Below are 107105 nucleotides of genomic sequence, written 5' to 3'. Positions count from 1 at the left end.
GAAAGGCGGACGACTTACAGAGTGTACGCTTTCGTACCGAGATTGCCAGTCAATTTGCAATGGGGAACGTTGCCATCGCTTCATGGTTGTAGCCTGAGGAAGGGGCTACCGGTGTCAGATCAACCAAGCGTTGTCGAGACCCTGCGCGTCGTCAGGGGGCTGTTGAGCCTTGCACGCAAGGCGGTCATCGACGCTCGCCATATTGAGGCTATGATCGAGATCGATACGCTTATGCATGTCGCACAGGCGGAAGTAGACAAGCGGATTACGATCCTGGAACGGGCCGCTGGTTTGTCCAAGCGATAGACTGCAAGCGGTGGCGTGGCTTCAGGCATGCTTTCGGAAAATCCCCGGGACCAATCCGAGCGTACAGCCGTCCGGCCGTTAGCCGGCGGATTTTCTCCACCATCCTCCAAAGCAGGCGTTCCCGCGAAATGTTGGTTTCGTACCAAGGGGCGGTTGGTACGTTTCCGACACTAACTTTGACGTCGATCTTTTCGTATGCGAACGGCAGTGGGGGACGCCGTGCATCGAATTCCAGACCGTATTCCTAGGTTTCTTCGTTCAAAGTCCCTATGTCTAGGCGATCGTCGGCACGTTGATACGGGCGCGGACGGCTGGGAGATCGGATGGCTCTTGCCCTGCATTGGGCCGCGCCATGATTAAATCCGATTTCGACCGAAATCATCGATACCGAAACCAGCTGCTGCTGCGCATGAGCGCGGATGATCTCGCCTTGCTGGAGCCGCACATGCAGCGTTGCGAATTGCCGCTGCGCATGATGCTTGTCACGCCCCATCTCCCGATCGAGGCGGTCTATTTTCCCGAACAGGGCATTGGCTCGGTTGTCGCCAGGACGGCGAGCGGCCACGAGGCAGAGGTCGGCTTCATCGGCTTCGAAGGCATGACCGGAACCGCCCTGGTAATGGGCGACGACCGTTCGGCGCATGCGTGCTTCGTACAGCTCGAAGGCGAAGCCATCCGTATCGATGCCGCACCTTTCAACGCAGCCCTTGCGGCAAGCCAGACCTTGCGCCTATTCCTGCTGCGTTTCGTCAACGCCCTGCACACCCAAGCCGGCTGTACGGCGCTGGTCAACGCAAGGCTGAAACTCGAGGAGCGGCTGGCGCGCTGGCTGCTGATGTGCGACGACCGGGTACCCGGCGAACGCCTTGCCATCACCCACGAATTCCTGTCCATCATGCTTGGCGTGCGGCGGCCCGGCGTCACCGTCGCGCTGCAATTGCTGGAAGGCCGCGCGCTGATCCGCTCGCGCCGCGGCGAGATCGTCATTCGCGACCGCGCCGGGCTGCTGGAACTCGCCAATGGCGGTTACGGCGAACCCGAAGCCGAATATACCAGGCTGATCGGAACGATCATGCCCGGCTGATCGGCCAGCACCTGTCCGGCTGACATATCAGGCGTCAGCGTTCTCGCCGGACGTCCCCGCATCCGACGCCACGGCATTTGCACCACGCCCGATCTCGTCGCTTGCCTCCACAACCACCAGCCGCGCTGGCGGCGGATAGGCAGGCATGCTGACCTGGTGCCACAATCCGTCGAACTCTTCCGCCGTGCCCGGATGCTCGAAGAATGGCACGCGCGGATCGAGCGGCGTCACGTCGAGGCGCTGCCCGGTCAGAGGGTTCTCGACGATGACATGCTTGTCGAGAATGTCGCCTGGAGACATCAGCCAGCCGCGCACCACCCGCCAGTCCGGATGTTCAGCGACAAAATCATGGCTGTTCTCATGCGCGTCGTAGCCCTCCATGGGAGACGAACCCAACCTGGCATATCTGTAAGGGATCAAGACCGCCGCGCGGCTGCCGGCGCGAAGTCTGGCGAAAAGGCTCAAGGCAAGCGCCGCACGCGCATCGCTGCCTTGCCGGCGTCCGGCTTTACCACTCTTGCCTGCAAGCGGGCAACAGCGCCGCTTGCGCCGACCGGCGCATCCCTGCCAACCGGCCCATCCCTGCCAACAGGCATGCCGGCATGCTCCAGGCCGGCGAGCTTGCACTTCGTCTGCTCGGCCGCCGCGCCGATCAGGCAATCGATGGTGAACATGGCGCCGGCGTGATTGCTTGCCGCGACCGCCTCGCGGATTTTGCTCAATTGAGCGTGAGTATAGTCGAGAAGATCGATCAGCTCTGCATGGTCCAAAGCACTCTCCATCATTCGATGTCGAGAGGCCGATCTAGGTCGCTCTTCGTCCCAAAATACGCCCATTCGCCTGGATTGCATAGGCGCATAGTACGAAACCGTACAATTTGCGTATTTCCGCAACAACCAAGGAATGGCGACCAATAGCCGTCACGTATTGGCCAAAGGTCCCATTCGCGGCAGCGCGATGTTGTGCGAGATTGCCGCAATATAAGCAATTGCTGAAAAATGGTCCGAACGGCTGTCGAGGGGCGTATCGTGCCAATCCGCAAGAATCTTGCCGCGAATCTGCGACGGCTGGTCTCCGGCCATGCGTCGGTGGCTGCCGTATGCCGCGGATTGAGCATGAACCGCACGCAGTTCGAGCGCTATCTGCAAGGCAAGAGCGTGCCCAACCGGGCGACGGCGAAGCTGATCTGCGCCTATTTCCGCATCGATGAGGATGAATTGTACCGCGCGCCAAAAGCCGCCGCGCCCGAACACCCGTTGCTGTCATCGCTCCACCAGACGCTCTACGAGAACATGGTGCGCGGCCCAGCTCCCGCCATCGCAGGAGGCACCTATTTCACCTATTTCGCGGTTCCGGATCGTCCCGACCTTCTGATGCGGTCGGTCACCTTCGTGCGGCGCGAGGCCGAGCTGGTGACCTTCAGGCGCGTCACCCGCTGGGCCGAGGGCCATCGCCAGGGCGGAGCGCGCGTGCCCGGCTGGCATTATGGCGTAGCGATCTCACGCCTGAACTGGATCTATTTCGCCGGCATCAACCGGCGCCAGACCAGGGAGCCGTCGGTGATGGCCGTGCAATGGGCGCCGTTCTCGGAGCCGGTCCTGGTCGGCAGCGCCTTCGTCCTGACCGGGACGGGGCCAGTTAGCGTAAAGGTCATCATGCGCCAGGAGGTCGGCAGGATCAGCCTGAGGCAGGCGCTGCAGATGTCCGGCATCGTCAACCTCGACGACCCGCGCCTCGACCAGCTGGTGGCCAGCCTTGTGCGCGAAGGCCAAGCAATTCCAGAGACAGTGTGAAGCGGTTTACCGCGGGAATTGCGCCAAGCAAGACGGAGCGGTTCGGCGTTTCCGTGAAACGATGAACCGCTTAGAATGACATCCCCGCCAGACAAGGCGCCGGGAACAACGGGGATTCGCGATGCTCAACAGCTTCGACTATGGCGGTAAGGAAGCCGACACGGTGCACGCACTCGAGGAGGACATCATCTTCGGCCGGCTGCCGCCCGGCACGCGCCTGGTCGAGGATGTGCTGCTCGCCCGCTTCCCGGTTTCACGCCACACCATCCGCCAGGCGCTCTACCAGCTGGAAAAACTCGGCATCGTCACGCGCGAGCGCAACAAGGGCGCCATGGTGCGCCGGCTCTCGCCCGACGAGGTGCGCCAGATCTACGAGGTGCGCGAAATGCTGCAGCGCCAGGCGGCGCTGATGATCCCCTTGCCGGTCAGCGACGAACTGATCGCGCAATTGACTGACATTCACCGCACCTACAGCAGCCATGTCGACAAGGGCTATCTCAGAGGCATCCACGAGGCCAATGACCGTTTCCATCTCACAATGTTCTCGGCCTGCGGCAACGCCTATCTCGTGTCCTCGATCGAGCACTACATGCGGCTCAGCCTGCCGGTGCGGGCCAATTCACTGGCCGACCGGGAAAAGCTCGACGTCTCGCGCCAACACCACGCAATGATGATCGAGGCGCTGAAGCGCAGGGACAATTGGGTGCTGGCGCAGCTCTGTGTCGACCATTTGCAGCCGAGCAAGGTGTTTTATCTCCAGGAGATCGACACGGTGGCGGTGTCCTGAAGCAACAGCCTTCCGCCGAACGCTCTTCCTACCTGACCTTGATGACGACCTTGCCCTTGGCACGCCCCGCTTCGACATAGGCCAATGCCTCGTTGGTCTTCTCGAACGGAAAAATCCGGTCCATGACGGGGCGTATGATGCCGGATTCGATGAGCGAGGTGATCTTGCCCAGCTGATCGCCCTGCGCCCGCATGAACAGGAACTGATATCCGACACCGGCGCGTCTGGCTTTGCTGCGTATTCTGCGGCTCAGCAGCCGCAGGACCAGCTTCAGGACCATGTTCAGCCCCTGCTTGCTGGCAAATGCGGGATCCGGCGGGCCGGAAATGGAGATGAGTTTCCCGCCCGGCTTCAGCACATTCAGGGATTTTTCGAGCGTTTTGGCGTCCTGGCTGTTCAGGACGACGTCGTAGCCTTGCAGGATTTTCTCGAAATCGTCTTTCTTGTAGTCGATGACGATATCGGCTCCGAGGCCTTTCACCAGATCGGTACTCGCCGCGCTGGCTGTCGTCGCGACGGTCGCGCCGAGATGCTTCGCCAGCTGGATGGCGAAGGTCCCCACTCCGCCCGAGCCGGCCTGGATAAAAACCTTCTGGCCTTTCTTCAGCCCGGCCGTCTCGACCAGCACCTGCCAGGCGGTCAGGCCCACCAGCGGAATCGAGGCGGCTTCTTCCATGCTGAGGTTTTTCGGCTTCAGCGCCAAATCGGCTTCATCGATAGCGATAGATTCCGCGAACGTGCCGATCCGCCCGTCGCGCGGCCGCGCATAGACTTCGTCACCGGGCTTGAATCTGCGGACTTTCGATCCGGCCCGCACGACGATCCCCGCCACGTCATGGCCCAGGATGAAGGGCGGGCGATAGGGCAAAATCGGCTTGAACTCCCCATCCCGAAGTTTGGAATCGAGAAGGTTCACCCCGGCGGCGTGAATTTCGACCAGGACATCATTGTCCCGCAACTCAGGCTCCGGCATCTCTGCGAGCCGCAGGGCGCCCTTCTTTTGATACTTGTCGACAACAAAGGCTTTCATCATGGTCGCTTTCTAAATATCCGCGGCTTCGTTCAGACGGGCAGGCGAAACTGCTTGCGCAAGATTTTGTCGAACATCGCGGCCGGCGCGAACCGGCGCAGCATGCTGACCTGCCGCGCCGCCTTGCCGGCGGTGTAGCGCCGCAGCGGATGCCTGTCGGTCGCGGCCTTGAGAACCACCTTCGCCACCACATCGGGCAGATCGGCCTTGGGCATCACCTCGCGAAGCAACGCCTCGACTGCGGCTCGCGCCTGATCATATTCCTTTTTGCGGGAATCGGGCTCGAATCCGTTCTGGTCGAATACCGTGCGCACATATGCCGGTTCGATGACCGAAACGCGGATGTTGAAGGCGCGAACCTCGTGGTCGAGCGATTCCGAATAACCTTCAAGCGCGTGCTTGACGGCTGAATAATGGGCCGAGTAAGGCGCCGGGACCACCCCCAGGATCGAGCCGATATTGACGATGCGCCCCTCGCCCAGCCGCCGCATCACCGGCAGCACCGCGTGGGTCATCCGCATGACGCCAAACAGGTTGACGTCGAACAGGGCCTGCGACTGCGCGACCGAGGACTCTTCCGCGCCGCCCAGCAGCCCGATACCCGCATTGTTGACCAACAGGTCTATCCGGCCGGTCTTGCCGAGGACAGTCGAGACAAGGGACGCGACAGACGCGTCGTCCGTCACGTCGCAAGCCAGCATCGATACACCGTTCGAGCCCTGGTTGGATGCCTTGCGGCTGGTGCCGAAGACAGTGAAGCCCGCGCGTGCCAAAATCTCGGCGCTGGCACGGCCGATGCCTGAGGAGGCGCCGGTCACAACGGCAGTCTTTCCCGAATTCTTGTTCATTGTGAAGGCTCCAAACGTAAGAGGTCTTGCCTGCGATCGGCGATTGAATTATGATCGTAATATCACATTACACTCATAATGCAATAGGAAAGCAAGAAAGAACCATCATGCGCTATGACAAGGGCCGGAAGGACGCATCACGCAGCCGGATCATGGAGGTCGCCTCGCACCGCTTCCGAGGCGACGGCATCGCCGCATCCGGACTGGCCAGCATCATGAGCGACGCCGGGATGACCAATGGCGCCTTCTATCCGCACTTCCAGTCCAAGGCCGACCTCGTGCGCGAGAGCATGGCATCGGCACTGGAGATCCAGTCGCAGCAATTGCAGCAGGCACTGGCCTCAGGCGGCCTGGAACTGGCCATGGCGATGTATCTGTCGCCCGAGCATCGCGATCATCCGCAGACCGGCTGTGCGTCCGCCGCGCTGTTGCCGGAAATCGCGCGCCAACCGCCCGAGACGCGCGCGCTCTACACTGAAAAGCTGCTGACGCTGGTGCACCAATTGGCCAAGGACCTGCCGCCGCACACCCGCGATCCCGAAGGCGTGGCGTTGGGCGTCTTCGCCGCGCTCATCGGCGCCCTGCAATTGGCCCGTGCGGTGGAAGGCACGGAATTGTCGGACCGCATCCTGGCGGCGGGCGCCGATGCGGCGCGCGCGCTGACCAAGCCGCCCAAGGACGAAGCCTTCTAGAATTGCTGGTGCACAGCCATCGCCCTCAAACCTCGGCGATGGATATCAAGGTCAGAACCGGCCGGCGGCGAACGGCGCAAGCCGGGCGCTGTTGGGCCGCCGGCCGGCGATGAGGTCGCCAACCAGCCGCGCCGTGACGGCCGCGAGCGTCAGCCCGAGATGACCGTGGCCGAAGGCATAGATGACATCCGGATTGCCGGGCGACGGGCCGATGACCGGCCTCGAATCCGGCAGCGACGGCCGAAAGCCCAGCCATTTTGACGACGGCTGGCCGAGCGCGGGGAAGAACTGGCGCACGCCGCGGTCGAGCAGCGCCAGCCGGCGCGGATTTGGCGGCGCGGCCTGGCGGCCGAGTTCCACCGTGCCGGCGACGCGCAGCCGGCCGGCCATCGGCGTCATGTAGAAGCCGAGATCGACCGGACACACCGGCCGCGTCAGCAACGGCATCTCGGTCGGAAATTCCAGGTGATAGCCACGCTCGGTTTCGAGCGGAATGCGGTCGCCGGCCTGTGCCGCCAGCGGCCGTGAGAAGGCGCCGGCGGCGATCACCACCTTGCTGGCGCGCAGGCTGAGGCCGGGACCGCTGAGGTCGATACCGCCTGCATCGGCCCGCAGCCCTGTCACCTCGCCCCGCAGCAAGGCGGCACCCCGGTCCGTCGCCGCCTTGAGCAGCCGCGCCATCATGGTCTGGGGATCGGTCAGGTTCATCGACTGCGGAAAGAACAGCCCGCCGCCCTGCACCGCCGGCAGGTTCGGTTCCAGTGCGGCCACTTCACGGGGGTTCAGCACCGCCTGGTCGACGCCGAACTCGGCGCGCAACGCCCGGCTCGACGCGCCGCCGGCAAGATCGCCCGGGCGACGATAGAGGTAGAGGCAGCCATTGCGGCGCAGCAGATCCCCGGCATCGGCCTCGGCAGCTATCTCCTCCCAGGCCGGCAGGGAATCGGCCAGCAGGCCGGCCATCGCCACGGCGTTGGCATGGGCAGCGGCCGGCAGCGACTGGCGCACGAACCGCAGCAGCCACGGGGCAAGGTGCAGCAGCGCTGTCCAGCGCAGCGAAAACGGACTGTCGGCGTCGAGAAGCAGTTTTGGCAGCGCGCGCAGCACCGCGGGATTGCCGACCGGCATGCAGGCATATTCGGCCAGCGTGCCGGCATTGCCAAACGAGGCGCCGGAGCCCGGCTCGTTGGGATCGATGAGCACGACTTCGCGGCCGTCGCTGGCCAGGCGCAGCGCCGTCGCCAGCCCGACCACGCCAGCGCCGATGACGGCGATTTCGACAGTTCTGGCAGCGGTCACGCGAATTTCCTCAGGCAGATCGTTGGGGCATCAGACAAAACCCGGCAATTGCAGATGCCCGGCCGACAGCAGCTCGGCCATGGTGTTCAGCGCGGTGCGCAGATCGTCCTGTGAACGCGCAGCACCGACATTGATGCGCACGCCGTGCTGGACCGGCTCGCGGCCGACGGCGAAGGCATCGCCCGGCAGCAAAGCGACGCCGCGCTCCAGGCAGGTGCGGGCAAAACCGGCGCCGCGCCAGGGCTCGGGCAGGCGCAGCCAGGCATGGGTGGCGCTCGGCTGGCTCTGGACGTCATAGGCGCCGAGAATTTCGCTCAGGATCGCCTGGCGCTGGCGCAGTTCCTGTTTCTGCACCTCGATGATGCGCGCTGCCGCGCCGTCCTCGATCATCCGCGCGCCGATCAGCGCCGTCAGCGGGCTGATGCTCCAGCAATTGATGCGCAGCGCCGCCGCCACCTGGCCGGCAATGGCGCGCGGCGCGATGACGAAGCCGAGCCGCAGACCCGGCGCCAGGCATTTCGACAGCGCGCCGATATGCACCGTCAGTTCCGGCTCCAGGCTGGCGAAGGAAGGCAGAGCCTCGTCCGCCAAGGGCCTGTAGACGTCGTCCTCGATGATCAAGACATTGTGGCGGCGCGCGACAGCCGCAAGCTCACGGCGGCGCGCTTCGCTGAGCGTAATGGTCGTCGGATTGTGCAGCGTCGGCACCAGGAATACCGCGCGGGGGCGGAGCTGCGCGCAGGCGGCGTCGAAAGCGTCCGGCCGCATGCCGCCGCGATCCATGGCGACGCCCCTGAGATCGAGCCCATGCACCCGGCAGAGCGCGTTGATGCCCTGATAGGTCACCTCGTCGGCAAGCACCACCTCGCCCTGCCTGGTCACCGCGCCAAGCAGACAGTCGAGCCCGTGCTGGGCGCCGGCCGCCAGCACCACGCGGCCGGGGTCGCCGTCGCCGGCAACGGTCTTCAGCCAGTCGGCGACGGCCACGCGTGCCCACAGTGGCCCTTCCGGTGGATGGTAATCCTGCAGCGAGGCATAGTGCGGATCCCTGGGCAGGCGCGGCAACAGCGCCGCCAACGCGTCGAGATAGGCCGAGGTGGCGGGCCGATTGACCGAGAGGTCGATGACGCCGCTCTCGTCGCTTGGCGCCGAGACGAAGCCTGGCCGCTCGGCCGCCTGCCTGGCCGCCACCGTCGTGCCCCGCCCCGGCCGCGCCTCCAGCAGGCCGCGCTGCTGCAGCGTCGCCAGCGCCCGCGTCACCGTGGTGACGTTGATGCCGAGCGCGCGCGCAATATCGCGCTGCGGCGGCAGCCGGTCGCCGACCGCGAGTGTGCCCGTGGCAATGCGCTCGGCGATCGCGTCGGCGAGACGGCGATAGACCGGACTTTCATCCTCGGTAAGGCGGAGATCGCTGAGCATGCTGGATGGATTCGGGGCTTCGGCTTCGTCGTGGGCTTAGCATAAGACAATTCGCCGGACAATAGCACTTGTGTGACATCAATTCGGCTTTCCCTGCCTGAAAATATCACACAATCGCGGCAAATACCGGCTTGACGGTCAAAGTTGTATGCATCTATGCTCGATTTCAGATAGATTGTGTGAGCATACAAGCTTGAATGACCCGCCGAGACGCGGGCATCCAATGGGACGGAACCATGCATCACAAGCCGCATAGTGTTTCAGCCGCTGCGTTTCGGGATCGCGTCCAATGAGCGCCCTGGCCGCATTATCGCCAGCGCCTGCCGCCGGCCCGGCTTTCGTCGATTTCGTCGATGTCGAGAAATCCTATGACGGCCGCGCCTTCGCGGTGACGCGGCTCAACCTCGGCGTGGCGCGCGGCGAATTCCTGACCCTGCTCGGCCCTTCCGGTTCGGGCAAGACAACGACGCTCAACATGCTGGCCGGTTTCGAACGGCCGACCAGCGGCACCATCACGCTGGAAGGCAAGCCGGTCGATCGCTTGCCGCCCTACCAGCGCAACATCGGCATGGTGTTCCAGAACTACGCGCTGTTTCCGCATATGAGCGTCGAGGAGAACGTCGCCTTCCCGCTTTCGGTGCGCCAGGTGAGCAAGGCCGACATTGCCGGCCGCGTCGGCCGCGCGTTGGACATGGTGCGGCTGAAGCAGTTCGGCGACCGCAAGCCGGCGCAGCTTTCCGGTGGCCAGCAGCAGCGCGTGGCGCTGGCCCGCGCGCTGGTCTTCGAACCGAGCCTGGTGCTGATGGACGAGCCGCTGGGTGCGCTCGACAAGAAGCTGCGCGAGCACATGCAGCTCGAGATCAAGCAGATCCACACCATGCTCGGCGTCACCATCGTCTACGTCACCCATGACCAGAGCGAGGCGCTGACCATGTCGGACCGCGTCGCCGTCTTCAACAATGGCGCCATCGCCCAGCTCGGCTCACCCGACGACCTCTACAACGCCCCGCAAAGCTCCTTCGTGGCGAGCTTCATCGGCGAGAACAACACGCTGGAAGGCATCGTCGACCGCGTCTCCGGCCAGCAATGCCGCGTGCGGCTGACCGGCGGCGGCGAACTCACCGCGCTCGCCATCGGCGTGGCGCAAGGTGCTGCCTGCCACGTCGCCATCCGCCCCGAGCGGCTGAGCCTTATGCCGGTGGGCGGCAACGCCCTGCCCGCGACCGTCGATGGCCGCATCTTTCTCGGCGACCATCTGCGCCTGCTGGCCAGGCTCGGCAACGACCAGGTGCTGACCGTCAAGGTCGGCCCCGAGGCAACCATGGCCAATGGCGAGGCCGTCACGGTCTCCTGCGCGCCGGGTGACTGCCGCGCGTTTCCCGCCGATGCCTCTGCCGCCAAGGCGGGGCCGTCCTGAACCAGGCAATCTCCAAAACAGGTCCATCTCAAAAACAGGGGAAGAAAAATGAAAATCGCCAAGACCCGGATGCTCGTATTCACGGCAGCCACCGCACTCTTCACCATCGGCCAAGCCGCTTTCGCCGATGAACTGTCGATCATGGCCAGCGGCGGCGCCTGGCAGGACGCCCAGCGCAAGGCCTGGTTCGAGCCGTTCAGCAAGGAGACCGGCGCAAAAATCCTCGAGCAGGAGTATCTCGGCGATCTCGGCAAGGTCAAAGCCATGGTCGACACCGGCAACGTACCGATCGACCTGGTGACGGTGGAAACCGCGACCGTGCTGCAAGGCTGCGACGCCGGCATTCTGGAGCGCCTCGACTATGCCAAGATCGGACCGCGCGACAAATTCATCGAAGGTTCCGCACTCGATTGCGGTGTCGGGCTCGACGCTTACGGCGACATCCTCGCCTATGATCCGACCGTGCTGAAGGAAGCGCCGACCTCGGTGCTCGACCTCTTCGACACCAAGAAATTCCCGGGCAAGCGCGCCATGCGCAAATTCCCGGCGCAGAACCTGGAATGGGCATTGATGGCCGATGGCGTCGCGCCAGCCGACGTCTACAAGGTTCTGGCGACGCCGGAAGGCGTCGACCGCGCCTTCAAGAAGCTCGACACCATCAAGAAGGACATCGTCTGGTGGGATGCCGGCGCGCAGCCGGCGCAATTGCTCGCCTCGCAGGAAGTGGTGATGACCACCGCCTGGAACGGCCGCATCCAGAACGCCATCGACACCGACAAGAAGCCGTTCAAGATCGTCTGGAACAATCAGATCCTCGAATACGACATGATCGCCATTCCGAAGGGCGCCAAGAACCCGGATCTCGCCTACAAATACCTCGCCTATATCTCGAAGCCGGAAAACAACGCCAAGCTCGCCAGCTACATCACCTACGGGCCGGTGCGCACCGATGCGGCGTCCTTCGTCGCGGCCGATGCCTTGCCGAAATTGCCCAATGCCCCCGACCACCTCGCCGGCGCCTACCTCGTCGCCGACACCGAGTTCTGGGGCGACTATGGCGAAGACCTGGTCAAGCGCTTCAACGCCTGGCTGGCGCAGTAAGGATGTCGGCCTTGCTGCCCAGCGAACTCGACCGGCCCGCGCTGGCCCGCGGCCGGTCAGCCGCCGACGCTGACCAGAAGTCGGTGTCGGCGGCGCTGCGGCGCGCCGAGTTCGGCGACCGGCTGCGTTCGCTGGCGCTGGCTGCCCCCCTGCTCCTGCTCCTCGCCTTGAGCTTCGGCATCCCGATCGTGCTGTTGCTGTCGCGCGCCGTCTACGACCCGACCATCGCCGACGCTCTGCCCCGCACCAGCGTGGCCCTGTCCGACTGGAACGGCCAGGGCCTGCCCGGTGACGCCGCCTTCATCGCGCTCGCCGCCGACCTCAGCGACAGCCAGGCCAAGGGCACCGCCTACGAGCTGGCCAAGGCGCTCAATGCCCGCCTGCCCGGCGCCCGCAGCCAGGTGCTGAAGACCGTGCGCCAGCTCGAAGCCGCCGGCGGCAAGCCGCCGCTCGACATCATGAAAGCCGTGCCCTTCTGGTCGGCGCCCGGCACCTGGCCGGTGATCGCCAACGGCACCCACGCCATCACCTCGTTCTATCTGTTGAGCGCGCTCGATCTCAGGTGGAACGTCGATGGCGGCATCGAGCGCGTGCCGCCCGAACAGGCGATCTTCCTGCAGGTGTTCGCGCGCACCTTCTTCGTCGCCGCCGCGGTGACGCTCGCCACCTTGCTGCTTGGCTTTCCCCTCGCCTATCTCATATCAAGCGTGCCGAAGGGGCTGGCGGCGATCCTGATCGTCGCGGTGCTGTTGCCGTTCTGGACCTCGATCCTGGTGCGCACCGCGGCCTGGACGGTGCTGTTACAGAAATTCGGCCTGGTCAACGACCTGTTGCTGTGGCTCGGCATCGCCTCCGAGCGGCTCGACCTGATGTACAGCCGTATCGGCCTGATCATCGCCATGACGCATATCCAGCTACCATTCACGCTGCTGCCGATCTACAGCGTGATGCGCACCATCGCGCCCTCGCAGATGAAGGCCGCCTATTCGCTCGGCGCAAAACCCTTCACCGCCTTCCGCCGCGTTTACCTGCCGCAGGTTTTCCCCGGCGTCATGGCCGGCTGCCTGCTCACCTTCATCCTGTGCCTCGGCTACTACATCACGCCGGCGCTGATCGGCGGCGCCAGCGACCAGCTGATCAGCAATTTCATCGCCAATTACGTCAATGTCGAACTGAACTGGGAGATGGCGGCGGCACTGAGTTTCATCCTGCTGGTCTTCACCCTGGCGCTCTTCGGCATCTTCGCCCGGATCCTCGGCCTCGACCGCCTGAAGATGGTGTAGCCATGCTGTTGTCGCCCTATCCCACCCCTGGTGAACGCATCCGCGTCGCGCTGCTCTGGCTGTGGTGCGGGCTGGTGATCCTGTTCCTGCTGGTGCCGATCCTGATCCCGGTGCCGCTCTCCTTCAACAGCGGCGCCTTCTTCATCTTCCCGCTCGAAGGCCTGTCGACGCGCTGGTACGAGGTGGTGCTGGGCACGCAGCGCTGGCAATCGGCGATCGGCAACAGCCTGATCGTCGCCTTCGGCACCACGCTGATCGCCACCACGCTCGGCACGCTGACGGCCATCGCGCTGTCCAACGAGAAATTTCCCGGCCGCCGCATCGTCATGCCGCTGCTGCTATCGCCGCTGATCGTGCCCGTCGTCATCACCGCTGTCGGCTCATACCTGTTCTACGCCCGCGTTGGGCTCGCCAGCACCTATGCCGGCATCATCCTGGCGCATACAGCCCTTGCCAGCCCGTTCGTCGTCGTCACCGTCGGCGCCAGCCTCACCGGCTTCGATCGCAACCTGATGCGCGCCGCCGCCATCTCCGGCGCGAAACCGCTGACCGCCTTCTTCCGCGTCATGCTGCCGCTGATCCTGCCCGGCGTGCTTTCGGGCGCTGCCTTCGCCTTCGTCACCTCCTTCGACGAGGTGGTGGTGGTGCAGTTCCTGGCCAGTGCGGGCCAGCGCACCATGCCGCTCGAAATGTTCATCGGCCTGCGTGAAAAACTCTCGCCCGCCATCACCGCCGCCGCGACGCTGATGATGGCGCTGTCGATCGTGCTGCTGGTGGTGGCGAACCTTCTGGCCCGGCGCGGCCAGGGCCGCCGCGCGGCAAGCGGCTGAGCTTCAACAGCCATCGGCAATCCCCGCAGAAAAACAGCGAAACTTTTCGCGCGGCGCTCTCGTTGCTGCTGGCATCGCCTTCCCAAGGCGATCGCAGACCTCCGATCAATGCCCCGCCGGCCCTGTCGGTGGGGCCTTTTTTTAAAGGCGGCGGGCGCGGAGCAATCTGAGAGACGGAAGATTTCAGATCAGCCGGACCCTGGCACCTCTGGTCAACTCCCGGCGCCCTTGCCGCTGCGACGCCCCATCGGCCATAATCCGTCCTCTCGCGGAGAACCCGATGTCGCTCAGCCCCTTGCTCCACGCCTCGGCCGTCATCCAGCTCCATGCGCTGATCGCCATCGCCGCGCTGCTACTTGGCGCTGTGCAGCTGTGGCGCACAAAGGGCGACCGGCTGCACCGGGCGCTCGGCCGCGTCTGGGTGGCGCTGATGGCGACGGTTGCCGGCTCCGGCCTGTTCATCTGGACGATCCGGCTGTGGGGACCGTTCAGCCCGATCCACCTTCTGTCGCTGCTGGTGCTGGTGATGCTGTGGCGCGGCGTGCGCGCCGCGCGCGGCGGCAACATTGCCGCGCACCGCCGCATCATGCAGGGCACTTACATTTTCGGTCTGATCATTACCGGGCTTTTGACCTTCATCCCCGGCCGCACCATGCATGCCGTCGCCTTCGGCCCGCAGGGCGCGACGCCTGGGAAGCTGGCGGTGTTTGCCGCTTTGGTGGCGGCAGCGGCAGCGGCTGGGCTCTACGCCGCGCGCGGTGCGCGGGCGGCGAGTTGAGTGTCGCCGCGCACCTTAAGAGCGGCGACCCCGACAGGCTTAGGCGCCCTTCCCCGACACGACGACGATCGCGGTGACGCGGGAGAGCTGCTCGCGCTTGCGCAGCGTCGGCTTTTCGTAGGTCTTCTTCATGATATCCCCTTGCCCAAGTGATGGGCCGAGATTGCACCATGGACCGATTGCGTCAAGCCGCGGCTGAGATATCGGCGCGGTGACGGCGGCCGGAAAGCCGGCCCTGTTGCATTGTCACCACGAACGGGCCGGCGAAAAGGCCCAAGCTTATGCCGCTCAGAACGGGCCGGACGCCACGAACGCGACGACGCTGGACAGCTTCTCGCGCTTCACCAGAACCGGCTTTTCGTAAGTCTTCTTCATGGATGTCTCCAATCAAATCAACAGTGCCTGACGGCGCACACCGCCATCGAGGCACTTGCAGCTGCGATGCTTTGGAAGTGCGAAGCCGGGTTCGGAGCTTCACCTCGAGGGAATGCCGGCGACCACTTTCGACAGCTTTTCACGCTTGTCGAGAGCCGGCTTTTCGTAAGTCTTCTTCATGGAATGCCCCCAATGCCCAGAATTTGCCTCGCGCAGGTCGCTACGGAAGCCCTTGCTTGTCAAGCCATGACAAAACAAGGCTTCGTGATTGCTGACCTTCGTGGCCCATCCCACAATTGCGCGTCGAGGCATCCACGTCGCTTCCGACCGCTTCCTTTTTCTGGCCATGTTGCGCTGCGAAAAGCTTGTTGCATTGCGGTAGCGGCCTGCCAGGCCGACAGTGGCAAGAGTCGGGCTTGAGGGGGCTTGCACCAAGGAGGCCTCGTGGCGGCATCGTTCCGGCCTGACATACAGGGATTGCGCGCGCTGGCTGTCGGCGGCGTCGTTGCCTATCATTTCGGCCTCACCGCACTGCCCGGCGGCTTTGCCGGCGTCGACATCTTCTTCGTCATTTCCGGCTGGCTGATCACCACGCATCTGATGCGCGAGATCACCGAGACCGGCCGGCTCGACCTCTGGCGCTTCTATATCAGGCGCGCCCGGCGGCTTTTGCCGGCAGCTTTGTTCGTCATCCTGGCCACACTCGCCGCCGGCTACTTCATCATGGCGCCGCAGGAGCAGGCGCTTTATTCGCGCGGCGCCATGTTCGCCTCGGCCTATGCCATCAATCTGTGGCTGCTGCGCTGGTCGTTCGATTATTTCGCTGCCGATGCCCTGAGCAATCCGTTCATCCACTTCTGGTCGCTGTCGGTGGAGGAGCAGTTTTACCTCGCCTGGCCGGCGCTGCTGCTGTTCGCCGCCTGGCTGCATCCGGGCCGTCGGATGGCGGTCGTGGTGATCGGCGTCGCCGGTCTCGCCTCCTTCATCGCCTGCCTGTGGCTGACCAGCCTCTCGCCGGCCTGGGCCTTCTACTTCTCGCCGCTGCGCGCCTGGGAGTTCGCCGCCGGCGGCCTGGCGACGCTGGCGCCGGCGACATGGCTGCGCCGCGCATGGCTGCGCGCGGTGCAGGGCTGGCTCGGCCTGGCGCTGATCGCCGTCGCCTATCTCTGCTTGAGCGAAGACCTGCCCTTCCCCGGCTGGTACGCGCTGTTGCCGGTCGCCGGCACGGTGCTGGTGCTGCTGGCGGGCGAAGAGAGCGACGCAGAGAGCCCGACCGGCTGGCAGGCTCTGACGCCCGCCGCAGCGCTCTCGCTGCCGCCGCTGCAATGGATCGGCGCGCTCTCCTATTCGCTCTATCTCTGGCACTGGCCCGTCATCGTCTACGCACAGATGCTGGTGCCGGATCTCGGCGTGGCGCAACGCCTCGGCTGCGGCGCCCTGGCGCTGGCGCTGGCATTCCTGACCTATCATTTGATCGAGAATCCGGGACGGCGTTTCGGCTGGCTGACAGTGGGCGCTCGAGCGTTGGCTCCGGCGCTTGCGCTAACCGGTGTCGGCGTGGCGGTGGCCTACGCCAATGCGCATCTCGCCACGCGCAACATCGATCCCGCCCAGCGCGGCATCGAGCAGGCCGCCGAGCAGCCCTCCACCGCACGCGCCACCGACGAAAACTGCCTGCTCGACTTCCACACGGTGACGCCGAAACCCTGCACGTTCGGCGCGGCCGACGCCGCCCACACCATCGTGCTGTTCGGCGATTCCCACGCCGACCACTGGTCGACGCCGCTGGTCGAGGCGGCCAAGCGCAACGACACCAAGGTCGTTACCTATCTCAAATCCTCATGCCGCGCCTCGCGGTTGCCGACCTTCAGCGCAGTGCTGAAGCGCGACTACACCGAATGCGACGCCTGGCGCGAACAGGCGATCGCGGACATCATCCGCCGCAAGCCGCGCCTGGTGGTGATCTCGGAATTCTCGATCGGCAACCTGACGCGCGACATGCCCGCCGCCGGCCGCAAGGCCGAGACCGCGCGCTGGCAGGCCGGCCTGCGTTCGACCCTGCAGGCCTTCAGCCAGGCCGGCGTCGAGACCGCCGTCATCCGCGACACGCCGATCGGCGACAGCTTTGCCGATTCCTGCGTGGCCCGCGCTTTGTGGTGGCGCGAAGCCCCCTCGCGCTGCGACACGCCAAGAGCGCAAGCCGCCAATGACAGCGCCGCAGCGCAAGAGCGCGCCGTGGTCGAAAGCGTCCCCGACACGCTCTACGTCGACCTCACCGACCGCTTCTGCGGCCCGACTGAGTGCCACGTCTTCATATCAGGCAAACTGGCGTTTCGTGACAGGCATCATCTGGCGACGGCGTTTGCCGAGACGCTGGAGGGGCCGCTGGAGAGGGCGTTGTTCTGAAGGACTTAGCTCCCTTCTCCCCGTTCACGGGGAGAAGGTGCCGGCAGGCGGATGAGGGGCGGCGCGGCACTGAGGATCAGTGCACTCCAGCGAACCGCTCACGATGATGCGCCAGAAGCGCCGGATGTGGCATCAATCGCGAATCCTTGGGCCAGTGCAAACCTTGTGATTCAGGGCGGAAGAGATTCCTCAACTCGCTCGGCACCCGGTTGTGCGCGACCAGCAGCCGATGGTTCTCGTCGATCGAAATCAGGTGCCGGTCGAACAGCCAATGGACGGTCGCCGACAATGCGATGCCGTTCTGCACAACATCCGGACCACCAGCCGCCACCGGCTTGATATGAGCGGCCTGAACTTCGGCTCGACCGCCGCCATTGATGATGCGCAGACCAGTGACCGCGCACGTATCCTCATAGGCACGGCAAACCTCCAGCCGGAAGGTCGCATCGCGAACCTTGCGGTTCAGCAAGATTTGCTCGACCCGACGATCGACAGTCTCGGCAAAACCGGGCTGTCCGCCCGAACCTGGTTGCGTCGGCCGAGGGATATCGAGCGGCAGCATGTCTGGGCTAAGCCGTCTTGCATTGGCTGGATCAAGCGGCTCGCGCAGGCCAGCCAGAACGATCTCGTCGAAATCCTCGCTTAGGATTGGACGCATCGATTTGCCCTGCACGGCCTGGCCAACCTGGCTGGGATCCAAAACCTCGCGCAACAACGCCTCCGCGTAGCGGCCGTCCCTGATGAAAGGCACCGGCGTCGGAAATTCGAGATAATCAGTCACGTTGGCGTAGTAATGGTCGGAACGGTCAGGGTCCGGCACGACATCACTTACCCGCGCGGTGGAGATATAAGCACGGCGGCCGCCATTGCGCTGCGGTTCGCGAAACAGCACCCAGTCGCCGATGGCGTTTCGGGCTGCCTCCAGATAGTTGCTGCGAGAGGGGAAATGATAGCGGCGGGCGATGTCATCATCATAGCCAGATCCTGGCTTCACATCGAAAACGGCCTTCACGATTCCATCCCGGAAAATGCAAAGGATCATCTTAGCCGCGTTTTGACCGTCGCGCGAGCATCCGGCGCGCAACTTCAGGCGGGCTGAGATCGCAAGGATAGGCCGCGCGACCGTATTGGCACAATACCCATGCTCTTGAGACGTCTTCGGTTTTGCGATTGACTATGCAGCACTTCCGGGGGGAATCAATCTTGAAAAAACTTCAACTCGTCGCGGTTCTACTGCTGGCAGGCTGTCAAACCGGCCCCTCGCCCAGTGCATTCAAGCCCGGCACCAATGCCAGCCAACGGCAAGCCGACTACGACCAGTGCAAGATCGCCTCGCTTCGCGAGATACCCCAGGCAATGGCGACACAGGTGAGCGGCGGAGTCTACACCCCTGGCTCCGTTCAATGCCGGGCCTTCGGCACCATCACCAGTTGCAGCGAGAGCGGCGGCCTGAATATTCCGGCCACGGCCACCACCTACGATGCCAACCAAGGCCTGCGCGATCGCTTCATCAACCGCTGCATGATGCAGAAGGGCTATTCGATCCTCTCCAGGCCGGCCTGCAGCAGCGAGAGCGAAAAGCTGAAAGCCGCCACCACGCCTCACCCTGCCAATCCTGCCGACTACAAATGCACGCCCGGGATCAACATGGATGGCTAGGATGGCGAGCTTTTTGAAGCGGCTGGCAGTCAATCTGGTCACGCCGGCGGCAGCTCTTGTCCCCATCGCGATCACAGCTGCCATGGGCCAGACGATACCCGACCACGTGCCACCGATGCGCTTCATCGTCGTGCGCAGTAGCGCGCAGTGCGAGCCGACATGCCCGGAGTGGATTTCCGCAGAAGGCCACATCGAAGCCGATTCTCCGGGCCTGCTTAAGGCGCTGCTGAAAGAGATTGGCGACCGCAAGCTGCCAGTCGTGCTTGACTCTCCTGGCGGCGAGACCGAGGCCGCGATGGCGCTTGGCCACATAATCCGAGCCCAGCAGCTCGATACGATGGTTGCCAAGACCGTCTTTTCCGACTGTGGGGCGGAGACGAAAGCCTGCAAGCCGCACAAACCGAAAACTCGCCTCGGCGTCGTCGATCCCGTCGGCGCCTTATGTTCGTCAGCTTGCCCTATAGTACTGGCTGGCGGCGTGCGCCGCTTGGCGGATAGCCGCGCCTTTGTCGGCATCCATCGAATTATGGTGAATATGTCGATCATCAGGAAAGTGCATGGCAAGAAGGTGCAGAACACTGAATTCGTCCGGGTGCCAAAATGGTACGAACGCAAGATGGAAAATTATTTCAAGGAAATGAATGCAGGGACTTGGATCGTGTCGGCCATGCAAAACACGCCGGACACCAACATACGCTACCTGCTGCCATTCGAACTTATGGATCTGAACCTGACAACCGAATTCGGTCATGGCGACACACTGACTGATGTGGATGTGTGCAAGACCACGCCGCCAGCGAGCAATTGCCGGACGGATCAAGTCGCGGAAAAGTAGGGAGCGGCCACGCGTGGTCAATGCACCACCAGCGAATTGCTCTTCAAGCTTCCCGAAAGCCCCTACCAAGCGCCAGATTCGAGATTTACGCGATGTCTCCGAGGATTATTGCGCCCCCTCACCGCCCCATCATCATCCCATAATGCACCGCCAGCAGATCCAGCCCGACCTTCAGCAGCTCCGTCACCACGTCCCTGCCCTCGCCGGTCTGTTCCGCCACAGCTTTGACCGACTCCCCCGCGCAGCAGATTTTTTGCACCACCGCCGCGACCTCCCAGTGCCCCAGCGCCCTGGTGGCGGCGGCGTGCGCGCGGCCGGCGTCGGGCACGCTGTCGGCGATGCCGCCGCCATGGCGGCCGCCGTCGACGCGTTCGGTCCAGCGCATCGGTTTGACGCTGGCCTGTGGCTGCACTGAAAGTCCTCGCGGTAGCGCTGGCCGGCCTCGCGCTGCTGGCGCGACAGCGAGGATTCGATCTGAAATCATCCGGCTCTAGGGAAAGCGCACCGCGCTTTCCCGGGAAAACCGTTCACACTTTTCCTGGAATTGCCCTGGCAGAGCGGCCCGCGTCACCGGTCCCGGTGCACCCTACGCATGCCGCCTGTAGCGCAGATGCTCGACGAGGGCCGTAAGCGCGGCCGATTTCTGGTGCCTGCTCGGGTAGTAGAGATGGTAGCCCGACCAGACGGGGCAGAACGTTTCCAGACACGTTTCCAAACGTCCCGAGGCGAGATGCCCGGCAACGTGCGTTTCGAAGATGTAGGCCAGCCCCAGGCCAGCCAACGCGGCTTCGATCATCACAGGCGCATCATTGACGACGACGGCGCCCTCGACCGGCACGTCGACCGTGCGCGCACCGTCCCTGAACATCCAGCGGTAAACGTCGCCATGGCTTGCCGTGCGAAAATTGATGCAGTCATGCACCGCAAGATCCTCGAGCCGGCGGGGCCGGCCCCTCCTGAAGTAGTAAGCCGGCGCGGCGACAATGGCCGCGCTGACATCCGGCCCCACCGGAACAGCCACCATGTCCTTCTCCAGATGCGCTCCGAAGCGAATGCCGGCATCGAACCCTCCCTGGACGATGTCGACGAACCGATCGCTGACATGGATGTCGACCCGCACACCCGGATGGCTGGTCAGGAATTCGCTCAGCGCCGGCACCAGAATGGCACGCGCCGGGTATTCCATCACGGTCAGCCGCAACGTGCCGGACGGCTGGTCGCGGCTGTCCTGCAACTCCAGCAGCCCGCTTTCGATCTGGCGCAGCGACGGCGTGATCCGATCGAGCAGGCGGCGGCCCGCCTCCGTTGGCCGCACGCTGCGGGTGGATCGCGCAAGCAAGGGCACGCCCAGCCGCGCCTCCAATGCACTGATGGTCTGGCTCAGGCCGGACTGCGCACGCCCCATGACGGATGCGGCCCGTGTGAAGCTGCCCGCCTCCACAATGGCCTGGAACACGAGCAGGTCGGCAATATCGCGACGATCCATTTATCAGCGAGCATGATAGACCCATTCATATAAATCACTCTAATGGCGAAATGCAATTCGCCTTACGTCTCTGGCTCCAACCAACCGGAGCTTCAAAATGGACACGATCAGCACCCTTCTAGCCTCGCTCATGATTGTTGCCGCCGCCGCGGCACTGCCCGCGCCCGCAGCGGCGAAAGCCGGCAATATCGTGCTCGTGCACGGAATGAACATGGATGGCGGCGCCTGGCGCGGCGTCTACGACCGTCTGACAGCCGACAAGTATCATGTCACCGTGGTGCAGCTGCCGATGACCTCCATTCAGGACGATATCGCCGCCACCCGCCGCGCGATCGACGCGCAGGATGGGCCCGTCGTGCTGGTCGGTCACTCCTATGGCGGCATGGTGATCAGCCAGGCCGGCACCGAGCCGCAGGTCCGTGCTCTCGTCTATGTGGCTGCGTTCCAGCCCGAGATCGGCGAAAGCCTGGGCTTCCTCAACGCCTCGATCCCCGGCAAGCTGCCGGCGGACGCGCTTACCGTGTTCAAGGATGGCTTCTACCTTGTAAAGCCCGACGCCTGGATCGCCGATGTGGCGAACGGCCTGCCCGAGGCGGAGGCACACTATACCGCCATGTTCCAGACGCCCGCGAACACGGCGATTTTCGGCTACAAGGCCGAAGCAGCGGCATGGCACAATAGGCCAAGCTGGGCAGCCATTGCCACGGAAGACCGCACCATTGCGCCGGATCTGCAGCGGCGGATGTCCAAACGCTCGGGCGCCAAGGTCGTCGAGATCCACGGCGGCCACTTGCTCCCGATGTCGCATCCGTCGGAAGTTACCGCGGTAATCGAGGACGCGGCCGCTTCGGCAAAGTGAAGCGGGGCGTCTCGCGCCCGGCGCCCGTATGGGTTGCCTTGCGAATCCATGGAACGAGATCGCGCCTCGGGGGTTATATTAGACCAACCTTGAAAAGGAGGTAGCTATGAAGAAGCTCCTGCTCGTCTCGGTTATCGCCATTGCTTCGGCGGCGGCGATGATCGCGCCTGCCGCCGCCCGCAGCCACGTCTTTATCGGCATCGGCGGCGGCTATAACAACTATTACGGCAACGACTATTACGATCGTTATGGACCCTATGGCGGTCGCTACGTCTATAGCCCTTACGACGCCTACGATGACGGCTACAGGCCGCGCTATTTCCACCGGCACCACCACCGTTGCCACATCGAAGTGATCAACCACTGGCGTCATCATCACAGGATCGTCGAGGAAGTCCGCGTTTGCGGATGACCTGATCCCGGTGAAACGGATCCGGCCGGCATCGCCGGTCGGATCGTTGCGCCGCGCTTTCACCGCCCCATCATCATCCCCCCCATCATCATCCCATAGTGCACTGCCAGCAGGTCCAACCCGACCTTCAGCAGCTTCGTCACCACATCCCTGCCCTCGCCCGTCTGTTCCGCCACGCCTTTGACCGACTCCCCCGCGCAGCAGACTTTTTGCACCGCCGCCGCGACCTCCCAGTGGCCGAGCGCGCGGGTGGCGGCGGCATACGCGCGGCCGGCGTCGAGCACGCTGTCGGCAATGCCGCCGCCGTGGCGGCCGCCGTCGACGCGCTCGCTCCAGCGCATCGGTTTGACGCTGGCCTGGTGACTGCATTGGAAATCCTCGCGGTAGCGCTGGCCGGCCTCGCGCTGCTGGCGCGACAGCGAGGTGATGCCGACAAGCGGGTCGACGGTGCGCACCCGCACGATGCCGCCGGTGGAGGTGTAGCCGTCATTCGACACTTCGTAGACGCGCCGCGCCTCAGCCGTGCCGGTGGCCAGCCGCTTGCGGCCGAAGGCGTCATTGCTCAGCGCGAAATCATGGCCGACCCCGCGGCGGATGCGCACCTGCTCGGCCTCGCCCTTGAGGAGTTTGGGGGCCTGCGGTTTGGCGGCTTTGGTCTTTTTGGGCATGGGCGGCTCCTTGGGTTTTGGGGTGTGGTGTTTTTGGTGGAGAGGTCACTGTCCCGCCGACCTCATCCAGTCACCTGCGTCACGGGCGCTTGCGCCACCCGCCGCGCCATCAGCTCGCGCATCGTTTTCCGCTCCCGCACCTCGATGCAGAGCTGGGCGCTCGACGGGCAGAACTGGGCGTTGCCGCTTTTCACCTCGCCGCGCACGAAGCGCTGGATGGCGGCCTGCAGATCGGCAAGCTCGGCGTCGCGCACCGCGCCGAGATAGCCGCGCATCTGCATCTCGACATCAGTCAGGGCGGATTGCGGGAAGCATGAGAACATCGCCGCCAGCGCCTTCGTCGCCTGCTGCAGTTCGGCTGCGGTCATGGCTGCGTATCTCCTCGATGATGGCGTTGGCGGCGTCGGTATGGGTTTTCGGCCGCTGCCAGCCGGGTTTTTTCCCCGAAAAGACGGGAGCCGTTTTGTTTCTGCCGGCAGGGGGAAAAGCGGATGCTTTTTCAGGGGAGACCACTGCGGCCTCTTGTTCTCCATGAGTCGAAAAATGCTGCGCATTTTCGGGGGAAAAGGCGCCAGCCTTTTCCTTCTGGTTTCTGGAGTCTGGAGAATGCCGCGGCAAAGCGCCGGCATTTGCCGCCCCGTGGACCTTTGTTTTCAAGGCGGTGGCGGCTCCGCCGCGCGCCCCGGCGGCGGCCCTCGCCTCGCTTTTGACCAGCGCCTTGTGCAGCTCTTTCGTCAGCCTCTTGTGGCCGATCTCGCCCGCCTCGCGCTCGAAGAAGGTCAACAGATCGGCGCTGATGGCGCGCCACTTCTTCAGCGAAAGCCGCGCCACCCGCGCGAGCTTGGCGTCGTCGTCGGGCAGGCTGCCGCCGGCGTTCCACATCGCCATCAGGATCAGCATGTAGGCGCCGATCTGTTCGGTGGAGAGCTGCAACGTGTCGCCGACGAAATCGGAGACGTAGAGCTGCATGAAGGGCCGCTCGCTCATATCAGGCCCCTGCTTACACGCCAGCTAATGGAACCAGCCGCAGGTCCGCACGTTATGCCGCGACCAATCCAAGGGGAGGTTTGCCGATGACGGCTTTCATGCCGATTACGCTGCGCTTTTGCGACAACAAGACCATGCTGGTCGGCTCGGTGGCCGATGCCGAGACGGCGCTGCGCCAGCAATGGCCCGACAAGACCGCGCCCACATATCTCGATGCCGCAAGGCTGGTCAGGCTCGCCATCGAGGGCACTTGCTGCCCGCGCACCGCCTTCGAGGCCTTCAGCAAGGCCGCCAGGCAGCAGAGCATATTGGTGGCCAGGCCGAGAAGCCGCGCGCATGAGTGGCTCGATGCCGCCGCCAACCCGTGATACTGTCGCGATGGCGATGCAACCGCGCGACGGCCTCATGCGTTTATAAGCATAGGCTTGAAAGCCGCGTCGAGATTGAAGGTGAACGCCGTGGGTACGATGAAAACCGGAGTGCCGCTCAAAGTCAGCCTGGACGGGCATGTCGAGGAGATCGACAGCGTCAGCGACGCCGCCGATTTCCTGCAGCGTTGGCCGGTCGAGCGGCGCGGCCATATCTACCGCAGCGCGCTCAACGCCTGCAGTGCCGCGATCGCGGCACAGATCTCGGAATCCGACGCGATAAAAGTGTTCACCGGCTTTGCTCGCGTCGCCGGGGTTCTGGTTGCCGAGGGTGGCCCGGCTATGAAGCTGGAGGCACGTTCCGTGCAAAGCCGCATGCCCAAACAGGGCCGGCAGATGCCGAAATAGGCTCACGCGCAGACCCGCCTCTGAAACCGCGCCTGGTGATAGCTGCAGTAGCTTTTCAACGCCCTTGTCCGCATGCCGCAGCACAGCATGTCGGAGCCGGGCCGGCCGCTTGGCGCGTCGTTTTCCGGATCCTCTTCCAGCGTCAGGTCCAAGGGCGCGCGACAGCGGGAAAACAGGCAGTCGATGAAGCGCATCGCCACGCCATGCGGCTGGCGGCCGATGGGTCCGCGCGGCGGCGTCGGCACCTTGAAACGATAGGCCTCGCCATCGGCGATCAGCACGCCCACCTCGCGCACGAACAGGCGCGGCGGTAGCCAGGCCGGCGAAGAGTCGTGCCTGGCCCGGGCTTTGTTCTTGCGCGGGACGGTGCCTTCGGCGGCATGGACGCCGGCGCGCTTTTCCTCAGCCGCCTTGCCATTGGCCTTGCCTTTTGCCGGCCTTGCGGCCGCCGGCTTGCGCATTGCCCGCTCGCCGGCAGCTTGCCTGGCGACCGGCGGCATCCCGCGGCCATTGGCAAAACCGATCGCGCCCAGCATGGCGTTGCGGTGGACGATGCCGATAATGGCGTTGCGTGACACCGGGCTGCCGCGCAGCGCGCTGAACGCCACGGCGATCCGCGAGGCCGAAAGCCCCTCCTTCAGCCAGCGGGCGATCTCTTGCAATTCGGCGTCGCTGTAGCTTGCCATCTCCAGGCTCCATCCAGGGGTCCGCCTTCGGCAGCACTTGAGAGCGCGCCGTCGGCCAGACGTCAGGGTTCGGGGCCCGGTCGGGGCCACGGTCAGGGTGTTCGGTACGAAAGCCGGCTCGCGGCCGGATCAGCCGGAGCGGGTCGAATGCCCGGCGCAAAGGCGCGCCAGCCGCGCCTCCGCCGTCTTCCTGTCGGGAGCGGAAACCGCCGTGCCCGTCATCGGCTCGAACAGGAGGACGGTGCCGTCCTGCGTACGGATGCAGGAACGCGCGTAGGGACCGGCAGCGTGCCGATCGAATGGGGGGCCGGAGCCGCGGGGAGCAGCGGCTCCGGCCGTTCCGGCCGCCGCTGACGGGCGGGCCGGACCCGAGGCAATCAAAGCGCTCGGGCTTCGCCCCGGCCGGGGAGGAGGACGGCCGGGGCGGAAGGGAATGCGTGGCAACTTCAGTTGCCGAGTTTGCCTCACGGGAGGCCGGCGCTTCGGCGCCATGAAAGCTGGACAGGTTCTGCATGGCCAGATATAAGCATAACTCAAAAATGGATGCAAGCCATTCTTTCATAGACGAGAGCCGCTTTCATCGCTCACATGGGTGCCATGGCCAAAACGGAACTGTCGATCAAGGTCGGGGCGGCGATCCGCCAGGCGCGCAAGCAGCGCGGCCTGGTCATGCGCCACATTGCCGAGCACAACGACACCGATGTCGCCGCCGTCGGCAATTGGGAAACCGGCCGCAATCTGCCCAAGACCGAGAACCTGTTGAAGACCGCAGCCTTCCTGCGCGTCGACCCCGTGGCGCTAGGCCAAGGGCAGGTCGTCTTCCTCGACGATGCCGGCCCGGTGGCCGACGCCGAGATCGTCACCGATGCCGGCCCGCTGCCCGCCGGATCAATGGATATCGAGGTGCTGGGCGCCGCGGTCGGCGGCGACGACGGCGACTTCACCTTCAACGGCGAGCCGGCCGGTTACGTCCAGCGCCCGCCAGGCGTGCGCAACCTGCCAAAGGTGTTCGCGCTGCATGTGCTCTCGGATTCCATGGTGCCGCGCTACGAACCCGGCGACCTCATCTATTGCGGTGGCCGCGACGCCGTGCCCGGCGACCATGTCGTGATCGAGACGTTTCCGGAAGAAAACGAGCGCAACGGCAAGGCCTTCATCAAGAAGCTGGTCAAGCGCACGGCGGGCGAACTGGTGGTCGAGCAGTACAATCCGCCCAAGACGCTGACCTTCAACCGCTATGCGATCAAGCATGTCTGGCGGGTTATACCGCTGAAGGAATTGCTGGGGTATTAAGGATTCCTGCCGTCCGGCGCGCCAACTCGCACCTGGTTTTGCGCCGTTGAATCTCTCCGGCGTCGCGGAGACCCTAGGATCCATGCCGCGACCGAGGTGAAGGGCACAGCGAAGCAGAACAAAATCCTGACAGCTCGACCTCCCAGTCCCCACTCGCCCTACCCCCCTCAAGCCCGTCTCGACCCCTCCACCAACACCTCCCGCTCGCTCAGCATCTGCGCCTCGTTGCGCACGCGCTGGCGCTCGTCGACGAACGCCGCCTGGATCGACACCGCCGTGCCTGGCAGCCCGTCGGCGCGGCAGGCCGAGCAGACGATACGCCCCGACAATGCCGCCAGCGGCGTGTTGCCGTTCACCCCGAACCGCTTCAGCTGGTCGGGCCGCCACCATCTGTTGCGGCCGCAATCGGCGCATTCGACCGAGATCGAGGCGACCTGCGCGATTACTGCTTCCCTGCCCGGCAATACCATCGCCCCTCCTCGCCTTTTGTTCGTGATTTGTTCCTATATTCCTGTGTTTTGATCCGGGAGTCGAGTCGCAGTTTTAACACTTTCCCAAAAGTTTCCCTTTTATCAATTTTTGAGTTATGCTTTTATAAACTCGCAAGCGTGAGTCGCCTGCCACATCAGACCCGGGAGCCAGTGATGGATGCCGCCGATTTCGCCCGCGCCTGCGGTTACACCGGCGACAGTCCTGCTTTGCTCGAAGCCTTCGAGGCGATCCGCCGCAACGGCATTGCGCAGGCCCGCCACGACCATTTCCGGCGCAAGGCCGTCATCAACGAATTGAAGCAGTCGGAGTCGCTGTTCCTGGCCGCAATCGGCCCGGCGCTGTCGGCGGACGAAGCCATCGAGGATACCACCCGCTTCATCGCCTGCTGGCGCAACATGCCGCGCTGGCGCCAGGAGCGTCGCTTGCCAGACCTCGTCAGGGCGAGGCAACAGCGGCTGGTGGCACGTTTCTTCCGCCGCTACGGCCACCACCTGTGGGCGCGCGAAGCGGCTTGAGGCACTTCGCATCTTGACCACCCGGCTAGCCTGGTGCCGCGCCGGCCCTGATTCCGTCGGATTGCTGCGCTGATTGGTGCCTCGAAACGGCCGGAAGGACCCGCCATGAAACGCCTTGTTCTCATAGCCCTGTGGGTGATGGCGCTCGCTCTCGCCGCCCATGCCGCCGGCGACAGCACGACCGGGCTTGCCGACACCATCGTGCTGATCGTGCGCCATGGCGAAAAGCCCGACAGCGGCCCCGGCCTTTCGCCCGCCGGCGAAGCCCGCGCGCAAGCCTATGTCGCCTATTTCCAGCCCTTCATGCTCGACGGCACACCGTTCCGGCCCGACATGCTGGTGGCCAGTGCCGATTCCAAGAGCAGCGCGCGCGAACGGCTGACGCTGACGCCGCTCAGCCAGGCGCTGAAACTGCCGATCGACCAGCGCTTCGCCGACCACGAAGTCCAGAACCTCGTCGCCGCGCTGTCGACCGAAAGCCATGGCAAGTCGATCCTGATCGCCTGGCATCACGGCCAGCTGGGCAAGCTCATCAAGGCCTTCGGCGCCGACCCCAAGACGCTGCTGCCGAACGGCAAATGGCCTGACGATGTGTTCAACTGGGTGGTGGTGCTGCGGTTTGATCATACCGGGCAGCTGGAGCCGGATTCGGCGCGCGTGATTGAGGAGAAGCTGGCGGGGTAGCCCGTGACCGCATGCTCGCACACCCCTAATGAGGGATCAATTCCAACAAATCAAAGACCCTTCCCGCTGCATGTCTTGTGTAGCAGTCGCCATTATCCATTGCGGCCCTCGTGCCCTCGTAGTCAGATATGGCAGCGCAATCGAATTTGTTCCACGCGCTCCACATAGACTGCGATTTTGCAATGTCGCCCGAAGCTTTTCCCGATTGCACAAGCCGAGCGTAGACATCGTCGACAATGCTGGTCCATGCAGCTCCCGAATAGCCGGCACATTGATTTATGGCGGACTGGTTTTGGCTGCCATTGTCAAATTGCGTGCGGCAAATCTCGATTGGCTTGAACACGCAGGAGTCACGCTCCCTACTGTCTTCGAACTCGTACAGGCACTTCAAGGCAATCCGCTTTGCTGACTCTACCCCATGCTCGTCATTCCAATCATATGGCACGTCAGCGGCGTGGACGTGGGACACAAGCAAAACCACGGCAGCCGCACTCCGTGAGGCTCCGGCTAAAGTTGTCCTCATGGCCCTACCGCCTCACCCGCGACTTCAGCCACCGATCAAACGCCACCGCCAGGATCAGGATCAGCCCGATCACGATGCTCTGCGTGTAGGAAGAAACATTGTTGAACTGCAGCCCGTTCTGCAGCACGCCGATCAGCGCCGCGCCCACCACCGTGCCGCCGACCGAGCCGATGCCGCCAAACAGCGAGGTGCCGCCGATGACGACGGCGGAGATGACAGTCAGCTCGTAGCCGATGCCGGCGACCGCTTCGGAAGAGTTCAGCCGCGCCGATAGCACGAAGGCGGCGAGGCCGGCGAAGAAGCCGACGATGACATAGACCGAGACCAGGATGCGGTCGACGCGCAGGCCTGACAGCCGTGCCGCCTCGGCATTGCCGCCGACGGCATAGACGGCGCGGCCATAGCGCGTGTAGCGCAGCACGATGTGGCACAGGATCGCCGCGATGGCGAAGATGATCGCCGGCACCGGCACCGGGCCGATCAGGCCGGTGCCGAACCAGCGCATCGAGGCGTCGAATCCCGAGATCGGGCCGCCATTGGAGATGGTCAGCGTCAGCCCGCGAAACACCGTCAGCCCGCCCAGCGTGACGACGAAGGGCGGCACTTTCAGCCTTGTGATGGCAAGCCCCTGCACACCGCCAGCGGCGGCGCCGACAATAACGGCGGCAAGCAGTGCCGCGAACCAGCCATAGCCTTGCGTGCCTGATGTCGACAGCGACAGCGTGTTGGCGGTGCCGCCCTTGGCGACCACGGCGGCAACCATGCCGCAGAAAGCGAGCAGCGAGCCGACCGACAGGTCGATGCCGGCGGTGAGGATGACGAAGGTCATGCCGAGCGCGATCAGCCCGGTGATCGAGATCTGCCGCGTGATGTTGAACAGATTGATCGGATCCATGAAGCTCGGCTTCAGCACGGTGAAGACGATAATCAGCGCCGCCAGGAACAGCAGCGGCCCGAAGCTCATCAACAGCCGCGCGACATTGATGCCACCACGCTCGCTCTGTTCCGTCACGCTCATCGTGCCTCCTTTTCTTTCGTCATCCTAGGGCGGAGCAGCCGCGAAGCGGCTGCATAGACCCTAGGATCCATGCCGTGAAACCTACTGTCGAACGCAGCGGTGCAGAATTCCGCGCCCTTGCAACACGTTGAAGTAACGGAATGGATCCTAGGGTCTCCGCCGCGTCGCTTCGCTCCTCGCTTCGCCCTAGGATGACGAACTCCAAGGGCGGTTACGCCAATCTCCAAAGTCGGCACCTCCTTCGACTCGTCAAATCCCGCTCGCATGCCCGTTCGTTTCCCGCCTGTCGAGCGCCATCAGTTCCATCAATCGTTCCTCGTTCGCCTCGACGCCCGGCATCTCGCCGGTGATGCGCCCCCGGCGCATGGTGACGATGCGGTCCGACACCGCCAGCACTTCGGGCAGTTCGGACGAGATCATCATCACCGCTATGCCGCGCGCCGCAAGCTGCATCAGGATCTGGTGCACCTCCGCCTTGGCGCCGACATCGACGCCGCGCGTCGGCTCGTCGACGATCAGCACTTTTGGATCGCGCGCCAGCCAGCGCGCCAGGATCACCTTCTGCTGGTTGCCGCCCGACAGGCCCTCGATCGCCTGCTCGGCCGAGGCCATGCGGATCGACAGCATCTTGCGGAACCCGGAAAGCGCGTCGCGCTCGCGCCGCTCGGCCATGAAGCCAAAACCGTTGCTGAAGCGGCCGAGCGAGGCGACGGAGAAATTCGGCAGGATGCCGAGTGCTGCAAAGATCGCCTGGTGCTTGCGGTCCTCCGGCACCAGGCCGATGCCGAGCGCGATCGCATCCGCGGGCGAGGCCGGCGCGATCTGTTTGCCATCGAGCGTGATGGTGCCCGCCGCGATGCGGTCGGCGCCGAAGATGGCGCGCGCCAGCTCGGTGCGGCCGGAGCCGACAAGGCCGGCAACGCCCAGGATTTCACCGGCCTTGAGATCGATGTCGACGCCGTCGAGCACGATGGCATGCGGCGCTTCGGGATCGCGCACCGTGCGCAAACCGCGAACGGAAAGAACGACATCGCCGGCGACGGCGCGCTGCGCCGGCCGCGCGTAAAGTTCGGAGGCCGCACGGCCGACCATCTTCTCGATGATCCTCGGCAACTGGATCGGCCCGCCCTGGCGGTCGAGATGCCCGGCCAGCCGGCCGTCGCGCAGCACGGTCATGCGGTCGCAGATGGCGGAGGCCTCCTCCAGCCGGTGGGTGACGAACATGATGGCGACCTTGTCCTGGCGCAGCCGGCCCATGATCGACAACAGCCGCTGCACCTCGGTCTCGGTCAGCGCCGAAGTCGGCTCGTCCATGATGATCAGCCGGCTTTTTTGCGACAGGGCACGGGCAATCTCGACCAGTTGCTGTTCGGCGACGGATAGCGCCGAGACCGGCGTCATCGGATCGATGGAAAGACCGACGCGGGCGATGATGTCTCGCGACGACGCCTCCATTCGCCGCCAGTTGACCAGACCAAGCGGCCCGACCGGCGCGCGGCCGATGAAAATATTCTCGGCCACCGTCAGCGTCGGGATCAGGCTGAGCTCCTGGTAGATGGTGACGATGCCAAGCCGCTTGGCATCCTGCGGGCTGGACGGCGCGTAGTCGGCGCCGTCGAATAGGATGCGCCCACTGGACGGCGGCATGACGCCCGACAGGATTTTCAGAAGCGTCGATTTGCCGGCGCCGTTTTCGCCCAGCAGGCCGAGGATTTCGCCGGGGCGGATGTCGAGCGAGACGTCGCTCAGCGCGGTGACGCCGGAAAAATGCTTAGTGACGCCCTCGACGGCGAGCAGGACGGGTGCGGCTTCAGCCAATGATTACTTCCTCGATGCGGTTCATGCTGGTCCCGTCGCGCTTGGACACCCCCCTCTGTCCTGCCGGACATCTCCCCCGCAAGGGGGGAGATGGGCTTCCGTTCGGCTTTCGCCAATATCCAACGTCGCAAGGAAAGTGCGGCCATCAACGCTGCCAATCCCCCCTTGCGGGGGAGATGCCCGGCAGGGCAGAGGGGGGTGCTGTCCCGCCGGCCTCTCCAATCCCCTACTTCGTCTCGCTCAACCTCTCCGCCTTATCGAGATTGTCCTTGCCAATGACGATCGGCGTCAGCAGCACCAGCTTCTCCTTCGGCTCGGTCTTGTTCTTGGCGTAGGCGACCGCGATCTGCACGGCGGTGCGCGACTGCTGGCCCGGGAACTGTTCGACCGTGCCGGCGAGCTTGCCGTCGCGGACCGCAACCAGCGCTTCCGGCAGTGCGTCGAAACCGTAGATCTTGACGTCGGTGAAGTTGCGCGCCGCGCACGCTTCGAGCGCGCCGAGCGCCATGTCGTCATTGGCGCAGATGATGGCGTCCGGCTTGCCGTTGGCGGCAAGGCCGGCTTCCGTCACCGACAGCGCTTCGGCCCGCGCAAAGTTGGCGGTCTGCTCGAAGATGATCTGGTACTTGTCCTTCAGCGGATCGAGCACATTGTGCACGCCCTTGTTGCGGTCGATGGCCGGACCGGCCCCCGGCTGGCCCTGCAGATGGAACAGCTTGGCGCCGTTGGGGAACGCCGCCACCATCGCCTGCGCCTCCGCCTCGCCGCCCTTGACATTGTCGGCGCCGACATGGGCCAGGATGCCCTCGACACCGTCGACGCGGCGGTCGATCGTCACCACGGGAACGCCGGCCTTGACCGCTTCCTCGATGGCCGGCGCCAGCGCGTTGACGTCGAGCGGCGAAATCACGATGGCGTTGACCTTCTGCACAAGTGCGGCCTCGATATCGGCGGTCTGCTTGGTGGCCGAGTTCTGGCCGTCGCTTTCGGTCAGGTTGACGCCTTGCGCCGCGGCTTCCGCCTTGATCTCGTTCAGCATGTGCACGAAGAACGGAAAGCCGAGATTGGGCACCGAGCCCAGTATGGTGAGCTTGTCTTCGGCAAACGCCGAAGGCGCGGCCAGCATCATCGCGCCCGCCGCAACGGACGTCATCAGGAATTCGCGTCTGTTCATGGTTGATCCTCCTCCACAAGAACGCACAATCCCCAAGGCCGGGATCGGTCTTGGGAAGGGATCATGCGTCGGTTCAAAGTGTTGGAGCATCCTCCTTGCGCGGGAAAGCGCATGCCGCTCCAGCTGATTGCCGTTGCAAAAACTGCCTCCCATCGGCATCAGCAAATGGATGCTAACCCAGGGTCAACCATTTGTGCAACATCGATATAACAGTGCTGGGCGGCCAATTATCGGAATTGTCGGAATTTTGGATGCGAGGCTCCTGTGCTGGATGATAAACGGAGCGCCCCGCCGACCCGGCCGGTCTATTGGCTCTGGCTGACTTTCACATTCTGGTTGAAAGGCAACTTGTCAGTGTGTATAAATACACATGAATAGCGCCGACATTATCCGCCTGTTGCAAGCTGATGGTTGGTTCGAGGTTGCCCGAAAGGGCAGCCATGCACAATTCAAGCACCGCGATAAGCAAGGGCGGGTCACTGTTCCCCATCCCAAGCGCGATATCCCGATAGGCACTCTGCGCAGCATCGAAAAGCAATCTGGACTGAAACTGAGGTGACGGACATGAAGCAGTATATCGGACTTATCCATAAGGATGCCGGCAGCGACTTCGGCGTGTCTTTCCCTGATTTTCCAGGCGTGATTACCGCTGGAAAGGATCTGGATGACGCCCGGTCCATGGCTGAGGAGGCCCTCGCCCTCCACATCGAAGGGCTGGTCGAGGATGGCGAAGCCATTCCGGAGCCTTCCAGTCTGGAGGCTGTGATGGCCGACGCCGATAATCGTGACGGTGTCGCAATCCTGGTCGCGGCCAGGACCGAGACTAGGAAGGCGGTGCGTATCAACGTGACGCTGCCGGACGACGTTCTTCGGCGGATCGATGCCTTTGCCGAAGCTCATGGCTATACGCGATCGGGGTTTCTCGCGAAGGCGGCTGAGAAAGCGATGGAACTTGAATCGGCCTGATACGCGTCGCCCCTAAAGTAACCCCTGGAGAATTGCATGAAGCCGCGCATCATCTGCCACATGCTCGCCTCGCTCGACGGCAGCCTGCATCCGAGCCGCTACACCACGAGCCCGGACGGGACCCGAGCCGAGTGGACAAGCCTCTATGAGCAGATCCACGGCGATCTCGAAGGCGACGCCTGGATCGTCGGCCGCGTCACCATGGCCGAGATGAGCAAGGCCGGAGCGCACCCGCCGGCGCAATTCGGCAAGGTCGAGCGGCCGCATCATTTCGCCCAACGCGATGCGGGCAGCTTTGCCGTGGCGCTCGATGCCTCGGGTAAGCTGCACTTTGCCAAGCCCGATGTCGGCGGCGACCATGTCGTGGTGCTGCTTGGGCGTGACGTTGCCGACAGCCATCTGGCCGAGCTCGCCGCCGACGGCGTGTCCTATATCGTGTCGGAGACGGCCGATATCGACCTCGCCGCGGTGCTCGATGTGCTCGCGCATGAACTCGGCATAAGCCGGCTGCTGCTTGAGGGCGGTGCCGGCATCAACGGCTCCTTCTTCGCGGCCGGGCTTGTCGACGAAGTCAGCCTGCTCGTCGCGCCCGCGCTCGATGCGCGGGCGCGAAATCAGGGTTTTGTTGAGTTCGGCGAAACCGGCCTCGCCGGCAAGATGCAGTTGTCGCTGACAAGCTGCGAAACCCTCGCACATGGGCTCATCCATCTGCGCTACGCCGTCAGCCCCGGCTGAGGCCGCAGCGCCTCAATACCGCATGGCGTCGAGATCGGCGATCAGCGTCGGGCCGGTCGGACGCCAGCCGAGCCGTGCCTGGGTCAGCGCGCTCGAAGCCGGCAGGTCCATGGGGGCGAACATCGCCATCCAGCCGAAATGCTCCGCCGCCTTTTCCGGCGCGATCGAAGCGACCGGCAATTTCAGGCCCCGGCCGAGCGCCTCGGCGATGGCGCGCACCTCGACACCTTCCTCGCCGACCGCGTGATAGCGCGCGCCCGGCTGCCCCTTCTCCACCGCAAGCCGGTAAAGCCGCGCCGCATCGAGAAGATGCCCCGCCGAAAAGCGATTACGGCCTTCGCCGACATAGGCCGAGACGCCTTTCTGGCGCGCGATCTCGATCAGCGGCGTGATCAGCCCTTGCTTGACCGGATTGTGGACCTGCGGCAGGCGCATCACCGACACGTTGATGCCGGCCTCCAGCAAGGCATTGCCGGCGAGTTCCGAGGCGATGCGCGGATTGGGATGACTGGCGTTGAAGATGTCCTCCACCGCCGGCTGGCCATGTCCGGGGCTGCCCATGCCGACGCCTGATGTGATCACCAGCGGCCGGTCGGATCCGGCAAGGGCGGCGCCGAGCGCTGCGATCACGCGCTTGTCCTTTTCGCAGTTCTCGGCAAAGCGCGAAAAATCATGATCGAAGGCGGTGTGGATCACGGCGTCCGCCTTGGCCGCGCCGTCGCGCAGGCTCTCGGGATCCTCGAGGGTTCCGCGATGCACCTCGGCGCCGGCGGCAGCCAGCGCCTCGGTGCCGGCGTCGGAGCGGGTCACGCCCACCACCTGATGGCCGGCCTGGATGAGTTCGGGAACGATGGCCGAACCGATGAAACCGGTCGCGCCGGTGAGAAAGATACGCATGCAAAATCTCCTGACAGTTGCCTGCGTAATATCGACGGTCTATTATTCCATTAAAGTAGTGACCTTATCATGGTATAATCTTTAACAGGATGGCCAACAGGATGCCCACAAACTCGGCCGGCACGCTCGCAGCCTTCCTGAAGGACCGGCGCACCCGGCTCGATCCCGCCTCGTTCGGCTTTTCCGGCCGCCGGCGCACGCCGGGGCTGCGCCGCGAAGAGGTCGCCCAGCGCGCCAACATCAGCCCGACCTGGTATACATGGCTGGAACAGGGCCGTGGCGGCGCGCCTTCGGCCGATGTGCTGAACCGCATTGCCAACGGGCTGCTGCTGACCGAGGCCGAGCGCGAACATCTCTTCATGCTCGGGCTCGGGCGCCCGCCCGAGGTCCGCTACCGGGGCGACGAGGGCGTCAGCCCCCGGCTGCAGCGCCTCATCGACACGCTCGATGCCAGCCCGGCTTTGATCAAGACCGCGACCTGGGACGTCGTTGCCTGGAACCGCGCCGCCGAGATCGTACTGACCGACTATGGCAGCATCCCCGCCGGCCGGCGCAACATCCTGCGCTTCATGTTCCTCACGCCCCACATCCGCGCCAAGCAGCACGATTGGGAAAACCTCGCCCGTTTCGTCGTCGGCGCTTTCCGCGCCGATGCGGCGCGTGCCGGCGCAGTCTCCGAGGTCACCCAGCTGGTGGACGAACTGTGCGGCGGCAGCGCCGAATTCGCCAAGTTGTGGCAGGAGAACGACGTCCTCGCGCATGGCGACGGCACAAAGCGCCTGAAGCACCCGGAACTGGGTGACATCGAGCTGGAATACTCGTCCTTCGCGGTCGACGGCCGGCCGGATTTGAACCTGACCGTCTACAACCCGATCAACAGCAAGGTCGCCGACCGTATTCGCGCACTGGCCAAGCGCCCCAGGGCGTAAAGACTGGCGCCGCTGCGATGGCGCCTACCCTCTTCAACTTCGCTCGCACACCGCCTTCAGGATCTGCAAAGTTGGCCCCCAATAGAGATTGGCATGCGGGCGGATCGCCGGTTCGGCGAAGTCGCTGAGGGTCAGCGTCAGCAGCGTTCCGCCATCCGCCGGCGCCAGGGCGAAGCTGACCAGCGTGTGGTTTTCCGGCAGGTCCGCCAGGCGCAAGGCCGACAGCGTGCTCCAGTAGCTGTAGGTAAAACTCTTGTCCGGCTCAAAGGCGCGGACGGTGCCATGGTTCTCGAACGGCATGCCGTGCAGCAGCCCGCTGATCACGATCGCGCCGCCGGCATGCCCCTCCAGGCTGACGGTCAGCTCCTCGTCGGACATCCATTGCGGGATCATCCCGGGCGTCGTCAGCACGCGCCAGACCTTGGCCGGCGCGGCGCCAATGGCAACGGTCTTGATGATCGGCGCGGAAGGATCGGTCATCCCACGCAATTACCGCGACTGCGGGGGCGAGGCCATCGCCGGCCCCATCGGCGGCGCGTACGGGGGTGTCGGATCGGGCGTGCCGCTCTTTTCGCGCTTACGCGATCGCCGGCTGATCAGTGCGACGGCGGCGAAGGCCGCGATGCCGAACAGGCCGACTCCCACATTGAGCCACAAGGCCGGGAAAACGCCGAGGCCTGATATCATCAAGGTGAGGCCGAACGGGGCGAAGGCGGAACTGAACTGGCGCGCCGCCGTGATCCAGCCGACATAGGAGCCGTAGCGCTCGTGGCCGAACAATTCGAGCGGCAGCGTGCCGCCGACAATGCTCATCAGGCCCGAGCCGAAGCCGAAAAGCACGGCAAACAGCATGGCGCCGGGAACCGAGGGCGCCACCAGCAGCAGCACCGCAAGGCCGCCGGCGAGTGCTGCGGTCGCGCCAAGCGCCAGCGATGTCTGTGTCAGGCCCCGGCCGAACAGCATGTTGACCAGCCGGCTCGCCACTTGCGACGGGCCAAACAGGCTTGCGACCAGCACCGAAGCCCCACCGAGACCGACCAAAGTGAGCAAGGGCACCATCTGCACGAGGACCGCCGAAAGCATGAAGCCCTCTATGGCAAATCCGGCCAACACCAGGACGAACAGTGGCGACCATCGCCGGCCGGACGCGGGGCCAGCCATGCCTGATGTGATCGGGATGATCCTCTCCCGCGCCTTGCCGGTGCGGCTCGAAAGCCGGGCCAGCCACCAGTGGATCGGCAGGCAGATAAAGGCGTTGAGCGCGGCAAAGAGGACGAGAACCTCGCGCCAGCCGAGATGCTGGTGCAGCAGCGTCGTCAACGGCCAGAACAGGGTCGAGGCAAAGCCGGCGATCAAGGTGAGATGGGTGATGCCGCGGCGCGCGCCACCGAGTTGCACGATGGCGACGAAGGCCGTGCTGTAAAGCACGAAGCAGGAGGCGAGTTCCATGGCCAGCACGCCGAGCGCGAAGCCGGCGCGGCCCGGCGCCAGCGCGCACAAGAGCAACGCGCCGGCCGCCGCCAGCGATCCCGGCACCATCAGGCGCCCTGCCCCGATACGGTCCGCGAGGCTGCCCGCGAACGGCGCCAGGACGGCACTTGCCAGCAGCGACACCGACAGCACCGCGAACACCCATTGCTGCGACCAGGCGAGTTCCGCTGCCACCGCCGGCGCCAGGATGCTGTAGCTGTAATAGAGCGTGCCATAGCCGATGATCTGGGTGGCACCCAGCGCCCAGATGGCGGAGGCAGGGATCTTGCCGTCGCTCACGCCGCCGCTTCCATCTTGCCGGCGCAGCCGCAACCGCTTTTGCCCGCCACTTTCGCGTCCACATCCGCCATGCAGCAGGCATCGATTTCGGCCGGCGCCGGTCCTCCGCAACAGCTCTGCGACGCGCGGCCTGCCGGCACCGTGCAGACGCCGGTCTCGGGCAGCACCAGATGCACCGCGTCGGCCGCAGCCATGTCGCCGGCGATCGCCGCCGCGACCGAGCGCACCTGTTCGTAGCCGGTCAACAGCAGGAAGGTCGGCGCGCGGCCATAGCTCTTGATGCCGACCGTGTAGAAGCCGGGCTCCGGATGGCCGAGTTCGCGATGGCCGTGCGGCGGCACGTCGCCGCAGGAATGCTGGTTGGGATCGATGAGCGGACCGAGCGCCTTGACGCTTTCCAGCCACGGATCGAGATCGAGCCTGAGCTCCCGGGTCAGCGACAGGTCCGGGCGCTGTCCCGTCGCGGCGATGATGCGGTCGACGGGACCGAGTTGAGTCACGCCCTCCTCGCTTTGCCCCTCGACGATCAGCCGGCCGTCCCGCTCGTGTATGGCAAGCGTCGCAAAGCACGTCGCCAGCTGGACGCGGCCGCTTTCAGCGAGCTCGCGCACATCGGCGCCGAGTTCGCCCCGCGCCGGCAATTGGTCGGCGTCGCCACCGCCATAGATGCGCACAAGGTCGGTTCCGCGCACCGCCCAGATGAAGGCGGTGCCGGGCGCGGCATCCGCCAGCCTGGCAAGGTCGAGCAAGGCGTTGGCCGCCGAGTGGCCAGAACCGGCAACCAGCGTCGTGCGGCCGGCATAAAGCGCGCGGTCACGGCCGAGAACATCGGGGATGCCGTAGGCGATACGATCGGCGAACTCCGCCTCGCCCTCCGCCGCGATGCCACCGGCGCCGAGCGGGTTGGGCGTGCGCCATGTCCCCGAGGCATCGATGACCGCGCGCGCACTGTCGCGCCTTGTGCCATTCGCGGTCTCGACGACGAGCATGAACGGCCGCGTCCCGCGCTCACTGCCGAGCACCTTGTCGGCGCCCCAGCGCGATATGGCGACGACACGCGCATTGGTTTCGATCGCCGGCGCAAGTTGGCTGGCGAGCGGTTCGAGATAGTGCGCGACGAGTTCATCGGCGGTGGGAAACGCCTCCGCGTCCGGCATCCGCCATCCCTGGCTTTCGAGCAGCTTGCCGGCCGCCTGGTCGACGCAATAGCGCCAGGGCGTGAACACCCGCACATGGCCCCAATCCCGCAAATTGGCCGCGACGCCGCTGCCGGCCTCATAGAGCTTGACCGGCAGGCCTCGGGCCAAGAGATGAACGGCGGCCGCCAGGCCAACCGGGCCGGCGCCGATGACGGCGATGGGCAGATCGTTTTGTGTGGCCATAGCTTCCATCCTTCCGGTATTATCGAAATAACAGGCAAAAAATCAGGCGGCCGCGTCACTCGTTGCCGGATTGCAAGCCGCATCGGCGCAGCATTCGTCGGCCAGGAAGCCGATGAGATCGTTCATCATGGGATAGTTGGCGCGGCAGATCAGCGTCGTTGCCTGCCGCTCCTGGCTGACCAGCCCGGTCAGGATCAACCGGTGCAGATGGTGCGACAGCGTCGAGGCGGCGATGCCGAGGCTTTCCTGCAGGGTGCCGACCGGGCGGCCGGCCTCGCCGGCCCGGACCAAGATACGATAGAGGTTCAGCCGCGTCGGATTGCCGAGCGCTTCCAATTGCTTCGCTGCTTGTTCGAGTTTCATGGAAATAGGATGCGGTCAGCGACAGCAGTCGTCAAGCCCTATTTCGAAAAATATCGAAATAGACCTTAGACGACCCGCTTGCCGCCGGCGTAGAGGACGACCTCACCGTCCTCCTTGGTGAACGGGCCGATATCCGGATTGGGCAGGATATCGAGCACCGCTTCCGATGGCCGGGCCAGCACGACGCCGAGCGGGCTCACCACGATCGGCCGGTTGATCAGGATCGGATGCGCCAGCATGAAATCGACGATCTCGTCGTCGCTCCATTTGGGGTCGCCAAGGCCGAGCTCGGCATAGGGCGTGCCCTTTTCGCGCAGCAGGTCGCGCGGCGTCATCGCCATCGCCGCGATCAATTCGACGAGCCTTTCGCGCGACGGCGGCGTCTTCAGATACTCGATCACCTCCGGCTCCTCGCCGGACTGGCGGATGATCGCCAGCGTGTTGCGTGAGGTGCCACAGGCCGGGTTGTGATAGATGGTGATGGTCATTCTGCAGCTCTCATTTCTGGCACGGGCTTGGGTTCGGACAGCAGCCAGCCGGCCAGCGCCATGGCGAGCAGCGCGCCCAGCAGTTCGGCGACGATGAAGGCCGGGACATCGAGCAGCCGGATCCCGGCGAACGTATTGGAAAACGCACGGGCAATGGCGACCGCTGGATTGGCAAACGAGGTCGAGGCCGTGAACCAATAGGCTGATGTGATGTAGAGCCCGACCAGCCAGGGAATGGCGTCACTCCGGAAACGCAGGCCGGCAAGGATGGTGAAGACCAGGCCGAAACTCGCGACCAGTTCGGCCAGCCACTGCCCCTGCCCGCTGCGCACCGTCGCCGACACCTCCAGCAAAGGCAGGTCGAACATCGCATGCGCCACCAGCGTGCCGGCGAGGCCGCCAACAATCTGGACAGCGATGTAGCCCAGCACGGCCAGCCAGCCGATGTCGCGCCGCAACCCGAAAACGAGTGTGACGGCCGGATTGAAATGGGCGCCGGAGACCGGCCCCAGCGTGGTGATCAGCACCACCAGCATGGCGCCGGTTGGAATGGTGTTGCCGAGCAGCGAAATCGCGACATCACCGGTCAGCCGGCTGGCCATGATGCCCGAGCCGACCACGGTGGCAACCAGCATCGCGGTGCCCAGCGCTTCGGCTGCGAGACGGCGCCGAATGTCGGTCATGGCTGCCACCTCAACATCCGCACGCCACCGCCTGGAGGATCGGCTGGCAAAGCTCCGGGGCGCCATTGCAGCAATCCTCCATCAGATAGGCCAAGAGATCGCGAAACCCGGTCATGTCGGCCGTGTAGCGGATGCTGCGCCCGTCGCGTTCGGCATGCACCAGTCCGGCCTGGCCGAGGATCTTCAAATGCGCCGACATGGTGTTCTGCACCGTGCCCAGACGCGTGGCGATCTCGCCGGCCGGCACACCTTCGGCCCCGGCCCGGACCAACAGCCGGAACACATCGAGCCTGGTTTCCTGACCGAGTGCTGCGAGCGCCAGCAATGCTGTTGTCTTGTCCATCAATCCATCTATCCAGATTTATGGATTAATGGCAGAGGACCATGACAATGCTGTGACAGCCGGCGCTCACGCTTTGCGCCGGGAACCCGTTGCGCGTGGTTGGCTGAGATGCGGGCGCCAGCCATGCACGCGGTCCCGCCCCGCGGCCTTGGCGCCGTAAAGCGCCTCATCGGCGCGCCGCAGCAGATCGGCGATCTCGATCGCCGCACTGCCGTCGAACGTGGCGACCCCGATGCTGATGGTGACGATGCCCTTTTCGCTGCCGGCATGCGCGAGCCTGAGATCGCGCACCTTGCCCCGCAGCGTTTCGGCGATGACGAAGGCGCCTCGCGCGTCGGTTTCGGGCAGGACGATCGCGAACTCCTCGCCACCGTAGCGGGCCGCCGCGTCGGCCGGCCGCCGCGCCGTCGCCTCGATGCAGCGGCTGGCGGCGCGCAGGCATTCGTCGCCCGCCGGATGGCCGTAAAGGTCGTTGAACCGCTTGAACCAATCGACGTCGATCAGCAGCAGGCTGAGCGGCGTCGTGTTGCGCCGGCCGCGGGCAAATTCGCGCGCCAGGGCGTCGTCGAAGGCACGCCGCGTCAACAGTTCGGTCAGACCGTCGCGGTGCGCCAGAAGGTTCAGCTTCTCGTTGGCGGCCAGCAGTTCGGCCTCGATCTGCTTGGCCTCGGTGATGTCGGAAAACACGCTCAGGCTGCCGCCATCGCCGGTCGGCCGGGTCCGCACGTCCAGCCAGCGCCCATCGGCGAGCCGTATCTGGCGGTGGCTGGCAAGCGTCTGCATGGCCATGATGTCGGCGACCCAGGCCTCGACCGCTTCGGGCGGCGTGACACTTTCGCCGCGCGCGACCGACGCGCGCAGGATGTCGCGGTAATCGGCGCCCGGCACCCTCATATCGGCCGTCTTCGGAAACATGGCGCGGTACTGGGCGTTGCACAGCATCAGCCTGCCTTCTGGATCGAACATCACCAGGCCGTCGGCCATATGCGTCAGCGCGTCGCCGAGCCTGGCCTGGCTTTCCGCCAGCTCGGTTTCCAGCTGCTTGCGCTGGGTGATGTCGCGATTGTGCGTGATCAGGCCGACGACCGCCCCGGTCCTGTCGCGAAACGGCGCCTTCAACGTCGCCAGCCAGGCATCGGTGCCGTCCTCATGGCGCAGGTGCTGCTCGATGGTGGTGGAGACACCCGCCGCCAGCACGGCAAGCTCGTCCTCGCGGAATTGCTGCGCCGTTTCCCGGGGATAAAAGTCGAAATCCGTCTTGCCGATCAGCGCCTTGGAGTCGGTCGCCTGCATCAGCTCGGCCGTTGCCGGATTGGCGGCGATGAACCGCCCGTCGAGATCCTTGACGTTGAGGCAATCGGGCAAGGTCTCGACCACGGCCTTGAAGATGCGCCGCGACTGCAGCGCTTCGAGGCGGCGCCGCTCCTGGTAGATCGCCAGCCCCGACATCGCCACGGAGACAAAGATGAGCAGGCTGGAAGGGAACACCACTTTTGGCAGGACCGTCTCGATAATGGACCGCGGCAGGACACTAAGGCCAAGCAGCGATCCGCATGCGGCGGCCGCACCCAGGATCATGATATCGCGCATGGCAGGAGCGCGGCCCCTCAGCGCAAGATTGCCGGCAATGCCGATCACCATGGTGGCCGCGATCCCGACCGCGCCGGCGAAGGCGCCGATGCCGCCCTCGAAAACCCGGAAGGCTCCGGCCATGACGCCGGCGACGATGCCGGCAACAGGACCGCCGAAGAAGCCCGCAACGGCAATCATCGTCGCTCTCAGGTCGACAAAGACGCCCGGCTGCAGCTGCATCGGCGTCAGCATCAGGATGATGGCGCCGGCGCCCATCAGCAGGCCGAAGGCCGCAGCCTTCACAGCGGCCGGCCTGCGGTCCAGCCACACATGCGTGTGGATCCAGACCGAAACGAACATCGCAACGACCGCGAGGTTGGCCAGCAATTCAGACCAGGGCGAACCCATTTTCCTGCCTATCCCCCTTCTCTCATGCGTCGAGGGTGCGTCTGCCATCGGCGACGCTGCCCTCGTGGATACGCCGGGCAGGAAAACAAACCGTTACGGACCGGGTTTGGATTGTTTGGAACATGCAGACGGAGGGGATGTCCCGAGGGTGCCTGGTTCAGCACCGACACCACTTCAACTTTCTACGACGACATGCATTCATGCATAAAAAACAGATTCTTAAGCGCGCCGGATGATTCAGTTTCGACCCGGCGCGATTGACGCTCGCAGCGATTACCCTTCGATCGCCAGCGAGCTTGAAAGCGCGCGATAGGCTTCGATCTGTTGCTGCAATGTCGCAATCATCTGTTCAGCCGTGGCGATGGCATCGGCGCCGGCCAGGAAACGCCGGGGAAGCGCGGCCTCCTTGTCCAGCGTGATCAGGGCCTGCGCCAGTTTTGCCGGATCGCCGCCCTGCGTGCCGTTCGCACCGGTCCAGAAGGCTTCCTGCTGCGCACGGCGCGCGCTGTAATCCGCGATGGAGAGGTCGGCATATCGGGTCGATTCCTCGGTGAGAAGTTCGGTGCGGAAGAAGCCCGGATTGACGATCATGGTCTCGATCCCGAACGGCGAGACCTCGACCTGCAGCGCTTCCATCCAGCCGTCGAGGCCGAACTTGGACGCCGAATAGGCGGTGCAGAATTCGTACCCCACAAGGCCTGCCGTCGACGAGATCGAGATGATCCTGCCCGATCCCTGCTTGCGCATCGCCGGCAGAAAAGCGCGGGTGACATTCATCGGGCCGACAAGGCTGGTGGCCAGTTGCAGGTCCATCTGCCGAGGCGACAGTTCCTCGAAATAGCCGGCCTGGAAGCTGGCCGCGTTGTTGACCAGGACGTCGATGCGGCCAAAGCGCTCGATGGTGGCCTTCGCCGCCGTCTCGGCGTCGGCGCTGCTGGTGACGTCAAGCTTGACCACCAGAAGCCTGTCGGATTGGCCGACTGCCCCGGCCACCTTGTCCGTATTGCGGCCAGTGGCGACCACTTGATGGCCGGCGGCGAGCGCTGCCCTGGCAATATGCAGGCCCATGCCTCGCCCGGCGCCCGTGATGAACCAAACCTTGCTCATGTTCAAAAATCCCTTCGTTGCCGGGATTAGATAACCCCTGCTGACGAACGGGATTAGATGGTATTATCGGCATGAACTTAGAAATGGGATTGATGAATGCGAAGGCAGAATGTGAACGACCTTCTGGCCTTTATCGCGGTCGCCCGTGAGCAGAGCTTCACCAAGGCCGCCGCCAGGCTCGGCGTGTCACAGTCTGCCTTGAGCTATACCATCCGCACCCTGGAGGAGCGGCTTGGCCTTCGGGTTCTGACCCGCACGACCCGCAGCGTCGCCCTGACACAGGCCGGCGAGAGGCTTCTGGGCAGCATCGGGCCAAGGTTCGATGAAATCGAACGTGACATCCAGGCATTGGGAGAGATGCGCGACAAGCCGGCCGGCACGGTCAGGATCAATTCCGTCGAGCACGCCGCTGAAACCATCCTCTGGCCGGCCATGGCGCGGTTGCTGCCGCAATACCCTGACGTGAACGTCGAGATCATTTCGGACTATGGTTTGATCGACATCGTGGCGGAGCGCTACGACGCCGGCGTGCGACTTGGTGAGCAGGTGGACAAGGACATGATCGCGATGCGCATCGGTCCTGACTTCCAACAGGCGGTGGTCGGGGCGCCGGCTTACTTCGAAGGCCGGACGCTGCCAGGCACACCGCAGGAGCTCACCGAGCACCAGTGCATCAACATGCGTCTGCCGACGCATGGCGGTTTCTATATCTGGGAGTTTCGCAACGATGGCCGAGAATTGAAGGCCCGCGTCCAAGGTCGCGCCGTGTTCAATTCCATAAGCTTGATACGACAAGCAGCGCTCGACGGGTTGGGGCTTGCCTACCTGCCGTTGGACCTGGTCGAGGCGGACATCAGCACCGGCCGGCTGCTGCGCGTGCTGGACGAGTGGTGCGCACCACGCCCGGGCTATCATCTCTACTATCCCAGCCGCCGCCAGCCTTCACCTGCCTTCGCTCTGGTTCTCGAGGCCCTTCGCTACCATTCATCCACCTTTCACCCCCAACGCATCGTCGCGACAAAGTCGATGAAGGCGCGCAGCGGCGCCGGTGTCAGGCGGCGGCCGGGATAGTAGAGGAACGGGCCGGAAAATTCCTGCCACCAGGGCTCCAGCACCGGCTCCAGCCGGCCATCGTCGAAATAGGGGCGCAGCCAGTCCTCGAACAGCGAGACGATGCCGCCGCCGGCGATCGACACCTCGAGCGCCAGCGCCATTGCCGTGCCGGTACTGACCAGCAGCGGCCCGGTCGGCTCGACGCTCACCACCTCGCCGTCGCGTTCGAACTCCCAGGCCGGCGTCAGGCCGCTGGCGAAGCGGCCCCGCAGGCAGGCATGATCGAGCAGGTCGCGCGGATGCTCGGGCCGGCCATGTCGGTCGAGATAGGCCGGTGCGGCGGCGGTGGCGAAGCGCTGCCGGCGCGGGCCGATCGGCACCGCGATCATGTCCTGCTCCAGCCGCTCGTCATAGCGGATGCCGGCGTCGCAGCCGCTCGCCAGTATGTCGACGAAACTGTCCTCGGCGGTCACTTCCATGCGGATGTCGGGATAGGCGGCGAGGAAGGGCGGCAACAGCCGCGGCAGCACCAGTTTCGCCGCGACGACCGGCACGTTGAGCCGCAGCGTGCCGGCCGGGCGGCCGCGAAAGCCGTTGACCACGTCGAGCGCCGCCTCGACTTCGCCGAGCGCCGGGCCGAGCCGCTCGAGCAGGCGCGCGCCCGCCTCGGTGGGAGCCACACTGCGTGTCGTGCGGTTGAGGAGCCGCACGCCGAGCCCGGTCTCCAGCCGCCGCACCGTCTCCGAGAGGCTGGAAGCGCTGACGCTGCCCGTCCTGGCCGCCTCGCGAAAACCGCCGGCGCGCGCCACCGCCATGAATGCCTGGAGGTCGCCGAGATCCGTTGCCATTGTTCGCCTTTCCGCACAGGCCGTGCCGATTGCACCATATTATCGTGCAGGCGCGCTTTGTCTACATTGGGCTGATCCAAAGGAGATGTGACCATGACCGACATCAGCAAGGCCGGAACGTTCAAACTCGGCGACCGCACCGTGAAGCGCCTCGGCTACGGCGCCATGCAATTGGCCGGACCCGGCGTCTTCGGCCCGCCGAAGGACCGCGACGCCGCCCTCGCCGTGCTGCGCGAGGCGATCGCCAGCGGCGTCGACCACATCGACACATCGGATTTCTATGGCCCGCACGTCACCAACCAGATCATCCGCGAGGCGCTGCACCCCTATCCCACCAATCTCACCATCGTCACCAAGGTCAGCGCCCGCCGCGGCGCCGATGCATCGTGGCTCCCCGCAATGTCGCCGCAGGAGCTGACGCAGGCCGTGCACGACAATCTGCGCAATCTCGGGCTGGACGTGATCGAGGTGGTCAATCTGCGCTCCATGCATGGCATCCACGGCCCCGCCGAAGGATCGCTCGAGCCGCAGTTGAACACGCTCGCCGAATTGCAGCGACAGGGCCTCATCCGCCATATCGGCCTGAGCAACGTCACCTCGACCCAGATCGCCCAGGGACGCCGCACCGCCGATATCGTCTGCGTGCAGAACCAGTACAACATCGCGCATCGCGAGGATGACGCGCTGATCGACGAGCTGGCCGCCGACGGCATCGCCTATGTGCCCTTCTTCCCGCTCGGCGGCTTCACGCCGCTGCAGTCGGAAACACTCGCCAATGTCGCCAGGAAACTCGGCGCGACCCCGATGCAGGTGGCGCTCGCCTGGCTCTTGCGCCGCGCGCCCAACATCCTGCTCATCCCCGGCACCTCCTCGGTCGGTCATCTCCGTGAGAACCTGGCGGCGGCCGAACTCGATCTGCCGGCCGACGCGGTCAAAGTGCTGAACGGCATCGCGGACGAGGTCGGGAAAGCGGCCTGAGCGTTTGAACACCCCTTTGCCGGGCGACTGTTTTTCGCTCGGCAAAGGGAGTCATTGCTCGCAACACCAAAGGCGCCACCAGAAACCATTGACGTAGCGGGCCAGCTCCATTATAGAACCGTTTAGTTCCAGAACTAGATGGTTCCACAATGGCTCCTCAGATCTCCCTCGACGACACATTCGCCGCGCTCGCCGACCCTACACGCCGGGCGATCCTTGCCCGGTTGCTTGATGGCGAAGCGTCGGTCGCCGAACTGGCGCAACCCTTCGCGCTCACTGTGCGCGCCGTCTCCAAGCATGTCGGCGTGCTGGAGCAGGCCGGCCTCGTTACCCGCAGCCGGGCAGCGCAAAAGCACCTCAGCCGCATCGAACTCAAGCCGCTGCGCGACATCGACCGCTGGCTGGATGACTACCGAAAACTCTGGGAAGACCGTTTCGACCGCATGGAGGATTTGCTGCGGCGCGGCGCGGACAGATCGGAATGAGCGCGCCCGCAGCGACAACCGCCGACCGCAGCTTTGCCATCGAGCGGATTTTCAACGCCCCGGTCGAGCGCGTCTTCAAGCTGTGGACCGATCCGCTTCTGGTGGCGCAGTGGTGGGGCATCAGGGACTGCACCATTCCGCATTGTGTGCTCGATTTGCGCGTCGGCGGCCGCTGGCGCATCGATATGCTGACCGCGAGCGGCGCGCTCTACCGCAACCAGGGCTGCTATCTCGAGATCGTCGAGAATGTCAGGCTGAGCTACCGCGACGAACCGGACCCTGAAATCCGCGAATGGGCCGGCAAGCCACCGGGCCAGAGCCGCCATACGGTGAGCTTCACGGCCAACGGCGCGCGCACCCATGTCCATTTCGAAGTCACGTTGGCCAGCACCGCCGACCGCGAACGCCTGCTCGCGCTCGGCATGCGCGGCGGCTGGACGCAGAGCTTCGACCGGCTGGAACAGTTGATAGCCACGGGAGCCAACCATGCTGGCTGAGAACGCGAAACCGACCACGCAAGCCGTGTTGTCGCGGGATGGAACGCCGATCGCCTGCGAGCGCCGCGGCTGCGGCCATCCGCTCATCCTCGTCGACGGCGCGCTCTGCTCGCGCGCCATGGGTCCGAGCGGTCCTCTGGCCAAGGCGCTGGAAGGCAATTTCACCGTGTTTCGCTACGACCGCCGTGGCCGTGGCGACAGCGGCGACACCTTGCCTTACGCAGTCGAGCGCGAGGTCGATGACATCGAGGCCGTGCTCAGGGCGGCCGGCGGTGAAGCCTATGTCTGGGGCATGTCATCAGGCGCCATGCTGGCGCTTATGGCCGCAGCCCGCCTGCCCGGCATCCGGAGGCTCGCGCTCTACGAAGCGCCGCTGATCGTCGACGACAGCCGCGCGACCACGCAAGGCGACTGGGCAACGATCCGGCAAGCCATAGCGGACGGCCGGCGCGGCGACGCAGTGAGCGCCTTCCTCAAATCGGTCGGCATGCCCGGCCTGCTGATCGCTTTCATGAAGCTGACGCCGATCTGGCGCAAGCTCAAGGCGGTGGCGCACACCTTGCCTTACGACGGCGCCATCGTCGCCGGCGATCAGCTCGGCAAGCCGCTCGACCCCTCCCGCTGGGCCGCGGTGAAAGTGCCGACGCTCGTCACCGATGGTGGCAAGAGCCCGCCATGGATGCAGCACGGCAACAAGGCGCTGGCCGAAGCGGTGCCCAATGCCAGCTATCGAACGTTGGCCGGCCAGAACCACATGCTGAAACCCGTCGCGCATGCGCCGGTGCTGACGGCATATTTCAACGGGCGGGACTAGAACCGGCCGGCCGATGGTCGGCGTCCTTCAACCCCGGCCGAACAGCCGCGCCAGCCGCTTCTTCAGCGGCCGCAGCGACAGCCGCCGCCGCCAGGCGAATTCCGCGATGCGCTGCCGCACCGCGCGCATGGCGTCGGCGTGGATGGCGTCGACACTCATCGTACCGTCTCCGAGCAGGAGAGCTGGACCGGAGACCGGCCGCATGATGGCGCGCAAGGCCTGCTCATGCATCCGTGCGTAGCGGCTGTAGTCCACCCCCGCGTCCCAACCGGGCGGTCGCGCCAAGACGGTGGGATTGTTGTTGATCTCGAAGGTCTGAACCCTGCCATCGACGATGCCGTAGTCGATGCGGCCGTAATCGATACCGGCCAGCGCGAAGACGCGTTCGATCTGCGCGGCATGCGGATTGTCGGCCACATAAGCGCGGCTTTCCGCCCTGTCGGCTTCGGTGAACCGGGTGCTGGGAAACTTGATGTACCAGCTTTCGTTGATGAAACAGTGCTGCGGATAGATCGCCGGACCGACCTTATAGGCCGAATACTTGCGGAACCGGCCGTCGGCCGAAGGGGCCGCGCCATATTCGACGATCATCAGGTCGGGATCGCGGCGGATATGGGCCGGCAGGCCCTCGATCGCCTTGTCCAGCGCGTCGGCGCTGTCGATCAATCCTGTCAGCGGCGGCTCATGCTGGCTTTCCCAGCGCACGAAAACCGGAAACCGCCGGATGGACTGACGTTTATCCAGACGGTGCACGTCGAAATGGTTGAGGCCGGCGGCCTTCAATCGCTTCAGCAGGTCGAATCGGCGCGGCACGATTGCCGGATTGTTGAGCAGCAAAAGGCCCGGATTGAGCAAGGTGATGTGCTCGTAAAGGGCAATCGCGGCCTGCGATTGCGCCGGCGCCAGCCTTTCGAAATCCGTGAAGATGAAGGTGCCAGGGTCAATCGAGCCGAGCCTCGCCGCCAGTTCGTAGGGAATGATCCGCACCAGATCGCCTAGCCCATGGTCGTAGTAGCCAAGCAGAACGCCCATCGTGTAAGCGTGTTGGCGTGTGCAGAAATAGTAGATCGGCCCTTGATTGATGGTCATGGCCGGGCGTCGATACCAGGGCATGCGGGACGAAAGCCTGTCTTGGCTGACGAGGTGGGGAATTTCCAGAGACGATGCATAGCGAGACTTCCTTCAGCGCTGCGTTCGAAGCCGCTCGGCATCCCTGGCATGGGGTTCGCGCCGGCGCCTTCGCCGGTGCCGCCAATACCTATGCGATCCACGACGAAATGCGGCGGCGGGCTCCCGTCTGGCAGGCGCCATGGGGCGACGTCTATGTCACCGGCTATGAGCTCGTCTCGAGTTGCCTTGCCAATCGCGGCCTGTCGCACGTGCCACCGGGCGACGGGACGGATTCGGCAATCCGCGACTGGCTGATCTATCAGGAGGGCAGCGCCCATGCCGCCTTGCGCCAGGCCCTGCAGCAACCCTTCATCGGCAAGGGCATGGCGGTGTTGCGCCCTGTTGTAGCCGAAGCGGTCGACAACCTCATCGGCGACGCCGGCCTGTCTGGCGCGGTCGATGTCGTGGCCGCCTTCACCCGCGCCATACCCGAACGTGTTATCTGCCGCCTGCTTGGCCTGCCCGACGCGGACATGCCGATGATCCGGACGTGGTCCGCTTCGATCCGCACCATTCTCGATACTGGTTTCGATGATGCCTTTGGCGACCGCTCCAACCAGGCCGACGAGATGTCGGACTACTTCGTGGAACATTTGCGCGGCCTGCTCGCCGCCGGGCGGACTCCGCCGCTGCTGACTGGGCTGGCTGGCCTCATCGACGGACTGGGACTCACGGCTGCCGGCCGCAACGTCGCCTTCCTTGCCTTCGCCGGTCACGAGACGACGGTGCACCTCATCGGCAACATGCTCTTCCATCTTGCCCGCCAGCCTGCCCAATGGTCCGCGCTGCGGGCCGACCGCCACCTCGCCGCCAATGCCGTCGCCGAAACGCTGCGGCTGGAAAGCCCGGTGCAGAAGATCTGCCGTTGGCCGCTGGAGCCCGTCGTCATGGGTGGCCAGGAGATTGGCAAGGACCAACTCGTGGTGCTGCTGGTCGGCGCCGCCAACCGTGACCCCGCCCAGTTCGCCGATCCATGGCGTTTCGACTTCGGCCGGTCCGGCAGGCAAAACCTGGCCTTCGGCCGGGGCGCGCATGTCTGCATCGGCAGGGCGCTGGCGGAGATGGAGGGCGTCGCGGTGCTGGAAGCCGCGCTGGCGCGATGGACAGCCATCGAACCGGTCGCCGCGCGCTGGATGGACAACTCCTCCATCCGCGGCCTGGATGAATTGACCTTGCACCTCACGGTCTGAGCCGACGGACGCCCAGTTGCCCGGCATTTTCGATTCCGCGACAAGGGGATGCGGCATGATCCTAAATCTCCCCCTCACCCGCCTCGAGTGCGGCTAGTAGAGCCGCGTCCGATCGCCTCAGCAGAACCGGTGCCTTCATCCCGGCAACGCTGGTGCCGCCCGCCATGCGGTGACGCTTCAGCCTGCCATAGAGGTCGTCGGCGCCCGTTGCCCGCAGCGGTCCCAACTGGCCTATGCGGCGGGCATATTCATATTGCGGATTGGCCTTGAGCGCACGGTCGAGGCTTTCACCATACCCGTCGGTGTTGAGCCCAGGAGCCGCCTCGATGAAGAGCCGGTAATGCGGATGCGGCGCCGCGACCGGCACAAGCAGGGCATAGGTCCGGTGATCGAGCCCGGTCTCGGCAAGGCTGCGCGCGACGAAGGCTTCCGTCAGCTTCTCGCCGCAGAGATCGGACACCATGCCGGCACGGCCGCTGAAGCGCAGGCGCGGCGTGTTGCCGGTGAAGCCGGTGATCTCGACTATGTCCTGCGTGTCGTAGCGGTAGAGACCAGAACCCGTGGTGACGATCAGCCGGTAGGACTTGCCGGCCTGCAGCTGCCAGGCGAAAAGGCTGGTGCCGCTGTCGTCGGCAAATTCGAAGAACCCGCTCTGTGAGGCCAGGATGCAGCCTGGACCATCGCCATAGGGAAATGAGACCGCTGCCTCGGTGGACATCAGGCCTTTGGACTGCATGGAGACATGCGGGAAATGAGACCGCAGTGCTGTCGCGAAGCCGCTGCTGGAGGCGTCGGTCCAGCAGCTGATCGTGTCGAGGAGAGGCCAGATCGCCGACAACTCTGCCCGGGAATCTCCAAGGGCCGCCTCAAGGACCGCAAGCCGGCGCCGCACGGTATCGGCCGGCTGCGTGACGCGCAGCCTCTCAGCCAGTTCCGGCAACAGGCTCCCGGCATCGCGCTGCATCGCGCGCAGGATTTCCGTCAGATAGGTCGGGCTCCAGACCCAGATCAGAGCGAGATCCTCGGCGGCCAGAAGATGCAGGCAGGTCTGCCTCTGCCAGCTGGCGAAATCGGTGAGCAACCGCAGGTCCATCGGCACGGCGGAAAGTTCGATCAGGCTGTCGCGCAAGGCGCCGAAATAGGCAAAAGGCACGGGGCTGCCCAACCTGTGCGCGCCGACGCGCTCATTCGCGCCGCGGCCCACCGGGCTCAGTGCAAAATAGCTGCGTCCACGCCGCACTCCAGGGCGGCGTCGGATCAGGTCCGCGAGCCAGGGATAGAGGCAATCGGTAAAGGCCTGCAGGCCCGTATCCGTGTAGGGAATATATTTCGAGCCGCCGGAACTGCCGCCGGTCTGTTCGAGGAACCGGACCGGTTCGGCGGTCAGCACCTTCCCAGCCCCGCCGACAACCCGCTCGATATAGGGTGACAACCGTTCGTAATCGCCGATCGGCACCAGATCGCGAAAAGCTTCCGCGGAAGTGACGTTAGCGAAGCCGTGGTCAGTTCCGAACGCCGTCGCGGCATTCGCGTTGACAAGCCGCTGCAAGACAGCGCGCTGCGTGGCCTCGACACCGCCGAGCCGCGACTGGAAACCCGCGTCGCAAGCCGCGGTCGCGTCGGCGATCCGCGCCCAGGCCTCAGCCGCCATCGTTCAGCCCCTCGGCAAAGCTCGTGGCTCCATAGCGCTTCAGATTGCCAAGCTCGAACTCCGCCAGGCAGGCGAGTTCGACACCCCGAAGATAGGACGGGTTGGCCCTCAGGAAGAACGCGGCGAACCGGTTGCGGACAGCTGTTTCCTCGACATCTGCCCATTCCCGCCGCAAATGGCCCTGCGACGGCCCGAAGTCGATCAGGCCGGTCGAGGGATCGAAGTAGCTGCCGTAGCGGGCTGCCGCGATCTTGTCGCGGATTGCCTGAAGGCCGGCCGGGTTCGCGCCGTCGATGGCAGGAACGAACTCGCGAAAGAAATTGGGCAGGATACGGAATGTCCTATGCCCGCCGATGATCGAGAACCAGAACAGCCGGCCCCCGACACTTGCCTTGGCGGTGCCCGCCGCGTGGAAGAAACCGCGCAGCAGCACAGGGTCACCCCAGCGCGCGGAGTGGAGAATCGTGTCGCCCGAGAAGAGATAGTGGATTGTCTCCCCGCCGATCGTCTGTGGCCGGACGAGATAGGTCGAGAAGCCGATGATCTTCCGCTTATGGCGGATGGTCACGACAGCATCCTTTTCGGCGAGATCGCGCTCGAAACCCTTGCGGTCGACGGCCTCGTAGTAGGTCTCGTACAAGGCAAACATCTGGTCGCGGTCGGCGGACGCCAAATCCGGGACCGGTGTGTTTACCGAGTGGATGGAATCGATTTCATCTGCAGTACATCGCACGCAATCTTGCCGCCCCTGTCAAACCCAATGGATCGAATATGAGCCAGAGCTTGAGAGTTTCAACCCGTTCTTTTCCGAATCCTTGTCAAACCGGTTATGCCAGTGCGCCCGCCGCCGGCAGCTTGCGAACTCGCCCCCGCCCGTGCCATCAGTCGGCCCAACCGACACCAGAGCGACGGCCATGACACCACGGCGGACACACGATGCCGACAGGCCGGCGATCACCAGGCCACACATGGCCAAGTCCCCCGGCGTCAGTCTCAACCGCGCGCTGTCGAAACTCGGCCTGTGCTCGCGCACGCAGGCGCAGGTGCTGATCGCCGAGGGCCGCGTGCGCGTCGGCGGCAAGGTGGTGCGCGATGCGGCACTGCGCGTCGACCTCAACCGCGACCGCATCGTCGTCGATGGCGAGCAAGTCGTTGCCGAGCGCAAGGTCTATGTCATGCTCAACAAGCCGCGCGGGCTGGTCACCACCCGCGACGACCCGCAACAGCGCGACACTGTCTATGCCTGCCTCGAAGGGCTCGATTTGCCTTTCGTCTCGCCGGTCGGCCGCCTCGACAAGGCGAGCGAAGGCCTGCTGCTGATGACCAACGACACCCACTTCGCCAATCGGCTGATGGACCCGGCCTCGCATCTGCCCAAGACCTATCATGTGCAGGTCGGCAACGTGCCCGATACCGAGATGCTGGACAAACTCCGCGCGGGCGTCACCGTCGACGGCGAGACCCTGACCGCCAATTCGATCGCGCTTTTGCGCAGCGGCGGCCGCACCGCCTGGCTGGAGATCGTGCTCGACGAGGGCCGCAACCGCCACATCCGCCGCCTGCTCACCGCCCACGGCATCGAGGTCAAGCGCCTCATCCGCATCGCCATCGGCCGGCTGCCTCTAGGCGACCTCGCCAAGGGCACGGCGCGGCATTTGACGGTGGAGGAGCTGGCGCTGGTGTCCGAATGAGTAAGCGTCCCGCCCGCCAGGCCAGAAGCGGCCTGGCCATCCAATGCAGCACTGTCAGTCAGAGTTGGAGCGGCCAATCAGGCCTTGTTGGTGATCCACATGCTTGGCGCACCGAGCACGCCGGCGCTCGCCATCGCCTCTTTCAATTTCGGGTTTTTGATGAAGGCCTGTGCCTCGCCGACATTGGCGAAATCATGCGTCACGGTGACGTCGTTGGGGTTGTCCGCCGCCTGATAGACGGTCTCTGCCTTCACGCCGCCAGCCTTTTGAACCGGGGCGAACCCGTCATAGACTTTGCGCCAGGCCTTGTAGTCGGACACGGTATGTCTCACGAACAGCGTCGTCATCGTCCATTCCTCCCAGTTTATTGGTATGCCCAAGAGATCGGCGATGGGCCGTCCAGTTTATCGCCTCAAGCCGATCTTTGGCAAACCGGCGAACGAATGAGAGCCGCCTGACAAGCGCCCGCGAAAGATTATTTTCACCCCCCACCGATGATTTCCACCCGCCCGCGCTGTCTTCACCTATAGGCGCCGGAATTGTCCGGGCCGGAAAAGCGAGGTGAGCCATGGGGCATGACATGCCAACCGCGCCGCGATAGTTCCCGTGCAACGTGATACAGACCGGCGTTACCAGTCAGCTGATGTCGCATTTTCCCGTCCCCTACTTGGCGGCGGCGTTCTTGCGATGGTCCTGCACATCGTCAGCTTCCTCGCCGGTCGCAGCGCGGATGACGCGGACAGCAGTGCCGATCTCGTCTGAGGGGCGCTTCTGGCCTCTAGGTCCGTCGATATTTTTGCCCTCTGAAATCCAAACGACGTCACCTCCCACAACAAACAACATTGCTCCATCTGACTGTGATGTGTCCTGTTCGACTATCTCAATGGCTTTGGCAATTGCCATTGACCTATCGGGCGCAGATATGGGCACTCTATGAGTGTACTTGCTAGCCGACGCGCCAGCTGGGCGAAAAAGAAACTTTAGGACGAAATCCATTGCTGGGACGGCTCCATGCTTCCGCTGAGCATAGGCGGCTTCGCCTACAGCTTCAAATGCGGCCGACGATTTCCGAATTTCAAACTGAGACACTACACGAATGGGAGCGCCTGGCAGGCCGCCCGCGAAAGATTATTTTCACCCCCCACCGATGATTTCCACCCGCCCGCGCTGTCTTCAGCTATAGGCGCCGGAATTGTCCGGGCCGGAAAAGCGAGGTGATCCATGGGATCGTTGAAAGGTCAAAATGTCGTCGTCGTCGGAGGCAGCCGGGGTGTCGGGCGCTCGATCGTGGAAGCTGCGCTCGGCGAAGGCGCAAATGTGCTAGCCGTCGCCCGCGGCACGGAAGCTTTGAAGGAGCTCGCCTGGGAAGCGTCAGGCGTGAAGACGCTTGCCGCCGACGCCACGCAGGACACCGCGCCCGACGCGGTGTTTGCCGCCATGCAGCCTGATGTCCTGGTAATCTGCGCCGGTGCCTTCGCTCCGTCGGCGTCCATCCAGGACCAGAGCTGGGACGATTTCTCGGCGAATTGGGAGACCGACGTCAAGGCATCGTTCCTGTTCTGCAAGGCCGCCCTGCAAGGCGCGCTGAAGCCGGGCAGCCGCGTGGTGCTGATCTCCAGCGGCGCGGCATTCAGCGGCGGCCCGCCGAACTCGGGCGGCTATTCCGGCGCCAAGCGCATGCAGATGTTCCTGGCCGCCCACAGCCAGAAGGAAGCCGAAAGGCTGGGCCTCGGCCTGCGCTTCATGGCGCTGGCGCCGATGCGCATCATGGCCGGCACCGGCGTCGGCCAGCGCGGCATTTCGAGCATCTCCGCCTATCTCGGCATCAGCCCGGCGGATTTCCTGGCCAGCATGAGCGACGTGCAGACACCCGCCGATGTCGGACGCGCCGTGGTCGCGCTCGCCGGCGGCAAGGCGCAGGGCACCGCCTTCACGGTGAGCGGCAGCGGCCTTGCGGCGGCGGCATGAGGCGCGCAGGATGAGTGAGAAACGCCGCACCGCAGGCTCGATATGACAGACGCTCCCGGCCCGATCGAGCCGCCGAGCCCGACAGGCCGGCCGATCCTCGATCGGCCGGCCTTCGAGCGCCTGACGACGACCCACCGCCGTGCGCTGAAGCTGCATTGCTACCGGATGATGGGTTCGCTGCACGAGGCCGACGACCTCGTCCAGGAGACGCTGCTGAAGGCCCGGCGCCGCCGCGCGCAATTCGACGGGCGCGGCTCGACGCGCGGCTGGCTCTACACCATCGCCACCAACACCTGCCTCAACGCCATCAAGGCGCGGTCATCCGGACATCGCCTTCTCCAGGAACCGGACCGGCCGCCGAGCGAAGGACGTGCCGCCGCCGGGCCAGCCGCCGAGCTCTCCTGGCTGGAGCCTTACCCCGACGCCGAACTACCGGACCTTGTCGATGGCGAACCCGGCCCGGAGGCGCGCTACGAGACAAGCGAAGCCGTGCGGCTGGCCTTCGTCGCCGCCATCCAGTTGCTGCCACCCAGGCAACGCGCAGCCCTTTTGCTGTGCGACGTGCTGGGCTGGTCGGCGCTGGAGACCGCGCAGTTGCTGGGCGGCTCGACCGCCTCGGTCAACAGCGCCTTGCAGCGGGCTCGCGCGACGCTTGGTGAGCGCTATCCCGCAGGGCGCCCCTTGCAGCGATCGCAGCCCAACCCGCGGGAAAATGTGCTGCTGGAACGCTATATCAAGGCCTGGCAGGCCGCCAACCTCGACGGCTTCATCGCGCTGCTGCGCGAGGACGCCACCTATCACATGCCGCCATGGCTGGACTGGTACGAGGGACGCCCCGCGATCCACGGTTTCTTCAAAGCCGTGTGGGGCAATTTCGCCGGCTACCGCGCGGTGGCGACACGGGCCAACGGCCAACCCGCCGTCGCGATCTACGCGCGGCGCCATCAGGAGCCGGAATGGCGCGCGCAGTCGCTGCATGTCATCGAGCCGGCCGCTGGCGGCATCGCCTCGCTCACGGTCTATGTCGCCCCGCTCGCGGCAGAGCTGTTCGCCGCCTTCGGCCTGCCGCCAATGATGCAGGAGAGCTGGTTCGAACCGAAAGCGTAGCCGTCTCTCCTGACAGAAAGCTGGCAGGAGGCCTGGCCTATAGGTCGGTCGGGAGCCCGCACGCGGCTTCAGCGATCAAGGAGTCCTGCGATGAATTTCGTTTCTGTCCGCATCATCACATCAGACGTTCAGCGCCTCGTGCGCTTCTACGGCGAGATCACCGGCATGCCGGTCACGGTCTACACGGAGGACTTCGCGGAACTCTCGACACCTTCCTGCACGCTGGCGATCGGCAGCACGCGCACCTTGATGCTGTTTGGCGGCGACATCGCCCGCCCCGCCGACAACCACACCGCCATCCTCGAATTCCGCGTCGGCGACGTCGATGCCGAATTCGCCAGGCTGTCGGACACGATCAGGAACGTGACCGTGCAGCAGCCGACCACCATGCCCTGGGGCAACCGCTCGCTACTGTTCCGCGACCCCGACGGCAATCTGGTGAATTTCTTCACGCCGGTGAGCGCAGAGGCGATCCGGAAGTTCGACAAGTAGGAGCGGTGGCGCAAATCCGTGCAGCGCCAGACGTCTGAAATTAGCTGGAGCCTTCCCCCGCGTTCGTCATCCTAGGGCGAAGCAAGGAGCGAAGCGACGCGGCGCAGACCCTAGGATCCATTCCGTGACCTTAACCGAGGAATGGGGCAGAGCAGAATTTCTGCACCGTTGCTGCGCTTCAGAGTCCCGGCATGGATCCTCGGGTCTTCGCGACGCCGCTACGCGGCTGCTCCGCCCGTGGATGACGAACGCGAGGGGGCGCTCGGGCCAGCGTTTGTCGCTAACCCTACTTCAGGTTCCACTTGCGCACGACCGGCTCGCTCAGATCATGCTCATAGCCGAGCACGCTGATGCTGGCCGTATCGAGCACGAACAGCGCGCCGCCTTCCGGCGGCAGGCCGAGCCAGCGGGCGGCGAGCACGCGCAGGAAATGCGCGCTGGAAAAGATCAGGATCGAGCCGCCAGCTTCGCGAAGCTGTCTGATGATCCTGTCGGCGCGGACGCCGACATCGGCCGCCATCTCGCCTTGCGGACAGCCGTCGCGAAAGACGTTCCAGCCCGGCCGTTCGGCCAGGATTTCCTTGGTGGTGCGCCCCTCATAGGCGCCGTAGTCCCACTCCTGCAGATCGTCGTTTCTGACGCTTGTCGCGCCAAAGCCGGCCAGCACGCTGGTGTTGTAGGCGCGCTGCGACGGGCTCGACCACACCGCCGAGAACGCCAGGCCCTTGAGCCGATCCGCAACGCCACGCGCGGCCGCTTCGCCTGCCGGCGTCAGCGGCATGTCGGTGCGGCCGGTATGCTGCCCCGAAAGGCTCCACGCCGTCTCGCCATGCCGGACCAGGTGGATTTGCGGATATGCGTTGCTCATGGGCTGCCTTTCGATGATGTCAGGCCAAGCTGTAGCGGTCGGCACAACACAGCGAAAGACCCCGGCTGCCATCGCAGCACGTCAGCACCATCATCGCTGGCTTACCAATCCGTAAGGTCCCTGCCACAGAGTTTTCATGAACCTGTCATGTCCGCTCGCCTACCCTGTTCCATCGCGGGGTTGCGAGACGAGGGACACTTCAATGAAAAAATTATCTCTGGCGCTGGCGGCGGGCACGCTGACGGCGGTGTTGGCTGGCGCGCTGTCTGTTTCCAGCGCCAACGCCGCACCCTACAAGCACGTATTGCTTATCAGCGTCGACGGGCTTCATGCGCTCGATCTGGCAAACTATGTCGCCGCAAATCCGAAGGGCCCTATCGCCACGCTCGCCAGTACCGGGATTTTCTATCCGAATGCGCTCACCAGCGCCCCGTCCGACTCGTTTCCCGGCCTTGTGGCACAGGTAACCGGCGGCACGCCCAAATCGACTGGCGTGTTCTACGACGACAGCTACGACCGCACCTATTTCGCGCCGGCCTCGGATTGCAAGGGCGAGCCTGGCGCCGAGGTGGCTTTCGCCGAGAACATCGACGTCGATTCGACCCGCCTTGATGGTGGTGGCAAGCCGGGCGATTTCCGCAGTCAGATCGACCCGGCAAAGTTGCCGATGACGCTGATCAACGGCAAGTGCTCGGTGGTCTATCCGCATGATTTCGTGCGGGTCAACAACGTCTTCGAAATCGTGAAAGCGCATGGCGGCCGCACGGCTTGGTCCGACAAGCACCCGGCCTACGAATGGCTGAACGGACCGTCGGGAAAAGGCGTCGACGACCTGTACGCGTTGGAACAGGACAGCTTGATTCCCGGCACGAAGGTCAAGACGACCGGCAGCTTCAAGGCCGAGCGTGACTTTGATGAAGCGCGGGTTCATGCGGTGATCAACGAAATCAAAGGCCTCGACAGCACCGGCGCGCATCATGCAGCGGTTCCCACGCTTTTCGGCATGAATTTCCAGGCGGTGAGCGTGGGCCAGAAACTCCCCAAGTCCGGTCCCGGCGACGAGGCCGGTCTGGTGGGCGGCTATCTGGATGCCAGCGGCGCGCCTGGCAACGGTCTTGCCGGGCAACTCGCCTATGTGGACGGCGCTATCGGCGAGCTGATGGTCGCGCTCAAGGACAACCACCTTGCCAGTTCGACCCTGATCATACTTGCTTCGAAGCATGGCCAGTCTCCCATCGACCCCGCGACGTTCCAGCCACTGGACGATGATCCATACACCAAGACACCGGGCTATGCCTTCCACATCGCCGACGACGCCGCGCTGATCTGGCTCAAACCGCAAGACAGGGTGAAAAACCTCACGGCGGCGCAGGATTATCTCGAGAAATCGAGCAAGGCTGAAGGCATCGCCCAGATCCAGCCGCCGAATGCGCTTGCTCTCGCCTATCAGGATCCGGCCACCGACAGCCGTACGCCGGACTTCATAGCCACGGTCAATCCGGGTGTGGTCTACACATCCGGTTCGAAGATTGCCGAGCACGGCGGCGCCAATGCGAACGATCGCAACGTGGCGCTTCTCATCAGCAGTCCTTCGCTCAAGCCGAGATCGGTGCCAACCCTGGTGCAGACCACGCAGGTAGCTCCCACCATCCTGCGGGCTCTTGGCTATAACGCGAACGAACTCCAGGCTGTGAAACTCGAAGGCACTCAGGAACTGCCGACGACACCGTTCTAAGCTTAGGGATCATACCGTTTCACAATTGGCCGCCGGGCATGCTCGGCGGCCAATTGTTTGTGATCGGCAATGTTTGAAGACAGGTGACCGCATCGCTGATGGCAGGCCGGCCTGACAGTGGTTTGAGTTCCAACCCCACTTGCCTGGCCTTGATCCGCATCAAGGTGGCCCTGTGATGACGCGGGTAGCGAACTTATATCAGGTACAGCCCTCGAGGGCTCCCGCCACCCCAGGGCATCGGCCCTTGCACAACAGGTCAGATCATCATGTACAAACATCTGCTCATCGCCACCGACGGATCGGAACTGGCCGACAAGGGCGTTGCCCATGGCCTCACATTGGCAAAAGGCATCGGCGCCACCGTCACCTTCGTCACTGTCTCGGAACCGTACCCGATCTTCGCCTGGGGCGGCGCCATGGCCGGCTATGCGGCGGGCGACGAACTGGCCGTCTACCAGGAAGAATCGCGCAAATATGGCAAGGAGGTGCTCGACAAGTGCAAGGCATCGGCCGATGCCGCCGGCGTGTCTGCTGAGGTGGTCCATGTCGAGGACAAACGGCCCGCCGAAGCGATCCTGGAACTGTCGCAGACACAAGGCTGCGACCTGGTCGTGATGGCCTCGCATGGCCGCCGCGGCCTGGGCAAATTGCTTCTCGGCAGCCAGACGGCGGAAGTGTTGTCCTATACTGAAATTCCGGTGCTGGTGGTTCGCTAAAGCAATTCCAGGAAAAGTGTGAAACGGTTTTCCGTCCGGAATTGCGTTAAAACAAAGAGTTAGTGTGCCCCCGAGAGCTGGAACCGGCTTTCGGAATCATGCTCAAACAGCAGACAGGGGCGCATCCCGGCGCGGCCGCCTTGCGCCAACATTCGTTCGACCGCGCCCGGAGGGTCGCGCAAGGCGCCGGCATCGCCATCGTGCCGGAAAGTGCCGCGCCGCTCGGCCCGCCGGCTTCGCAGCCTGCGCCTCGGCGACGACTGGGCGACGCGCCAGCTCAACCTTTGCGCCCGCAGCTTCGACGAGCTGACACCGCAGGCGAAGCTGCTGGCCGCGGCGCTGGCGTGAACAGAGACGATGGCCTGCCGGGCCTTCACCAGGGCAACGGACCCTCATCGTAGAAATAGCCGCCGGTCGGACCGTTCTCGTCCAGGGTCGCCAGGCGAACAATGATCTCGGCCGCCTGCTCCACGGTGCGGTAGCCAGTGTGTCCGTTGAAGTCCGTCGCGGTATAGCCGGGATCGGCCGAATTGACTTTGATGCCCGCCGCGGCAAGCTCCTTCGAGAAGGCAACGGTGGCGGCGTTGAGCGCCGTCTTGGAGCTGTTGTAGCCAAGGATATTGATCGCATAAAATTCATTGGCCGGATCGGTCAATCCGCCGAGTGACCCCAGCCCGCTGGAAACCATCACCACATTGGCGCGCGGAGCTGCCTTGAGCAGCGGCAGGAAGGCCTGAGTGGTGCGGATCGGGCCGAACACATTGACCTCGTAGACGTCTTTGATGATGGCTATGGGCTCTTCGCTGGGAGCGAGCATTGAGCCGAGGACGCCGGCATTGTTGACCAGCACATCGAGACGTCCGTGCTCCTGCAAAACGCGCGTGGCGGCCGCCTTGACGCTGGCGTCGCTGGCGACGTCGATATCCAGTACGCGCACGTCATGGCCCTTTTGCATGAGCTCGGCTGCCGCCGCTTCGCCGCGTTCCCTGTCGCGGCTGCCCAGCCAAACCCTGTAGCCGGCTTCGCCCAGCCGGCGCGCGGTTTCGTAGCCGATGCTCTTGTTGGCACCGGTCACCAATGCGGTCTTGTCGGTCATTTCCATCTCCAGTTTGATCCGTGGTTGGTCTGCGGCAGAGATGGGGCGGACCGTTGGCCGCCGCGTGCCGAAAACTGGTGAGTTCTTGCCTATTCCTGCCGGGAGCTTGATTGCCGGCCGCGCCGATGCGATCTACAGGCTGTGATGAAATCGCTCGACGACCTCAAAGCGCTGGTGATGCGCCATGCGCGCGGCCGGCTGACCGAAACCGGCATTCCCCGCGTCGCTATCATGAAGGGCGAGGCGACGACCGGGCCGTTGCTGGGGCTCTATGACCCAAGGCTTTGCCTGGTCCTGCAGGGCGCCAAATCGGTCATGATCGGCGATCAGCTGCTGCATTACGACGCCGGGCGCTACTTCATCGCCGCGGTCGAGGTGCCGGCCGTCGGCAAGGTTGTGCAGGCCAGCCCGCAACACCCCTACCTCTCCGTCAGCCTGGCCTTCGACACCACGCTCATCGCCTCGCTGCTACTCGACATGCCGCCCGTTGCCGAGGCGCCGATCGGCCATGGCTTTGCCGTCAGCCGGGCCGACGAGGCGCTGGTCGATGCATGGCTGCGCATGATCGAGCTCATCGATCATCCGGCCGAAATCCCTGTGCTGGCGCCGTTGCTCGAACGCGAAATCCTGTTTCGGCTGCTGCAGGGACCGCAAGGCACCATGCTGCGCCAGATCGCCGGCGCCGACAGCCGCCTGTCGCAGATTCGCCGCGCGCTGGGCTGGATCCGCGCCCACTATGCCGAGCCGTTCCGCGTCGAGGATCTTGCCCGGATCGCCGGCATGAGCGCCTCGGTGTTCCACCGCCACTTCAAGGCGGTCACGGCAATGACGCCGATCCAGTACCAGAAGCGCATCCGCCTCAATGAGGCGCGCCGGCGCCTGCTCGCCACGTCAGGCGATGCGGCCGGCGTCGCCTTCTCCGTCGGCTATGAAAGTGCTTCCCAGTTCAGCCGTGAATATGCCCGCCTGTTCGGTGCACCACCCGTGCGCGATATCGGCCGCCTGCGCGCCGCGCCAGAGCCCACCGAGCTAGCCTGACCGCGCGCAAACCCGACCTTGAATTCGAAGACGCAAGCGTAGAGCGGAAGACCACGCCTTCCCGGCTTGCGCACCGCGCCCCTCGAGGCCGGCCCGCGCAGCGGCTTCGATAGATCCACCACCAAGCGTTTTATCCTGCCTGTCTGCATGGATGAGCAGAGGGCCGTGGCCCCGAGACGATACAGGCCTTGCTGTTATTAAAAATTGCCCATAAGGTATTTTCACATTAGAAAGAAAAATCCGTCGATTTATCTCATTTGTGAAAGACAGACACTTTGCGGGAACATCTCGATCTGACTGATCGGCGGCTGGTCAAACAGCTGTCGCAGGACGCCCAGCCGGGCATCAACCGCCTCGCCGAATTGTTGGCGATTTCGGTGCCGACGGTGCGCTCGCGGCTGCGCAATCTGCTCGATCGCAATCTGCTCAAGATCGTCGGGCTGTTGAACCTGACCGAGCGGCCCGAACTGATCTCGGCCATTGTCGGCATCAACGCCCAGGGGCGCGGCCGCGCCCGCGAACTGGCGCAACGCATTTCCGAATTGCCTTTCGTCAACTCGGCTTCGGTGGTCACCGGGCGCTTCGACATTATCGTCGACGTGACCGTGGCCGGCGACGTCGCCGATCTCTACCGCGTCACCAGCGAGCTGATCCCGGGCGCCGGCGAGCCGGGCGAAGTCGTGCGCAGCGAGACCTTCGTCGTCATGGCGTCCTGCAACAAATGGGTCAGCCTTCCCGAGGGCTGCTGGTCTGACGACCGCAAGGAGCCGGCATGAAGATCGCCGTTCTCGGCGGCCTCGGCCTGCAAGGCCGGGCGGCCATCGCCGATCTCGTTGCCAGCGGTGTCGAGGAGGTGATCTGCGTCGACACCGCACCGGATGGTGCGGCCCGGCTGGCCGATCTGACCGACCTTTCCCGTGTGCGCTTCGTGGTGCCCGAAGGCGAGATCGGTCCGGCTCTGGCCAGCGTGCTGGCCGATGCCGACGCCGTCATCGATCTGCTGCCGCAGCCGCTGATGCGCGAGGCGGTGCAGGCCGCCATCGCAACCCGCACGCCGCTGGTCACCACCAATTACGGCAAGGCCATCGCCGACCTGGCGCCGGCCGCCGAACAGGCCGGCGTGTCTGTCATGACCGAATGCGGGCTCGACCCCGGCATCGACCTCGTGCTCTACGCCCGTGCCGCGAAGCAGTTCGATACCATCACCGCGATCGATTCCTATTGCGGCGGCATCCCCGAGCCGAAGGCGATGGCCAAGCCGCTTTGCTATAAGGTGAGCTGGAACTTCGACATGGTCCTGGTCAGCCAGAACCGCGACAGCGTCATGATCGAGGACGGCGAACGCGTCGCCGTGCCGGCCGCCCGTCAGCATGACAGTCATTTCATCCACGAGATCGAGGTCGCCGGCCTTGGCCGGCTGGAAGCCTTCCCCAATGGCGATGCGCTGCATTATGTCGAGATGCTTCCGGCCGCCAAGGGGCTGCAGCGCTCCGGCCGCTACACGCTGCGCTGGCCCGGATGGTCGGCCTTCTGGGCGCCGCTGAAGGAGCTTGGTTTCCTGTCCGAGGACAAGGTGCCCGGCACCTCCAACAGCCCGCGTGAATTCCTCGGCCGGCTGCTCGGCCCGCAACTGCAATACGGTACCGGCGAAAAGGATTTGTGCGTCATGCGCAATGTCTTTTCCGGCCTCGAAGCCGGTCGCGCCAAGACGGTGACATCCGATCTGATCATCGAACGCGACCTGGCCTCCGGCCTGTTCGGCATGAGCCTCGGCGTCGGCTATCCCGCCAGCATCGTGGCGCAGATGCTCGCGCGCCGAGAGATCACCACACCGGGCCTTTTGAACCCGCTGCTGCATGTGCCCGATGGCCCCTTTTTCGATGCGCTGGCCAGGCGCGGCATCAAGGTCACGGAAACGGTGGCCTGGGACTGAGAGTTTTCGAACGGCCCGCCGGCAAACGGCGCCGCCGCTCAAAAAAGCGCCCAAGGGAATCCGCGGGCAAAACAACAACCAACAGGGAGGAATACCAAATGAAGATTGCCAGACTTTTCATCGCCGGACTTGCGCTCGCGGGCTTGACCGCTGCCGCCAGCGCCGGAACGCTGGACGAGATCACCAAGCGCGGCGAACTGCGTGTCGCGGTACAGACGCAAGGCCCCCCTTCTCGCTGGTCGGCGCCAACGGCGAACGCACCGGCAGTTCGGTTGAACTCGCCGAACTGATGGCCAAGGAAATGGGTGTGAAAATCACCTTCCTCGACTTCGACTGGGACGGGCTGATCCCGGCGCTGCTTTCGGGCAAGGCCGACCTGCTGGTCGCCGACATGACGCCGACGCTGGCGCGAGGCATGAAGGTCGCCTTCACCACGCCTTACATGTATACGGGCAGCACCGTCTTCACCAAGGCCGACAGCAAGTTCAAGACCACCGAGGACTGCAAGGCCAAGGGCACCAAGATCGCTGTTCTGCTCGGCGCCACCGGCGAGAAGGAAGCCAAGACCGCCTTCCCCGATGCCGACATCAAGAGCTACAAGGGCGGCGGCCCGCTGCTGCTCGACGCCGTCAACAACGGCCAGGCCGATTGCGGCGTCAACGACATCTCGGCGGTCAAGGGTCAGCAGACGGCCTACCCCGCCGGCACCTTCACCGTCATGCCTGACTTGCTGTCGAAGGAGCCGCTTGCCTTCGCCACCCGCTATGACGAGCCGGACCTGCTGATCTGGATGAACCTGTTCCTCAACCAGGTCACCATCGACGGCCGCCTGCAGAAGAACCTCGACTACTGGGTGAATTCCGACGCCTGGAAGAAGGATCACTAAGCAGCGATAGATCCCGACGGTTTCGCGCGCGCTCCGGCGGCGCGAGACCGTCCGGAATTCGCTTCGTCCGTCTCGAGGACACGCCAGCGATGCTCGAAAATTTCAGCTTCCGCACCATCGTCGAATATCTGCCTCTGTTTGGGCAGGGCCTGGTCACGACCGTCTGGCTGTCGGCGCTGTCTTTCATCGGCGCGCTGGTCGTCGGCATCGTGCTGTGCGCCATGAACCTCCAGCGCGGCTGGCTGTTTCGCGCCCCGGCCAAGGCCTATATCGACGCCGTGCGCGCCACGCCCTTGCTGGCGCAGCTCTATTTCCTCTATTTCGGCCTGCCCCGGCTCGGCTTCGTCCTGCCGGAGCTCGTCGTCGGAATCCTGGCGCTGTCCTTGAACAGTGGCGCCTATATCGCCGAGATCATTCGCGCCGGCATCCTGTCGATCCCGCGCGGCCAGGTCGAAGCCAGCGTCGCCTCGGGCATGACCTATGTCCAGCGCATGCGGCTGGTCGTGCTGCCGCAAGCCTTCAAGGTGACGATCCCGCCCCTGCTCGGCCAGGCGATCGTGCTGGTCAAGGATTCCGCATTGCTGTCGCTGATCTCGGTCGCCGAGCTGACCCGCGCCGGCCAGCTGCTTGCCTCCGACCGCTTCATGCCGGCAGAAGGCTTTCTCACCATCGCCGCCTTCTACCTGCTGCTCTACTACTGCTTGAAAGGGCTGGCCGTTCTCTCCAGCCGCTGGCTCGGCACGGCGGGGGCGCGGACATGATCTGGCAACAGTTCCTCAGCCTCGCCGGTTCCTATCCCCTCGCACTGCGCGGCCTCGGCATGACCGTGGTGCTGTCGCTGATCAGCCTGGTGCTGGGCACCTTGCTCGGCTTCGGCCTCGGCATCTTGCGCACCGGCGGCAACCGCCTGATCTCGGGCGTCATCGGCGCCTGGGTCGACCTGATCCGCGGCACGCCGTTCCTGGTGCAGATCTTCCTGATCTTCTTCATCCTGCCGGAGTTCGGCATCGAGCTCGACGCCTTCACCGCCGGCATCATCGCGCTGACCAATCTCGCCGCCTGCTTCATCTGCGAGATCGTCGCCGCCGGCATCCGCTCGGTGCCGACCGGCCAGGTCGAGGCGGCCCTTGCATCCGGCCTGTCGCGCTGGCAGCGCATGCGGCAGGTGGTGCTGCCGCAGGCGATGCGCATCGTGCTGCCGCCGCTGGTCGGGCAATATGTGCTGCTGATCAAGGACTCTTCCGTCGTCTCGGCCATCGGTCTGACCGACCTCACCCGCGTCGGCTGGCTGGTGGTGCAGCGTGTGCCGAACGGCCTGCTGGTCTTCTTCCTGGTCGGCGTCGGCTATTTCATCGTCTGCTATCCCCTGATCATGCTGGCCCGCCGGCTCGAACGCCGCATGGGTGCGGCCCATGGCGAGGTGCAGCTGTGACATCGAACCCCAAAGGTCCAACCGATATGACGAGGCCGAGCCCGACAAAAACCGGCTCTAACAAAACCGGCATGATCGACTTTCGCGGCGTCAACAAATGGTTCGGCACGCTTAACGTATTGAAGGACATCACGCTCAGCGTCGAGCCGCGCGAAGTGGTCGTCGTCTGCGGCCCGAGCGGCTCCGGCAAGAGCACGCTGATCCGCTGCATCAACGGCCTGGAGACGATCAAGGACGGCGATCTCATCGTCGACGGCCAGCGCGTTGGCGACCCCGCCACCAACATGACGCAGCTGCGCACCGAGATCGGCTTCGTCTTCCAGTCCTTCAACCTCTACCCTCACAAGACCGCGCTCGAAAACGTCACGCTGGCCCCGATCCATGTCCGCAAAATCCCGCGCACTGAAGCCGAAGAGGCCGGCCGCGAACTGCTGGCCAAGGTCGGCCTCGCCGACAAGGTCAACGCCTATCCGGCACAGCTCTCCGGCGGCCAGCAGCAGCGCGTGGCGATTGCCCGCTGCCTCGGCATGCGGCCGAAAATCATGCTGTTCGACGAACCGACCTCGGCCCTAGACCCGGAGATGATTTCGGAAGTGCTCGACGTCATGGTGGCGGTCGCCGAGGAAGGCATGACCATGATGGTGGTGACGCACGAGATGGGCTTTGCCCGCAAGGTCGCCCAGCGCGTCGTGTTCATGGACGCCGGCGCCATCGTCGAAAGCGGCACGCCCGACGAGTTCTTCTCGCACCCCAAGACCGATCGCAGCCGGGCGTTTCTGAGCAAGATTCTCAGACATTGAGGGCGTGCGACAATGCCTTGATTACAGCGACACGCCCAGTTCGTGCAGTGCGGCCTTGGCCGCTTGGTATTCATAGAAGCCTTTGGGGCAACCGCCGATGGCGGCCCGGTAAAGCTGCAACGCTTCATCGTTTTGGCCCTGCAGCCGGCTGAGTTCGGCCGTATAGAAATTGGCCTCGCAGACCTGCCCGGTTTTCGTGGTCGCATCCGGATCTTCGGCGGCCTTGAGTGTATCGGCCGGTGTCTGCTGGCCAAGCAACATCCGAACCACCGGCGCCGGCCATTTCATCATGTCGACCTTGCCGATCCAGCCCTGCAAATGACTGCCCAGGCCGGCGCGCCGATTGGCCAGATCCAGCCAGATCGCGGAATAGGCAAAGTCGGGCTCGAGCGTGGCCGCCTGTTCGAAATCGGCCCGCGCCTTGGCCAGCGCGCCGGAGTAGAACGAGACAATCCCCCGGTCAAAATAGGCGTCGGCGTTTTTCGGATCGAGGGAAATCCCTTTGTCGAAGTCGGCTAGTGCTCGCGCATTGTCGCCCTTCTTAGCCCATGCCATCCCTCGACCGGCGTATGCTGCGGCCAATTCGGCGTTGTTTGGATCGAGGCTGATTGCTTCGTTGTAGTCCGCGACCGCTCGATCATCGTCGCCTTTATGCCCCCATGCGAGGCCTCGGTTGTAATAAAGTATGGCATGTTTCGGCTCGAGGCTGAGCGCCTGGCCATAGTCTGATATACCGCGGTCATAGTCACCCTTGGCAACCCACGCCAGGCCTCGATTGTTGTAGGCGTCGGCTTCTTTCGGATCGAGGCTGATTGCCTGGTTGTAGTCTGCCATAGCGCGATCGACGTCGCCCTTCTTTCCCCATGCAACGCCTCGGTTGAAATAAGAGTGCGGATATTTCGGATCGAGGCTGATTGCCTGATTGTAATCTGCGATCGCGCGATCATTGTCGCCTTTGTGTGCCCATGCCACGCCCCGGTCGGAGTAAGAGAGCGCCTGTTTCGGATCGAGGCTGATCGCCTTGTCGAAGTCCGCAATGGCACGGTCATCGTCGCCCTTCTCCTCCCATGCGATGCCTCGATTGGAATAAGGAAGGGCACGTTTCGGGTCGAGGCTGAGCGCCTGGCTGTAGTCTGCTATGCCGCGGTCATAGTCACCTTTGGTAACCCACAGCAGGCCTCGATTGATGTAGGCATCGGCCTTTTTCGGATCGAGGCTGATTGCTTCGTTGTAGTCGGCGATGGCACGGTCATTATTGCCCTCGTTCGCCCATGCGACGCCACGGTTGGAATAGAACACGGCGCTTTTCGGATTGAGGTCGATAGCCCGATCGTAGTCTGATATAGCGCGGTCGTTGTCACCTCTGGCAACCCACAGCAGGCCTCGATTGTTGTTGGCATCGGCGCTTTTCGGATCGAGGCTGATTACCTGGCTGTAGTCCGCGATCGCGCGGTCATTGTCGCCTTTGTGGGCCCATGCCATGCCTCGGTTGAAGTAAGAGCGCGTATTTTTCGGATCGAGGCTGATCGCATGGTCGAAGTCGGCAATGGCACGGTCATTGTCGCCCTTCCTCACCCATGCGATGCCTCGATTGGAATAAGCGACGGCATGTTTGGTATCGAGGCGGATGGCTTGCTCATAATCGGCAATGGCGCGGTCGTAATCGCCCTTGGCAGCCCACAGCAAACCGCGATTGTTATAGGCATTGATGATCTTGGGATCGAGGTTGATCGCCTGGTCGTAGTCGGTCATCGCACGGTCATTGTCGCCCTTGCGGGCCCATGCCAAGCCTCGGTTGAAGTAAGACAATGAAGACTTCGGATCGACACCCACAGCCTTGTCGTAGTCGGCAATGGCGGCGTCATCGTCGCCCTTGCGGGCCCAAGCCATGCCTCGGTTGGTATAAGAGGCGGCCTGCTTGGGATCGAGCCTGATCGCCTGGGTATAGTCGGGGATGGCGGCGTCATCGTCGCCCTTGCGGGCCCATGCCATGCCTCTGTTGGCATAAAACGCGGCACGCTTGGGATCGAGGCTGATCGCCTGGGTATAGTCGGCGATGGCGTGATCGTCGTTGCCCGTGGTGGCCCAGATCAGACCTCGATTGTTATAGGCCTCGGCGAATCTCGGGTCGAGACTGATCGCCTGATCGTAGTCGGCAATGGCATGGTCATGGTCGTTCTTGTGCGCCCATGCGATACCCCGGTTGAAATAGGAAATCGCATGCTTCGGGTCGAGGCCGAGCGCCTGGTCGTACTCGGCGATGGCGCGATCATTGTCACCCCTGGCAACCCACACCAGGCCTCGATTGTTGTAGGCATCGACATTCTTGGGATCGAGGCTGACCGCCTGGTCGTAGTCGGCCATCGCGCGATCATTGTCGCCCTGGTGCTGCCATGCCATGCCTCGGTTGTAGAACGCCTCGCCGTTTTTTGGATCGAGCCCAATCGCCTGGTCATAGTCGGCAATGGCCTGGCCGTAGTTTCGCTTTGATTCCCAGACATTGCCGCGCATGACGTAGGCGACGCTACGCCTGCCGGCGGCGGCGTATTCGATGACTTGCGTACAGGCCGCGATTTGCCGGGCTGTGTCGACCTTTTGGCCGATGCAATCGGTATAGTTCGGGTCGGTCTGCAAAAACCGCGCGAATACCATCCCGACAACAATGATCACCAGCGTGATAAGCCAGTACCATTTGCGGACCAGCGCGATCAACTCGCTCTTGATCATCGAGACCCCATTCGATTTTCGGCCAAGTGCTTCGACCTGTCGCTGCTGCCTTGAGCTTATTAGCCAAGGTCGAGCATTGCTTCCAACCACTTCCAGGTGATCTCGGGATTTTCGCGATCCGCGGCTCTTACTGGCGGCAAAACCGGCCAAGGCTCGCATAATTCTTGCGCGGGCCCTTGACCCGCCACGCCTCGGCCCATTCGTCAGGCCCGCGAAAGAAGAAGCGCCCGACATAGAGATCGGCGCCGCAGAGATGGCGCACGGTCTGCACCGCCTTTGGCTCCAGCGCGATGAAGTCGCGGCCATCGGCATGCAGAATGCTCGTCGAACGCTCGCCCGGCTCGAGCCGGTAGCGCCGGCTTGCCGGCATTTCGCGGGAGCCGATCCGCATGATGCCATGCTCGCTGAAGGCATCAGCCGTGACCACGGCGTCGCCGGCGAAGCGGTAGGTCTCGTCGGCAAGGAAATCGATCATGGTGCGGCGGACTTTCCAGTCGCCGACAAGGCTGTCTGTCATTGCCTCACCGGCCTGTCCGACGGGACTAGGTGTGTTTCCTCGGCCGGATGCTACAGCGCGGCGCGTGTCCATGAAGCGATGAACCGCCCTCACGGCGCCTTGCCCATGACACGCAGCGCGTTGGTGGCGGCGGTGTACTCAATGAAATCCCGAGGACAGCCGCTCAGGGCCAACCGGTAGAGCCGCAAGGCCTCGTCGTCGCGATGCTGCAGCCGCAGGAATTCCGCCGTGTAGAAATTCGCCTCGCAGACCTGCTCGTTTTTCTTCGCCGCGTCCCGGTCGTCAGCGGCAGCGAGCACCGCCTCCGGCGTTTGTTCGCCCAGCAGCATGCGCACCAGCGGCGCAGGCCATTTCGTCATGTCAAGCTCGGCGTCATGCAGGATGCTCGGCTGCCCGTTGCGCCGCCGCGCAAGGTCCGCCCAAATCGCGTAGTAGGCATCCTTCGGCAGCATCTTGGCACCCTGCTCAAGGTCGGCCTGCGCGCCTGCCGGCGACCCAACGTAAAACCGTGCGATGCCCCGGCCCTGATAGACGCCCGCGGATGTCGGATTGAGGCGCACCCCTTCATCGTAGTCGGCTAAAGCGTCGCTGTAGGCGGTCTTGTAGATATTGGCGAGGCCGCGCGTTTCATAGGCGGGGATGTAGAAGGCATCGAGGTGGATCGCCTGACTGCAATCGGATATGGCGCGGTTGTATTGCGCCTCGTAGACCCAGACACGGCACCGGCCGACATAGGCGCCGGCGTAGTCCGGACTGAGCATGATGGCCCTGTCGTAGTCCGCCATGGCATAGCCGAACTGGCCCTTGCGAGCCCAGGCGGCGCCTCGGTTCTTGTGCGGCCGCGCATAACCGGCGTCGAGGAGGATCGCCACATTGTAATCGGCAATCGCACGGTCATACTCACCCTTGTCCATCAGCGCCAAGCCCCGGTTGTCGTAAGGCTGCGCATATTTGGGATCAATGGCGATCGCCTGGCCATAGTCCGATATGGCACGGTCGAGATCGCCCTTGTCCGACCACGCCAGGCCGCGATTGTTGTAGGCCCTGGCGTAGGTGGGATCGATGCTGATCGCCTTGTCGAAATCAGCTACGGCGCGGTCGGCGTCGTGCTTCTGCGACCAGGTCCAGCCACGATCATTATAGGCTACCGCATCTCTGGGATCGACATCGATGGCCTGCCCGTAATCGGCGATGGCACGATCATAGTCCTTCTTGCCAAACCACAGATCACCACGATTGCGGAAGGTCTCGGCGTCCCTGGGGTCGATCCTGATGGCCTCGTCGTAGTCAGCGATGGCGCGATCGGCGTCGCCCTGCTTGACCCAGGCGTCGGCGCGCCAGCGATAGGCATCAACATGCTTCGCATCGAGGCTGATCGCCTGGCCGTAGTCTGCTATGGCGCGTTCCGGATTGCCCTTGGAGGTCCAGGCCAGCCCGAGGTTGAAATACTGATCGGGATTCTCGGGATCGAGAAAGACCGCCTGACTGTAGCTGGTAATGGCGCTGTCATAGTCGCCCTTGCGCAGATACGCATTGCCAAGGAGGTTGTAGACATCGCTGGTTTGCGGTTCGAGACTGATCGCCTTTTTGAAATCGGCGATCGCGCGGTCTTCGTCGCGCTTCTGGGCGTGCCAGATCAGGCCCCGGTTGGCATAGGCAAGGGAAAATTGCGGATTGAGCTCTATCGCCCTGCTGTAGTCGGCGAGCGCGCGGTCACAGTCCTTCTTGTGGCTCCAGGTCAGGCCACGATTGTTGAGGGCATCGGCGTCCTTGGGATCGAGTTCGATCGCCTTGTCGTAATCCGACAGAGCGCGATCATATTCGCCGGCCGCGTCCAACGCGTTGCCGCGATCGAAATAGGCAATTTCCCGGTCGCTTGCCGAGGTCGCCTTGTCCTCAATCACATTGGTGCAGGCAACGATCCGGTTGGGCGGCGCAAGCTTGTCATTGGCGCAGACATCCATGCGGCTGTCGGCGGCCATGGCGGGAGCGCCGAGCGCCAGCAGGATGGCGAGACAGGCGAGAGGCTGCCGCGCCTTGACAATCGATCTCCGGAATCTGGGAAGCATCATGTCAGCAGTTTTTGAAGCACAATTGCCGGTTGTTGGCCCTCTACCGACTTGATCAGGCAAATTCTTGATCGCCGCAAGTCACCGCAGAAAAGAAATCCGCTCAGCCAGGCCCGGTTCCACGCCCGTGCGTCCCGGCCAGATGTTCATCCGATCGCGCATAGCGCGATGGCTGGCCGGCTCCCCATAGGGAGCCGGCTGCCTTGTGAGTAGGCCTAAGAGAATGGGCGGCTCAGGCCGCAGTCGGATAATCCGTATAACCCTTGGCGTCGCCGCCATAGAACGTCGCCTTGTCCGGATCGTTCAGTCCGGCATTGCGCTTCAGCCGGCTGACGAGGTCGGGATTGGCGATGAACAGCTTGCCGAACGCGACAAGGTCGGCATAGCCGTCCCCGACAGCCTTTTCGGCTAGGTCCTTGTCATAGCCATTGTTCACCAGCCAGGCGCCGTTTCCACCGGCCTTGCGATAGGTGGCCTTGAGTTCTTCGTAGTCGAACGGCTTGTCGCCCTGACTGAAGTCGCGGGCGCCGCCGGTCGCGCCTTCGACGATATGGACGTACGCCAGGCCGCGGCTGCCAAGACCCGCCACGACATGGTTGAACAGCGGCTGCGGATCGGAATCCGACGTGTCGTTGGCGGGCGTTACCGGCGACAGCCTGATCCCGGTCTTGCCGGCTCCGACGGCGCCCGTGACCGCGTCGACCACCTCGAACAGGAAGCGCGTCCGGTTCTCGATCGAGCCGCCATACTCATCGGTGCGATGGTTGGTGCCCGAGCGCAAAAACTGGTCGATGAGATAGCCATTGGCGCCATGGATCTCGACGCCGTCGAAACCCGCTATTTCGATCGCCGCCTTGGCGGCGCGGCGGAAATCCTCGACGATTCCGGGAAGTTCGGCCGCTTCGAGCGCGCGCGGCTCGGAGGTCTCGGCGAACTCGCCGCTGCCATCCGGCTTGACCAGGAAAGTCTTGGAGTTTGCCCTGATCGCCGACGGCGCCACCGGCTTGCCGCCGCCGGGCTGCAACGTCGTGTGCGAGATGCGGCCGACATGCCAGAGCTGCACCACGATCTTGCCGCCGGCCTTGTGAACGGCGTCGGTAACGCGCTTCCAGCCGGCAAGCTGATCCGCGCCATAGAGGCCGGGCACGTTGGCGTAGCCCTGGCCTTGATGGCTGATGGCGGTGGCTTCGGTCACGATAAGACCAGCCGTGGCGCGCTGGCCGTAATAGGTCACCGAGAGGTCGCCGGGCACCGCATTGGGCGAGCGATTGCGCGTCAGCGGCGCCATGACGATGCGGTTCGCCAGCGCGAGATCGCCGGCCCGCAAGGGATCAAAAAGGGTAGCCATGAGAAATGCCTTTCATGCATTGGGGGGATTTGGGGAGGATCGTCAGAGATCGGAATCGTCAGAGATCGGACAGGGCGGCCTGGAAGGCGGCGATGGTTTCTTCGTTGCGCTTGTAGAACACCCATTGGCCGACCCGACGCGTTGTCACCAGATCGGCTGACGCCAGCGTCGCCAGATGCGCCGAGACGCTGGACTGCGCCAGGCCGCGATTGTCGAACTGGCTGGCGCAGATGCCCATTTCGAGCGGATGCGCCTGCGCGGCGAAGTGCTGTTCAGGCTCCTTCAGCCACGCCAGCACATCGCGCCGAAACGGATGCGCCAGTGCCTTCAATATGATGTCACGGTCCATCTTCACCTCGCATCGATCTCAATCGATATATAGATCGGACGGAGGCGATATGGCAGGTAATCCATTCCATTTTTGCCGGCGATCGGAGAAAAGCCGCTGTCCCCTATGGCACGGTGCCGGAATCAATGCCTCGGGCTGCGGAAGCCTGTGCCGCCTCGCGGTGCTGGGTGCACGACGACGGTGCGGCTACCGAAATTCGTACAGCGGCAGATTGATGTCGTTGCACAGATTGCTGCAGAGGGCTTGGATGTAAGCGGGGTCCATGCCGACTTCGCGGGCGCGGGCGAACGCTTCTTTCGCCTCCTTGAGCTTGTGAACCTTCAGGTAGTCGGAGGACCTGACCAGCCAGGCGATCGTCACCAGCGAACGGTTGAAGGGGGATGGCAAAAGCGAATAGGCTTTCTCTCCATATTTGATAGCGCCATCGACGTCGCGATCGCGAAACAATCTTAGCCTGGCATAAGTGGCATTCATGGTGCCCGAGTTCGGATCCTCCTCCAAGGCGCGGAGGTAAATCCGGTCGGCCACGGTATGGTCGCCTCCCATCTCGTAGGCCATTGCCAACAGATTGTCTTCAGGAAGATGCCGCCTGTGGTAAAGGTCCATGACGTCACCGTAGCGGCCCTGCACGACCAACATTTGCGCTTCGCGATGGCCCATCAACGTGACGTCGTAGCCCTTGAGGCCGCCCTCCTCGAGAAGCTGCGACATGACCGCAACGTCACCGAGGCTAAGAGCCAATCTGAAGCGCATCTGCCACACGGACGCGGCCTGTTGCGGATCATCCCTGATCTTGTCGAGGATGACGATCGCGGCGGCGGCGTATTCGGGCCGAAACTGGGGCCGGATGCCCCAATCGTACAGATATCCATCTGCCAGCTTGAGGCGAGCGGTTTCGTACAAGAGTGCGTTTGAAGGCGGCTGTTTGGCTTCAATTCGCTGGGTCACCTCCGTCAGCACATCCAGGAGACCCGCCTGGTATAGATAGCCTGACAGGCACGCGTGGATGACCTCGGTGAGTTTGCCCATGCCTGGTTCGAGTGCGTATACCTGATCGGCCAGGGCGACCGCGGCGTCGTGGTTGGAGGCGCCCTGCAGTTTGGTGATCGCCAGGATTGCTTCGGCCATCGCGCTGGTCTTTCCGACCGTCTTGGGCAGCGCCGTCCTTGCCCATGTCAGCGCCTCCTCGCGGTGGCCCAGCCGTTCGAACATTAGCGACCAGGTGATGTCGACCCAGGGGTCCGCGGCGTCGAGCGCCTGCGCCTTCTCGAGCTGCTTTCGCGCTCCCGCCGGATAGCCGGAATAGATATAGGTGCGAGCGCCGTAGATGTAGGCCGGTTGATAGGACGGATCGAGCTTCTCCAGTTCCTCGAACATGATGAAGAAGGATTTGCTCGCGAGCGCCATCCCCATATAGGCGGCTACACTCAGCCACTTTGCCCGGATCGCTTCAACCTGCGCGGGAACGAAATCCGGGTGTGCGGCGACGAAGGCCTGAATTTCGGCTCTGATCTTCTGGTCGTTTGCAGCTGTCCAGCCGTCGACCGCGCTGATCAGCTGCATGAATTTTTGTTGATCCGGCTCGTTGAGCTTTTCCCGCCAGGGCTCTGCTGCCCGTGCGGCGCCCAATTGAGCACCCAGCATCAGGACCAGAAAAACGGCAGTCCACGCTTTGACTGTGGCAAATCTCATGTCGTTCTCACCGATTTCTACGCGGCAAGAATGCATCACGCCAAGTTAATACCGGTGCAAACCGATTGTTCGATTTTTACTGGGTTCATACTGGCGACTATTTGCCGGATGACGACCTGGACCTGTTCCACACTCTCTCGCGGAACCAGAATTCCCCTGGGCCGCAGTCACACGACCGCCAGCACCTTGCCGGTATCGTGCTGGCGCACGAAATCCACACGGCTGCCGTCCCAGTGGTAGCTGTAGTGCCGCCCCTGCACCGGAATGGGGATAACATCGGGCCAGAAGATGCCGATGCATTGGCCCCCCGGCATGCGCACGCTGTTCCACACCAGCCCGTCGCTGCCGGCGGCACGAAGCGCCCGCCCCTCCGCCTGCGAGGCGGTGTAATCGTCGGGGTCGAGCACGCCGGGCACCGCGTTGACGTCATCGAGGTCGCGGTCGACGCTGCCGATCAGCACGCGAAAATCCGCCGTCCAGCCCGGATCCTCATTGGTGGCGCGCATGAAGTTCTGGTGATGGTGGATGGTTTCGGCCAGCGCCACATCCTCGCTGTCGCCGGCATAATAGAGGCCGTAGCTGCCATCCGAGAAGCGGCCCGGCCGCAGCGTCGAACAATGCACGAACGGCGCCATGACGAAGCTGGCGCCGGGGCCGGACACCCGCCTTGCGGCCGTAACCTTGCCGAGGTCGCCGATCTCCAGCCGGATGCGCGGATTGGTCTTCTCCTCGACCGAGGCCAGCGCCTCCCAGTCGCGCGGATCGGCAATGTCCTCGAACAGGTCGATCGGCGGATGGATGGAGCGGATGATGCGGAAAGTCTGGTGCCAGTGGACGCGGCGCCGGACCGCAAGCCCACTCACCATGCACCACGCTCCGCATCGAGCCATTCGCGCATGGCGGCAAGGTCGGAGATTTCGCCGCGCAGCATCAGGTCGAGCGCCGACTGGCCGCCGAAAGTGGCATTGGGCTTGCGGATCCAGGCATAGCCGCGCGCCGGCTCGGTGAAGAGGTAGCGCAGCCCCTTGTGGATGCCCATCAGATGCGCCATGCGGGTCCGCAGATCGCGGTCGATGCGACCAATGCCGCCTTCCTTCCAGCGCGCCCCAGTCTTCCAACGTGCCCAGGTGCGTGCTGACATGCCGCCAAGCAGGATGCAGGCCTCGAGATCGTTGAGGTTCCACGCCTTGAACAGATTGACCGTGGTGCGCGCCAAAGCGCCGGCCTCTTCATCCGAAATGGCTGACCCGACCGTGGCCGGCGTGGTGACGATGGACTGAAGCTGCATGTTTGCTCACCTCTGCTATTGGCAAAGATATAGCATGTATTTGCCAATTGGCAAGAAGCGCTTAAATTCAGGCGCCTGGAATGGCAGCGTCGCGAGGCAAGAGTCCGCACCGTTCCTTTGCATAATCCCAAGCAGAAAAAGGCGGATCGACTCGTCGCCCGGGCGGTGTCTTGATGAACGGATCCGGGCCAAACAAACTGTATGTCGCAAACCGCTCTTCGGGAGTTGCTCCCGGTTTGAAAGCATTCTCCAAGTCGCCGTCGACTATGGCGCGGCAGTGGGCCACCGCCTCTTCATAGGTTGCGAATTGTCCGTCCAGATAGCGATGACTCTCGTCACGATAGTGGAAATTATCGTCGACGAAGACCTGGTAGAGACTCTCGTCGGGCTCCAACATTTCCAGCTCCGGCTCATCCGCGGTTCGTGCGGGACACACCCAGGAATTTCCGCAACACCATCATAAATGCCCGGTGGCCGGCCGCAACCAAGCTCGATAAGGCCGCCACGTCAATTCCTGGGCGTGGCGGCCTCGGATGCCAAACAGATGAAACACTTCGGGCCGGCATTACCGCCGGCCCCAAACCGCGTCGCGCTTACTCAGCCGCCTCATAGCCCGCGATGCCCTTGATCTCGAGGAAATCCTCAAGCCCATATTCGGCGTATTCGCGGCCATTGCCAGACTGCTTGTAGCCGCCGAAGGGCAGGCCGGCGTCCCAGGTCGGATAGTTGATGTAGACATTGCCGGAGCGCATGCGGGCCGCCACGTCGCGGGCCTTCTGGATGTCCTTGGCCTGGATGTAGGAGGCAAGGCCGTAGACGGTGTCGTTGGCCTGCTCGACCGCCTGTTCGACCGTGTCGTAAGGCAGGATCGCCAGCACCGGTCCGAAGATTTCCTCGCGTGCGATGCGCATGTCGTGGGTGACGTCGGCGAACACGGTCGGCCTGATATAATAGCCGCGGTTGAGTTCGGCCGGGCGGCCGGGGCCGCCGGCGACCAGCGTCGCCCCCTCGTCGATGCCGGCCTGGATCAGGTCCTGGATCTTGTCGAACTGGACCTGGCTGACGACAGGGCCAAGCTTGGTGTTGGCGCCGTCGGCCGGGCCGACCACGAACTTCTCCGCCGCCGCCTTGGCGTGAGCAGCGGCCTCGTCGTGACGCTCGCGCGGTACGAACATGCGGGTCGGTGCATTGCAGGACTGGCCGCTGTTGCTGAAGCAGCCGGCGACGCCCTTGCTGACGGCGGTTGCGAGGTCGACATCCGGGAACAGGATGTTGGCCGACTTGCCGCCCAGTTCCTGATGCACGCGCTTGACCGTGTCGGCGGCGGCCTTGGCCACCAATATGCCGGCCCGGGTCGAACCGGTGAACGACATCATGTCGATGTCGGGGTGGCTGGACAGCGCCTGGCCGACTCCGGGGCCGTCGCCATTGACGAGGTTGAACACGCCCTTCGGCACGCCAGCTTCGTCGATGATCTCGGCGAAGATGATGGCATCGAGCGGCGCGATTTCCGACGGCTTCAGCACCATGGTGCAGCCGGCGGCAAGTGCCGGGCCGACCTTGCAGGTGATCTGGTTCAGCGGCCAGTTCCACGGCGTGATCAGACCGACGACGCCGATCGGCTCCTTGACGATCAGCGCGCTGCCCTTGACGTGGCGGAACTGAAAAGTTTTCAGCACTTCGGCCATTTTGGTCAGATGCGCCAGCCCAATGCCGACCTGGCTGTCGAGCGCCATCTGGCGCGGCGCGCCCATTTCGCGCGACACGGCCAGCGCCAGATCCTTGGAGCGCTTCTTGTAGACCGCGATGACGCGGTTGAGGATATCGAGGCGCTCTTCCACCGAGGTGAAGCCGTACGAGTTGAAGGCGCGCTTGGCGGCTGCCACCGCCTTGTCGACATCGGCCTTGGAGCCGAGCGAGATCTGCGCGAAGGCATCCTCGTTCGACGGATCGATGACATCGAGCGTGTTGGGCACTTCAGGATCGACCCACGCGCCATCGATATAGAACTGCAGATTGTGTGACATGGTTTTCTCCCTGGGGGCGCCGCATGGTCGTTCCGGCCGTGATATCTGGCTAGAGATAACGATGCACAAACCGCGCTGTCAAACACAACCCCCGAACTGGTTGAGCCAGCGCTCCCAGTGATTGAGCCAGACGCCTTGGACCAGCAGACCTGACCGTTTTCGATGGCGGGATGAATTACAGCAGCGTGTGTCCTGCCTCGACCAGATGCTGTCTCGCCGCTGCCTGATCCGCCGCTTTCACCAGCAGATGATCGCCGTCGAAGGTGGACACCAGGAAGATGCCCAGCCCGTTTTCCGACAGCGGCTGGATGACCGACAACACGATGCCGGTTTCGTCGAAAGCAAAGGGGCCCTGCAATTTGAAGGCGATCCAGTCGCCATCGTGCTTCACCGTGCCCGGAACGCGATCCTGCAGGCATGTGATCGAAAGCTCGTTGTCGGTCCTGGTGATGCCGACGAAGCCCGGCCCGTCCGCCCAGCCGGGAATGCTGTCGCTCGCCCCGAGCCGCGAGATCGCGTACGATCCGGGAAGTTGCCTCAATTTGACCCTGGCAGCCATCGTTGTGCCTCCGATTTGCCCGCTATCGCGTCAATCTCTTGCTCATATAGACCGTCATGCCGCCCATGAACGGCTCCTCCCGGTCGATCGTATAACCACGCATTTTGTACAACAACACATTGGCCTCGAAGGCGCCGTTGGTCAGCAGACGCAGCTCGGGGCGACCGGCTTCGAGCGCCTTCTGTTCGGCCCGCTCCAGCAAAAGCCGGCCGATTCCTCCCCTGCGCCTCCGGCGCGACGCAGACATTCTCGATCCAGAGATGATCGTCGGCCAGCATGGTTTCGATCATCCCGACGATGCGGCCGTCCGCGACGGCGAGCTCGAAGGGATGCTCGGCAACGGCCTTCTCGTAATCGGCGCGCATCGGCAGCGGCTCGCGGCCTATTACCGGCACCCACTTCGCATAGGCTGATCGCACGATGTCCCTGATCGCGGCGGCGTCAGCAGGCTCGGCAGGCCGAAACCGGATGGAATTGTTTGTCATCAAAAATGCTCCAGGCATGAAAAACCCCGCCGGCGTGGTCGCGGGCGGGGCTGGAAACGAACGAACCGGATCTATCCTGCCGGGTTTTGTCTTCGCGCATTCAGCTCGCCGCTCCGCACTGGGCGGCGGCGTCGCTGGGTGTTGGTGGGCGCGAGGGCGAACATGGCGCCAAGCTGGCGCAGGAAGCATGGCGCGTCAAGATTTGAAAACTTGCGGCGCCCCCCAACGCTTCGTCATCCACGGGCGGAGCAGCCGCGTAGCGGCGTCGCGGAGACCCGAGGATCCATGCCGCGACCTTAGCTGTGGAGTGCAGCGGTGCAGAATTCTGGACCGTAGTGACGCTTCAGAGTCCCGGCATGGATCCTCGGGTCTGCGCCGCGTCGCTACGCTCCTTGCTCCGCCCGTGGATGACGAAGCGTTGGGCTGCTCCGCCAATCGCCAAGGCGTACGGCTCTTCCATGCGAACGAACGTCAAACATCTGCATCGCGACCTAATACGCCTGCGCCGTCGGCCGAAACAGGATCTCGTTGCTGTCGACCTCGTCGGGTTGGCTCATGGCGAACACCACGGTCCTGGCGAAGGAGTCCGCCGGGATCGCCACCCGGTCATAGAGCGCGCGCACGCTCTCGGCGACATCGGGGTCGTCCGCCTCAGCGATCGATGCGTGCCGCCTGTTGCGGCGAATAGCGCTCGCCCTGCACGGCAATCGCCGAGACCGCGTTTTCGATGTTGGCAAGATCGTCCGCCGTCAGCGCAACAGCGGCCGATCCGATGTTCTCCTCGAGGCGATTGAGCTTCGTGGTGCCGGGGATCGGAACGATCCATGGTTTTTGCGCCAACAGCCAGGCGAGCGCCACCTGCGCGGGGGTCACCTTCTTCTGCGCCGCGATTGCGACGATCGCATCGACCAGCGCCTGGTTCGCCTTGCGGGCCTCTTCCGCGAAACGCGGCACGGTGTTGCGGAAGTCACTGCTGTCGAAGGTCGTGCTGGCATTGATGGCGCCGGTCAAAAAACCCTTGCCCAGCGGGCTGAAGGGCACAAAGCCGATCCCCAGTTCCTCAAGCACCGGCAGGATCGCCTCCTCAGGCTCACGCCACCACAGCGAGTATTCGCTTTGCAGTGCCGCGACCGGCTGCACCGCGTGGGCGCGCCGGATGGTGCGCACGCCCGCCTCGGAGAGGCCGAAATGCTTGACCTTGCCTTGGCTGATCAAGTCCTTCACCGCACCCGCCACCTCTTCGATCGGCACCACGGGATCGACGCGGTGCTGGTAGAGGAGGTCGATGCGGTCGGTCCTCAGCCGCTTGAGCGACGCCTCGACGACGTCGCGAATATGCTGCGGCCGGCTGTCCATGCCCTCATGTCCGGCTGTGCCGGCGATGTCGATGCCGAATTTGGTGGCGATCACCACCTGGTCGCGGATGGGCTGCAGAGCCTCACCGACGACCGCCTCGTTCGTGAACGGTCCATAGACCTCCGCCGTGTCGAAGAAGGTGATGCCGCGCTCGAACGCGGAGCGGATCAGGCGGACGGCTTCCGGCGTCTCCATCGGCTTCCCGTAGGACTGGCTGATCCCCATGCAGCCAAGGCCGATAGCCGAGACTTCGAGGTCGCTTGTTCCAAGTGTGCGCTTTTGCATCTCAATTCTCCTTTGGTGTAATCCGCACCGTGGCGGCGCGGGCGCGCGCCGCAACCATCGGCGCGAGATAGGGGCTGGCTGCGTATTTCGCCCTGTAGGCGTCATCGATGCGGTCATTGATGGCTCCCTCGACCGCCTCGAAGCTGACATCCCTGGTCACGCCGGCAGCAGCGATGCGGCCGGCCTTCTGCTTGATCGCGGCCTGATACCAGCGCGATTGCAAGCCGTTGTAGCCACGCACGTAAAGCGCGCCATCGGCAACGACCGACCAGATCCAGGTCGGCGTGCCCAAGGTCACCCCGTCATCGCGCAACGGTGAAATATGCAGATCGTCGGTTGCGGCGATCCTTGCGAGTTCATCCTTCGACCACGGCATTTCTCTATCCCTTCATCCCGGCATCGGCCTGCTCGAAAACCTTGCGGGCAATGCCGATCGCTGTGCTGGCCGCCGGCCATCCGGCGTAGAAGGCGAGATGGGTGATGGTTTCGATGAGTTCATCGCGGGAGACACCATTGTCGAGCGCCCGCTTCATATGGAAAGGCATCTCGTTGATCCGGTAGTTCGAGACCAGGCTGGTGACGGTGACGAGGCTGCGGTCACGCGGCGAAAGGCCGGGGCGCTTCCAGACATCGCCGAACAGCACCTCGTCGGTGTATTTGCCGAGCGCGGGCGCTATATCGGAGAATGGGCTTTTGGGGGCGTCTGTCATGAGAGCTTCCTTCGTTGAGGGATGTATCGGGAGATGGAGCCGGGAACCGCCGCGTCAAACCCCGTATTGTTCGTCGCTGACCTTCTCCATCCAGTCGACGACCTTGCCGTCGAGCGCTTCGGCAATGGCAAGGTGGCTCATCGCCGTGGTCGGCGCCGCGCCATGCCAGTGCTTTTCGCCGGGCGCGAACCAGACGATGTCGCCGGGGCGGATCGCCTCGACCGATCCACCTTCGCGCTGCACGAGGCCAGCGCCCGAGAGCACGATCAGCGTCTGGCCGAGCGGATGGGGTGTGCCAGGCGGTACGCGCACCGGGCTCGAAGGTCACCGTAGCGCCACCGACACGGGCAGGCTCTGTGCCCTTGAACGGCGCATCGATGCGCACCGTGCCGGTGAAGTAATCGGCGGGACCTTTTGCCGAAGGCTGCGAACCGCTGCGCTTGATATCCGTGGTCTTGTTCCTTCTCGATACAAGCAGGCGATGACCGACAATGTTCCAGCCACAATCTCAGGCTGGCGATTGTGACGGGACTTATCTAGCGCCTGCTATTGGCTGCGATTAGATGCTATATCCGGCATGTACTTATGAGGACTGCTCATCAATGCCGCGAGACAATCTGAACGAGCTGACCGCCTTCCTCGCTGTCGCGCGCGAAAAAAGCTTCACCCGGGCAGCGGCACAGCTCGGCGTGTCGCAATCGGCGCTCAGCCACACGGTGCGCGCGCTGGAGGAGCGGCTGGGCGTGCGGCTGCTCACCCGCACCACGCGCAGCGTGGCGCCTACGGAGGCCGGCGAGCGGCTGGTGCGCTCCGTCGGGCCAAGGCTCGACGAGATCGAGGCCGAACTCGCCGCGCTCAGCGCCTTGCGCGAAAAGCCAGCCGGCACTATTCGCATCACCGCCGGCGAGCATTCCGCCGACGCGGTGCTGTGGCCGGCGATCGGCCGGCTGCTGCCGGACTATCCCGACATCAAGGTGGAGATCATCGTCGACTACGGCCTGACCGACATCGTCGCCGAGCGCTACGACGCCGGCGTGCGGCTTGGCGAACAGGTGGCGCACGACATGATCGCGGTGCGCATCGGCCCGGACATGCGCATGGCGGTGGTCGGCGCGCCGGCCTATTTCGCCGGGCGGCCGAAGCCGCGCACGCCGCAGGATCTGACCACCCACAATTGCATCAATCTGCGCCTGCCGACTTACGGCGGGCTCTATGCCTGGGAATTCGAAAAGGCCGGGCGCGAACTGAAAGTACGCGTCGAGGGCCAGTTGACCTTCAACACGGCAGGGCTTCGCATGAATGCGGTGCTCGCCGGCCTCGGCCTTGCCTATCTGCCCGAAGACCAGGTGCGCGCGCATCTGGCCGACGGCCGGCTGGTGCGGGTGCTGGCCGACTGGTGCGCGCCCTTCCCCGGCTACCATCTCTACTACCCCAGCCGCCGCCAGACGACGCCGGCCTTCTCGCTGCTGGTCGATGCGCTGCGCTATCGCGATTGATCCATCTGGACTGCGCCCGCGGCCGTTCTATCTTCGCGATCGATCGTGATCTTTTCCAAGCACCGGAGCCATCGCCGTGACCGAAACCGACCTCTATCGTGGCTATATCGACTGCCTGAACAATCAGGATTGGCAAATGCTGCATCGCTTCGTCCATGACGAGGTGCACTACAACAGTGAGCGGGTCGGACTGTCAGGCTACCGCGCCATGCTGGAACGGGATTTCCGCGAAATTCCCGATCTCTATTTCGACGTCCAGTTGCTGATCTCCGAGCCACCATTCATCGCCAGCCGCATCCAGTTCAACTGCACGCCAAGAGGGACCTTCTTCGACCTGCCCATCAACGGCAAAAAAGTCTCCTTCAGCGAGAATGTGTTTTATGAATTTCTGAACGACCGGATCAGGAATGTCTGGTCCGTCATCGACAAGGCGGCGATCGCAGCGCAGCTCTGATTGCAGGTGCTATGAATACCTCCTTCTTGCACCTGGTGGTAAACTTGCCTACTTTGCGTAGTAGGAGAACACAGATGGCCAATGTCGAGAAAGTGAGCGTTGCCCTCACCCCTGAATTGGCAAGCATGGTGCGCGAGGTCGTTGCGGCGGGCGAATACGCCTCGGCGAGCGAAGTCATGCGTGAGGCGCTGCGCGAATGGAAATTTCGCCGGATGCAGCGTGATCAGGCTGTCGACGAATTGGGCCGGCTTTGGGATGAAGGCATGGCAAGCGGCAACGCCGTCGACGGTGGCGAAGCCTTCGCCCGGATCAAAAGCAAGCTCGATGCCAGGATTACCGAGCGCACGTCGCGATGACGCTGCGCCTACGGCCGGAAGCAGAAGCGGATATTGAAGCCATCGCGCTCTATATCGCCGAGGATAGTCCCTCGGCGGCACTGCGCTGGTATGACGAAATCCATGCCCATTGCCAGCGGATCGCCGACATGCCGGGAATGGGTGTTGCCCGGCCGGACGTGCGGCCGGGTTTGCGCACGTTCCCTGCAGGAAACTACCTGATCCTCTATCGCCAGATCGACGGCGGCGCGGAGATCGTGCGCGTGGTTCATGGCGCGCGCCGGTGGCAGGAATTGTTGTAGCCGGGATGGTCCTTCACTACGATCGTTCGTAAAAATCGATCATTCCAACCACAACAATTCGTTGGAAAGATCGGTTCAGGAATGACATTCTCCTGGGGTACTTGCCTGGAGAATTGTATTGTCTTCCCTGACCCACATCGCGAACGATATTCCGAAAAGCCTGATACCGGCCGATCTCGCCGCGGGCCGCAAGCGGCTCGATTCGGCGTGGAACGGCGTCATTCCGGGCATCGTGCTGGTGGCGATGATCACGGCCGTGGCCTTCTCGGCGCACAATGTCTCCGGCTTTGCGCTGTTCAGCCCGATGATCCTCGCCGTCGTCGCCGGCATGGTCTATTCCAACGTGCTCGGCACGCCCGCTCATGCCAAGGCCGGCATCGCCTTCTCGCAAAAGCGCCTGCTGCGCTTCGCCATCGTGCTGCTCGGCTTCCAGCTGACGCTCGGCCAGGTCGTTTCGATCGGCGCCAGTGGCGTCGGCATCGTGGCGGCGACGCTTGGCGCCACCTTCCTCTTCACCATCACGCTTGGCCGGCTGATCGGCGTCGACCGTAAGCTTGCGCAGCTGATTGCCGCCGGCACCTCGATCTGCGGCGCCTCGGCCATCGTCGCCACCAACATCGTCACCGATGCGCGCGACGAGGACGTCACCTATGCCGTCGCCTCGATCACTTTGTTCGGCACCGTCGCCATGCTCGGCTTCCCGCTGCTGGCGCCGTTGCTCGGCCTCGACCAGCACGCTTTCGGCCTGTGGGCCGGCGCCTCGATCCATGAGGTGGCGCAAGTCATCGGCGCCGGCTTCCAGAACGGCACCCAGTCCGGCGAGATCGCCACCGTGGCCAAGCTGACGCGCGTTGCCATGCTGGCGCCGATGGTCATCGCGCTCGGCCTGATGGCGCGCCGCAAGATGAGCAGCGACCAGTCAAGCGATCAATCTGGTGCCCGCCCGCCCATGCCATGGTTCGTCGCCGCTTTCGTCGCCGTCGTGGCGCTGAACAGCATGGTCACCGTGCCGGCCGAAGTGAAATCGGCGATGGCGCTCGCCACCACCATCATGCTGACCATGGGGCTCGCCGCCATGGGCCTGCAGGCCGACATTTCGCAGCTCCGCTCGCGCGGCCTGCGCCCGCTGGCGCTCGCCTTCTGCGCCTTCCTGTTCATCGGCAGCTTCAGCCTGATGCTGGTGAAGTTCGCCTAGTTTCACCTCGCTATAGCGGCCTTTTCATCACGTCGAACATGGTCCCGGACATCTCCACCCTGCCGACGGGGCGCCAGCCAAACTTGCTGCAGTAGGCAGTCAGCCACCGGCTGGCCGCATAGAGATGATGGCGCGGCCAATTAGCCCAGAGTTGACCGTGGCAAAAAGTCAGGCCCTAATCCGGACTTCGGAACTTAGTCGGAGGCTACCATGCAGAGCTTGTCCAAGTTGCTTTGTTTCATATCCGGCATGCTGGTGGCCGGCGTCGTACATGCTGGGCAAGCGGAACAGGCCTATAAAAGAGGAGATTACGCAGCGGCTGTCGAGTTGTGGAACCTCCTGGCTAAGGCCGGTGATCCCCAAGCTCAGGACAATCTTGGCACTGCTTACGCTGAGGGGCACGGTGTCACACAGGATTACGCGCAAGCTGCCGCTTGGTACCGCAAGGCAGCGGACCAGGGTGATGCCCAGGCTGAGCATAATCTCGGCTATGCTTATGACTGTGGATTAGGCGTCAGGCAGGACTATACCGAAGCTGCAATTTGGTATCGCAAAGCTGCCGATCAAGGATTAGCGGTTGCTCAAACCAATCTCGGGTTACTGTACAGAGATGGAAGGGGCGTTCCGCAGGACTATTTACAATCCGCCGCGTGGCTACGGAAGGCCGCCGATCAAGGAACGGCTGTTGCCCAATACTTTCTGGGCCTGGCTTATGCCAAAGGTCTGGGTGTCGCCCAGGATTATACCGACGCAGTCGCATGGTATCGCAAAGGGGCGGAGCAGGGAAACGCCCTGGCGCAGCATGATCTTGGTGTAGCCTATGCAGAGGGTCTTGGCGTTACTCTTGACTATGCCCAAGCCGTCTCCTGGCTCCAAAAGGCTGCGGACCAGGGGAATGCAGGTGCTCAGTACGACCTTGGGGTTTCGTACTACAAGGGGCTAGGGGTACATCTAGACTATGTGCAGGCTGTTGCCTGGCTGCGGAAGTCTGCCGACCAAGGGTACGCTAAAGCCGAGAATAGCCTTGGAGTGGCATACCTCGATGGACGTGGTGTGAAGCAGGATACTGCCCAAGCTCTCATTTTGATTCGCAAGGCTGCTGACCAAGGAGATACCACCGCCAAGGCCAATCTTATCAAGTTGGACCCGCCGGCAAAAAAGGCTTGAGATTCGCTATTTCCTGGAATTTCGGCGCTCAAAACTGGCGGGCACGGCCTGCCAGAGCTATGGCCATCCGCCAACCCTCGCCGGTCAGGGGGCGGACTAATCCTCGAACGAACTCGCTGCGGCATAGATCGCCGCCAGCGTCTCGATGCCCGCCTGGTCGGCCTTGTCGAAGCGGCCGGGCAGCGGACTGTCGAGATCGAGTACGCCGAAGACGCCTTCATCGTCTTCGAGCAGCACGACGAGTTCCGAGCGGGAATCGGCGTCGCAGGCGATGTGGCCGGGGAAATCGTGCACGTCCTTGATCAGCATCGAGGTGCCAAGTTCGACCGCCGTTCCGCACACACCCTTGCCGACCGCGATACGCACGCAGGCCGGCTTGCCCTGGAACGGCCCGAGCACCAGTTCCTCGTCCGAGGCGAGGAAATAGAAGCCGGCCCAGTTGAGGTCGGGCACCATCTGGAAGATCAGCGCAGCCGTGTTGGCGGCATTGGCGATCGAGTCGCCCTCGCCGTCGAGCAGCGCCTTCAGTTGCGTGGCAAGGTCGCGGTAGAACGCGGCCTTGTCTGACGTATCGATGGCCTTGGCCGCAAACATGGCTTGTCTCCGTGTTCAGAATCGCGGTTGCGTTTCAGCAAGCTCTCTGCACCAAACGACCACCTGACGATACTAGCTTGAATTCCAGTCGCCGCGAAAGTCGGAAGAACATGCCCTGTCCGACATCAGGCAGCACGGCATCGAACCGTGCTGCCTTGATCAAGAAGGCAAGTCCATCAGCCGGCGGGTTTGTACGCGCCGGCAGCCTTCTTGGCGGCCGCGAGCACTGCCTTCATGTCGAGTTCTTCCAGTACAACCATCTCGGTCAGCGATCCGCTCGCTCGCACCGCAAGGGACATGCCAATCCCCGCTGACTGGTCCGGCACCTCGCCATTGACAACGACGTCATAGATGCCGCGCGTGAACATCACGCTGGTCACCTTGCCGCCAACGCTTTCAAAAAGCGCCTTCACCGCAGCCTGCCTGTCCGAGCCTTGCATCAATCCTTTGGCGGCATGAGGCGCATAATTTGCCAAGATAGTCACTTTCATGGGTATTTCCTCCAAATGTCATTGTCTCGTGCTGCTCCATAATTCGAGCGGCACGGAGCGATTTATTTTTCGGAACAATTGCAGGCGCCCTGGGACGCGTTGGCGGCCAAGGGCGCACTGCGGGATGAATATGCGCTGAAGCTAATATAATGACAATACCGGACACACCGTCCGCTTCTCGCGATCGGAAGGGACAGCTCGCCAGCGCTATTTCAGAGGCAGAAAGAGCTCAACGACCACTTCGTGCAGCGGCCCTTCCGCCACGAGGGACAGATGTCGTTGGCAATAGACCGGGAAGTCGCGCACTTCCTCGCCGCTGGCCGGAAGCCATTCACGATAAAGGTACAGTGCCGCGGGTTCGAGATTGTTGGTGTTGCCGGGGTAGCGCAGCACCGCGCAGCGTCCGCCGGGGATCACGCCGGCCTTCATCTGTGCGTCATTCTCATCGATCGGCTGGTCGGTGCCGACACAAATGTCCATGCTGTAATCGGCCGGGACCGCCGGCTCCCGTTCGGAACGGAAGATGTTGAAGGTCGGGCTTGTCTGCGGCGACAGGCCGTGGGCTTTGCGCCAGGCGATAAACCGCTGAATGGTGTCCTGGAGCGTCGCCCGGTCGCCGCGATGCTCCATGATGGCCACCGGCGTTGGCGGCACATCGCGGATCATCACGTCGTTATGGTCGAAGATTATCTGCATGAGCGTGTTCCTTGCTTTGTCGAAAGGCCCGAAGGCCATGAGCCACGCTCCCCAGTCGGGAGATTTCCGGAACGACGAAGGCGATTGTCCGAACCGTTGCCGAAAAGCGCGGGCGAAGGCATCCGGTGCGTCGTAACCGGCATCCATCGCTATATCGGTGACGCTTTCGGCGTCGCTTCCGGCAAGCCTGTACGAAGCGCGCTTCAAGCGGGCGAGCTGGACATAGCGATGCACGGACACCCCGAAGGTTGAGGTGAACTGCCGGTGGAAATGGTATTTCGAGAACGCCGCGACGCCGCTCAACGCTTCCAGATCCAGATCGTCATCCAGATGCTGGTCTATGTGGTCCAGCACCCGCTGCATCCTGGCATGGTAGTTTTCAAGCGCCGCCTTCAACGTCTCTTCTCCGTGGCAACACCAGATAGGCGCTCCCGCACATGTCCCGCTCGACCGATCTTGCGGTTTGACACGCGCACTCTTACAGGCAGGCCGTCCGCGCCACATGTCGATCATCGGCGCGTGCTGAATGGCATCTTCTGGCTGATTCGATCCGGCGCGCCGAGGCCGTCCGCAAGGCGGCCGGCGGCATCATGACCGAGATGGGCCATTCGCCGGTCCATGCCATGATCGACCAGCGCATGGTGGACCGTGGCGCCGGTTTTCGCCACACTATCGGGTGACGGAGGCCCACGATGGATGCAGGCGGTCGGCATCGTCAATGACCACGCCGCCGGCTGCTTCCGGCGGGTGGAGGTTGCGCGTTGATCGCGGCGGCGTTGATCGCGGTGGAGCCAGTCGCCTACATCGGGCGCTTGGGCTCGCTCTTTGGTGGCGTTGCCGTGTCTGAATCCGATTTCTTGTGCTTGTCGGCGGCAATCCTGCGGATGCGGTCGAAGCGGCTTTCCTCGGTTTTTTCGGTCGTGACGACCGTCTCTGGCTTCTGCACGAACGTGATCATGGATCCGTCTCCTGGGCTAGAGGCCTGCGCGCCGGGAGAAATCCCCCGGCGGTAGTCCCGGCACTTAGAGCCGGCGTAGGGTCAGGCCGAGTCGAAAACGGTGGTTTCCGAGAACCGGAGCGGAACGTACTTTTGGGTACGTGAGCTCAGTTCTACTGCGACGCAGTAGAACGGGGAAGCGCAGGAAACCGCCGTTTGCAGGCCGGCCTCACCTGAATCGTTAGTAGCCGCCCATGCCGCCGCCGCCACCACCCACAGGTGCGGCATCCTTGGCCGGGATGTCGGTGATCATCGCTTCGGCGGTGATCAGAAGTGCTGCGATCGAGCCGGCGTCCTGCAGTGCGGTGCGCACGACCTTCGCCGGATCGACGATACCGGCCTTGATCATGTCGACATAGGTCTCGTTCTGGGCGTCAAAGCCCTGATTGTGATCCTTGCTGTCGGTGAGCTTGCCGACGACGATCGAGCCTTCGACGCCGGAATTCTCGGCGATCTGGCGGATCGGGGCTTCGAGCGCGCGCAGCACGATCGAGATACCTGCCGTCACATCGTCATTGGCGCCGGTCAGGCCGGCAAGCGCCGATCTGGCACGCAGCAGGGCGACGCCGCCGCCGGGCACGATGCCTTCCTCGACCGCCGCACGCGTTGCGTTCAGCGCGTCGTCGATGCGGTCCTTCTTTTCCTTCACTTCCGACTCGGTGACGCCGCCGACGCGGATGACGGCAACGCCGCCCGACAGCTTGGCCAGCCGCTCCTGCAGCTTTTCCTTGTCGTAGTCGGAGGTGGTCTCCTCGATCTGACCCTTGATCTGGGCGACGCGCGCGTGGATCGTCGCCTTGGTGCCGGCGCCGTCGATGATCGTGGTGGTGTCCTTCTCGATCAGCACGCGCTTGGCGCGGCCGAGCATCTCGATGGTGACGTTTTCGAGCTTGATGCCGAGATCCTCGGAAATCATCTGGCCCGCGGTCAGCACGGCGATGTCTTCCAGCATCGCCTTGCGGCGGTCGCCGAAGCCCGGCGCCTTGACGGCCGCGACCTTGAGGCCGCCGCGCAATTTGTTGACGACCAGCGTGGCCAGAGCCTCGCCTTCGACGTCCTCGGAGATGATCAGCAGCGGCCTGCCGCTCTGCACCACCGCTTCGAGGATCGGCAGCATCGCCTGCAGATTGCCGAGCTTCTTCTCGTGGATGAGGACGTAGGGCTCTTCCAGTTCGACGCGCATCTTGTCGGCATTGGTGACGAAATATGGGCTGAGATAGCCGCGGTCGAACTGCATGCCCTCGACGACATCGAGCTCGGTTTCGGCGGTCTTGGCTTCCTCGACGGTGATGACGCCGTCATTGCCGACCTTGTCCATCGCCTTGGCGATCATTTCGCCGACGGTCGCGTCGCCGTTGGCGGCGATGGTGCCGACCTGGGCGATCTCGGCCGACGACTTGACCTTCTTGGCCTTCGACTTGATTTCCCCGACGACGGCGGCAACCGCCTGGTCGATGCCGCGCTTCAAGTCCATCGGATTCATGCCGGCGGCAACCAGCTTGGCGCCTTCGCGCAGGATCGAGGCGGCCAACACCGTGGCGGTGGTGGTGCCGTCACCGGCGAGGTCGTTGGTCTTCGAGGCCACTTCGCGCACCATCTGCGCGCCCATGTTCTCGAACTTGTCGGCAAGCTCGATCTCCTTGGCGACGGTGACGCCGTCCTTGGTGATGCGCGGCGCGCCATAGGCCTTGTCGATGATGACGTTGCGGCCCTTGGGGCCGAGCGTGACCTTCACCGCATTGGTGAGGATCTCGACGCCGCGCAGCATGCGGTCACGCGCGTCGGTGGCGAATTTGATTTCCTTGGCAGACATGATTTTTATCCAGTTCGGTTGATGAAGGCAGAGCCTCCATGATCAATCTCTGAGCGTCCTTGCGCGTCCCGAAGGACACGCAGGCGCGCTGATCAGGCAGCCTTCTTGGCGGCCACGGTCTTGGCGGCGACAGTCTTGGCGGCCACGGTCTTCTCGGGCGCTGCCTCGCTCTTGTCGATGACGCCCATAATGTCGGCTTCCTTCATGATCAGAAGGTCCTCGCCGTCGATCTTGACCTCGGTGCCCGACCATTTGCCGAACAGGATCAGGTCGCCCGCCTTGACGTCGAGCGGAAGAAGCGCGCCATTTTCGTCGCGTGCGCCGGGGCCGACGGCGATGACTTCGCCTTGCTGCGGCTTTTCCTTGGCATTGTCGGGAATGATGATGCCGCCTTTGGATTTGATATCGCCTTCGGCGCGCCGGATGACGACGCGGTCGTGGAGTGGCCGAAACTTCATGAAAACTTCTTTCTGGGGCCGGCTTAGGCGGCCGCTTCCCCCATATAGGCGCTTTGGCACTCGATAGATAGGAGTGCCAAAAATTATTCGCGGGCTCGATGAAATATCGAAAAGTATTATTTCGGCCGGCGATTTCATGATATCGCCAATGGCATAAATAATTCAAAAAATTGAATTTTGCCGGTCGAGTGCCTATTTATCGGACAAGTTCACTTTCACGATTTCAAACGCAAGGGAGATTTGTTCGATGGCCGAAGGCAATCAGACGATCATGGAAAAAGCTGAAGCCCGCTTTGTCGACAAGCAGAAGAAGACGGCCGAGCGCAACAAGGCAACCGCCGAGTACATGTCCGAGGCCAAGGCCAGGGAGATCAAGACGGCGAAGCTCAGGATTTTGCGACTGGCCAAGGAAGAGGCCGACCGGGTCGCCGAAGCCCTGAACCCGACGCCGAAGAAGAAGCGCGCGACCAAGAAGGCCGCCACAACGGAGGTCAAGACATGAGCCTCACTTTCCCCAACCGCAGCCGCAGCTATGACGAAGCCGGCAAGCGCATCCGTTTCGTCGGCCATGACGGCATGTTCCAGATTTCCTTCTCGGTCGCCGCCGACGCAATGACAAGGATGCAGCCGGCAACCGCAGCCAACGAGGCAGGTTACCTCGCCACGTTCGACACGCAGAGCAGCGCCATCCGCGACGTGGCGTCGAAGGCCTACGACCGCACCCGCAAGAGCATGTATGTGCTCACGGCCGCCGACTTCGGCTGAACAGCCCAATGCACGTCGCTCAAAAGTGACCCCGGTTTTGAGACAACGACATGCATAGAAACAAAGATTAAACCTCGATGCCCTCGATCATCGTGCGTATCTTCGCGGCCTTTTCGAAATGATCGAGGCGGTGGGTTCTGATCCACCATTCCGCTGCTTCCATCAGCAGTTCGGGGTCGTCATTCCTGTTGGCGAAAAACGCGTAGAACGACACGCCGACGGCAGGCCCTTTCTCGGCGATCTTGCGGTCGCAGACCTCCAGTATCTTTTGCCTCAGGCTCGCTCTCACGGGAATCCTCTGGTTTTGGTTCGGCGGGGTCTTGGCCCGCCCTTCGAGCCGGCAGCCGGAACGTTCAATCCTTGCGCTCTGCCCTCTCCCGGCGCCTGACGTCGCGCACATTCATCTGCACGACCATGTCCTCGGCCTCGCGCGGGCTCATGCCGACCATGACTTTTTGCCTGACCACGGCTGGCTGGCCGGTGAAGACATCGACTATGGTCCAGCTCTGGGGAAGCTCCATGCGCAGTGTGTAGCGATTGGCCATGCTGGCTTACCTCAGCCATGCATCATGAAAAACACCGCACCCAGGACCAGCATCGTCCAGGCAATCACCGACAGCTTCAGCACCATGCCGCCATGCGCGGCCAGAAACTCCCGCAAGCGCGGCACGATGCCTGCCGAAGAGGCCGGCGCGGCCAGAACAGCCACACGTGCCTTGACACCAAGTTTTCCAAAGACCGGCAGCAGTGACGGTTCACGCACGAAATAACCTCGAATGTCGGGGAAAATCGGAGCGAGCATGCTCGCACCCTTGCATAGCACTCTTTTCGCGAGCGCCCTGCATGCCAAATGCAAATAGGCAGCTTTAACGTCGGCCCTACGCCTTCATGGCCGGAGCCGCGCAAATCGGCTGCGATAAGAGGTCCGGCGCAGGTTTACCGCTCTATGATTTTTGGAGGCCTCGCCTCGGGATCGAACCGAGGCTTCAGAGATTTGCCGTCTCCAGCGTAGCCGCTCCGCCACGAGGCCATTGCCGTTGACCTAACGGGGAAATGCTTGCGGAAAAGTTAAGCCCGAAGTCTGTTCTGTCGACACTTTGCGAAATGCCGCTGCGCGTCCTCATGGCAACGCCTTTTCGGAGCGCAGTGCCTCACCGGCCGAGGATGGAATCCAGCATGGGAAGGCTGACGATCGAGGCCATGGCGATGAGGCCATAACAGGCCAAGCGAAAGCCGCGTTCGCTCGTGCGTCCGAACAGGCGCGAGCCGAGATAGAGACCAAGTCCATAGAACGGGCCCGTCACCAGCGCCAGGCCAAGAACGGGCAGCGTGATCAGCCCACCGGCCAGGTAACTCACGGCGGTCAGCGCGCTCGACAGGGCGAAATACAAGACGATGTTGGCGCGCACGACCTCGCCATTGCCACCCCCGCCAAGCCAATAGGCCACGACCGGCGGACCGCCGACCTGGGCAGCGCCGGAGAAGAAGCCGGCGAGCCCGCCGACGCCGACCGTCAGCGGCGTCGCCGGGCGGCCATGGTAGCGCCAGCCCGACATCAACAGCCCAAGCAGCAGCACCACCAGAGCCACGATGCCCCAGCGCAGTGTGAGCGGGTCCATGCGCGTCAGCGCATAGGTGCCGAGCGGGACGCCAACCAGCGCGCCAAGCGTCATCGTGCCGACGCTCGGCCGGTCGGCCAGCAGCCAGCCGCGCGGCAGCAGGCCAAGGGCGGCGACCGCGTCGATGATCAGCAGCAGCGGCGCCGTCGATTGCGGCCCGATGATCGAGCTCGCCAGCGGCATGAAGATCAAGGCCGCGCCAAAGCCGGAAAACCCGCGCGCCAGGCCGGCGATGAAAGCGACGGCCAGAAGGAACAGCACAGCGCCCTCGGAATGGCCTGACATGGACAGATCGGCCATGCTCATGTCCGATCGGAGCCGCGGCCGGGCTGCCTTGGCGCCTGCCGGCGGTGACATTGATAAGTGTGGTCTTCGGGGCGGATCACATCGTCTCTCCGATGATGGACACAGCGACCTTAACGCAGCATTCTCGCAGCTTCAGCCGAAAGATTGCCGGATAGAGCTGCAAAAATGCACGACATCGACTGGAACGACCTGCGCTATGTGCTGGCATTGAAGCACGAGGGCTCCTTTGCCGCTGCCGGTCGCCGGCTGGGGCTTGATCCGACGACGGTGGCGAGGCGCCTGCGGGCGATCGAGCGCGCGCTCGGCGTACGCCTGTTCGAACGCGGCGCGGAAGGCGAAATGCGGCCGACGCACGCCGGCGAGGTCGCGGCCAGCCGGGCGGAAGCGGTGGAGGCCGAGATCGGCGGGCTGACGCTCGCGGTCAAGGGCGCCGACAGCGACATCAGCGGCACGGTGCGGGTCACCGCCGTGCCGATCCTGATCAACCGGGTGCTGATCCCCGCTGTCTCAGACCTTGTCGCCCGCCATCCAGGATTGCGGCTGGAACTGGTCGCCGACCCCAGCGATGTCAGCCTGACCCGCCGCGAGGCGGACATTGCGCTGCGGCTTGCGCGGCCCGGTACGGAATCTGGCAGCAGGATCATCGCCAGGCGCATCGGCACGCTCGCCTATGCCGCCTATGCGGCGAGCCACGTCCCGGCAACCAATTTGCCTGGGCAGGCCACGGACCTGCCCTGGCTGACCTATGAGGACGGCATGGCGTACCTGCCGCAGGCGCGCTGGATCGCCGGCGTTTCCCGCAAGGATGGTCATGCGCCACTTGTCGTCAACGATGCCGAACCGCTGCTGCAGGCGATCCTGGCCGGCCTTGGCCGCTCGGTGCTGCCCTGCATTGTCGCCGATCACATGACAGGGCTTGCGCGCCTGCCGGAGGACGGCCATCCCCTCCCCGCGCGCGAATTGTGGCTGCTGACGCATCCCGATCTTCGCCACCTCGCCCGGATCGCGGCGGTCACCGCCTGGATCGAAGCAACGATCCAGCGGCTCGAGGGCAGGAGCGACTAGTCTTCACGCCGCAGCACTCCGGCCTTTCGCACCGGCTTCCGCCTTGAAGATGCGGAACGTGTTACGCCCCGCCGCCTTGGCGGCATAAAGCGCGGTGTCGGCCTGCGCGAACAGTTCGCAAGGCGAGCCCGCCCCGGCAAACGCAATACCGACCGAGGCGCCCAGCCGCAGCGACTGGCCGCGGATCGCGACCGGCTTGCCCATCCTCTCGATGATGTCGCGCGCCACACCGGAGACAGCGCCCCGGTCGAGATGCACTCCGAGCAGCACCGCGAACTCGTCGCCGCCGACGCGCGCCACCAGATCCGCCTCACCGCAGCCGCCGGCAAGGCGCTCGGCCGCGGCCTTCAGGCATTCGTCGCCGACGACATGGCCGAACGTGTCATTGACCGCCTTGAAGCCGTCGAGGTCGATCAACAGCAGCGCACCGAGCGGGCGCCCCTCGTCGGCATGCGCCAGCCGCGCCTGGAATCGGGCGCGGTTGGCAAGCCCGGTCATGGCGTCGAATTCGGCGAGATGGCGCATCCGGTCCGACAGGATCTTTTCCTCGGTGATGTCCTGCTTCATGCCGAAAATGCGCACCGGCACACCTTCCTCGCACTCGACGGTCGCGGTGATACGGATCCAGCGGCTGTGTCCGGCGAAAGTGGTGATCTCGGCGTCGAGCGTGAAGCCGCTGCGCTCGGCGATCGCGCGACCGCGCAAACTGTCCAGCGCCTTGCGCGACTCCGCCGGATAGCACTTGACGATTTCCGAGCGATCGAGGACCGAGCCGCGCGGCAGGTCGAACAGATCATAGACCACATCGGTCCAGTGCAATTGTTCGCCGGGCAGGCTGCATTCCCACACGCCGATGCGCGCGGCCACCGACGCGCGGTCGAAGATCTTGCGGCTGTGCGCCAGCGAAACCTCTTGCCTGGCGATCAGTGCCGCCTGTGTTGCCACTTGCCGTTTGAGTTTGGCGACGGTGGCGGCATCGCGACGGCGCTCGTCGGCGCTGTCGTGTCCCGCCCGCTTGCCGGGCTGCGAGGCCGGGCCTTTCGGAACGTATGGCGTATCGGGCATGGCGGAATTCCTGGCGGGGGGCCACCATGGCGCAACAGGCCTTAAGACTTCGCTGACAATCCGTGGGTTCCTCGCCCCCGTGAACGGCTACGCTGTGCACACATCTTTTGTGATTTGCGTGACTGACTGGCCCGCGGCTTGATTGCCACGTGGTTCCCCCAATCCGTCGCTGCTTTGCAGCGCCACCTTCCCCCTCCGGAGGGAAAGGAAGGGAGCTTTGCTTGACGAGCGTTGACGGCAAAAAGCTTGGCGCCTTTCCTCTACCCCGTCGATCGGGGGAGAGGTGGCTCGGCGAAGCCGAGACGGAGTGGGGGTCGACCAGCGCCGCATAAGCCAATGCATGGCCAAACTCCTATGCACGCTATCGCCAAAGACCAGCTGCTTGGAAATGTGTGCATGCCGTAGCCATGTCCGTTGGGGCGAGGAACCAGCCTCAGCCCTTTCTCTTCCCACCGACAGACCTTCGCCACTTTTCCCCTTGAACGCTCCCCCAATCTGGCCTAGCCTGACTTGAGAAAAGGTTTTTCCAAACAGCTTCGATCGGGCTCGGCCATTGGCCGGGCCTTACTCCGACCTGTAAGAGAAAACCTTTTCCCAACTAAGGATTCCTCGGCGCGATGGCATCAGAGCCTGTCCCGGTCTTTCCAAAGCCTGTCACCTTGCGTGACGTGGCGGCGCAGGCCGGCGTCAGCGTCGCCACCGCGTCGAAGGCGCTCAACGACCAGGGGCGCATGACCGCCGAGACGCGCGAGCGCATCCGCGAGACGGCGCGCAGCCTGGGTTTCCGGCCCAACAGCCTGGCGCAGAGCCTCCTTCGGCGCCGCTCCTTCACCGTCGGGCTGCTCACCAACGACACCTATGGCCGCTTCTCGCTGCCGCTGATGTCGGGCATTTCGGACGCGTTGGTCGACAATGGCGTCTCGGTGTTCCTGTGCAATGTCGAGGAGGATCCGCGCCTTGGCCAGCTGCATGTCGACGCCATGCTCGACAAGCGCGTCGACGGCATCATCGCCACCGGCAAGCGCATCGACCGCCATCTGCCTGTCGATCTCAGCAATCTGCGGGTGCCGGTGATCTATGCCTTCACCCAGCCCGATCCCGACGCCGTCGCCTTCGTCTCCGACGATGCCGGCGGCGCGCGGCTGGCGGTCGAGCATTTCTGCCGGCTCGGCCGCAAGCGCATCGCCCATGTCAGCGGGCCGGCGAGCTTTGCCGTGGTTCATGCCCGTGCCCAGGCCTACCGCGACGTGCTCGCCGAAAACGGCTTGCCGGTGACCGAACCGCTGCTCGGCTCCTGGTCGGAAGCCTGGGGGCATGAAGCGGTTTCGCGCCTGTTCGACGGCGTGGGAGAAAAACCGGACGCCGTCTTCTGCGGTAACGACCAGATCGCGCGCGGCGCCATCGATGCCTTGCGCGAACGCGGCCTCAACGTTCCCCGCGATGTCGGCGTCATCGGCTTCGACAATTGGGAGATCGTCGCCGAGGCGACGCGCCCGCCGCTGACCTCGGTCGACATGAACCTTGTCGCCCTCGGGCGCGAGGCCGGGCTGACCCTGCTTTCACTGGTCGGCGGCCAGCCCGCCGCGCCGGGCATTCGAAAACTGCCGTGCCGGCTGGTGGTGCGGCATTCCTGCGGCCATCCGCTGGATGGCTGAAAACGAAAGCGCCGCGTGATCGGCGCCAAGCCGCGGATAGCGGCCAACCTTGGAGGAGGAGAAGATGAGGAACCTGATTGCCAAACTGGCCTTGACCGCTGCCGTGCTGGGCAGCGGCCTCGGCGCTGCCGCCGCCGACACCGCCAACATCTGGGTGCGTGCCGACGGCTCGAACTTCATGCCGAAGATCGTCGACGCCTACAACAAGGCGCACAAGGACCAGATCAAGCTCGACATCATCCCCAATGCCGAGATCATCCCGAAATATGGCGCGGCCGCCGCCGGCGGCACGGCGCCCGACGCGCTGTCGCTCGACCTGATCTACACCCCGTCCTTCGCCGCCTCCGGCCAGTTGGAGGACATCACCGACTGGGCGAAGTCCCTGCCCTATTTCGCCAGCCTGTCGCCGGCGCATGTCAAGACCGGCACCTACAAGGACCACATTTACGGCCTGCCTTTCTCGGCCGATGCCTCGGTGCTGATCTGGAACAAGAAGCTGTTCAAGCAGGCTGGCCTCGACCCTGAAAAAGGCCCGGCCAACTGGGCCGAGATCGCTGCCGATGCCGAAAAGGTCAATGCACTTGGCGGCAACATCAAGGGCTTCTACTTCTCCGGCAATTGCGGCGGCTGCAACATCTTCACCTTCACCCCGCTGATCTGGGCCTCGGGCGGCGATATCCTCTCGGAAGACGGTTCCAAGGCGACGCTGGACAGCCCGCAATTGCGAGGCGCCATCGACCTCTACCGCTCGATGGTCAAGAAGGACCTGGTGCCGGCTGGCGCGCAGACCGACACCGGCGCCAATTTCTTTGCCGCCTTTGCCGCCGGCAATATCGGCATCTCGCCATCAGGCGCCTTCGCCATCGGCGCGCTCAACACGCAATACCCGAATGTCGACTACGGCGTCACCTTCCTGCCGGGCAAGGATGGCGGCTGGTCGTCCTTTGCCGGCGGCGACAATTTCGTCGTCACCAAGGGCACCAAGAAACTCGCCGTGGTGAAGGAGTTCCTGGACTTCGCCTATTCGCTCGAAGGCCAAACCATCCTCGCCAAGTATGGCAGCCTGCCCGTGCGCGGCGACATCGCCAAGGATGCGCTCAAGGATCTCGATCCGCGCTACCAGATCGCCGCCGAAGCCATGGCCAAGGGCAAGACGCCCTATTCGGTGGTGTTCAACGATCTGATCAACTCCGCCAACGGCCCGTGGACGCAGATGATCAACGAGGTCTTCTTCGGCGACGACGTCGATGGCGCCATCGCCAATGCCCAGGAGACCATGCAGTCGATCATCGACCAGGCGCCGCAGAAGTAGCGGCCGCCTGCCGGCCGCCCGCCTGTCTCCCTGGGCGGGTGGCCGGCGCGCTCCTTACCCTCCCCCTTGTGGGGAGGGTCGCTGCGAAGCAGCGGGGTGGGGGTCTGCGCCAGCCCCCCACCCGGACCTGCGGTCCGACCTCCCCACAAGGGGGAGGTAGGGCGGCCAACTGGATGCGACGCAAGTACAGGCAAGCCATGACCGCCATCACCGCCAGCACCACCGCCCCGCCCCGCGCGCGAAAACACGTCGGCGCCGGGCGCCGGCAGTGGATCGGCCTGCTCTATGTCGCGCCGGCAGTCGCGCTGGTCATGGTGTTCTTCGTCATCCCGCTCGGCATGACGGCATGGATGTCGCTGCACAACTGGCCGCTGATGGGCGAGCATTCCTTCATCGGCCTCGACAATTATGTCGCCATCCTGCGCGACACCCGGTTCTGGAACGCGCTCAAATTCACCGGCTACTACACGGTGATCGTCACCATCGCGATCTTCGCCGTCGCCTTTCCCCTGGCGATCTTCATCGAAAAACCGCGACCGCTGACCAACCTCTACCGCACCTTCTTCTTCATGCCGGCGGTGGTCGGCTTCGCCTCGGCGAGCCTGCTCTGGTCCTGGCTGCTCAACGTCGATTCCGGCCTGTTCAGCCCGGCCGCCTATGACCTTGGCCTGATCGACAAGAAGTTCAACCTGCTCGCCACCTTCCAGCCGGCCTTCTGGTCGATCATCGCCATGGTGGTGTGGAAGGTCGCGGGCTTCACCATGATCATCCTGATGACCGGCCTGCAATCGATCCCGCAGGACCTGCAGGAGGCCGCCGTCATCGACGGCGCCGGCCCGTTCGCCAGGTTCCGGGCAATCACTTTGCCGCTGATGCGCCGCACGCTGGCGCTGGCGCTGATCCTGTCGGTCGCCGGCTCGATCCTCGCCTTCGACCAGTTCTACATCATCCTGCGCGGCGGCCCGCGCAACCAGACGCTGACGGCGGTCTACTGGATCTTCAACCAGTCCTTCGTGTCGTTCAAGCTCGGCTATGGCGCGGCACTCTCCATGGTGCTGCTGGTCATCCTGGTGGCGCTCAGCCTCATCCAGCTCTGGCTGTTGCGCAAGCCCGAGGGCGTCGACTGATGGCGCAGGCTATATCAGCCAGAGGCAAGCTCGCCGCCCGCTTCGCCGGGCACTCCACCGGCATCATCGCCTCGGTGCTGTTCGTGGCGCCGATCGTGTGGACGGTGCTGTCGGCCTTCAAGCCGGCGGCCGAAGCGCGCCTGCCGCCGCTGCCGCCCTGGCCGACCACGGGCTTCTCGCTCGAGAACTACGCCACGCTCAACTCCTTTGGCGACGGGCTGTGGGCCTCGGCGCAAAACAGCATCTACGTCTCTGTCATGACCGTCATTCTGTCGGTCATCGTCAGCGTGCTCGCCGGCTACGGCTTCTCGCGCTTCCGCTTTCCGTTCAAGGACCTGTTCTTCGTCCTCATCCTGTCGACGATCATGATCCCGTTCCAGTCGATCCTGACGCCGATCTTCCTGGTGCTGACCAAGCTTGGCCTGCACAACACGCTGACCGGCCTGGTCGGCGTCTATGTGACGCTGCAATTGCCGTTCTCGATCTTCATGATGCGCAACGCCTTCGACGCCGTGCCGCGCGAGATCGAGGAGGCCGCCCGCATGGACGGCGCCAGCAACGTCACCATGCTTTTGAAGGTGATGCTGCCGCTGGTCTGGCCGGGCGTCGTCACCATCGCGCTGTTTGCCTTTCTCGGCGCCTGGAACGAGTTCCTCGCCGCCCTGGTGCTGATGACCGACCAGTCCAAATTCACCCTGCCGGTGATGATGACGGCGCTGCAGTCTGGCCGCTTCGGCGCCATCGACTGGGGCGCCGTGCAGGCGGGCGTCACCGTGATGATGGTGCCGTGCCTCATCCTGTTCCTCGCGCTGCAGCGCTTCTACATCCGCGGCCTGATGGCCGGGGCCGTCAAGTAATCGACAAATGGAGTAGTTTCATGACCGCACCCGCAAAACCCGGAAAACCGAAGCTCGCCTTCCGCCCGCTGCCGGTGCCGCAGGTCGACGTGCACGGCTTCTGGGGCGACCGCGCAGACGCGGTGGCGACGCGCACCGCCGACATCCTCTACGACCGCTGTGTCGAGGCGCGCATGCTGGAGCAGATCGACCCGGACCGCCCCCCGCCCGGCGTTGTGATTCCCTTCCACTCGCCCTCGCCCGATGAAGCCGACCGCCAGGGCGCCGAATTCACCGGCTCGACGGTGACGACGCAGATGTTCTGGGATTCCGATCTCGGCAAGACGATCGAGACCGCGGCCTATTCGCTCTACCGGCGCAAGAACCCGGAACTTGAAAAGAAGATCGACGCCGTCATCGACATGTACGGCAAGCTGCAGCAGGAGGACGGCTACCTCTCCAGCTGGTACCAGCGCATTCAGCCCGGCAAGCGCTGGACCAATTTGCGCGACTGCCACGAGCTCTATTGCGCCGGCCACCTGATCGAAGGCGCGGTCGCCTACTACCAGGCGACGGGAAAGCGCAAGCTGCTCGATATCATGTGCCGCTATGCCGACCACATTGCCTCGGTGCTGGGGCCTGAGCCCGGCAAGAAGAAGGGCTATTGCGGCCATGAGGAGATCGAGCTGGCACTGGTCAAGCTGGCCCGGGTCACCGGCGAGACGAAATACATGGAGCTGGCGAAATACTTCATCGACCAGCGCGGGCAGCAGCCGCACTTCTTCGACGAGGAAGCGCGCGCCCGCGGCGCCGACCCGAAGGCCTATCATTTCAAGACCTATGAGTACAATCAGTCGCACAAACCGGTGCGCGAGCAGGACAAGGTCGTCGGCCATGCCGTGCGGGCCATGTATCTCTATTCAGGGATGGCCGACATCGCCACGGAATATGGCGACGACACGCTGCGCGTCGCCCTCGACCGTCTGTGGGACGACCTCACCACCAAGAACCTCTACATTACCGGCGGGCTCGGCCCGTCGGCGCACAATGAGGGTTTTACCAGCGACTACGATTTGCCCAATGAGAGCGCCTATGCCGAGACCTGCGCGGCGGTCGGCCTGGTGTTCTGGGCCAGCCGCATGCTCGGCATGGGGCCGAACGGCCGCTATGCCGACATGATGGAGCGCGCGCTCTACAATGGCTCGATCTCCGGCCTTTCTCTCGACGGCTCGCTGTTCTTCTACGAAAACCCGCTGGAAAGCCGGGGCCGGCACAACAGATGGAAATGGCACCGCTGCCCCTGCTGCCCGCCCAATGTCGGGCGCATGGTCGCCTCGATCGGCAGCTACTTCTACAGCCTGGCTGACGATGCGCTGGCCGTGCACCTCTATGGCGACTCCACCGCCCGCTTCGACATTGGCGGCACTGCCGTCAGCCTTTCCCAAGCGAGCCACTATCCCTGGGACGGCGCCGTCGAGATCACGGTCGAACCGCAGGCGCCGGTGGAATTCACGCTGCATCTGCGCATCCCCGCCTGGAGCAGCAGCGCGACGCTCCAGATCAATGGCGAGCCGGTCGACCTCGATGACATGACCAGCGCCGGCTACGCCGCGATCCGGCGCAACTGGCAAAAGGGCGATCGCGTCCGGCTCGACCTCGAAATGCCGATCGAGCGGCTCTACGCCAACCCCGAGGTCAGGCAGGATGCCGGTCGGGTCGCGCTGTCGCGCGGCCCGCTGATCTACTGCGTCGAGGCGACGGACAATGACAGCCGGCTGCATCGCCTGACGCTGCCGCGCACGGCAGGCATAGAGGCGCATGAGGCGCCCGAACTGCTGGGCGGCGTGGTAACGCTTTCAGCCACGGCACGGGCCGATGCCGGCGATGGCTGGCAGGACGGGCTCTACCGCTCCGAACCGCCGGCCAGCGTCGAGACGCGGCTGACCGCCATCCCCTATTTCGCCTGGGACAACCGCGAACCCGGCGAGATGCTGGTGTGGCTGCGGGACGGCTGAGACTCTTTTTATGACGCAATTCCGGACGGAAAACCGCTTCACACTTTTCCTGGAATTGCTCAGGTTCGACTATGTCCGGCTTGATTGAGCGGCGGTAGCAGGCAGCGCCGTTTTCGGTGCCGGTTGCGGCACGCTGTTGTCGACATGCGCCCAGGCCGGCCGCTCGAACAGGAACATGCCGAAGCCCACGCGTTGGATGATGAGGTAGAGCACGACAGGGCTGATGATCGATACCAGCAGCACCGCCAGGCTGAGCATGCCGGTGTCGGTCAGCAGGCCGCTTGCGAGTGCGGCGCCACGGAACAGCGACATCGGGATGGTGAAGGCGACATAGACGACCAGCGAATGTTCGCCGAGCCAGCGCAGCCATTCCATGACAGGGAATGTCGACAGCAAGCCGCCAAGCACGCAAAGCGCCACGGCGCCGGCGACGGCCAGCGTGAGATGCAGCGGCGGCCATGCCGCCAGGCCCATCTGCATGCCGACCGGCTGCATGGCATAGCCCG

The 107105-nt window shown here is 63.9% G+C and carries 127 protein-coding genes, 1 tRNA gene and 5 pseudogenes (1 of these 133 running past the window's edge); 60 read left to right on the top strand and 73 right to left on the bottom strand.

Annotation, left to right across the window (positions count from 1 at the left end):
• The first annotated feature begins 111 nt into the window (after positions 1 to 111).
• Positions 112 to 306: a hypothetical protein gene (locus tag AC56QX_RS16220; RefSeq protein WP_497117298.1), complete on the top strand. Its 195-nt coding sequence runs from the start codon at positions 112 to 114 to the stop codon at positions 304 to 306.
• A 409-nt stretch (positions 307 to 715) separates the two neighbouring features.
• Positions 716 to 1390: a Crp/Fnr family transcriptional regulator gene (locus AC56QX_RS16215; RefSeq protein WP_497117297.1), complete on the top strand. Its 675-nt coding sequence runs from the start codon at positions 716 to 718 to the stop codon at positions 1388 to 1390.
• 27 nt (positions 1391 to 1417) lie between these two features.
• Here the strand turns inward: AC56QX_RS16215 and AC56QX_RS16210 are convergent, their stop codons facing one another.
• The 3 genes from AC56QX_RS16210 to AC56QX_RS16200 all read right to left on the bottom strand — a co-directional run bounded on the left by AC56QX_RS16210 (position 1418) and on the right by AC56QX_RS16200 (position 2472).
• Positions 1418 to 1771 (bottom strand): hypothetical protein, encoded by a 354-nt coding sequence (locus tag AC56QX_RS16210; protein ID WP_497117295.1) that lies wholly within the window; start codon positions 1769 to 1771, stop codon positions 1418 to 1420.
• Positions 1772 to 1851: 80 nt separating this feature from the next.
• Complete coding sequence (locus tag AC56QX_RS16205; protein ID WP_497117294.1) at positions 1852 to 2160, bottom strand: hypothetical protein; 309 nt, start codon at positions 2158 to 2160, stop codon at positions 1852 to 1854.
• A gap of 150 nt (positions 2161 to 2310) precedes the next feature.
• Entirely contained in the window at positions 2311 to 2472 is a 162-nt protein-coding gene (locus tag AC56QX_RS16200; protein WP_497118085.1) for a hypothetical protein, read from the bottom strand.
• On the opposite strand from AC56QX_RS16200, the gene AC56QX_RS16195 reads away from it, so the two are divergent.
• Positions 2419 to 3183, top strand: coding sequence for an XRE family transcriptional regulator (locus tag AC56QX_RS16195; RefSeq protein WP_497117292.1), 765 nt, complete (start codon positions 2419 to 2421; stop codon positions 3181 to 3183). The genes AC56QX_RS16200 and AC56QX_RS16195 overlap by 54 nt on opposite strands.
• Before the next feature lie 121 nt (positions 3184 to 3304).
• Positions 3305 to 3970, top strand: coding sequence for a GntR family transcriptional regulator (locus AC56QX_RS16190; protein WP_497117290.1), 666 nt, complete (start codon positions 3305 to 3307; stop codon positions 3968 to 3970).
• 28 nt (positions 3971 to 3998) lie between these two features.
• Here the strand turns inward: AC56QX_RS16190 and AC56QX_RS16185 are convergent, their stop codons facing one another.
• Together AC56QX_RS16185 and AC56QX_RS16180 are read right to left on the bottom strand one after the other, a co-directional pair.
• On the bottom strand, positions 3999 to 5000 hold the full coding sequence (locus AC56QX_RS16185; protein WP_497117779.1) for an NADP-dependent oxidoreductase: 1002 nt from the start codon (positions 4998 to 5000) through the stop codon (positions 3999 to 4001).
• A 32-nt stretch (positions 5001 to 5032) separates the two neighbouring features.
• Positions 5033 to 5848 carry an oxidoreductase gene (locus AC56QX_RS16180; RefSeq protein WP_497117288.1) on the bottom strand — a complete coding sequence of 272 codons (816 nt, stop codon included), beginning with the start codon at positions 5846 to 5848 and terminating at the stop codon, positions 5033 to 5035.
• A gap of 107 nt (positions 5849 to 5955) precedes the next feature.
• Between AC56QX_RS16180 and AC56QX_RS16175 the strand changes: the two genes are divergently transcribed.
• Positions 5956 to 6540, top strand: a complete 585-nt coding sequence (locus AC56QX_RS16175; RefSeq protein ID WP_497117286.1) for a TetR/AcrR family transcriptional regulator — start codon at positions 5956 to 5958, stop codon at positions 6538 to 6540.
• A gap of 51 nt (positions 6541 to 6591) precedes the next feature.
• Here the strand turns inward: AC56QX_RS16175 and AC56QX_RS16170 are convergent, their stop codons facing one another.
• Positions 6592 to 7839, bottom strand: a complete 1248-nt coding sequence (locus tag AC56QX_RS16170) for an NAD(P)/FAD-dependent oxidoreductase (RefSeq protein ID WP_497117285.1) — start codon at positions 7837 to 7839, stop codon at positions 6592 to 6594.
• Between the two features lie 30 nt (positions 7840 to 7869).
• The gene (locus tag AC56QX_RS16165; protein WP_497117283.1) at positions 7870 to 9258 is read right to left on the bottom strand and encodes an aminotransferase-like domain-containing protein; all 1389 of its coding nucleotides are present in this window, start codon (positions 9256 to 9258) and stop codon (positions 7870 to 7872) included.
• Between the two features lie 289 nt (positions 9259 to 9547).
• Between AC56QX_RS16165 and AC56QX_RS16160 the strand changes: the two genes are divergently transcribed.
• From AC56QX_RS16160 to AC56QX_RS16140, 5 genes are all read left to right on the top strand, one after another.
• On the top strand, positions 9548 to 10675 hold the full coding sequence (locus AC56QX_RS16160) for an ABC transporter ATP-binding protein (protein WP_497117282.1): 1128 nt from the start codon (positions 9548 to 9550) through the stop codon (positions 10673 to 10675).
• A gap of 48 nt (positions 10676 to 10723) precedes the next feature.
• Positions 10724 to 11776 carry an ABC transporter substrate-binding protein gene (locus AC56QX_RS16155; RefSeq protein ID WP_497117280.1) on the top strand — a complete coding sequence of 351 codons (1053 nt, stop codon included), beginning with the start codon at positions 10724 to 10726 and terminating at the stop codon, positions 11774 to 11776.
• A gap of 2 nt (positions 11777 to 11778) precedes the next feature.
• Positions 11779 to 13059: an ABC transporter permease gene (locus tag AC56QX_RS16150; RefSeq protein WP_497117278.1), complete on the top strand. Its 1281-nt coding sequence runs from the start codon at positions 11779 to 11781 to the stop codon at positions 13057 to 13059.
• 2 nt (positions 13060 to 13061) lie between these two features.
• Entirely contained in the window at positions 13062 to 13889 is an 828-nt protein-coding gene (locus AC56QX_RS16145) for an ABC transporter permease (RefSeq protein WP_497117276.1), read from the top strand.
• Positions 13890 to 14169: 280 nt separating this feature from the next.
• On the top strand, positions 14170 to 14667 hold the full coding sequence (locus AC56QX_RS16140; RefSeq protein WP_497117274.1) for a DUF2306 domain-containing protein: 498 nt from the start codon (positions 14170 to 14172) through the stop codon (positions 14665 to 14667).
• A gap of 39 nt (positions 14668 to 14706) precedes the next feature.
• Here the strand turns inward: AC56QX_RS16140 and AC56QX_RS16135 are convergent, their stop codons facing one another.
• The 3 genes from AC56QX_RS16135 to AC56QX_RS16125 all read right to left on the bottom strand — a co-directional run bounded on the left by AC56QX_RS16135 (position 14707) and on the right by AC56QX_RS16125 (position 15477).
• Entirely contained in the window at positions 14707 to 14799 is a 93-nt protein-coding gene (locus AC56QX_RS16135; RefSeq protein WP_475459416.1) for a putative RiPP precursor, read from the bottom strand.
• A gap of 156 nt (positions 14800 to 14955) precedes the next feature.
• Positions 14956 to 15054 (bottom strand): putative RiPP precursor, encoded by a 99-nt coding sequence (locus AC56QX_RS16130; RefSeq protein WP_497117273.1) that lies wholly within the window; start codon positions 15052 to 15054, stop codon positions 14956 to 14958.
• A gap of 87 nt (positions 15055 to 15141) precedes the next feature.
• Entirely contained in the window at positions 15142 to 15477 is a 336-nt protein-coding gene (locus AC56QX_RS16125; protein ID WP_497117272.1) for a hypothetical protein, read from the bottom strand.
• A 9-nt stretch (positions 15478 to 15486) separates the two neighbouring features.
• Between AC56QX_RS16125 and AC56QX_RS16120 the strand changes: the two genes are divergently transcribed.
• Positions 15487 to 17448, top strand: a complete 1962-nt coding sequence (locus tag AC56QX_RS16120; protein WP_497117270.1) for an acyltransferase family protein — start codon at positions 15487 to 15489, stop codon at positions 17446 to 17448.
• Positions 17449 to 17524: 76 nt separating this feature from the next.
• Here the strand turns inward: AC56QX_RS16120 and AC56QX_RS16115 are convergent, their stop codons facing one another.
• Positions 17525 to 18460, bottom strand: coding sequence for an HNH endonuclease (locus AC56QX_RS16115; protein ID WP_497117269.1), 936 nt, complete (start codon positions 18458 to 18460; stop codon positions 17525 to 17527).
• Positions 18461 to 18651: 191 nt separating this feature from the next.
• Between AC56QX_RS16115 and AC56QX_RS16110 the strand changes: the two genes are divergently transcribed.
• Together AC56QX_RS16110 and AC56QX_RS16105 are read left to right on the top strand one after the other, a co-directional pair.
• On the top strand, positions 18652 to 19107 hold the full coding sequence (locus tag AC56QX_RS16110; RefSeq protein ID WP_497117267.1) for a hypothetical protein: 456 nt from the start codon (positions 18652 to 18654) through the stop codon (positions 19105 to 19107).
• A gap of 1 nt (position 19108) precedes the next feature.
• Positions 19109 to 19942: a COG3904 family protein gene (locus AC56QX_RS16105; protein WP_497117265.1), complete on the top strand. Its 834-nt coding sequence runs from the start codon at positions 19109 to 19111 to the stop codon at positions 19940 to 19942.
• A gap of 118 nt (positions 19943 to 20060) precedes the next feature.
• On the opposite strand, the pseudogene AC56QX_RS16100 reads toward AC56QX_RS16105, so the two are convergent.
• A pseudogene (locus tag AC56QX_RS16100) lies at positions 20061 to 20410 on the bottom strand (DUF6456 domain-containing protein); the annotation flags it as partial.
• 118 nt (positions 20411 to 20528) lie between these two features.
• Positions 20529 to 21428 carry a LysR family transcriptional regulator gene (locus tag AC56QX_RS16095; protein ID WP_497117263.1) on the bottom strand — a complete coding sequence of 300 codons (900 nt, stop codon included), beginning with the start codon at positions 21426 to 21428 and terminating at the stop codon, positions 20529 to 20531.
• Between the two features lie 97 nt (positions 21429 to 21525).
• Between AC56QX_RS16095 and AC56QX_RS16090 the strand changes: the two genes are divergently transcribed.
• Both AC56QX_RS16090 and AC56QX_RS16085 read left to right on the top strand, forming a co-directional pair.
• On the top strand, positions 21526 to 22287 hold the full coding sequence (locus tag AC56QX_RS16090) for an alpha/beta fold hydrolase (RefSeq protein WP_497117261.1): 762 nt from the start codon (positions 21526 to 21528) through the stop codon (positions 22285 to 22287).
• A gap of 106 nt (positions 22288 to 22393) precedes the next feature.
• A complete protein-coding gene (locus AC56QX_RS16085; RefSeq protein WP_497117260.1) occupies positions 22394 to 22699 on the top strand; it encodes a hypothetical protein in 306 nt (101 codons plus the stop codon).
• Positions 22700 to 22758: 59 nt separating this feature from the next.
• On the opposite strand, the gene AC56QX_RS16080 is transcribed toward AC56QX_RS16085, so the two are convergent.
• The 3 genes from AC56QX_RS16080 to AC56QX_RS16070 all read right to left on the bottom strand — a co-directional run bounded on the left by AC56QX_RS16080 (position 22759) and on the right by AC56QX_RS16070 (position 24336).
• Positions 22759 to 23367 carry a DUF6456 domain-containing protein gene (locus AC56QX_RS16080; RefSeq protein ID WP_497117258.1) on the bottom strand — a complete coding sequence of 203 codons (609 nt, stop codon included), beginning with the start codon at positions 23365 to 23367 and terminating at the stop codon, positions 22759 to 22761.
• A 62-nt stretch (positions 23368 to 23429) separates the two neighbouring features.
• Positions 23430 to 23735, bottom strand: a complete 306-nt coding sequence (locus AC56QX_RS16075; RefSeq protein WP_497117256.1) for a hypothetical protein — start codon at positions 23733 to 23735, stop codon at positions 23430 to 23432.
• Positions 23656 to 24336: a YdaU family protein gene (locus tag AC56QX_RS16070; RefSeq protein ID WP_497117778.1), complete on the bottom strand. Its 681-nt coding sequence runs from the start codon at positions 24334 to 24336 to the stop codon at positions 23656 to 23658. Before AC56QX_RS16070 ends, AC56QX_RS16075 begins: the two co-directional genes overlap by 80 nt.
• Positions 24337 to 24440: 104 nt before the next feature.
• Here AC56QX_RS16070 and AC56QX_RS16065 point away from each other — a divergent pair, with 104 nt between their 5' ends.
• The gene (locus AC56QX_RS16065) at positions 24441 to 24722 is read left to right on the top strand and encodes a DUF982 domain-containing protein (protein ID WP_497117254.1); all 282 of its coding nucleotides are present in this window, start codon (positions 24441 to 24443) and stop codon (positions 24720 to 24722) included.
• Positions 24723 to 24821: 99 nt separating this feature from the next.
• A complete protein-coding gene (locus AC56QX_RS16060; RefSeq protein ID WP_497117777.1) occupies positions 24822 to 25130 on the top strand; it encodes a DUF982 domain-containing protein in 309 nt (102 codons plus the stop codon).
• 2 nt (positions 25131 to 25132) lie between these two features.
• Here the strand turns inward: AC56QX_RS16060 and AC56QX_RS16055 are convergent, their stop codons facing one another.
• Positions 25133 to 25816, bottom strand: a complete 684-nt coding sequence (locus AC56QX_RS16055) for a GcrA cell cycle regulator (RefSeq protein WP_497117252.1) — start codon at positions 25814 to 25816, stop codon at positions 25133 to 25135.
• Between the two features lie 97 nt (positions 25817 to 25913).
• Here AC56QX_RS16055 and AC56QX_RS16050 point away from each other — a divergent pair, with 97 nt between their 5' ends.
• Complete coding sequence (locus AC56QX_RS16050; RefSeq protein ID WP_497117250.1) at positions 25914 to 26093, top strand: hypothetical protein; 180 nt, start codon at positions 25914 to 25916, stop codon at positions 26091 to 26093.
• Between the two features lie 311 nt (positions 26094 to 26404).
• Positions 26405 to 27109 carry an XRE family transcriptional regulator gene (locus tag AC56QX_RS16045; protein ID WP_477222721.1) on the top strand — a complete coding sequence of 235 codons (705 nt, stop codon included), beginning with the start codon at positions 26405 to 26407 and terminating at the stop codon, positions 27107 to 27109.
• Positions 27110 to 27276: 167 nt separating this feature from the next.
• On the opposite strand, the gene AC56QX_RS16040 is transcribed toward AC56QX_RS16045, so the two are convergent.
• Positions 27277 to 27579, bottom strand: a complete 303-nt coding sequence (locus AC56QX_RS16040) for a hypothetical protein (RefSeq protein WP_497117249.1) — start codon at positions 27577 to 27579, stop codon at positions 27277 to 27279.
• Between the two features lie 174 nt (positions 27580 to 27753).
• Here AC56QX_RS16040 and AC56QX_RS16035 point away from each other — a divergent pair, with 174 nt between their 5' ends.
• Positions 27754 to 28116: a hypothetical protein gene (locus AC56QX_RS16035; RefSeq protein ID WP_497117247.1), complete on the top strand. Its 363-nt coding sequence runs from the start codon at positions 27754 to 27756 to the stop codon at positions 28114 to 28116.
• Positions 28117 to 28221: 105 nt separating this feature from the next.
• Positions 28222 to 28800 (top strand): flagellar basal body-associated protein FliL, encoded by a 579-nt coding sequence (locus tag AC56QX_RS16030; RefSeq protein ID WP_497117246.1) that lies wholly within the window; start codon positions 28222 to 28224, stop codon positions 28798 to 28800.
• Between the two features lie 25 nt (positions 28801 to 28825).
• Here the strand turns inward: AC56QX_RS16030 and AC56QX_RS16025 are convergent, their stop codons facing one another.
• The 5 genes and pseudogenes from AC56QX_RS16025 to AC56QX_RS16005 form a co-directional block, all read right to left on the bottom strand.
• Positions 28826 to 29323 (bottom strand): lysozyme inhibitor LprI family protein, encoded by a 498-nt coding sequence (locus tag AC56QX_RS16025; RefSeq protein WP_497117245.1) that lies wholly within the window; start codon positions 29321 to 29323, stop codon positions 28826 to 28828.
• 4 nt (positions 29324 to 29327) lie between these two features.
• Positions 29328 to 30341, bottom strand: coding sequence for an ABC transporter permease (locus AC56QX_RS16020; RefSeq protein ID WP_497117244.1), 1014 nt, complete (start codon positions 30339 to 30341; stop codon positions 29328 to 29330).
• 249 nt (positions 30342 to 30590) lie between these two features.
• The gene (locus AC56QX_RS16015) at positions 30591 to 31655 is read right to left on the bottom strand and encodes a sugar ABC transporter ATP-binding protein (protein ID WP_497117776.1); all 1065 of its coding nucleotides are present in this window, start codon (positions 31653 to 31655) and stop codon (positions 30591 to 30593) included.
• A 42-nt stretch (positions 31656 to 31697) separates the two neighbouring features.
• Positions 31698 to 32078, bottom strand: a pseudogene (locus AC56QX_RS16010) (ATP-binding cassette domain-containing protein); the annotation flags it as partial.
• Between the two features lie 307 nt (positions 32079 to 32385).
• Entirely contained in the window at positions 32386 to 33333 is a 948-nt protein-coding gene (locus AC56QX_RS16005; protein ID WP_475459377.1) for a substrate-binding domain-containing protein, read from the bottom strand.
• Positions 33334 to 33703: 370 nt separating this feature from the next.
• Here AC56QX_RS16005 and AC56QX_RS16000 point away from each other — a divergent pair, with 370 nt between their 5' ends.
• From AC56QX_RS16000 to AC56QX_RS15990, 3 genes are read left to right on the top strand one after another with little or no spacing between them, the layout of a single operon-like run.
• Positions 33704 to 33892, top strand: a complete 189-nt coding sequence (locus AC56QX_RS16000) for a type II toxin-antitoxin system HicA family toxin (protein ID WP_183461718.1) — start codon at positions 33704 to 33706, stop codon at positions 33890 to 33892.
• Between the two features lie 5 nt (positions 33893 to 33897).
• Positions 33898 to 34299 carry a type II toxin-antitoxin system HicB family antitoxin gene (locus AC56QX_RS15995; RefSeq protein ID WP_497117243.1) on the top strand — a complete coding sequence of 134 codons (402 nt, stop codon included), beginning with the start codon at positions 33898 to 33900 and terminating at the stop codon, positions 34297 to 34299.
• A gap of 36 nt (positions 34300 to 34335) precedes the next feature.
• Positions 34336 to 35034, top strand: coding sequence for a RibD family protein (locus AC56QX_RS15990; protein WP_497117242.1), 699 nt, complete (start codon positions 34336 to 34338; stop codon positions 35032 to 35034).
• Positions 35035 to 35046: 12 nt separating this feature from the next.
• Here AC56QX_RS15990 and AC56QX_RS15985 read toward each other — a convergent pair whose 3' ends face one another.
• Positions 35047 to 35931, bottom strand: a complete 885-nt coding sequence (locus tag AC56QX_RS15985; protein WP_497117240.1) for an SDR family oxidoreductase — start codon at positions 35929 to 35931, stop codon at positions 35047 to 35049.
• Between the two features lie 101 nt (positions 35932 to 36032).
• On the opposite strand from AC56QX_RS15985, the gene AC56QX_RS15980 reads away from it, so the two are divergent.
• A complete protein-coding gene (locus AC56QX_RS15980) occupies positions 36033 to 36860 on the top strand; it encodes a helix-turn-helix transcriptional regulator (RefSeq protein ID WP_497117239.1) in 828 nt (275 codons plus the stop codon).
• A gap of 33 nt (positions 36861 to 36893) precedes the next feature.
• Here the strand turns inward: AC56QX_RS15980 and AC56QX_RS15975 are convergent, their stop codons facing one another.
• The 9 genes from AC56QX_RS15975 to AC56QX_RS15935 form a co-directional block, all read right to left on the bottom strand.
• Positions 36894 to 37340, bottom strand: coding sequence for an SRPBCC family protein (locus AC56QX_RS15975; RefSeq protein WP_497117238.1), 447 nt, complete (start codon positions 37338 to 37340; stop codon positions 36894 to 36896).
• Positions 37341 to 37349: 9 nt separating this feature from the next.
• Positions 37350 to 38630 carry an arsenite efflux MFS transporter ArsK gene (gene arsK / locus AC56QX_RS15970; protein WP_497117237.1) on the bottom strand — a complete coding sequence of 427 codons (1281 nt, stop codon included), beginning with the start codon at positions 38628 to 38630 and terminating at the stop codon, positions 37350 to 37352.
• Complete coding sequence (locus AC56QX_RS15965) at positions 38627 to 40012, bottom strand: NAD(P)-binding protein (RefSeq protein WP_497117236.1); 1386 nt, start codon at positions 40010 to 40012, stop codon at positions 38627 to 38629. Before AC56QX_RS15965 ends, arsK begins: the two co-directional genes overlap by 4 nt.
• Positions 40013 to 40054: 42 nt before the next feature.
• Positions 40055 to 40375, bottom strand: a complete 321-nt coding sequence (locus tag AC56QX_RS15960) for an ArsR/SmtB family transcription factor (RefSeq protein ID WP_497117235.1) — start codon at positions 40373 to 40375, stop codon at positions 40055 to 40057.
• Between the two features lie 65 nt (positions 40376 to 40440).
• Positions 40441 to 40863, bottom strand: a complete 423-nt coding sequence (gene arsC / locus AC56QX_RS15955) for an arsenate reductase (glutaredoxin) (RefSeq protein WP_497117234.1) — start codon at positions 40861 to 40863, stop codon at positions 40441 to 40443.
• Complete coding sequence (locus tag AC56QX_RS15950; protein ID WP_497117232.1) at positions 40860 to 41546, bottom strand: aquaporin; 687 nt, start codon at positions 41544 to 41546, stop codon at positions 40860 to 40862. The genes arsC and AC56QX_RS15950 overlap by 4 nt, the downstream gene beginning before the upstream one ends.
• Before the next feature lie 10 nt (positions 41547 to 41556).
• Complete coding sequence (locus AC56QX_RS15945) at positions 41557 to 41889, bottom strand: ArsR/SmtB family transcription factor (protein ID WP_497117231.1); 333 nt, start codon at positions 41887 to 41889, stop codon at positions 41557 to 41559.
• Positions 41890 to 41955: 66 nt separating this feature from the next.
• Positions 41956 to 43869, bottom strand: coding sequence for a diguanylate cyclase (locus AC56QX_RS15940; RefSeq protein WP_497117230.1), 1914 nt, complete (start codon positions 43867 to 43869; stop codon positions 41956 to 41958).
• Between the two features lie 273 nt (positions 43870 to 44142).
• Positions 44143 to 44976 (bottom strand): SDR family oxidoreductase, encoded by an 834-nt coding sequence (locus AC56QX_RS15935; protein WP_497117229.1) that lies wholly within the window; start codon positions 44974 to 44976, stop codon positions 44143 to 44145.
• Between the two features lie 96 nt (positions 44977 to 45072).
• Here AC56QX_RS15935 and AC56QX_RS15930 point away from each other — a divergent pair.
• Positions 45073 to 45957: pseudogene (locus AC56QX_RS15930) on the top strand (LysR family transcriptional regulator); the annotation flags it as partial.
• Positions 45958 to 45971: 14 nt separating this feature from the next.
• On the opposite strand, the gene AC56QX_RS15925 reads toward AC56QX_RS15930, so the two are convergent.
• Positions 45972 to 46877, bottom strand: coding sequence for a LysR family transcriptional regulator (locus AC56QX_RS15925; RefSeq protein WP_497117228.1), 906 nt, complete (start codon positions 46875 to 46877; stop codon positions 45972 to 45974).
• A 93-nt stretch (positions 46878 to 46970) separates the two neighbouring features.
• On the opposite strand from AC56QX_RS15925, the gene AC56QX_RS15920 reads away from it, so the two are divergent.
• The 4 genes from AC56QX_RS15920 (at position 46971) to AC56QX_RS15905 (ending at position 49651) form a co-directional block, all read left to right on the top strand.
• Positions 46971 to 47855: an aldo/keto reductase family oxidoreductase gene (locus AC56QX_RS15920; RefSeq protein WP_497117227.1), complete on the top strand. Its 885-nt coding sequence runs from the start codon at positions 46971 to 46973 to the stop codon at positions 47853 to 47855.
• 149 nt (positions 47856 to 48004) lie between these two features.
• Positions 48005 to 48340, top strand: coding sequence for an ArsR/SmtB family transcription factor (locus AC56QX_RS15915; RefSeq protein ID WP_497117226.1), 336 nt, complete (start codon positions 48005 to 48007; stop codon positions 48338 to 48340).
• Positions 48337 to 48837: an SRPBCC family protein gene (locus tag AC56QX_RS15910; RefSeq protein WP_497117224.1), complete on the top strand. Its 501-nt coding sequence runs from the start codon at positions 48337 to 48339 to the stop codon at positions 48835 to 48837. The genes AC56QX_RS15915 and AC56QX_RS15910 overlap by 4 nt, the downstream gene beginning before the upstream one ends.
• Positions 48827 to 49651, top strand: a complete 825-nt coding sequence (locus AC56QX_RS15905; protein ID WP_497117223.1) for an alpha/beta fold hydrolase — start codon at positions 48827 to 48829, stop codon at positions 49649 to 49651. Before AC56QX_RS15910 ends, AC56QX_RS15905 begins: the two co-directional genes overlap by 11 nt.
• Positions 49652 to 49678: 27 nt before the next feature.
• Here AC56QX_RS15905 and AC56QX_RS15900 read toward each other — a convergent pair whose 3' ends face one another.
• A complete protein-coding gene (locus AC56QX_RS15900; protein WP_497117221.1) occupies positions 49679 to 50740 on the bottom strand; it encodes a hypothetical protein in 1062 nt (353 codons plus the stop codon).
• Between the two features lie 74 nt (positions 50741 to 50814).
• On the opposite strand from AC56QX_RS15900, the gene AC56QX_RS15895 reads away from it, so the two are divergent.
• Positions 50815 to 52011: a cytochrome P450 gene (locus AC56QX_RS15895; protein WP_497117219.1), complete on the top strand. Its 1197-nt coding sequence runs from the start codon at positions 50815 to 50817 to the stop codon at positions 52009 to 52011.
• A gap of 61 nt (positions 52012 to 52072) precedes the next feature.
• Here AC56QX_RS15895 and AC56QX_RS15890 read toward each other — a convergent pair whose 3' ends face one another.
• Together AC56QX_RS15890 and AC56QX_RS15885 are read right to left on the bottom strand one after the other, a co-directional pair.
• Positions 52073 to 53662 (bottom strand): GH3 family acyl-acid amido synthetase, encoded by a 1590-nt coding sequence (locus AC56QX_RS15890; protein WP_497117218.1) that lies wholly within the window; start codon positions 53660 to 53662, stop codon positions 52073 to 52075.
• Complete coding sequence (locus tag AC56QX_RS15885; protein ID WP_497117217.1) at positions 53652 to 54335, bottom strand: hypothetical protein; 684 nt, start codon at positions 54333 to 54335, stop codon at positions 53652 to 53654. Before AC56QX_RS15885 ends, AC56QX_RS15890 begins: the two co-directional genes overlap by 11 nt.
• Before the next feature lie 241 nt (positions 54336 to 54576).
• Here AC56QX_RS15885 and AC56QX_RS15880 point away from each other — a divergent pair, with 241 nt between their 5' ends.
• A complete protein-coding gene (locus AC56QX_RS15880) occupies positions 54577 to 55353 on the top strand; it encodes a pseudouridine synthase (protein ID WP_497117215.1) in 777 nt (258 codons plus the stop codon).
• 77 nt (positions 55354 to 55430) lie between these two features.
• Here the strand turns inward: AC56QX_RS15880 and AC56QX_RS15875 are convergent, their stop codons facing one another.
• Complete coding sequence (locus tag AC56QX_RS15875) at positions 55431 to 55700, bottom strand: cyclase (protein ID WP_497117214.1); 270 nt, start codon at positions 55698 to 55700, stop codon at positions 55431 to 55433.
• Positions 55701 to 56016: 316 nt separating this feature from the next.
• On the bottom strand, positions 56017 to 56256 hold the full coding sequence (locus AC56QX_RS15870; RefSeq protein WP_497117213.1) for a hypothetical protein: 240 nt from the start codon (positions 56254 to 56256) through the stop codon (positions 56017 to 56019).
• 318 nt (positions 56257 to 56574) lie between these two features.
• On the opposite strand from AC56QX_RS15870, the gene AC56QX_RS15865 reads away from it, so the two are divergent.
• From AC56QX_RS15865 to AC56QX_RS15855, 3 genes are all read left to right on the top strand, one after another.
• On the top strand, positions 56575 to 57321 hold the full coding sequence (locus AC56QX_RS15865) for an SDR family NAD(P)-dependent oxidoreductase (RefSeq protein ID WP_497117211.1): 747 nt from the start codon (positions 56575 to 56577) through the stop codon (positions 57319 to 57321).
• Positions 57322 to 57363: 42 nt separating this feature from the next.
• On the top strand, positions 57364 to 58428 hold the full coding sequence (locus AC56QX_RS15860; protein ID WP_497117209.1) for a sigma-70 family RNA polymerase sigma factor: 1065 nt from the start codon (positions 57364 to 57366) through the stop codon (positions 58426 to 58428).
• Between the two features lie 90 nt (positions 58429 to 58518).
• Entirely contained in the window at positions 58519 to 58920 is a 402-nt protein-coding gene (locus AC56QX_RS15855; protein WP_497117207.1) for a VOC family protein, read from the top strand.
• Positions 58921 to 59206: 286 nt separating this feature from the next.
• Here the strand turns inward: AC56QX_RS15855 and AC56QX_RS15850 are convergent, their stop codons facing one another.
• A complete protein-coding gene (locus AC56QX_RS15850) occupies positions 59207 to 59788 on the bottom strand; it encodes a histidine phosphatase family protein (RefSeq protein ID WP_497117206.1) in 582 nt (193 codons plus the stop codon).
• 136 nt (positions 59789 to 59924) lie between these two features.
• Between AC56QX_RS15850 and AC56QX_RS15845 the strand changes: the two genes are divergently transcribed.
• From AC56QX_RS15845 to AC56QX_RS15835, 3 genes are all read left to right on the top strand, one after another.
• Positions 59925 to 61523 (top strand): alkaline phosphatase family protein, encoded by a 1599-nt coding sequence (locus tag AC56QX_RS15845; RefSeq protein ID WP_497117204.1) that lies wholly within the window; start codon positions 59925 to 59927, stop codon positions 61521 to 61523.
• A 266-nt stretch (positions 61524 to 61789) separates the two neighbouring features.
• Entirely contained in the window at positions 61790 to 62239 is a 450-nt protein-coding gene (locus tag AC56QX_RS15840) for a universal stress protein (protein ID WP_497117203.1), read from the top strand.
• Between the two features lie 210 nt (positions 62240 to 62449).
• Positions 62450 to 62587: a hypothetical protein gene (locus AC56QX_RS15835; protein WP_497117202.1), complete on the top strand. Its 138-nt coding sequence runs from the start codon at positions 62450 to 62452 to the stop codon at positions 62585 to 62587.
• Between the two features lie 25 nt (positions 62588 to 62612).
• Here AC56QX_RS15835 and AC56QX_RS15830 read toward each other — a convergent pair whose 3' ends face one another.
• A complete protein-coding gene (locus AC56QX_RS15830) occupies positions 62613 to 63341 on the bottom strand; it encodes an SDR family oxidoreductase (RefSeq protein WP_497117201.1) in 729 nt (242 codons plus the stop codon).
• A gap of 135 nt (positions 63342 to 63476) precedes the next feature.
• Here AC56QX_RS15830 and AC56QX_RS15825 point away from each other — a divergent pair, with 135 nt between their 5' ends.
• The 8 genes from AC56QX_RS15825 to AC56QX_RS15790 all read left to right on the top strand — a co-directional run bounded on the left by AC56QX_RS15825 (position 63477) and on the right by AC56QX_RS15790 (position 69424).
• Entirely contained in the window at positions 63477 to 64373 is an 897-nt protein-coding gene (locus AC56QX_RS15825) for an AraC family transcriptional regulator (RefSeq protein WP_497117200.1), read from the top strand.
• A 275-nt stretch (positions 64374 to 64648) separates the two neighbouring features.
• Positions 64649 to 65149: an Lrp/AsnC family transcriptional regulator gene (locus AC56QX_RS15820; RefSeq protein ID WP_497117199.1), complete on the top strand. Its 501-nt coding sequence runs from the start codon at positions 64649 to 64651 to the stop codon at positions 65147 to 65149.
• Positions 65146 to 66306, top strand: a complete 1161-nt coding sequence (locus AC56QX_RS15815; protein ID WP_497117198.1) for a saccharopine dehydrogenase family protein — start codon at positions 65146 to 65148, stop codon at positions 66304 to 66306. The genes AC56QX_RS15820 and AC56QX_RS15815 overlap by 4 nt, the downstream gene beginning before the upstream one ends.
• 98 nt (positions 66307 to 66404) lie before the next feature.
• On the top strand, positions 66405 to 66596 hold the full coding sequence (locus tag AC56QX_RS15810; RefSeq protein ID WP_497118083.1) for a hypothetical protein: 192 nt from the start codon (positions 66405 to 66407) through the stop codon (positions 66594 to 66596).
• Complete coding sequence (locus AC56QX_RS15805) at positions 66542 to 67192, top strand: ABC transporter substrate-binding protein (RefSeq protein WP_497117774.1); 651 nt, start codon at positions 66542 to 66544, stop codon at positions 67190 to 67192. Before AC56QX_RS15810 ends, AC56QX_RS15805 begins: the two co-directional genes overlap by 55 nt.
• 89 nt (positions 67193 to 67281) lie before the next feature.
• Positions 67282 to 67953, top strand: coding sequence for an amino acid ABC transporter permease (locus tag AC56QX_RS15800; RefSeq protein WP_497117196.1), 672 nt, complete (start codon positions 67282 to 67284; stop codon positions 67951 to 67953).
• On the top strand, positions 67950 to 68624 hold the full coding sequence (locus AC56QX_RS15795) for an amino acid ABC transporter permease (protein ID WP_322415398.1): 675 nt from the start codon (positions 67950 to 67952) through the stop codon (positions 68622 to 68624). The genes AC56QX_RS15800 and AC56QX_RS15795 overlap by 4 nt, the downstream gene beginning before the upstream one ends.
• Positions 68625 to 68695: 71 nt before the next feature.
• Positions 68696 to 69424 carry an amino acid ABC transporter ATP-binding protein gene (locus tag AC56QX_RS15790; protein ID WP_497117195.1) on the top strand — a complete coding sequence of 243 codons (729 nt, stop codon included), beginning with the start codon at positions 68696 to 68698 and terminating at the stop codon, positions 69422 to 69424.
• A gap of 21 nt (positions 69425 to 69445) precedes the next feature.
• Here AC56QX_RS15790 and AC56QX_RS15785 read toward each other — a convergent pair whose 3' ends face one another.
• From AC56QX_RS15785 to AC56QX_RS15695, 19 genes and pseudogenes are all read right to left on the bottom strand, one after another.
• On the bottom strand, positions 69446 to 71935 hold the full coding sequence (locus AC56QX_RS15785) for a tetratricopeptide repeat protein (RefSeq protein ID WP_497117772.1): 2490 nt from the start codon (positions 71933 to 71935) through the stop codon (positions 69446 to 69448).
• A gap of 343 nt (positions 71936 to 72278) precedes the next feature.
• Positions 72279 to 72668 (bottom strand): DUF6314 family protein, encoded by a 390-nt coding sequence (locus tag AC56QX_RS15780; protein ID WP_497117193.1) that lies wholly within the window; start codon positions 72666 to 72668, stop codon positions 72279 to 72281.
• Between the two features lie 89 nt (positions 72669 to 72757).
• A complete protein-coding gene (locus AC56QX_RS15775; protein WP_497117192.1) occupies positions 72758 to 74740 on the bottom strand; it encodes a tetratricopeptide repeat protein in 1983 nt (660 codons plus the stop codon).
• 229 nt (positions 74741 to 74969) lie between these two features.
• Positions 74970 to 76085, bottom strand: a complete 1116-nt coding sequence (locus tag AC56QX_RS15770; protein ID WP_497117191.1) for an alkene reductase — start codon at positions 76083 to 76085, stop codon at positions 74970 to 74972.
• Between the two features lie 58 nt (positions 76086 to 76143).
• Positions 76144 to 76434: an ArsR/SmtB family transcription factor gene (locus AC56QX_RS15765; RefSeq protein WP_497117190.1), complete on the bottom strand. Its 291-nt coding sequence runs from the start codon at positions 76432 to 76434 to the stop codon at positions 76144 to 76146.
• A gap of 186 nt (positions 76435 to 76620) precedes the next feature.
• The gene (locus AC56QX_RS15760) at positions 76621 to 78126 is read right to left on the bottom strand and encodes a tetratricopeptide repeat protein (protein WP_497117189.1); all 1506 of its coding nucleotides are present in this window, start codon (positions 78124 to 78126) and stop codon (positions 76621 to 76623) included.
• A gap of 167 nt (positions 78127 to 78293) precedes the next feature.
• Positions 78294 to 78992, bottom strand: a complete 699-nt coding sequence (locus AC56QX_RS15755) for an RES family NAD+ phosphorylase (protein ID WP_497117188.1) — start codon at positions 78990 to 78992, stop codon at positions 78294 to 78296.
• Positions 78986 to 79414 carry an MbcA/ParS/Xre antitoxin family protein gene (locus tag AC56QX_RS15750; protein WP_497117186.1) on the bottom strand — a complete coding sequence of 143 codons (429 nt, stop codon included), beginning with the start codon at positions 79412 to 79414 and terminating at the stop codon, positions 78986 to 78988. The genes AC56QX_RS15755 and AC56QX_RS15750 overlap by 7 nt, the downstream gene beginning before the upstream one ends.
• Before the next feature lie 67 nt (positions 79415 to 79481).
• On the bottom strand, positions 79482 to 79811 hold the full coding sequence (locus tag AC56QX_RS15745) for a hypothetical protein (RefSeq protein ID WP_497117185.1): 330 nt from the start codon (positions 79809 to 79811) through the stop codon (positions 79482 to 79484).
• 196 nt (positions 79812 to 80007) lie between these two features.
• Positions 80008 to 81441, bottom strand: coding sequence for an aldehyde dehydrogenase family protein (locus AC56QX_RS15740; RefSeq protein WP_497117184.1), 1434 nt, complete (start codon positions 81439 to 81441; stop codon positions 80008 to 80010).
• Positions 81442 to 81616: 175 nt separating this feature from the next.
• The gene (locus AC56QX_RS15735) at positions 81617 to 82000 is read right to left on the bottom strand and encodes an ACT domain-containing protein (RefSeq protein ID WP_497117182.1); all 384 of its coding nucleotides are present in this window, start codon (positions 81998 to 82000) and stop codon (positions 81617 to 81619) included.
• Positions 82001 to 82022: 22 nt separating this feature from the next.
• On the bottom strand, positions 82023 to 82247 hold the full coding sequence (locus tag AC56QX_RS15730) for a hypothetical protein (RefSeq protein WP_497118081.1): 225 nt from the start codon (positions 82245 to 82247) through the stop codon (positions 82023 to 82025).
• Between the two features lie 28 nt (positions 82248 to 82275).
• Positions 82276 to 82365 (bottom strand): annotated as a pseudogene (locus AC56QX_RS15725) (GNAT family N-acetyltransferase); the annotation flags it as partial.
• A 76-nt stretch (positions 82366 to 82441) separates the two neighbouring features.
• Positions 82442 to 82585: a hypothetical protein gene (locus tag AC56QX_RS15720; RefSeq protein WP_497118080.1), complete on the bottom strand. Its 144-nt coding sequence runs from the start codon at positions 82583 to 82585 to the stop codon at positions 82442 to 82444.
• A gap of 391 nt (positions 82586 to 82976) precedes the next feature.
• Positions 82977 to 83108: a hypothetical protein gene (locus AC56QX_RS15715; protein WP_497117180.1), complete on the bottom strand. Its 132-nt coding sequence runs from the start codon at positions 83106 to 83108 to the stop codon at positions 82977 to 82979.
• Positions 83109 to 83136: 28 nt separating this feature from the next.
• A complete protein-coding gene (locus AC56QX_RS15710; protein ID WP_497117178.1) occupies positions 83137 to 84126 on the bottom strand; it encodes an aldo/keto reductase in 990 nt (329 codons plus the stop codon).
• Between the two features lies 1 nt (position 84127).
• Positions 84128 to 84502: a DUF2255 family protein gene (locus AC56QX_RS15705; RefSeq protein ID WP_497117175.1), complete on the bottom strand. Its 375-nt coding sequence runs from the start codon at positions 84500 to 84502 to the stop codon at positions 84128 to 84130.
• Between the two features lie 4 nt (positions 84503 to 84506).
• Entirely contained in the window at positions 84507 to 84836 is a 330-nt protein-coding gene (locus AC56QX_RS15700) for a carboxymuconolactone decarboxylase family protein (RefSeq protein WP_497117174.1), read from the bottom strand.
• Positions 84837 to 84890: 54 nt separating this feature from the next.
• Positions 84891 to 85314 (bottom strand): annotated as a pseudogene (locus AC56QX_RS15695) ((R)-mandelonitrile lyase).
• Positions 85315 to 85438: 124 nt separating this feature from the next.
• Here AC56QX_RS15695 and AC56QX_RS15690 point away from each other — a divergent pair.
• The 6 genes from AC56QX_RS15690 (at position 85439) to AC56QX_RS15665 (ending at position 89785) form a co-directional block, all read left to right on the top strand.
• Positions 85439 to 86332 (top strand): LysR family transcriptional regulator, encoded by an 894-nt coding sequence (locus tag AC56QX_RS15690; protein WP_497117172.1) that lies wholly within the window; start codon positions 85439 to 85441, stop codon positions 86330 to 86332.
• Between the two features lie 76 nt (positions 86333 to 86408).
• Positions 86409 to 86786: an ester cyclase gene (locus AC56QX_RS15685; RefSeq protein ID WP_497117171.1), complete on the top strand. Its 378-nt coding sequence runs from the start codon at positions 86409 to 86411 to the stop codon at positions 86784 to 86786.
• 74 nt (positions 86787 to 86860) lie between these two features.
• Positions 86861 to 87142, top strand: coding sequence for a type II toxin-antitoxin system ParD family antitoxin (locus AC56QX_RS15680; RefSeq protein ID WP_497117169.1), 282 nt, complete (start codon positions 86861 to 86863; stop codon positions 87140 to 87142).
• Entirely contained in the window at positions 87139 to 87423 is a 285-nt protein-coding gene (locus AC56QX_RS15675; protein WP_497117167.1) for a type II toxin-antitoxin system RelE/ParE family toxin, read from the top strand. Before AC56QX_RS15680 ends, AC56QX_RS15675 begins: the two co-directional genes overlap by 4 nt.
• Positions 87424 to 87541: 118 nt before the next feature.
• On the top strand, positions 87542 to 88618 hold the full coding sequence (locus AC56QX_RS15670) for a YeiH family protein (RefSeq protein WP_497117166.1): 1077 nt from the start codon (positions 87542 to 87544) through the stop codon (positions 88616 to 88618).
• Between the two features lie 210 nt (positions 88619 to 88828).
• The gene (locus tag AC56QX_RS15665) at positions 88829 to 89785 is read left to right on the top strand and encodes an SEL1-like repeat protein (RefSeq protein ID WP_497117165.1); all 957 of its coding nucleotides are present in this window, start codon (positions 88829 to 88831) and stop codon (positions 89783 to 89785) included.
• 96 nt (positions 89786 to 89881) lie between these two features.
• On the opposite strand, the gene AC56QX_RS15660 is transcribed toward AC56QX_RS15665, so the two are convergent.
• The 6 genes from AC56QX_RS15660 to AC56QX_RS15635 all read right to left on the bottom strand — a co-directional run bounded on the left by AC56QX_RS15660 (position 89882) and on the right by AC56QX_RS15635 (position 94834).
• Positions 89882 to 90379 (bottom strand): GAF domain-containing protein, encoded by a 498-nt coding sequence (locus AC56QX_RS15660; RefSeq protein ID WP_497117164.1) that lies wholly within the window; start codon positions 90377 to 90379, stop codon positions 89882 to 89884.
• A 176-nt stretch (positions 90380 to 90555) separates the two neighbouring features.
• Positions 90556 to 90885, bottom strand: a complete 330-nt coding sequence (locus tag AC56QX_RS15655; protein WP_497117163.1) for a GYD domain-containing protein — start codon at positions 90883 to 90885, stop codon at positions 90556 to 90558.
• 192 nt (positions 90886 to 91077) lie between these two features.
• Positions 91078 to 91962, bottom strand: a complete 885-nt coding sequence (locus tag AC56QX_RS15650; RefSeq protein ID WP_497117161.1) for an AraC family transcriptional regulator — start codon at positions 91960 to 91962, stop codon at positions 91078 to 91080.
• A gap of 403 nt (positions 91963 to 92365) precedes the next feature.
• Positions 92366 to 92524: a hypothetical protein gene (locus AC56QX_RS15645; RefSeq protein WP_258582335.1), complete on the bottom strand. Its 159-nt coding sequence runs from the start codon at positions 92522 to 92524 to the stop codon at positions 92366 to 92368.
• A gap of 220 nt (positions 92525 to 92744) precedes the next feature.
• Positions 92745 to 94376, bottom strand: a complete 1632-nt coding sequence (gene groL / locus AC56QX_RS15640) for a chaperonin GroEL (RefSeq protein ID WP_497117159.1) — start codon at positions 94374 to 94376, stop codon at positions 92745 to 92747.
• A 92-nt stretch (positions 94377 to 94468) separates the two neighbouring features.
• A complete protein-coding gene (locus tag AC56QX_RS15635) occupies positions 94469 to 94834 on the bottom strand; it encodes a co-chaperone GroES (RefSeq protein ID WP_497117157.1) in 366 nt (121 codons plus the stop codon).
• Between the two features lie 247 nt (positions 94835 to 95081).
• Between AC56QX_RS15635 and AC56QX_RS15630 the strand changes: the two genes are divergently transcribed.
• The gene (locus AC56QX_RS15630; protein ID WP_258582332.1) at positions 95082 to 95336 is read left to right on the top strand and encodes a hypothetical protein; all 255 of its coding nucleotides are present in this window, start codon (positions 95082 to 95084) and stop codon (positions 95334 to 95336) included.
• A complete protein-coding gene (locus AC56QX_RS15625; protein WP_027059776.1) occupies positions 95333 to 95599 on the top strand; it encodes a DUF1488 family protein in 267 nt (88 codons plus the stop codon). The genes AC56QX_RS15630 and AC56QX_RS15625 overlap by 4 nt, the downstream gene beginning before the upstream one ends.
• A 67-nt stretch (positions 95600 to 95666) precedes the next feature.
• Here the strand turns inward: AC56QX_RS15625 and AC56QX_RS15620 are convergent, their stop codons facing one another.
• The 5 genes from AC56QX_RS15620 to AC56QX_RS15600 all read right to left on the bottom strand — a co-directional run bounded on the left by AC56QX_RS15620 (position 95667) and on the right by AC56QX_RS15600 (position 97518).
• The gene (locus AC56QX_RS15620) at positions 95667 to 95888 is read right to left on the bottom strand and encodes a DUF6500 family protein (RefSeq protein WP_475459149.1); all 222 of its coding nucleotides are present in this window, start codon (positions 95886 to 95888) and stop codon (positions 95667 to 95669) included.
• Positions 95889 to 95952: 64 nt separating this feature from the next.
• Positions 95953 to 96144 carry a hypothetical protein gene (locus tag AC56QX_RS15615; RefSeq protein ID WP_091584990.1) on the bottom strand — a complete coding sequence of 64 codons (192 nt, stop codon included), beginning with the start codon at positions 96142 to 96144 and terminating at the stop codon, positions 95953 to 95955.
• An 11-nt stretch (positions 96145 to 96155) separates the two neighbouring features.
• Positions 96156 to 96401 (bottom strand): hypothetical protein, encoded by a 246-nt coding sequence (locus AC56QX_RS15610; RefSeq protein WP_497117154.1) that lies wholly within the window; start codon positions 96399 to 96401, stop codon positions 96156 to 96158.
• A 152-nt stretch (positions 96402 to 96553) separates the two neighbouring features.
• A tRNA-Cys gene (locus AC56QX_RS15605) sits at positions 96554 to 96629 on the bottom strand.
• Between the two features lie 121 nt (positions 96630 to 96750).
• On the bottom strand, positions 96751 to 97518 hold the full coding sequence (locus AC56QX_RS15600) for a sulfite exporter TauE/SafE family protein (RefSeq protein WP_497117153.1): 768 nt from the start codon (positions 97516 to 97518) through the stop codon (positions 96751 to 96753).
• A gap of 171 nt (positions 97519 to 97689) precedes the next feature.
• Here AC56QX_RS15600 and AC56QX_RS15595 point away from each other — a divergent pair, with 171 nt between their 5' ends.
• A complete protein-coding gene (locus AC56QX_RS15595) occupies positions 97690 to 98589 on the top strand; it encodes a LysR family transcriptional regulator (RefSeq protein WP_497117151.1) in 900 nt (299 codons plus the stop codon).
• Between the two features lie 3 nt (positions 98590 to 98592).
• Here AC56QX_RS15595 and AC56QX_RS15590 read toward each other — a convergent pair whose 3' ends face one another.
• Entirely contained in the window at positions 98593 to 99654 is a 1062-nt protein-coding gene (locus AC56QX_RS15590; protein ID WP_497117149.1) for a diguanylate cyclase domain-containing protein, read from the bottom strand.
• A gap of 617 nt (positions 99655 to 100271) precedes the next feature.
• Here AC56QX_RS15590 and AC56QX_RS15585 point away from each other — a divergent pair.
• The 5 genes from AC56QX_RS15585 to AC56QX_RS15565 all read left to right on the top strand — a co-directional run bounded on the left by AC56QX_RS15585 (position 100272) and on the right by AC56QX_RS15565 (position 106599).
• Positions 100272 to 101309: a LacI family DNA-binding transcriptional regulator gene (locus AC56QX_RS15585; RefSeq protein WP_497117147.1), complete on the top strand. Its 1038-nt coding sequence runs from the start codon at positions 100272 to 100274 to the stop codon at positions 101307 to 101309.
• Between the two features lie 64 nt (positions 101310 to 101373).
• Entirely contained in the window at positions 101374 to 102621 is a 1248-nt protein-coding gene (locus tag AC56QX_RS15580) for an ABC transporter substrate-binding protein (protein ID WP_497117145.1), read from the top strand.
• Between the two features lie 197 nt (positions 102622 to 102818).
• Positions 102819 to 103748 carry a carbohydrate ABC transporter permease gene (locus tag AC56QX_RS15575; RefSeq protein ID WP_497117144.1) on the top strand — a complete coding sequence of 310 codons (930 nt, stop codon included), beginning with the start codon at positions 102819 to 102821 and terminating at the stop codon, positions 103746 to 103748.
• Positions 103748 to 104605: a carbohydrate ABC transporter permease gene (locus AC56QX_RS15570; protein WP_497117142.1), complete on the top strand. Its 858-nt coding sequence runs from the start codon at positions 103748 to 103750 to the stop codon at positions 104603 to 104605. The genes AC56QX_RS15575 and AC56QX_RS15570 overlap by 1 nt, the downstream gene beginning before the upstream one ends.
• A gap of 20 nt (positions 104606 to 104625) precedes the next feature.
• Positions 104626 to 106599, top strand: a complete 1974-nt coding sequence (locus AC56QX_RS15565) for a glycoside hydrolase family 127 protein (RefSeq protein WP_497117141.1) — start codon at positions 104626 to 104628, stop codon at positions 106597 to 106599.
• 69 nt (positions 106600 to 106668) lie between these two features.
• On the opposite strand, the gene AC56QX_RS15560 is transcribed toward AC56QX_RS15565, so the two are convergent.
• A protein-coding gene (locus AC56QX_RS15560) for an acyltransferase family protein (RefSeq protein WP_497117139.1) crosses the window boundary here: on the bottom strand, positions 106669 to 107105 show its 3' end. 658 nt of this gene lie beyond the right edge of the window; only the last 437 of its 1095 coding nucleotides appear in the window; its start codon lies beyond the right edge, outside the window — the gene reads right to left on this strand; it ends in the stop codon at positions 106669 to 106671.

The organism is Mesorhizobium sp. RCAM 06353 (assembly GCF_059683585.1).
This window is presented reverse-complemented; position numbering and strand designations above follow the sequence as displayed.

Bases quoted from the DNA above. Each gene is read 5' to 3' on its own strand.
- AC56QX_RS16215 (WP_497117297.1), top strand. From the start codon at position 716: ATGAGCGCGGATGATCTCGCCTTGCTGGAGCCGCACATGCAGCGTTGC.
- AC56QX_RS16210 (WP_497117295.1), bottom strand. From the start codon at position 1,771: ATGGAGGGCTACGACGCGCATGAGAACAGCCATGATTTTGTCGCTGAA.
- AC56QX_RS16200 (WP_497118085.1), bottom strand. From the start codon at position 2,472: ATGGCCGGAGACCAGCCGTCGCAGATTCGCGGCAAGATTCTTGCGGAT.
- AC56QX_RS16190 (WP_497117290.1), top strand. From the start codon at position 3,305: ATGCTCAACAGCTTCGACTATGGCGGTAAGGAAGCCGACACGGTGCAC.
- AC56QX_RS16185 (WP_497117779.1), bottom strand. From the start codon at position 5,000: ATGAAAGCCTTTGTTGTCGACAAGTATCAAAAGAAGGGCGCCCTGCGG.
- AC56QX_RS16180 (WP_497117288.1), bottom strand. From the start codon at position 5,848: ATGAACAAGAATTCGGGAAAGACTGCCGTTGTGACCGGCGCCTCCTCA.
- AC56QX_RS16175 (WP_497117286.1), top strand. From the start codon at position 5,956: ATGCGCTATGACAAGGGCCGGAAGGACGCATCACGCAGCCGGATCATG.
- AC56QX_RS16165 (WP_497117283.1), bottom strand. From the start codon at position 9,258: ATGCTCAGCGATCTCCGCCTTACCGAGGATGAAAGTCCGGTCTATCGC.
- AC56QX_RS16160 (WP_497117282.1), top strand. From the start codon at position 9,548: ATGAGCGCCCTGGCCGCATTATCGCCAGCGCCTGCCGCCGGCCCGGCT.
- AC56QX_RS16155 (WP_497117280.1), top strand. From the start codon at position 10,724: ATGAAAATCGCCAAGACCCGGATGCTCGTATTCACGGCAGCCACCGCA.
- AC56QX_RS16150 (WP_497117278.1), top strand. From the start codon at position 11,779: ATGTCGGCCTTGCTGCCCAGCGAACTCGACCGGCCCGCGCTGGCCCGC.
- AC56QX_RS16145 (WP_497117276.1), top strand. From the start codon at position 13,062: ATGCTGTTGTCGCCCTATCCCACCCCTGGTGAACGCATCCGCGTCGCG.
- AC56QX_RS16140 (WP_497117274.1), top strand. From the start codon at position 14,170: ATGTCGCTCAGCCCCTTGCTCCACGCCTCGGCCGTCATCCAGCTCCAT.
- AC56QX_RS16135 (WP_475459416.1), bottom strand. From the start codon at position 14,799: ATGAAGAAGACCTACGAAAAGCCGACGCTGCGCAAGCGCGAGCAGCTC.
- AC56QX_RS16105 (WP_497117265.1), top strand. From the start codon at position 19,109: ATGGCGAGCTTTTTGAAGCGGCTGGCAGTCAATCTGGTCACGCCGGCG.
- AC56QX_RS16095 (WP_497117263.1), bottom strand. From the start codon at position 21,428: ATGGATCGTCGCGATATTGCCGACCTGCTCGTGTTCCAGGCCATTGTG.
- AC56QX_RS16090 (WP_497117261.1), top strand. From the start codon at position 21,526: ATGGACACGATCAGCACCCTTCTAGCCTCGCTCATGATTGTTGCCGCC.
- AC56QX_RS16085 (WP_497117260.1), top strand. From the start codon at position 22,394: ATGAAGAAGCTCCTGCTCGTCTCGGTTATCGCCATTGCTTCGGCGGCG.
- AC56QX_RS16080 (WP_497117258.1), bottom strand. From the start codon at position 23,367: ATGCCCAAAAAGACCAAAGCCGCCAAACCGCAGGCCCCCAAACTCCTC.
- AC56QX_RS16075 (WP_497117256.1), bottom strand. From the start codon at position 23,735: ATGACCGCAGCCGAACTGCAGCAGGCGACGAAGGCGCTGGCGGCGATG.
- AC56QX_RS16070 (WP_497117778.1), bottom strand. From the start codon at position 24,336: ATGCAGCTCTACGTCTCCGATTTCGTCGGCGACACGTTGCAGCTCTCC.
- AC56QX_RS16065 (WP_497117254.1), top strand. From the start codon at position 24,441: ATGACGGCTTTCATGCCGATTACGCTGCGCTTTTGCGACAACAAGACC.
- AC56QX_RS16060 (WP_497117777.1), top strand. From the start codon at position 24,822: ATGAAAACCGGAGTGCCGCTCAAAGTCAGCCTGGACGGGCATGTCGAG.
- AC56QX_RS16055 (WP_497117252.1), bottom strand. From the start codon at position 25,816: ATGGCAAGCTACAGCGACGCCGAATTGCAAGAGATCGCCCGCTGGCTG.
- AC56QX_RS16045 (WP_477222721.1), top strand. From the start codon at position 26,405: ATGGGTGCCATGGCCAAAACGGAACTGTCGATCAAGGTCGGGGCGGCG.
- AC56QX_RS16040 (WP_497117249.1), bottom strand. From the start codon at position 27,579: ATGGTATTGCCGGGCAGGGAAGCAGTAATCGCGCAGGTCGCCTCGATC.
- AC56QX_RS16035 (WP_497117247.1), top strand. From the start codon at position 27,754: ATGGATGCCGCCGATTTCGCCCGCGCCTGCGGTTACACCGGCGACAGT.
- AC56QX_RS16030 (WP_497117246.1), top strand. From the start codon at position 28,222: ATGAAACGCCTTGTTCTCATAGCCCTGTGGGTGATGGCGCTCGCTCTC.
- AC56QX_RS16025 (WP_497117245.1), bottom strand. From the start codon at position 29,323: ATGAGGACAACTTTAGCCGGAGCCTCACGGAGTGCGGCTGCCGTGGTT.
- AC56QX_RS16020 (WP_497117244.1), bottom strand. From the start codon at position 30,341: ATGAGCGTGACGGAACAGAGCGAGCGTGGTGGCATCAATGTCGCGCGG.
- AC56QX_RS16015 (WP_497117776.1), bottom strand. From the start codon at position 31,655: ATGGACGAGCCGACTTCGGCGCTGACCGAGACCGAGGTGCAGCGGCTG.
- AC56QX_RS16005 (WP_475459377.1), bottom strand. From the start codon at position 33,333: ATGAACAGACGCGAATTCCTGATGACGTCCGTTGCGGCGGGCGCGATG.
- AC56QX_RS16000 (WP_183461718.1), top strand. From the start codon at position 33,704: ATGAATAGCGCCGACATTATCCGCCTGTTGCAAGCTGATGGTTGGTTC.
- AC56QX_RS15995 (WP_497117243.1), top strand. From the start codon at position 33,898: ATGAAGCAGTATATCGGACTTATCCATAAGGATGCCGGCAGCGACTTC.
- AC56QX_RS15990 (WP_497117242.1), top strand. From the start codon at position 34,336: ATGAAGCCGCGCATCATCTGCCACATGCTCGCCTCGCTCGACGGCAGC.
- AC56QX_RS15985 (WP_497117240.1), bottom strand. From the start codon at position 35,931: ATGCGTATCTTTCTCACCGGCGCGACCGGTTTCATCGGTTCGGCCATC.
- AC56QX_RS15980 (WP_497117239.1), top strand. From the start codon at position 36,033: ATGCCCACAAACTCGGCCGGCACGCTCGCAGCCTTCCTGAAGGACCGG.
- AC56QX_RS15975 (WP_497117238.1), bottom strand. From the start codon at position 37,340: ATGACCGATCCTTCCGCGCCGATCATCAAGACCGTTGCCATTGGCGCC.
- AC56QX_RS15965 (WP_497117236.1), bottom strand. From the start codon at position 40,012: ATGGCCACACAAAACGATCTGCCCATCGCCGTCATCGGCGCCGGCCCG.
- AC56QX_RS15960 (WP_497117235.1), bottom strand. From the start codon at position 40,375: ATGAAACTCGAACAAGCAGCGAAGCAATTGGAAGCGCTCGGCAATCCG.
- arsC (WP_497117234.1), bottom strand. From the start codon at position 40,863: ATGACCATCACCATCTATCACAACCCGGCCTGTGGCACCTCACGCAAC.
- AC56QX_RS15950 (WP_497117232.1), bottom strand. From the start codon at position 41,546: ATGACCGACATTCGGCGCCGTCTCGCAGCCGAAGCGCTGGGCACCGCG.
- AC56QX_RS15945 (WP_497117231.1), bottom strand. From the start codon at position 41,889: ATGGACAAGACAACAGCATTGCTGGCGCTCGCAGCACTCGGTCAGGAA.
- AC56QX_RS15940 (WP_497117230.1), bottom strand. From the start codon at position 43,869: ATGGGTTCGCCCTGGTCTGAATTGCTGGCCAACCTCGCGGTCGTTGCG.
- AC56QX_RS15935 (WP_497117229.1), bottom strand. From the start codon at position 44,976: ATGAGCAAGGTTTGGTTCATCACGGGCGCCGGGCGAGGCATGGGCCTG.
- AC56QX_RS15925 (WP_497117228.1), bottom strand. From the start codon at position 46,877: ATGGCAACGGATCTCGGCGACCTCCAGGCATTCATGGCGGTGGCGCGC.
- AC56QX_RS15920 (WP_497117227.1), top strand. From the start codon at position 46,971: ATGACCGACATCAGCAAGGCCGGAACGTTCAAACTCGGCGACCGCACC.
- AC56QX_RS15915 (WP_497117226.1), top strand. From the start codon at position 48,005: ATGGCTCCTCAGATCTCCCTCGACGACACATTCGCCGCGCTCGCCGAC.
- AC56QX_RS15910 (WP_497117224.1), top strand. From the start codon at position 48,337: ATGAGCGCGCCCGCAGCGACAACCGCCGACCGCAGCTTTGCCATCGAG.
- AC56QX_RS15905 (WP_497117223.1), top strand. From the start codon at position 48,827: ATGCTGGCTGAGAACGCGAAACCGACCACGCAAGCCGTGTTGTCGCGG.
- AC56QX_RS15900 (WP_497117221.1), bottom strand. From the start codon at position 50,740: ATGACCATCAATCAAGGGCCGATCTACTATTTCTGCACACGCCAACAC.
- AC56QX_RS15895 (WP_497117219.1), top strand. From the start codon at position 50,815: ATGCATAGCGAGACTTCCTTCAGCGCTGCGTTCGAAGCCGCTCGGCAT.
- AC56QX_RS15890 (WP_497117218.1), bottom strand. From the start codon at position 53,662: ATGGCGGCTGAGGCCTGGGCGCGGATCGCCGACGCGACCGCGGCTTGC.
- AC56QX_RS15880 (WP_497117215.1), top strand. From the start codon at position 54,577: ATGACACCACGGCGGACACACGATGCCGACAGGCCGGCGATCACCAGG.
- AC56QX_RS15875 (WP_497117214.1), bottom strand. From the start codon at position 55,700: ATGACGACGCTGTTCGTGAGACATACCGTGTCCGACTACAAGGCCTGG.
- AC56QX_RS15870 (WP_497117213.1), bottom strand. From the start codon at position 56,256: ATGGCAATTGCCAAAGCCATTGAGATAGTCGAACAGGACACATCACAG.
- AC56QX_RS15865 (WP_497117211.1), top strand. From the start codon at position 56,575: ATGGGATCGTTGAAAGGTCAAAATGTCGTCGTCGTCGGAGGCAGCCGG.
- AC56QX_RS15860 (WP_497117209.1), top strand. From the start codon at position 57,364: ATGACAGACGCTCCCGGCCCGATCGAGCCGCCGAGCCCGACAGGCCGG.
- AC56QX_RS15855 (WP_497117207.1), top strand. From the start codon at position 58,519: ATGAATTTCGTTTCTGTCCGCATCATCACATCAGACGTTCAGCGCCTC.
- AC56QX_RS15850 (WP_497117206.1), bottom strand. From the start codon at position 59,788: ATGAGCAACGCATATCCGCAAATCCACCTGGTCCGGCATGGCGAGACG.
- AC56QX_RS15845 (WP_497117204.1), top strand. From the start codon at position 59,925: ATGAACCTGTCATGTCCGCTCGCCTACCCTGTTCCATCGCGGGGTTGC.
- AC56QX_RS15840 (WP_497117203.1), top strand. From the start codon at position 61,790: ATGTACAAACATCTGCTCATCGCCACCGACGGATCGGAACTGGCCGAC.
- AC56QX_RS15830 (WP_497117201.1), bottom strand. From the start codon at position 63,341: ATGGAAATGACCGACAAGACCGCATTGGTGACCGGTGCCAACAAGAGC.
- AC56QX_RS15815 (WP_497117198.1), top strand. From the start codon at position 65,146: ATGAAGATCGCCGTTCTCGGCGGCCTCGGCCTGCAAGGCCGGGCGGCC.
- AC56QX_RS15810 (WP_497118083.1), top strand. From the start codon at position 66,405: ATGAAGATTGCCAGACTTTTCATCGCCGGACTTGCGCTCGCGGGCTTG.
- AC56QX_RS15800 (WP_497117196.1), top strand. From the start codon at position 67,282: ATGCTCGAAAATTTCAGCTTCCGCACCATCGTCGAATATCTGCCTCTG.
- AC56QX_RS15795 (WP_322415398.1), top strand. From the start codon at position 67,950: ATGATCTGGCAACAGTTCCTCAGCCTCGCCGGTTCCTATCCCCTCGCA.
- AC56QX_RS15790 (WP_497117195.1), top strand. From the start codon at position 68,696: ATGATCGACTTTCGCGGCGTCAACAAATGGTTCGGCACGCTTAACGTA.
- AC56QX_RS15785 (WP_497117772.1), bottom strand. From the start codon at position 71,935: ATGCGCGGCAATGTCTGGGAATCAAAGCGAAACTACGGCCAGGCCATT.
- AC56QX_RS15780 (WP_497117193.1), bottom strand. From the start codon at position 72,668: ATGACAGACAGCCTTGTCGGCGACTGGAAAGTCCGCCGCACCATGATC.
- AC56QX_RS15775 (WP_497117192.1), bottom strand. From the start codon at position 74,740: ATGATGCTTCCCAGATTCCGGAGATCGATTGTCAAGGCGCGGCAGCCT.
- AC56QX_RS15770 (WP_497117191.1), bottom strand. From the start codon at position 76,085: ATGGCTACCCTTTTTGATCCCTTGCGGGCCGGCGATCTCGCGCTGGCG.
- AC56QX_RS15765 (WP_497117190.1), bottom strand. From the start codon at position 76,434: ATGGACCGTGACATCATATTGAAGGCACTGGCGCATCCGTTTCGGCGC.
- AC56QX_RS15760 (WP_497117189.1), bottom strand. From the start codon at position 78,126: ATGAGATTTGCCACAGTCAAAGCGTGGACTGCCGTTTTTCTGGTCCTG.
- AC56QX_RS15755 (WP_497117188.1), bottom strand. From the start codon at position 78,992: ATGGTGAGTGGGCTTGCGGTCCGGCGCCGCGTCCACTGGCACCAGACT.
- AC56QX_RS15750 (WP_497117186.1), bottom strand. From the start codon at position 79,414: ATGCAGCTTCAGTCCATCGTCACCACGCCGGCCACGGTCGGGTCAGCC.
- AC56QX_RS15745 (WP_497117185.1), bottom strand. From the start codon at position 79,811: ATGTTGGAGCCCGACGAGAGTCTCTACCAGGTCTTCGTCGACGATAAT.
- AC56QX_RS15740 (WP_497117184.1), bottom strand. From the start codon at position 81,441: ATGTCACACAATCTGCAGTTCTATATCGATGGCGCGTGGGTCGATCCT.
- AC56QX_RS15735 (WP_497117182.1), bottom strand. From the start codon at position 82,000: ATGGCTGCCAGGGTCAAATTGAGGCAACTTCCCGGATCGTACGCGATC.
- AC56QX_RS15730 (WP_497118081.1), bottom strand. From the start codon at position 82,247: ATGTCTGCGTCGCGCCGGAGGCGCAGGGGAGGAATCGGCCGGCTTTTG.
- AC56QX_RS15720 (WP_497118080.1), bottom strand. From the start codon at position 82,585: ATGCGCGAAGACAAAACCCGGCAGGATAGATCCGGTTCGTTCGTTTCC.
- AC56QX_RS15710 (WP_497117178.1), bottom strand. From the start codon at position 84,126: ATGCAAAAGCGCACACTTGGAACAAGCGACCTCGAAGTCTCGGCTATC.
- AC56QX_RS15705 (WP_497117175.1), bottom strand. From the start codon at position 84,502: ATGCCGTGGTCGAAGGATGAACTCGCAAGGATCGCCGCAACCGACGAT.
- AC56QX_RS15700 (WP_497117174.1), bottom strand. From the start codon at position 84,836: ATGACAGACGCCCCCAAAAGCCCATTCTCCGATATAGCGCCCGCGCTC.
- AC56QX_RS15690 (WP_497117172.1), top strand. From the start codon at position 85,439: ATGCCGCGAGACAATCTGAACGAGCTGACCGCCTTCCTCGCTGTCGCG.
- AC56QX_RS15680 (WP_497117169.1), top strand. From the start codon at position 86,861: ATGGCCAATGTCGAGAAAGTGAGCGTTGCCCTCACCCCTGAATTGGCA.
- AC56QX_RS15675 (WP_497117167.1), top strand. From the start codon at position 87,139: ATGACGCTGCGCCTACGGCCGGAAGCAGAAGCGGATATTGAAGCCATC.
- AC56QX_RS15665 (WP_497117165.1), top strand. From the start codon at position 88,829: ATGCAGAGCTTGTCCAAGTTGCTTTGTTTCATATCCGGCATGCTGGTG.
- AC56QX_RS15660 (WP_497117164.1), bottom strand. From the start codon at position 90,379: ATGTTTGCGGCCAAGGCCATCGATACGTCAGACAAGGCCGCGTTCTAC.
- AC56QX_RS15645 (WP_258582335.1), bottom strand. From the start codon at position 92,524: ATGATCACGTTCGTGCAGAAGCCAGAGACGGTCGTCACGACCGAAAAA.
- groL (WP_497117159.1), bottom strand. From the start codon at position 94,376: ATGTCTGCCAAGGAAATCAAATTCGCCACCGACGCGCGTGACCGCATG.
- AC56QX_RS15635 (WP_497117157.1), bottom strand. From the start codon at position 94,834: ATGAAGTTTCGGCCACTCCACGACCGCGTCGTCATCCGGCGCGCCGAA.
- AC56QX_RS15630 (WP_258582332.1), top strand. From the start codon at position 95,082: ATGGCCGAAGGCAATCAGACGATCATGGAAAAAGCTGAAGCCCGCTTT.
- AC56QX_RS15625 (WP_027059776.1), top strand. From the start codon at position 95,333: ATGAGCCTCACTTTCCCCAACCGCAGCCGCAGCTATGACGAAGCCGGC.
- AC56QX_RS15615 (WP_091584990.1), bottom strand. From the start codon at position 96,144: ATGGCCAATCGCTACACACTGCGCATGGAGCTTCCCCAGAGCTGGACC.
- AC56QX_RS15610 (WP_497117154.1), bottom strand. From the start codon at position 96,401: ATGCTCGCTCCGATTTTCCCCGACATTCGAGGTTATTTCGTGCGTGAA.
- AC56QX_RS15600 (WP_497117153.1), bottom strand. From the start codon at position 97,518: ATGGCCGATCTGTCCATGTCAGGCCATTCCGAGGGCGCTGTGCTGTTC.
- AC56QX_RS15595 (WP_497117151.1), top strand. From the start codon at position 97,690: ATGCACGACATCGACTGGAACGACCTGCGCTATGTGCTGGCATTGAAG.
- AC56QX_RS15590 (WP_497117149.1), bottom strand. From the start codon at position 99,654: ATGCCCGATACGCCATACGTTCCGAAAGGCCCGGCCTCGCAGCCCGGC.
- AC56QX_RS15585 (WP_497117147.1), top strand. From the start codon at position 100,272: ATGGCATCAGAGCCTGTCCCGGTCTTTCCAAAGCCTGTCACCTTGCGT.
- AC56QX_RS15580 (WP_497117145.1), top strand. From the start codon at position 101,374: ATGAGGAACCTGATTGCCAAACTGGCCTTGACCGCTGCCGTGCTGGGC.
- AC56QX_RS15575 (WP_497117144.1), top strand. From the start codon at position 102,819: ATGACCGCCATCACCGCCAGCACCACCGCCCCGCCCCGCGCGCGAAAA.
- AC56QX_RS15570 (WP_497117142.1), top strand. From the start codon at position 103,748: ATGGCGCAGGCTATATCAGCCAGAGGCAAGCTCGCCGCCCGCTTCGCC.
- AC56QX_RS15565 (WP_497117141.1), top strand. From the start codon at position 104,626: ATGACCGCACCCGCAAAACCCGGAAAACCGAAGCTCGCCTTCCGCCCG.